Source organism: Pseudomonas sp. GW821-FHT10B02, assembly GCF_059415665.1.
In genome coordinates this window covers 395,313-510,655 of record NZ_JBWKNR010000001.1, presented here as the reverse complement: position 1 = coordinate 510,655, position 115,343 = coordinate 395,313, and the positions used below count along the sequence as shown (strand labels likewise).

The window sequence follows — 115,343 nt, the reverse complement described above, 5'->3', positions numbered from 1 at the left end:
CTCTCGGGCTGGATGTCGAGGATGCGCTGTTTGCCGTCGGTGGAAGCACCGCCAGCCTGTTCGATGATGAACGACATCGGGTTGGCTTCGTACATCAGACGCAGCTTGCCCGGCTTGGACGGCTCGCGCGCGTCACGCGGGTACATGAACAGGCCGCCACGGGTCAGGATGCGATGCACATCAGCAACCATCGAGGCGATCCAGCGCATGTTGTAGTTCTTTTTCAGCGGACCGGTCTCACCGGCCAGCAGTTCGCCCACATAGCGGGTTACCGGCTCTTCCCAGTGACGCTGGTTGGACATGTTGATGGCGAATTCGGCGGTGGTTTCCGGTACCTGGATGTTCTCGTGGGTCAGAACGAAGCTGCCCAGCTCGCGGTCCAGGGTGAAGCCTTTGACGCCGTTGCCCAGGGTCAGGATCAGCATGGTCTGCGGACCATAGATCGCGTAACCGGCGGCAACCTGCTTGGTGCCTGGCTGCAGGAAGGCCTGTTCGTTGAGGCTTTCGTTCTGGCTCAGGTACTCGTTAGGGCAACGCAGTACCGAGAAGATGGTGCCGACCGACACGTTGACGTCGATGTTCGACGAACCGTCCAGTGGGTCGAATACCAGCAGGTAGGCGCCTTTCGGGTATTTGCCCGGGATCTGGTAGGCGTTGTCCATTTCTTCGGACGCCATGCCGGCCAGGTGACCGCCCCACTCGTTGGCTTCGAGCAGGATGTCGTTGGAAATCACGTCCAGTTTCTTCTGGACTTCGCCCTGCACGTTTTCAGTGCCCATGCTGCCCAGAACACCGCCCAGGGCGCCCTTGGAAACGTTATGGCTGATCTCCTTGCACGCACGCGCCACCACTTCGATCAGGAAGCGCAGATCGGCAGGGGTACTGTTGCTGCGGGTCTGCTCAATCAAATAGCGACTCAGGGTAACGCGGGACATGTATGGCTCCGAAGGATGGGGGGTAGTAAAAACCCCCGCAGTTTACAGGGAGAGTGCAGCGCTAGCGAGCTATCCGACACGCTTGCCCGATCAGACGGCAGTTTGGCCCGAGAGTTCACCGCTCCCGGGCCGTCATGCACAGCTTAGTCGAGGGCTTTCCAGATCTGCGTGGCGTACTCGCGAATGGTCCGGTCCGAGGAAAACCAGCCCATGCGCGCGGTGTTGAGCACTGCGATGCGCCACCACTGCTTGGGATCGTGCCAGAGCGCTTCGACGCGCAGCTGAGCGTCCCAGTAGGCATCGAAGTCGGCGCAGACCAGGAAGCGGTCGTGGGCCACCAGCGAGTCCACCAGCCCTACGTAACGGGCCGGATCATCCGGGGAGAACACGCCGCTGCGAATGGCCTGGAGCACGTCGTTGAGCCGGTACGAGGCGCTGATCGCGGTATGGGCACCAAAGTCGCCACTGCGTTTACGCGCCTCCACCTGCTGCGCGGTCAGGCCGAAGATGAACATGTTCTCGGCACCAACCTGCTCGCACATCTCAACGTTGGCACCGTCCAGGGTGCCGATGGTCAGGGCGCCATTGAGCCCGAACTTCATGTTGCTGGTGCCGGAGGCTTCGTAACCGGCGGTGGAGATCTGCTCGGAAAGATCGGCCGCCGGGATGATGCTTTCCGCCAGGCTGACGTTGTAGTTGGGCAGGAACACCACCTTGAGCAGGCCGCGCACGGTCGGGTCGTTGTTCACCACCCGGGCGATGTCGTTGCTCAGTTTGATGATCAACTTGGCCTGGTGGTAGCTGGCCGCCGCCTTGCCGGCGAAAATCTTCACCCGCGGTGCCCAGTTGGTACCGGGCTCGGCGCGTATCGCCTGGTACAAGGCCACGGTGTGCAGCAGGTTGAGCAACTGGCGCTTGTATTCGTGGATGCGTTTGACCTGCACATCGAACATCGCTTGCGGGTTGACGGTAATACCCAGGCGCTCCTGGATCAGGCTGGCCAGGGCTTTCTTGCTGTGCAGCCGTTGCTCGGCGAACTGTTTGCGGAACGCTGCCTTGTCGGCAAACGGGTCGAGATCGCGCAGACGGCCTTGCGGGTTGTCGAGCACGTCTTTACCCAGCGCCTCGACCAGCATGCCGGTCAGCTGCGGATTGGCCTGATACAGCCAGCGGCGGAAGGTGATGCCGTTGGTCTTGTTGTTGATCCGCTCCGGGTAGAGCTTGTGCAGTTCAGCGAATACCGTGCTGCGCATCAGCTTGCTGTGCAACGCCGACACGCCATTGACGCTGTGCGAGCCGAGAAACGCCAGGTTGCCCATGCGCACACGCCTGCCGTTGTCTTCCTCGATCAGCGACACCGCGCGCAGCACGTCAAAATCATGGATGCCCTTGGCCCGCAGGGCATCAATGTGAAACGCGTTGATCAGGTAGATGATCTGCATGTGCCGCGGCAGCATGCGCTCCATCAGGCTGACCGGCCAGGTTTCCAGAGCCTCGGGCAGCAGCGTGTGATTGGTGTATGCCAGGGTATCGACGGTCAGTTGCCAGGCCGTGTCCCACGGCACCTCGTGCTGATCGACCAGCAGACGCATCAACTCGGCCACGGCAATCGAGGGGTGGGTGTCGTTGAGCTGGATCGCCGCAGACTCATGCAGGTTGAGCAGACTGTCGTGCATGTTCAGGTGGCGACGCAGCAGATCCTGCAGCGAGGCGCAGACGAAGAAATACTCCTGGCGCAGACGCAGTTCCTGGCCGGCCTCGGTGCTGTCGGCCGGGTACAGCACCCGCGAGATACTTTCGGCGCGGGCCACCTCGGCCACCGCGCCCAGGTGGTCACCGGCGTTGAAGCGTTCCAGATGCAGTTCTTCCAGCGCCCGTGCCCGCCACAGGCGCAAGGTGTTGACGCTGGCGCCACGCCAGCCGACCACCGGCGTGTCATAGGCGACCGCCCGTACGGTCTCGGCCGGCGACCACACCTGGCGTTGCTGGCCATTGGCGTCATGCACGGTTTCGACGCTGCCACCAAAGCTGATCGGATAGATCACCTCGGCCCGCTCGAACTCCCAGGGGTTGCCGAAATCCAGCCAGTTCTCGGTCTGCTCCTGCTGCCAGCCATCGACCACCGCCTGGCGGAACAGGCCGTGCTCGTAGCGAATGCCGTAACCATGGGCGGCAATCCCCAGCGTCGACATGCTCTCCATGAAACAGGCAGCCAGCCGCCCGAGACCACCGTTGCCCAGGGCCGCATCGGGCTCCAGCAGGCGAATGCGCTCCAGATCGACATCCAGGCCACTGAGCGCCTCGCGGGCGATGTCCAGCAAGCCCAGATTGCTCAAGCTGTCGTACAGCAAGCGGCCGATGAGAAATTCCAGCGACAGGTAGTACACCCGCTTCTGGCTCTTGCGATAAATCTGCCGGGTGTGGTCCATCCAGTGATCGACCATATGATCACGGGCTGCCAGGGCAATGGCTTCGAACCAGTCATGGTCGAAGGCGTGTTCCGGGTCTTTGCCGACCGCGTAGGTCAATTTGTCCAGTACAGCGGTGCGAAAAGCGGCCACCTCTGCGTCACGAGCGAGTGGTTCCTGAGACATGCGACGTCCTCGACCAGGTTGACGAATGCGGATGGAGATTTCTCAGCCTAGACCGTTCGACACAGAGCGAAAGCGCAGGTTCGGGAGTTTCTGCGTAAAAACAGCGGCCATGGCTGGCGGAACCGGCAAATGGTTGTTCACATTTTGACCAACTCCGGTATGATCGCGCGCCCACCCGAACATCTAAAACCTGAACCTGATGAAACCGACCCTGATTGCCGCCGCCGAAGTCGACCGCCTGGAAACCTGGCAGAAGTACCAAAGCCATATGTGCGGAGGCTGCAACTCGACCTGCTGCACCTTGCCGACGGAAGTGAAAATCAAAGACCTGATCCGCATGGGCGTGGTGGATGAGTTCGAAGTGGGCGAGCCGCCGAAGAACATTGCCAAGCGCTTGCAGAAGGACGGGATCATCCAGCGCTTCAACCAGAAGTCGGGGATCTTCACCCTGGCGCAGATGAGCAACGACGATTGCCTCTATCTGGATCGTAAAAGCCGCATGTGCACCATTTATGACAAGCGCCCGGACACCTGCCGTAATCACCCGCGGATCGGACCGCGTCCAGGGTATTGCGCCTACATTCCCAAGCCAGCAGCGCGCCGCTAAAAGCATCGCCGGCAAGGCCGGCTCCCACACATGCCCTTGTGGGAGCTGGCCTTGCCGGCGATTGGCGTGCGCAGCGCGCCCCGAGCGCACAAACAAAAACGCCCCCGGCCTTGCGACCGGGGGCGTTTTCGTTTCAGCCGGGCTTAGTTAGCCTTGGCTTTCTTGGCAGCGCGGGTACGCTCGCCTTCGTCGAGGATCTTCTTACGCAGACGGATCGACTTAGGAGTCACTTCGCACAGCTCGTCGTCCTGGATGAATTCCAGAGCCTGTTCCAGGGTGAAGCGAACAGGTGGAACCAGAGCGATGGTTTCGTCTTTACCCGAAGCACGCATGTTGTCGAGCTTCTTGCCCTTGGTAGGGTTGACGCCCAGGTCGTTGTCACGGCTGTTCAGACCAACGATCTGACCGTTGTAGATCTCCTGACCGTGCTCAACGAACAGCTTGCCGCGAGCCTGCAGGGTTTCCAGCGAGTAGGTCAGTGCCTTGCCGGTCTCTACCGATACCAGTACGCCGTTCTGACGACCGGACATGTGGCCGGACTTCATTGGAGCATAGCGATCGAAGATCGAGGTCAGGATGCCTGCACCGTTGGTCAGGGTCAGGAACTGGTTACGGAAACCGATCAGACCACGGGCTGGAATGTTGTATTCCAGACGTACACGGCCCTTGCCATCCGGAACCATGTTGGTCAGGTCGCCTTTACGCAGACCCATTTCTTCCATGACCTTGCCCTGCGAATCTTCAGGGATGTCGATGGTCACGTTCTCGAACGGTTCGTGCTTGACGCCGTCGATTTCGCGGATGATCACTTCCGGACGACCAACGCCCATTTCGAAGCCTTCGCGACGCATGGTTTCGATCAGAACCGACAGGTGCAGCTCACCACGGCCGGAAACCTTGAACTTGTCAGCCGAGTCGCCTTCTTCAACGCGCAGTGCAACGTTGTACAGCAGCTCTTTGTCCAGACGTTCCTTGATGTTACGGGAAGTCACGAACTTGCCTTCTTTACCGCAGAACGGCGAATCGTTGACCTGGAAGGTCATCGAAACGGTTGGCTCGTCAACGGTCAGCGGCTTCATCGCTTCGACTGCGTCCGGGGAGCACAGGGTGTCGGAGATGAACAGCTCGTCGAAACCGCTGATGCAGACGATGTCGCCAGCCTGGGCTTCTTCGACGTCAACGCGGTGCAGACCGTGGTGACCCATCAGCTTGAGGATACGGCCGTTGCGCTTCTTGCCGTCGACGTCGATAGCGACAACCGGGGTGTTCGGCTTGACGCGACCACGGGCGATACGGCCAACGCCGATAACACCGAGGAAGCTGTTGTAGTCCAGTGCCGAAATCTGCATCTGGAACGGACCGTCACGGTCAACAGCTGGCGCTGGAACGTTGTCGATGATCGACTGGTACAGCGGGGTCATGTCTTCGGCCATTTCGGTGTGGTCCAGACCGGCAATGCCGTTCAGGGCCGAGGCGTAGACGACTTTGAAGTCCAGCTGTTCTTCGGTAGCACCGAGGTTGTCGAACAGGTCGAAGATCTGGTCCAGAACCCAGTCAGGACGCGCGCCCGGACGGTCAACCTTGTTGATAACGACGATTGGACGCAGGCCGGCTTCGAAAGCCTTCTTGGTCACGAAACGGGTTTGCGGCATAGGGCCGTCTTGGGCGTCGACCAGCAGCAGCACGGAGTCAACCATCGACATTACACGCTCAACCTCGCCACCGAAGTCGGCGTGGCCGGGGGTGTCGACGATGTTGATGTGGTAGCCGTTCCAGTTGATGGCGGTGTTTTTCGCCAGAATGGTAATACCGCGCTCTTTTTCCTGGTCGTTGGAGTCCATGACGCGCTCGTCGTTGAGCTCGTTACGCTCCAGAGTGCCGGACTGACGCAGGAGTTTGTCGACCAGGGTGGTTTTACCATGGTCAACGTGGGCGATGATGGCGATGTTACGCAGATTTTCGATCACGTGTGTATCTCGATCAGAGGATTCGGGTTGCCGCCCAGTCTAGGCGGCGAATATGAATGAATGGCGCTCAACGGGCCCGCAGGTCGGGGGGGCGATGGCGGATGCTCCCGCCATATAGCCCCGGCGTTTTATGTCGGACGATAAACGCGCACATTGGCATGTCCCTCACTGAGCAAATGATGGGCATGCAGGCGACTCATCACACCCTTGTCGCAATACAGCAGGTACTGGCGCGTAGCGTCCAGTTCCTTGAAGCGACTGTTCAGGGCGTAGAACGGCAAGGCCTTGACCTCGATGCCGTCCAGTTCCAGGGGCTGGTCTTCCTGGGCATCAGGGTGACGAATGTCGATCACCACTTGCCCGGCCAGCGCCTGGCTGACTTCTTCGATCTGAATATCCTGGCTGAGTTCATCGATCACATGGTCGATGGAGATCAGGCGAGCACGCTCCAGGGCACGCTCAAGCACGGCCATGTCGAACTGCTTCTCTTCATGGTCGACGCGGTGACGCTTGGCGCAGGTGGTCGGGTTCACCGAAATCACGCCGCAGTATTCAGGCATGTGCTTGGCGAACTCGGCAGTGCCGATCTGGTTGGCCTGGTCGATGATGTCCTGCTTGTGGCTGGCCAGCAGCGGGCGCAGCACCAGCTTCTCGGTGGCCGAGTCGATCACCGCCAGGTTCGGCAGGGTCTGGCTCGACACCTGGGAGATCGCTTCGCCGGTGACCAGCGCATCGATCTCGAGACGGTCGGCAATATTGGTCGCCGCGCGCAGCATCATGCGCTTGAGGGTCACGCCCATGTAGCTGTTGTCGACCTTGCCGAGAATCTCGCCGACCACTTCTTCGAACGGCACGCTGACGAACAGCACGCGCTGGCTGCTGCCGTATTTCTTCCACAGGAAGTGGGCGACTTCCATCACCCCCAGCTCGTGGGCGCGGCCGCCGAGGTTGAAGAAGCAGAAGTGGGTCATCAGACCGCGGCGCATCATCTGGTAGGCCGCCACGGTGGAGTCGAAACCGCCGGACATCAGCACCAGGGTCTGCTCCAGCGCGCCCAGCGGGTAGCCGCCGATGCCCTTGTGCTGGTTGTGGATCACGTACAGGCGCTTGTCACGCACCTCGATGCGCACCTCGACCTCGGGGTTGCGCAGGTCGATACCGGCGGCGCCGCACTGCTGACGCAGCTGGCTGCCGACATAACGGTCGACGTCCATCGAGCTGAAGTCGTGGTGACCGCCACGCTTGCAGCGTACGGCGAAGCGCTTGCCGGCCAGCAGGTGGCCGAAGTGGGCCTTGCACTTGGCGACGATATCGTCGAAGTCACCCAGCGGGTACTCGTCGACCTGCAGGAAGTGGGCAATGCCCGGCATGCAGGTCAGACGCTCGGTCATCTCGCGCAGGACTTTCTCGTCCTCGATGCGGGTGACCACCTCGAGGTTGTCCCAGACACCGTCAACCGCGAGCGCAGGATCGAGGTCCTTGAGCACGGTACGGATGTTGCGGCCCAGTTGACGGATGAAGCGTTTGCGAACCGGGCGGCTCTTGATGGTGATCTCTGGGAAGACTTTTACGATTAGTTTCATGAAATACAGCGCGCGAGGTGCCGACTAAAAAAGTGGGGCGCGGATTATAGCGGAAATTGCTCAAGGTTTAACCAATTAATCTACAGAAGGTTTTCCGCGCACCAAAATGAGGCATCACGCTTCATTTACGCCTCTTATGAGTGCAGAAAACCGCCCATATTTCAGGCTGACGCCCCTGAAATGCTTGGCAATCGGGCAAAAATTCCAAACCGGGGCACTGGCATGCAATTTGCTCCCTTGTGATGCAGGTTGCCTTGGCCGACTATTCGCGCCCGGCATCACCCAAATTCCAGGGCTGCACAGGCTAGCTCTACCCCACCCGGAGGACACTATGTCGAAGTCGGTTCAACTCATCAAAGATCATGACGTTAAATGGATTGATCTGCGCTTCACTGACACCAAGGGCGTACAGCACCACGTGACCATGCCGGCCCGTGATGCGCTGGAGGAAGACTTCTTCGAAGTCGGCAAGATGTTCGACGGTTCCTCCATCGCTGGCTGGAAAGGCATCGAAGCCTCGGACATGATCCTGATGCCGGTCGACGAAACCGCCGTGCTGGACCCGTTCACCGAAGAGCCGACCCTGATCCTGACCTGCGACATCGTCGACCCTTCGAGCATGCAGGGTTACGACCGTGACCCGCGCGCGATCGCCAAGCGTGCCGAAGAGTACCTCAAGAGCACCGGCATCGGTGACACCGTGTTCGCCGGTCCAGAGCCTGAGTTCTTCATCTTCGACGAAGTGAAGTTCAAGTCGGACATTTCCGGCTCGATGTTCAAGATCTTCTCCGAGCAAGGCTCGTGGATGTCCGACCAGGACGTTGAAGGCGGCAACAAAGGCCACCGTCCAGGCGTCAAAGGTGGTTACTTCCCGGTTCCGCCGTTCGACCACGACCACGAAATCCGTACTGCCATGTGCAACGCACTGGAAGAAATGGGTCAGACCGTCGAAGTTCACCACCACGAAGTGGCGACTGCCGGCCAGAACGAAATCGGCGTCAAGTTCAACACCCTGGTGAAGAAAGCTGACGAAGTCATGGCCCTGAAATACGTCGTGCACAACGTTGCCGACGCTTACGGCCGCACTGCCACCTTCATGCCGAAGCCACTGTACGGCGACAACGGCTCGGGCATGCACGTGCACATGTCGATCTGGAAAGAAGGCAAGAACACCTTCGCAGGCGAAGGCTATGCCGGCCTGTCCGACACTGCCCTGTACTTCATCGGCGGTATCATCAAGCACGGTAAGGCCCTGAACGGCTTCACCAACCCGTCGACCAACTCCTACAAGCGTCTGGTGCCAGGCTTCGAAGCGCCGGTAATGCTGGCCTACTCGGCTCGCAACCGTTCCGCTTCGATCCGTATCCCTTACGTTTCCAGCCCGAAAGCCCGCCGTATCGAAGCGCGCTTCCCGGACCCGTCGGCCAACCCGTACCTGGCCTTCGCCGCGCTGCTGATGGCCGGCCTCGACGGTATCCAGAACAAGATCCACCCAGGCGATGCCGCCGACAAGAACCTGTACGACCTGCCGCCTGAAGAGGCCAAGGACATCCCGCAGGTTTGCGGCAGCCTGAAGGAAGCCCTGGAAGAGCTGGACAAGGGCCGTGCGTTCCTGACCAAGGGCGGCGTGTTCTCCGACGACTTCATCGATGCCTTCATCGAGCTGAAGAGCGAAGAAGAGATCAAGGTCCGCACCTTCGTACACCCACTGGAATACGAGCTGTACTACAGCTGCTGATTCCGTGACGGTGTAACGCCATCAAAGAGAGGCCTCCTTCGGGAGGCCTTTTCTTTTTCTGACGCATGCATAGGTCACAGCCGACAGGTTTAACGCTCACAACGCGGCACACTGGTCTTTTTCTGTTCAGGACTCCTCATCATGCGCACAGCCCTGTTTACCCTGCTGTTCACGCCCCTGCTCCTCGCCCAAGGCTGCACATCGACACCGCCACCGGTCAGCGCGCTGCAGCCATTGCTCGACAGCGTCGAACAACGCCTGGATATCGCCGAAGCCGTTGCCCTGAACAAATGGGACTCGGGCCAGCCGGTACAAGCCAGCGAGCGCGAACTGCAGGTGATCGCCGACGCCCAGGCTCAAGCCGCGCGCCTGGGCGTCGACAGTCAGCGCGCAGCCGTGTTTTTTACCGATCAGATCGAAGCCAATAAGTTGCTCCAGTACAGCGCGCTGTCACGCTGGCATGCGGCGGGCAGCGCACCACAAACGCCACGCATCGATCTGGCCAAGCAGTTACGCCCACAGCTGGACCGTCTGCAACGCACCCTGCTCAGCCAGCTGGCGACCTTCGACCGCAGCCGCCCGGTGCCTTGCCAACCTGCACTGGCCCAGGCCATCGAGCAGCGCGAGACAAGCCCGCAACGAGCGCTGGCCCTGATCCGTGCCACCGCCCATTTATGCGCCGCGCAGTAAATCCTCCTCTATGCTCTATATTGGTGCACGCAATAGCTTGCACCTAAGCAAATCAGCCCATTTTGGTTCAAGAAAACCGCCAGATCAGGGCTTTGTAGCCATATTTAGCGCAAATACAGGTCTTTATCCGGCAAATACGCTTCTTTTCGGAGCCTTGGTTTGTTTTTTGCATTTTCTTCTCACCAGCAGACAACCAGCGCCCGCGACCCTGGCCCAGCCGGGGTCGTCATGAGCCAAAAGAGGTCACCGACGCCCCATGACCATCAGCGATGCCCTGCACCGACTGCTACTGGACAACCTGACCACTGCCACCATTCTGCTCAATGCCGAATTGCGCCTTGAGTACATGAACCCGGCAGCGGAAATGCTCCTGGCCATCAGTGGCCAGCGCAGCCATGGGCAATTCATCAGCGAGTTGTTCACCGAATCCCCTGAAGCGCTCAACTCCCTGCGCCAGGCGGTGGAACACGCGCACCCGTTCACCAAGCGCGAAGCACAGCTGACTTCGCTGACCGGGCAGACCCAGACCGTCGACTATGCGGTAACGCCGATCCTCAGCAGTGGCCGCACCTTGCTGCTGCTTGAGGTGCACCCCCGCGACCGGCTGCTGCGCATCACCAAGGAAGAGGCCCAACTGTCCAAGCAGGAAACCACCAAGTTGCTGGTGCGCGGCCTGGCCCACGAGATCAAGAACCCGCTGGGCGGGATTCGCGGCGCCGCACAGCTGCTCTCGCGGGAACTGCCCGAAGAAAGCCTCAAGGATTACACCAATGTGATCATTGAAGAGGCGGACCGCCTGCGCAACCTGGTCGATCGCATGCTCGGTTCGAACAAGCTGCCGTCGCTGGCCATGACCAACATCCACGAAGTACTCGAACGGGTCTGCAGCCTGGTCGAAGCCGAAAGCCAGGGCGGCATCACCCTGGTGCGTGACTACGACCCGAGCCTGCCGGACGTGCTGATCGACCGCGAGCAGATGATCCAGGCCGTACTCAATATCGTGCGCAACGCCATGCAGGCCATCAGCGGCCAGAACGAACTGCGCCTGGGCCGCATCAGCCTGCGCACCCGTGCCATGCGTCAGTTCACCATCGGCCATACCCGCCATCGCCTGGTGGCCAAGGTCGAGATCATCGACAACGGTCCGGGTATCCCTGGCGAGCTGCAGGAAACCATCTTCTACCCCATGGTCAGCGGCCGTCCGGACGGTACCGGGCTGGGCCTGGCCATTACCCAGAACATCATCAGCCAGCACCAGGGCCTGATCGAATGTGACAGCCATCCAGGCCACACCACCTTCTCGATCTTTCTGCCGCTGGAACAAGGAGCCACCGCCTCATGAGCCGAAGTGAAACCGTCTGGATCGTCGACGATGATCGCTCCATCCGCTGGGTCCTGGAAAAAGCCCTGCAACAGGAAGGCATGACCACCCAGAGTTTCGACAGTGCCGACGGCGTCATGAGCCGCCTGGCCCGGCAGCAGCCGGACGTGATCATCTCCGATATCCGCATGCCCGGGGCCAGCGGTCTGGACCTGCTGGCGCAGATTCGCGAACAGCACCCGCGCCTGCCGGTGATCATCATGACCGCCCACTCGGATCTGGACAGCGCGGTGGCGTCCTATCAGGGCGGCGCATTCGAATACCTGCCCAAACCGTTCGACGTCGATGAGGCGGTATCGCTGGTCAAGCGCGCCAACCAGCACGCCCAGGAGCAACAGGGCCTGGATATCGCCCCGAGCCTGACCCGCACCCCGGAAATCATCGGCGAGGCGCCGGCGATGCAGGAGGTGTTCCGCGCTATCGGTCGCCTCAGCCACTCCAACATCACCGTGCTGATCAACGGCGAGTCGGGTACCGGTAAAGAACTGGTGGCCCATGCCCTGCACCGCCACAGTCCACGGGCAGCCTCACCGTTCATCGCCCTGAACATGGCGGCGATTCCCAAGGACCTGATGGAGTCGGAGCTGTTCGGCCATGAAAAAGGCGCGTTTACCGGCGCCGCCAATCTGCGTCGCGGGCGCTTCGAACAGGCCGATGGTGGCACCCTGTTCCTCGACGAAATCGGCGACATGCCGGCCGATACCCAGACCCGTCTGCTGCGGGTACTGGCCGACGGCGAGTTCTACCGGGTCGGTGGCCATGTGCCGGTGAAGGTCGACGTACGCATCATCGCCGCGACCCACCAGAATCTGGAAACCCTGGTGCAGGCCGGCAAGTTCCGTGAAGACCTGTTCCATCGCCTCAACGTGATCCGCATCCATATCCCGCGCCTGGCCGACCGTCGCGAGGACATCCCGACCCTGGCCCGGCACTTCCTCGGCCGCGCCGCTCAGGAGCTGGCGGTTGAGCCCAAGCTGCTCAAACCCGAGACCGAAGAGTTCATGCGCAACCTGCCGTGGCCGGGCAACGTGCGCCAGCTGGAGAACACCTGCCGCTGGATCACGGTGATGGCTTCGGGCCGCGAAGTGCATATCGGTGACTTGCCGCCAGAACTGCTCAACCTGCCGCAGGACAGCACGCCAGTGACCAACTGGGAGCAGGCGCTGCGTCAATGGGCCGACCAGGCCCTGGCCCGCGGCCAAACCAGCCTGCTCGACAGCGCCGTGCCAAGCTTCGAACGGATCATGATTGAGATCGCCCTCAAACACACCGCTGGCCGCCGTCGCGATGCCGCGGTATTGCTCGGCTGGGGGCGCAATACCCTGACGCGCAAGATCAAGGAGTTGGGGATGAAGGTCGCCGGTGGCGAAGAAGACGGCGACGACGAGGCCTGACCTCCAGGGCCTCTTCGCCGGCAAAGCCGGCTCCCACAATGGCTATACATGTACCTTGTGGGAGCTGGCCTTGCCAGCGAGGGGCCGCACCGCCATGCACCGAAATCTGCCTCGACGCACCGCAGCAAGGCACAAATCCCCGGTAAAACCCCGTCCCAGCCCGTTAAACCCACTAATCTGCGGGCTGCAATAAAACTGGCACACACCCTGCATTAGTATCAGTACTTCCAGTTTTGGGGGCCTTGGTACAGGCAGGCCGGGGATTCCCCTCTTTTATTCGTGCAGTCTCACCTGCACACGCCAGCGCCCATCATCCTCTGCTCCGGCCCAGTTGCCGTGCAGAGGACGGGCCGCGACCAGGGTCACCAGCAACCCGCCATCACTCTTCTGCACCCGCCAACTGACCGGTTTGCCCTGCTGGCGCAACTGGCCCCGGGCCACCTTGCCTTCGGCCTCGAACAGCAAGGCCAGGGTGCCATCGACTTCTTCGCCGTGCAGCTTGGGCTCTTCGTTGAACCACAGGTCCAGGCCACCCTCGACCACCTGAACCTGCTCCAGCACCCGCGGCTCGGGGGCGGTCAACCGGCCGATCATCAAGCCCACCAACATGCCGAAAATCGCCAGGGAAAACAGCACGCGCGGCCATTGCTGCGAACGCGGGTCCGGTTCAGGAGTAGAATGCTCGCCATCTTTATGCTCGGAGCCGTGCATGTTTCACGTCATCCTCTTTCAACCAGAGATTCCGCCGAATACTGGCAATATTATAAGGCTGTGCGCCAACAGCGGCTGTCACTTGCACCTGATCGAGCCGATCGGCTTCGAACTGGACGACAAGCGCCTGCGCCGCGCCGGGCTGGACTACCACGAGTATGCCACCCTCAAGCGCCACGCCGACCTGCCCAGCTGCCTGGAAAGCCTTGGCCAGCCGCGCCTGTTCGCCTTCACCACCAAGGCCTCGCACCCCTACCACGAGACGGCATTCCAGCCTGGCGACGCCTTCCTGTTCGGTCCGGAAAGCCGTGGCTTGCCTGCCGAGGTGCTGGACAGCCTGCCCGCCGAGCAGCGCCTGCGCCTGCCGATGCGGCCGGGATGCCGAAGCCTGAACCTGTCCAATACCGTGGCAGTGACGGTGTATGAGGCCTGGCGCCAGCAAGGTTTTGCCTGAGCCATGAAAAAAGCGCCCATCAGGGCGCTTTTTCGCTACATCGCAACAGGTTTATTGCAGCGAAGGGGCTTCGCCAGCTTCCTGCATGCGTTGCATTTCCTGGGCGTACAGGGCGTCAAAGTTGACCGGCGACAGCATCAGCGCCGGGAACGAGCCACGGGTCACCAGGCTGTCCAGTGCTTCACGCGCGTACGGGAACAGGATGTTCGGGCAGAACGCGCCCAGGGTGTGGCTCATCGAAGCCGCATCGAGGTTCTTGATCAGGAAGATACCGGCCTGCTGGACTTCGGCAATGAAAGCCACTTCGTCAGCATTCTTGACGGTTACCGACAAGGTCAGTACGACTTCGTGGAAATCGCCTTCCAGACCTTTCTGCTTGGTGTTCAGGTCCAGGGCAACACTCGGCTCCCACTGCTGACGGAAGATCGCCGGGCTTTTCGGCGCTTCGAACGACAGGTCACGCACATAGATGCGCTGCAGGGAGAATTGCGGGGTGCTTTCGTCGGCTGCTGCTGCGTCGTTGTTCTGTTGATCAGTCATGACAGATCCTTCTTTCCAGGGTCTTTAATAGGGGTTCTGGTTCAGGCCTTGAGCAAGCCGTCGAGTTTACCGGCGCGCTCAAGGGCATACAGGTCGTCGCAACCGCCGACGTGGGTGTTGCCGATCCAGATCTGCGGCACCGAGGTACGGCCGGCCTTCTGGCTCATTTCGGCGCGCACCTGCGGCTTGCCATCGACCTTGATCTCTTCGAAGGCCACACCTTTGCTCTGCAGCAGGCGTTTGGCCTGCGAGCAATAAGGGCAGTAATCGCTGGAATAGACGATGACGTCGCTCATTTCACTTCACCAATGGCAGGTTGTCGGCTTTCCAGCTCGACACACCGCCAGACAGCTTGGCAGCGGTGAAGCCGGCTTTGAGCAGTTCGCGGGCGGTGGTGCCAGCGTGCTGGCCCATGGCATCGACGACGATCAGGGTCTTGTTGGCCTTGTGCTTTTCCAGCTCGCCGATACGCGCGGCGAACTTGTCCTGCGGAATGTTCAGGGCACCGACGATATGGCCAGCGGCGTAATCCTTGGTCGAACGAATGTCGATCACCAGGCCTTTATCGCTGTTGACCAGTGCGGTCAGCTCGCCAGTGCTCAGGCTGCGTCCGCCTTTGCGCGCTTCGGTGATGATCAGCAGCACCAGCAGAACGACGAAGATACCAACCAGCAGATAGTGATTTGTTGCGAATTCAATCAGGTGAGCAACCATCGGAGGGTGTTCCAGGCCATTAAAAATGTTGGCCAGTATACACAGCCCCCAAGGTCGGCCAAAGCCCGCCCGACCGGCTTGTCGGCAGTAATTCTCATCTAACCCCTGCAGTCCGTCGGCCAGCCGTCATTGGCGAACAAGGTTAATTCGTCATTCATGACCAATTTGCCCTAAAATGCGTGTCTTTATCATCTGAACAACCGTGAGTGGGATTGATGACGAGCACGCCAAAACCTTTGGTCCTGATCATCCTGGATGGTTTCGGTCACAGCGAAAGCCACGAATACAACGCCATCTACTCGGCCAGCACGCCGGTTTACGATCGCCTGCGCGCCACCCAGCCGCACGGCTTGATCTCCGGGTCCGGCATGGACGTCGGTTTGCCTGACGGACAGATGGGCAACTCCGAGGTCGGTCACATGAACCTCGGTGCCGGTCGCGTGGTGTACCAGGACTTTACCCGGGTCACCAAGGCCATCAAGGACGGCGAGTTCTTCGACAACGCCGTACTCTGCGGCGCGGTCGACAAGGCCGTGGCTACCGGCAAGGCCGTGCACATCCTCGGCCTGCTGTCCGATGGCGGCGTGCACAGTCACCAGGATCACCTGATCGCCATGGCCGAACTGGCTGCTCAGCGCGGTGCCGAGAAAATCTACCTGCACGCCTTTCTCGACGGTCGCGACACGCCGCCGAAAAGCGCGCAATCGTCCATCGAACTGCTCGACGCCACCTTCGCCAAACTCGGCAAGGGCCGCATCGCCAGCCTGATCGGCCGCTACTTCGCCATGGACCGCGACAACCGCTGGGACCGCGTATCGGCTGCCTACAACCTGATCGTCGACAGCGCCGCCGAATACACCGCCGACAGCGCCCTGGCCGGCCTGGAAGCGGCCTATGCCCGTGGCGAAAGCGATGAGTTCGTCAAAGCCACGCGCGTTGGCGAAGCGGTCACGGTCGAAGACGGCGATGCGGTGATCTTCATGAACTTCCGTGCCGACCGCGCCCGCGAACTGTCGCGGGTGTTCGTCGAAGCCGACTTCAACGAGTTCCCACGCGCGCGCCTGCCAAAGCTGGCCGCCTATATCGGCCTGACCCAATACTCGGCCAAGATCCCGGCGCCTGCCGCGTTCGCACCGGGCAGCCTGGACAACGTGCTCGGCGAATACCTGGCGAAAAACGGCAAGACCCAGCTGCGCATCGCCGAAACCGAGAAGTACGCCCACGTCACCTTCTTCTTCTCCGGCGGCCGTGAAGAGCCGTTCGAAGGCGAAGAGCGCATCCTGATCCCGTCGCCGAAGGTTGCTACTTATGACCTGCAGCCGGAGATGAGCGCCCCGGAAGTCACCGACCGCATCGTCGAAGCCATCGAGCAGCAGCGCTACGACGTGATCGTGGTCAACTACGCCAACGGCGACATGGTCGGCCACAGCGGCGTGTTCGAAGCCGCGGTCAAGGCTGTCGAAGCCCTGGACCTGTGTGTCGGCCGTATCGTCGAGGCGCTGGACAAGGTCGGTGGAGAAGCCCTGATCACCGCCGACCACGGCAACGTCGAGCAGATGGAAGACGCCTGCACAGGTCAAGCGCACACCGCGCATACCACTGAGCCGGTGCCGTTCATCTATGTTGGCAAGCGCAACCTGCAGGTCCGCGAAGGTGGCGTGCTGGCTGACGTGGCGCCGACCATGCTCAAGCTGCTGGGCCTGGAAAAGCCTGCAGAAATGACCGGTACGTCGATTCTGATCGACGCCTGAAGCCGCTAAACCGGCCGCAACGGTCGGTTTTCCGGACAAACGCCTCAATGCAGTTGCCTTGAGGCGTTTTTTTTGCAAGCCGCGGCGGGCATACTAGGCCAGTCTCTATCCCTGGTGTCGCCCACTCCATGTTTCGCGCCCTGATTGTTCTAGCCCTGTCTTGCCTGCTCAGCCCGGCGTTTGCCGACGAGCGCGCGCAAACCCAGCAGCAACTCGACGCCACGCGTCAGGACATTGCCGAGCTGAAGAAAATGCTCGGCCAGTTGCAGCAGGAAAAATCCGGTGTGCAGAAAGACCTGCGCAGCACAGAAACCGACATCGGCAAGCTGGAAAAGCAGGTGGAGGCCCTGCAACAGGAACTAAAAAAGACTCAGGGCGAGCTGGAGCGCCTTGACCACGAGAAAAAAAAACTCCAGAGCGCCCGCGTTGAACAACAACGCCTGATTGCCATCCAGGCCCGTTCGGCCTACCAGAACGGTCGCGAGGAATACCTCAAGCTGCTGCTCAACCAGCAGAACCCGGAGAAATTCGCGCGCACCCTGACCTATTACGATTACCTGAGCCAGGCGCGCCTGGAGCAGTTGCGCAGCTTCAATGAAACCTTGCGCCAGCTGGCCAACGTCGAGCAGGACATCAGCCTGCAGCAGGCCCAGTTGCTGGCCCAGCAAGGCAATCTCGATGCCCAGCGCCAGGAGCTGGAAAAAGTCCGCACCGAACGCCAGCAGGTACTGGCCAAGCTGAACAACGACGTCAAGGCCCGTGACCAGAAGCTGCAAGCTCGCGAGCAAGACCAGGCCGATCTGAGCAAGGTCCTCAAGACCATCGAGGAAACCCTCGCCCGTCAGGCCCGAGAAGCCGAAGAAGCGCGGCAAAAGGCCTTGCTGGCGGCTCAGGAGGCAGAAAAACAGCGCCAGCGCGAAGCCCTGGCAGCCAAGGATGATGCGCCGAGCAAGCCCAAGAGCATCCCCGGCCCGCTGGTTTCCAGCAGCGGCGAAACCTTCGGCGGCGCTTTTTCTTCAGCCCGGGGCAAACTTCCATGGCCAGTCAATGGTCGATTGCTGGCACGCTTTGGCGAAACCCGCGGCGGTGATTCGCGGACCAAATGGGACGGCGTGATGATCAGCGCCTCCCCAGGCAGCCAGGTGCGCGCCGTACACGGTGGCCGGGTGGTGTTTGCCGACTGGTTGCGCGGCGCTGGACTTCTGGTCATTCTCGACCATGGTAATGGTTACCTGAGCCTCTACGGCCATAACCAGAGCCTGCTCAAGAGCGCCGGAGACGTCGTCAAGGCCGGCGAGGCGATTTCCACCGTCGGCAACAGCGGCGGCCAGGACAGCTCGGGGCTGTACTTCGCCATCCGCCAGCAAGGTCGCCCAAGCGACCCCGCACAATGGTGCCGTGCCCAGGGATAGGTACCACCACCCGTATTTGACGGCGTAGCGCGATATCGGGCTACGCCGAGGCTCCAGCCGGAGCGCTACCAGGATCAGGAGTTCGTTCGACATGCTGCATTCGCCTCGCCTCACCTCGCTGGCCCTGACCATCGCCCTGGTCCTCGGCGCGCCCCTGGCCCGTGCGGCCGAGCCCGTCAAGCCGACCCCGGTGCCGGCCACGACGGTATCGGCCCCTGCCAAGGCGCCACTGCCGCTGGACGAGCTGCGCACCTTCGCCGAGGTCATGGACCGGATCAAGGCGGCCTATGTCGAGCCGGTGGACGACAAGACCCTGCTGGAGAACGCCATCAAGGGCATGCTCAGCAACCTCGACCCGCATTCCGCCTACCTCGGCCCGGAAGACTTCCAGGAGCTGCAGGAAAGCACCAGCGGCGAGTTCGGTGGCCTGGGCATCGAAGTCGGCATGGAAGATGGCTTCGTCAAAGTGGTATCGCCGATCGATGACACCCCGGCCTCGCGCGCCGGGATCGAGGCCGGTGACCTGATCGTCAAGATCAACGGCCAGCCGACCCGCGGCCAGACCATGACCGAAGCAGTCGACAAGATGCGCGGCAAGATCGGCGAGAAAATCACCCTGACCCTGGTGCGCGACGGCGGCACGCCTTTCGACGTGACCCTTGCCCGTGCGGTGATTCAGGTCAAGAGCGTCAAGAGCCAGCTGCTTGAAGACGGCTACGGCTATATCCGCATCACCCAGTTCCAGGTCAAGACCGGCGAAGAAGTCGGCAAGGCCCTGGCCAAACTGCGCAAGGACAACGGCAAGAAGCTGCGCGGCCTGGTCCTCGACCTGCGCAACAACCCCGGTGGCGTGCTGCAGTCGGCGGTGGAAGTGGCTGACCACTTCCTGACCAAAGGCCTGATCGTCTACACCAAGGGCCGCATTGCCAACTCCGAGCTGCGCTTCTCGGCCGACCCGTCTGACGCCAGCGAAGGCGTGCCATTGGTGGTACTGATCAACGGCGGTAGTGCTTCGGCTTCAGAAATTGTCGCCGGCGCCCTGCAGGACCATAAACGTGGCGTGCTGATGGGCACCGACAGTTTCGGCAAAGGTTCGGTACAAACCGTACTGCCGCTGAACAACGATCGCGCCCTCAAGCTCACCACCGCCTTGTACTACACCCCGAACGGCCGCTCGATCCAGGCCCAGGGCATTGTCCCGGACATCGAAGTGCGTCAGGCCAAGCTGACCGCCGAGGTGGACAACGACAACTTCAAGGAAGCCGACCTGCAGGGCCACCTGGGCAACGGTAACGGCGGCGCCGACCGGCCATCAGGCAGCGCCAAACGCAAGGACCGTCCGCAGGACAATGACTTCCAGCTGAGCCAGGCCCTCAGCCTGCTCAAGGGCTTGAGCATTACGCACAGCAAGTGATCCCCTGCATGCGGTACCTGTTGTGTCTTCTGCTGTACCTGTTGAGCGGGGCCGTGTTCGCGGCGCCTGCCCAACAGGGCAAGGCCTACATGAGCCTGATCATCGACGATCTTGGCCAGAGCAGCGCCCGCGATAGCCGCACCCTGGCGCTACCCGGCCCGGTGACCATGGCGATCATGCCCGACACCCCGCACGCCACTGAATTTGCCCGCCAGGCCCACAAGGCGGGTAAAACCGTGATCCTGCATATGCCCATGGACCCGGCCACCGGCCCCTATGCCTGGCACCCCGGCACGCCGATAGCGGAACTGGCGCAACGTCTGGATGCGGCCTTGGCCAAGGTGCCCTACGCCGCCGGGATCAACAATCACATGGGCAGCCGCATGACCTCGCAAGCCGAGCCGATGGCCTGGCTGATGGGCGAACTGCAGCGCCGCCACCTGTTCTTCGTCGACAGCCGCACCAGTGCCGCCACCGTCGCCGCCGCCAAAGCCCAGTCAGTCGACCTGGCGCATGTTTCGCGCGATGTGTTCCTCGACGATGTACGCACAGCCGAGGCGATTGCCGGGCAATTGCGGCTTGGCGTCGAGCTGGCGCGCAAACAGGGATCCGCCGTACTGATCGGTCACCCTTATCCACAAACCCTTGAAGTACTGGAACGTGAAATGCCCCGGCTCAGGAGTCAGGGCATTGAATTGATCAACCTTCGGCAGATGATTGCCGAGCGCAGCAATCAGGCCATGCCTGCCCATGGCAGCCATGGCGTGTATCGCAATCGCTAAAGCGGCTCACTCGAAAGGTATTACCCCAATGACGTCACTTAACGTCAGATTACCTCGATAGACCGCCAGCAACTCGCGCGAGCTGCCACGCGCGGCCTCCATCTGCGTTTTCCAGCCCAGCGTGCGCTGCGACCAGATCTTCAAGTGCCCTTTGACAAAATTGTCCGCCGGGGCCATGGGATCTCGATAGTGGAAGTGTGCCTCCCAAAGGCCTGTTCCCCTTTCATTGCTCCGTGATGGCAAGCGCTGGATTTCATAGATATCCAGATAATCGTTAGGCGAAAGCACTTTTCGCCTGACGGTACGCCTAATGGAAATCTGTTTCTCATTGAACAGGAATCGAAGACTGGCAGCCGTCGGATGGCTAGTCGTCAGGTAGTAACTGGTCAACAGATCCTGCTGCGTGTCCTCCAGACGCGCGATAGCATCCTTCAGCTGCGTCTCAAGATCGCCAGCGACGCCTGTGCTTTCCAGGGCTTTTGAGGCTTCATTGAGTTTCTCGACATGCCCTTCAATCACCGATTGCATGCCAATCGGCTCATCTTTCCCGATGTATTGCCTGGCCAGTTTGATGATCGATTCAAGCTGTCCAAGCGCTGCGCGCGCATTCGACCTGGCAGCTCCAACATCTATGGAATTGGATACTGGCTGGACTTCGCTCACCGGCTCCTCGACCTGCTCCACCCAATGATCGTCTTGCCTGTTGAACGTCTTCAGCACCTTGGCGCCAGAGGAGTCTCTTTGCTGCACGACGTTAACGCCATTGACCTCAATTTCTTCACCAATAACGCTGCGCCCACTGTGTGTCTGAACTACACGATGCTTGCCGTTGCGGCGCTGGTACAAACGAGGCTTGGGTGGAGCAGGTTCGGAAAGCTCTGACTCGCGGACCGCCTGGGCCAGATTGTTCTCCGCTGAATCAATCAGGACCTCGAGGACATCCCGATACTGCTGGAGTGCATCAATTTTGATCGCAACACCACCGGTTTCGCCAAAATACGCCGCGTTCCACTGGAAGGTGCGATAGCTCTTCAATGTCCCCGTTAATACACTGATTCTGTCCGCCGCTGGCAAGTCAAGCGCCGCCAATCCACCATGGGCGCTTCCTGCGCTTTTCAATTCTTCATTCCACAGCTTCTGGTGATACTGGATGAGTATCTCTTCATCGACCCCCGCCCTGCGATCAAGACATAATTCCGCCAGGTCTTCGAGCAAGCCCATGAGTAAATCGTTGTAGGTAAGCCGACGCTGCTCGATCATTCCCTCTAACTGGACCTGCTTGCTCTGGCGTGCCTCGCTCTCGTCCAGGAAAACGATTTCATCATCCTTCAACGTGTCAGTCAGCAGCCAGTCCAGACGTTCCGATGCCCAGACAAGGTCAAATCGCAGCGTCACAGCTTTATCAACTAAAGATCGCACGAAGTCATAGTGCTCAAGCTCAGTGTCGCTGATAGGTTGCGCTACCATTTCATTGATGAGCGTTTGCACATTGAGATGGTTGATTGTGGCCGCTAAATCGTTGTAGATAACCACGCAGTGATCGATCAGTTCCTGGCGGATCACGCCTCGCTGGCGCTTTACAGATGGCATCAACTCTTGTCGGGCAAACTTTGGCTGGACCATGTTCGACAGGACTTTGTCTAACTTCAGGTCCACTTTGATCAGTTCTTTCAGATCCTCAAACACCTGATACTTGGCTGCCAGGGCATCGGCTTTGGCTAACGCGATCTTCCTGTCGAACGCTAGAGTCAAGGTGAGACCGTCCATATTTGCAGGCACTTTAGCCCTCTGGGCCTGCAGCTTTTCAATATGGCTCTCTCGATCGCCCAATGCTGTATTACTCAGGTTGAAACCTTCAGCGACGCGGTTTCGCTCGACGAGGACGGCCTCCTGCTGAGTGTTAAACCCATCAAACTCCTTCTGGTTCTCCTCCCTGACCAGGTCAACTCGCCGTCTCGGCCCGCCACCCAACAGACGCAACCCGGTATCTACACGCCATTGTCCATGCTCCCAAAACAACCAGGGGCCCAACACGCCCTTAACGCCAACCACTCGCACGCCTTGCTCGGACACATCGACCCGATAAACATCAGCAGCCAATGCTGCATAGTAATGCCCTCCAATGCTGTACAAACCGCGAGCTGCCCCGGATTCGAGCGGCTGCAGGCCGTTCAGAGAAACGTCTGAGCGCATAGTGAGTAGAGTCTTACGCTGCTCGCCCGGGAGAACATTGACCCCATGCCTTCCACGCCAGGTAAAGTCCAGCTGCATGCCCAGGCGTTCTCCGAGCGAACCGGGCAAGCCTTGTTTCTCCAGCACCGGCACCAGCTCTATTTCCCCGAACTCCCGTTTTTGGGCCAGAGGCCCTTCAAGTCCGGAAACATCGGGCAAGCGACCGATCACAGACACTTCCCCCTGAGGCAATCGGCTATGGAACAGGACCATGCCCAGATTCAGGAGCAGATCGACCACCGCGGCCGAGCGCTCGAACGCACTGCCCTGGGTAAGTGCCGACAGATCGCTTTTCAACCCGTGGATGCCCTGCACCAGCCAAGCCACGGTAGCTGCGGGTCCACGCAGCAACAAGGTGACCACGTCGAACAGCAACCAGGCACCTTCGGCAAGGATTGCCCAACGGCTCTCGGCATTTGATACTGACTGACGGTCGGCCAGTTCGACCAATAGATCGCGGTTTGCCTTGTAGAGCTTTGCATCGACGTCGATCCGCCAGAATTGCGTGGCAAGACTTGCCGGCTGTACTGATTCCGGCAGCAACGAAGTATCGAGGATCGGTCGCCCCAGATGCGGCTCGCTGAACCCGCCGTGGTCATAGACACTTCGCACTTGCGGCATCAACCAGTCGAGGATGCTGTCCTGCAGTGCTCCTTGCTGACGAATCGCGACCATCATCGCCTCAAGGCTGGCGAATTCCTTGATGGACGAAGATGCATATAAAGGCCGGTACAACAGCACCAACGCAGGCTGCGCCGAGAACAGCACATACATACCGCTGACCAGATCGGACTCGCTGGCGCCCGGTTCACGCTTGAACGCCAGAGGCATCAGGGTGGTGGCGGGCAGATCCCGGTCGACATCGCCGCGACAGTAGTCAGCGACACACTGCAGGCCCGCCTCACTCAAGGTCCCTCCCAGCTTTGCCTTGAGCGCGCTGAACAGCAGTGAGCAGCGCCACTCCCGGGCGAAACAGGTCACCCGCTGTTCACGGGTCGCTGGGTCGTCGAGTTTTTGTGCTACGTAGTTTGGATAGTGGTCACCAATGTCGACCAGCTCGACCAGGGATTTGACATAGTCGAGCGTCAGCCAGTCCATGATCAGCTGCCCTTCTCGGTGCTCGATGGCGGTCAAGGTCGCCCCCTGCAGGGAGCTGAGATTAGCGATGGCAAATTCCGTCAGGGTCATGGTCCTGGTTTCCACCACACCGCCTCCGACCCCCGCCCCCGCGCCACCCGGTATACCCCTGGCAACCGTGAGCGTCAGGTTCAAGTCATCAGGAAAGTAGTTGGCATCAACCGGATGGTCGTCGAGCAGCTGCATTCGCAAGCGCTGGCTGGCATAGCTGTGCAGGTCCAACACACCGTCTAGCGCCGCAGCGCCCTGCGATCTGGCCTGGGCCAAGGCAAGTTCGAACAATGCGCACTGGTAGGCGAAGCTGTCCCCTGGCGAAGCCCGCAATATGCCAGGTGGCGGCGAGATGCTCGCAGCACTTTGGACGGTGTAGCCTTCAATAAACCATTGCGACGGGTCGCTCAGGGCGGCAAAGACCTGCTCCATCTGTGCAACGTCTGCCAGCCGCGAGTAGCGCAAGCGCTGCACTGAATCGAGCATGACTTCCAGCAGCAATGCAGCCTGCTGAGCGTAAACGTCACCTTCCAGTTCATAGCGGTTCCAGCTCATTGAATCGAAGCGGTACTGCTCAGCCAGCTCGTCTCGCAGTGCCAAGGCAAAATCATCGAGCGAGGCAAACGACCTCACCACACTTGAAGGTGAGCACCACAACACCACCGTGCGCTCATCCCATTCACCGCTCACCAGCAGGTTCGGCAGTGTTTGCGAGAGACGCTCACCGTCTACTTCGAGTTCTACCTCTACGGTGAATACACTCGGACCGTTCGCCCCCCCCTCAAGCAGCCCACGGATGCAGGCTTCCTGCTGAGCATCGAGCTTTTGCCAGGGCAGATTGCGCAGCAATGCCGACTTCAGTGTCTGCTGCAGCCAACGATCGCGACTGACACCCGAACCTGACGCTGCTTGCCAGTGTTCGACCTGGGCTTGCTGGAAATGGTATGGCAATTCGAGCAGCAGATCGTTGATGGCCTCAGTCACGCCTTTCAATGCAATGTACTCATGACCATCACTACCCTCGAAGCGGTAGGGTTCAGGGAAGGTCAGCCCGTGCTGCTGGCCATAGGCCTCCTCCAGATCCAGCGCCTTTCCGTCCAGTACGGCCTGCAGCAGGACCTCCAGCAACGGCTCTGACGACTGGGAGTTTCCTGGCCCGGGCTGGGGAACCAACAGGCGAAACGGCGCAGCATCGATTAGTTGCGGTTGGACATTGGCGAGCCTGGGATAGTGCTCGAGTAAAAGCTGCAGGAGCTTTTGCCCGGCGACCTGGCGCAAGGTAGGACGGCTGGCGAACTGCAGCGCCACGGCGTGCTTGAAATCCAGGGTAGGGTTTTGTGTTGCTTGGCTGCTCATGAACATATGACTCCTGGCAAATTGACAGGAGCCCACGCTACCCAGCCGTCTATGTGCACCGGTGTTATATATTGCTCCGGTCCGCGTCAGTGATAAGCGGTACCGAAACGAAAAAGGGGCCCTGCTCTCACGAGCAGGACCCCTTGCGGTGAATCAGCTGTTATCAGCTGTACACACGGCCCAGCAACTGGCGATGGCTCTCGAACTGGTCGAGTACATCACGGGTGATCTGGTCAGGCGTAAAGCCCATCAGATCGTATTCCTGGCTGCCGTTGTGCAGGTACACCTCGGCACGGTAGAAGCGCTGGCGCACCTCGCTTTCACCTTCGACCGGCGCCTCGCTTGGCGCGGCCAGGTAACCGTCCAGGCTCACTTCGTAGACGAAAGGGTTGCCCTCTTCCATCATCACCCGCAGGCCCATGGTCGAGCGCGACTGACCGACGCGGGTCTCCACCTCAACGCCCAGGTTACGCAACTGCACGGCAGCTTCCTTCAGTGCCGGGCTGACCTGCTTGTCCATGAAGCGCTGAACCATCGCCTGGGTCGGCTGCAGGTCGAGCTGGCTCAGGCGCTCGCTGAAGCCGCGGCGACCGCGGGCTGCCAGCTCGGCTTGTTCCTGTTCGATCTGGCTGTCCTGCTTCATGGCCTTGTACAGGCCGAACATGAACAGCACCAGCACCACCGAGAACGGCAAGCCGGCCAGTACCACCATGGTCTGCATGGCGGCGAAGTTACCGGCGAACAGCAGACCGATGGTCACCAGGGTGATCACCACCGACCAGAACACGACCATCCAGTGCGGCGCGTCCTCGTCGACCTGGCCGCCTTTGCACGACAGGTTGGCCATCATCACCGCGCCAGAGTCGGCCGGGGTGAGGAACAGCACGAAGCCGACGAATACCGCTACACCAATGACAATCTTGGCCGCCGGGAAGAATTCCAGCAGTTGGTAGATCGACATCGACGGCTGCTCAAGCGCGGTCTTGCCCAGCTCCACGGCGCCATGGTTCATCACCAGGTCCAGCGCGGTGTTGCCGAAGATCGACAGCCAGGCCAAGGTGAAGCCCAGCGGGATCAGCAGGACCCCGGCGACCAGTTCACGCACGGTGCGGCCCTTGGAGATACGCGCGATGAACATGCCGACGAACGGGCCCCAGGAAATCCACCAGGCCCAGTAGAACACGGTCCACAGCCCCAGCCAGCGCTCGGACTTGCCCGCCTCGCTTTCGTAGACGTAGAGATCGAAAGTCTTCAGCACGATGCCGTTGAGGTAGTCGCCGATGTTCTGCACGAAACCGTTGAGCAGGTGCAGAGTGTCACCGGCCAGCAGGACGAAGATAAGCAGACCGCTGAACAGGATGATGTTCAGGTTCGACAGGCGACGGATGCCGTTCTCTACACCGGAAACTGCGGCCACAGTAGCCACTGTGGCCATGACCAGGATCACGATCAGCAGGTTGGTCTTGCTGTGGTCCATGCCGAACAGGTATTCCAGGCCCGAAGACACCTGCATCGAGCCGATACCGAGGTTGGTCACCAGACCCAGCAGGGTCACGAACATGCCGAAGATGTCCACCGCGTGACCGGCGCCACCCTTGACCCAGCGCTCGCCCATCAGCGGGTACAACGCCGAGCGCAGCGCCAGCGGCTGGTTGTGACGGTAGGCGAAGTAACCCACGGCCAGACCGACCAGGGCGTAAATCGCCCAGCCGTGCAGGCCCCAGTGCAGGAAGGTCAGCTGCAGGCCCTGGCGCGCAGCCTCGGCGCTGGCAGAAGCGCCTTCTGGCGGGTTGAAGTAGTGGTCCAGCGGCTCGGAAGCGCCGAAGTACAACAGCGAGATGCCGATACCCGAGGAGAACAGCATGCCGGCCCAAGCGCCGTAGCTGAAGTCGGGTTTGTCGTCCTTGCCGCCAAGCTTGAGCTTGCCGAAGCTGGAGAAGGCCAGGACGACCACGAATACCAGGTAGCCGCCGATCACCAGCATGTAATACCAGCCGAAGCTGCGTGTCAGCCAGGTCTGGGCAACGTTGAGCACTTCGCCGGCTTTTTCAGGTACCGCGATAAGCAAGGCAGTCAACACGAGGATCAGCAACGCGGAGGTGATGAACACCACGCGGTTGACCCGGACCCTCTCAGTAGGGGTCTTGGTAAGGGAGGCAGAACTCATTGCACGTAGGCTCCGGGCAGTGCGAGAGAAACGAAACGACCTTTGCCTGAGCAAATGGTGCAATAGCCCCACTGCGTCAGGTGTTATAAAAGCACCTTGGAAAACCGTGATCCCGAATCGATTGCGTTGAAAAAAAACAGAACGAAAACCCCGCTCCGAGGGTTGACCGTGCAGTCCTCGACCGCTCGGCAGATCTGTTCAACGCGCCGCTTACACCCGTCAACACCTTGTATTTCGGGGGTTCCACGCCTTTTTGGGGTGCCAATTTGGGCCAACTGACGACAGGAAAAACCTGTCAATGGCACAGATTGTCGCAGAGCTTATTCTTTGTTGATTGAACGTTCAATCAAAACAAAATAGACTGGCCTTCGCCGAGGCAGCCGCTCGTCGACTGCTCGCAGGCCTGAGGAGATTTGCAAGATGCCCAAGGTCGGTATGCAACCCATCCGCCGCCAGCAGTTGATCGAAGCCACTTTGCTGGCCATCGACCAGGTCGGCATGGGTGACGCCAGCATTGCGCTGATCGCCCGTTTGGCCGGTGTGTCGAATGGCATCATCAGTCACTACTTTCAGGACAAGAACGGCCTGATCGCAGCGACCATGCGGTATTTGATGAGCGTGCTGAACGAGAACGTCGTCGCCAACCGGCAGGCGCTCAAGGACAACAGCCCGCGTGCCCACCTGCAGGTGATCATCGAAGGCAACTTCGACGCCAGCCAGGTCAACGGCCCGGCAATGAAAACCTGGTTGGCCTTCTGGGCCTCCAGCATGCACCAGCCGTCTTTGCACAGGTTGCAGCGGATCAACGATCACCGCTTGTATTCCAACCTGTGCTGCCAGTTCCGTCGCGCCCTGCCGTTGCCTGAAGCACGCAGCGCAGCCCGCGGGCTGGCAGCGTTGATCGACGGTCTGTGGCTGCGCGGTGCGTTGTCCGGAGACGCCTTCGACACCGACCAGGCGAAACAAATCGCTTACGAATACATGGATCTACAACTGGCGAAGCAGACGAGCCTGGACACATACACCCAGGCCTCTGAACCACTACGCGCCGCAATTGCCAAACCGGCAGGAGCGTCGCTCGGATAGCCAAAAACACAATGCACTTGCGAGGACACTATGGCCCGTTTCGAACTGCAAAAACTCTACATTGATGGTGGTTATGTCGACGCTTCCAGCGACGCTACCTTCGACGCCATCAACCCGGCCAACGGCGAAGTCCTCGCTCAGGTGCAACGTGCCACTCAAGCAGACGTCGAGCGCGCAGTAGAAAGCGCCGAGCGTGGCCAGAAAGTCTGGGCGGCGATGACCGCCATGCAGCGTTCGCGCATCCTGCGCCGCGCCGTCGACATCCTGCGCGAGCGCAACGATGAGCTGGCCGCCCTGGAAACCCTGGACACCGGCAAGTCCTACTCGGAAACCCGCTACGTCGACATCGTCACCGGCGCTGACGTACTGGAATACTACGCAGGCCTGGTGCCAGCCATCGAAGGCGAGCAGATCCCGCTGCGCGACAGCTCGTTCGTCTACACCCGCCGCGAGCCGCTGGGCGTGACCGTCGGTATCGGCGCCTGGAACTACCCGATCCAGATCGCCCTGTGGAAATCCGCACCCGCCCTCGCGGCCGGTAACGCGATGATCTTCAAGCCGTCGGAAGTCACCTCGCTGACCACCCTGAAACTGGCCGAAATCTACACCGAAGCCGGCCTGCCAGACGGCGTATTCAACGTTCTGACCGGCAGCGGCCGTGAAGTCGGCACCTGGCTGACCGAGCACCCACGCATCGAGAAAGTTTCCTTCACCGGCGGCACCACCACCGGCAAGAAAGTCATGGCCAGCGCCTCGAGCTCCTCGCTCAAGGAAGTCACCATGGAACTGGGCGGCAAGTCGCCACTGATCATCTGCGAAGACGCCGACCTCGATCGCGCCGCCGACATCGCCATGATGGCCAACTTCTACAGCTCGGGTCAGGTCTGCACCAACGGCACCCGCGTCTTCATCCCTGCCTCGATGAAAGCGGCCTTCGAAGCCAAGATCGCCGAGCGCGTTGCCCGTATCCGCGTTGGCAACCCTGAAGACGAAAACACCAACTTCGGCCCGCTGGTCAGCTTCGCCCACATGGAAAGCGTGCTGGGCTACATCGCCAAAGGCAAGGAAGAAGGCGCACGCGTTCTGTGCGGCGGCGAGCGTCTGACCGACGGCGAATTCGCCAAGGGCGCGTTCGTGGCACCAACCGTGTTCACCGACTGCCGTGACGACATGACCATCGTCAAGGAAGAAATCTTCGGCCCAGTGATGAGCATCCTCTCCTACGAGAGCGAAGAAGAAGTTATCCGTCGCGCCAACGATACCGAATACGGCCTGGCCGCCGGTGTCTGCACCAACGACATCAGCCGCGCGCACCGCATCATCCACCAGCTGGAAGCCGGTATCTGCTGGATCAACGCCTGGGGCGAATCGCCTGCCGAAATGCCGGTTGGCGGCTACAAGCAGTCCGGTGTCGGCCGTGAAAACGGCGTGAGCTCGCTGGCTCAGTACACTCGCATCAAGTCGGTACAGGTCGAGCTGGGCAACTACAACTCGGTGTTCTAAGCACCCCTGTAGCCGCGCCCGGTCCGCAAGGCCCGGGCGCCCCACGCTTTCCTGTCTACCGCCAACATGAGGGAACAGCAATGTCCCATGAATTCGATTACATCATCGTCGGTGCCGGCTCTGCCGGTAACACCCTGGCGACCCGCCTGACCGAAGACGAAGGCGTTACCGTCCTGCTGCTCGAAGCCGGTGGCCCGGACTACCGCGCCGACTTCCGTACCCAGATGCCAGCTGCCCTGGCCTTCCCGCTGCAGGGTCGTCGCTACAACTGGGCCTACGAGACCGATCCCGAGCCGCACATGGACGGCCGCCGGATGGAATGCGGTCGCGGCAAGGGCCTGGGTGGCTCGTCGCTGATCAACGGCATGTGCTACATCCGTGGCAACGCCATGGACTTCGACGGCTGGGCAGAACTGCCAGGCCTGCAGGACTGGACCTACCTGGACTGCCTGCCGTACTTCCGCAAAGCGGAAACCCGCGACATCGGCGCCAACGACTACCACGGTGGCGAAGGCCCGGTCAGCGTGACCACGCCGAAAGCCGGCAACAACCCGCTGTTCCACGCCATGGTCGAAGCCGGCGTGCAGGCCGGTTACCCGCGCACCGAAGACCTCAACGGCTACCAGCAGGAAGGCTTCGGCCCGATGGACCGTACCGTGACGCCTAAAGGCCGTCGCTCCAGCACCGCCCGCGGCTACCTGGACACCGCCAAGAAGCGCTCGACCCTGACCATCGTCACCCACGCCCTGACCGATCGCGTCGTGTTCGACGGCAAGCGTGCCATTGGCGTGACCTACCTGGTCGGTGCCAGCGAAGAGCGCGTGGAAGCACGTGCGCGTAAAGAAGTCATCGTCTGCAGCGGCGCCATCGCCTCGCCGCAACTGCTGCAACGCTCCGGCGTCGGCCCGGCCGAACTGCTGAAAAGCCTCGACATTCCGGTGGTCCACGACCTGCCGGGCGTCGGCGAAAACCTCCAGGACCACCTGGAACTGTACCTGCAGTACGCCTGCACCCAGCCGGTCTCCCTGTACCCGTCGCTGCTCTGGTACAACCAGCCGGCCATCGGTGCCGAGTGGCTGTTCAACGGTACTGGTATCGGTGCCAGCAACCAGTTCGAGGCCGGTGGCTTCATCCGTACTCGCGAAGAGTTCAAATGGCCGAACATCCAGTACCACTTCCTGCCGGTTGCGATTAACTACAACGGCAGCAACGGCGTACAGGAACACGGCTTCCAGGCGCACATGGGCTCGATGCGTTCGCCTAGCCGCGGTCGTATCCAGGCCAAGTCGAAAGACCCGCGCCAGCACCCGAGCATCCTGTTCAACTACATGGCTACCGAGCAGGACTGGCAGGAATTCCGTGACGGCATCCGCCTGACCCGCGAAATCATGGCCCAGCCGGCGCTGGACCCTTACCGTGGTCGCGAGATCAGCCCGGGCGCCGACGTGCAGACCGACGAGGAACTGGACAAGTTCATCCGCGAGCACGCCGAAACCGCGTTCCACCCGTCCTGCTCGTGCAAGATGGGTACCGACGACATGGCGGTGGTCGATGGCCAGGGTCGCGTGCATGGCATGCAGGGTCTGCGTGTGGTCGATGCCTCGATCATGCCGATCATCATCACCGGCAACCTCAACGCCACCACGATCATGATCGCCGAGAAAATCTCCGACAAGATCCGTGGCCGCCAGCCGCTGCCGCGTAGCACTGCCAAGTACTACGTGGCCAACGAGGCGCCGGTCAAAGGCAAGGCGATGCGTGAAGTGAAGCAGGCCTAACACCCTGCTGCCCCTATCGCCGGCAAAGCCGACTCCCACAGAGAACAGGGTGATCTTCACCCCTGTGGGAGCCGGCCTTGCCGGCGATGAGGCCCTTGCCAGCGACACACAAGAAAAGCACCTGCCCGGTGCTTTTTTTGTGCCTGCGATTAACCCTTTACAGCCCGCCAACCCCTCAGGTTAGAATCCTTGGCACGCGACCTGCTTATCCACAGCAAACCGCCCCCTTCCTGCTTTTCCCCGGAGTACTGCCTTTGGATGCGTCCACCATCAATAGCCTGTTCTTGATCGGCGCATTGCTGGTAGGTGCAAGTATTCTGGTCAGCTCACTGTCATCACGGCTGGGCATCCCGATCCTGGTCATCATCCTCGCCGTCGGCATGCTCGCCGGCGTGGATGGCGGCGGCATCATCTTCAACAACTACCCGACCGCCTATCTGGTGGGCAACCTGGCGCTGGCGGTGATCCTTCTCGACGGCGGCTTGCGCACGCGCGTAGCGAGTTTCCGCGTGGCCCTGTGGCCGGCGTTATCGCTGGCCACGGTCGGCGTGCTGATCACCACCGGACTCACCGGCATGGTCGCCGCCTGGCTGTTCAACCTGAGCCTGATCCAGGGCCTGCTGATTGGTGCCATTGTCGGCTCCACCGACGCCGCCGCGGTGTTCTCGCTGCTCGGCGGCAAGGGCCTGAACGAACGGGTAACCGCTACCCTGGAAATCGAATCAGGCAGCAACGACCCGATGGCGGTATTCCTCACCGTCACCCTCATCGACATGATCGCCAGCGGCCAGACCGGCCTGCACTGGAGCCTGCTCACCCACCTGCTGCGCGAGTTCGGTATCGGCGGCCTGATGGGCCTCGGTGGCGGCTGGCTGATGCTGCAGCTGGTCAACCGCATCAACCTGGCGGGCGGCCTCTATCCGATCCTGGTGATTGCCGGTGGCCTGGTGGTGTTCTCCCTGACCAACGCCTTGCACGGTAGTGGCTTCCTCGCCGTGTACCTGTGCGGCCTGGTCCTTGGCAACCGGCCGATCCGCAGCCGCCACGGCATTCTGCACATGCTCGACGGCATGGCCTGGCTGGCGCAGATCGGCATGTTCCTGGTCCTCGGCCTGCTGGTCACCCCGCATGACCTGCTGCCCATCGCCCTGCCCGCCCTGGGCCTGGCGCTGTGGATGATCATCTTTGCCCGGCCGCTGTCGGTGATCGCCAGCCTGCTGCCGTTCAAGGCCTTCCACGGCCGTGAGAAAGCCTTTATCTCCTGGGTCGGCCTGCGCGGCGCGGTACCGATCATTCTCGCGGTATTCCCGTTGATGGCCGGGCTGCCTGATGCCCAGCTGTTCTTCAACCTGGCGTTCTTTATCGTCCTGGTCTCGCTGTTGGTGCAAGGCACCAGCCTGCCGTGGATGGCCAAGCTGCTCAAGGTCACGGTGCCCCCCGACCCGGCGCCGATCTCGCGCTCGGCCCTGGAAGTGCACATCACCAGCGAGTGGGAACTGTTCGTCTATCGCCTCGGTGCCGAAAAATGGTGCATCGGCGCCGCCCTGCGTGAGCTGAAAATGCCCGAAGGCACGCGTATCGCCGCCCTGTTTCGTGGCCAGCAACTGCTCCATCCGTCGGGAAGTACCACCCTGGAAGTCGACGATCTGCTGTGCGTGATCGGCCACGAACACAACCTGCCGGCCCTCGGCAAGCTGTTCAGCCAGGCCCCGCAACGCGGTCTGGATTTGCGCTTCTTTGGTGACTTCGTGCTCGAAGGTGACGCAGAACTGGGGGCTGTAGCGGCGTTGTACGGTTTGCAGCTCGACGGCCAGGACCCGCATATGCCGCTCAGCCGCTTCATCGCCCAGAAGGTTGGCGGTGCGCCGGTGGTCGGTGACCAGATCGAATGGAACAACACCCTGTGGACAGTGGCGGTGATGGAGGGGAACAAGATCAGCAAAGTGGGCGTCAAATTCCCCGAAGGAACTCGACCCGGCCCCGGGTTGTTCCTTTAAACTCAAAACTTCGCCCCTGGTTGTAAGAATTTTCTGCCTATGTCTCTGCGCACCTCCATATGCGCAGCCCTGCTCGGGCTGTGTCTGTCACTCTCCTACGCCTGGGCGGCAGAACCGCCAACCCGTGCGTCCATCCAACACAGCCTGGACAAGATCGCCGAGCGCAAACTGCCGGAAGCCGAGCAAAAGGCTTTGCAGCAGGTCCTCGAACAGACCCTGACCTTCCTCGGTACCAAGGAAGACAGCGAGAAAAAGCTCGTCGCTCTCAAGCAGCAGCTCAGCGATGCGCCGCGCCAGACCAGCGAAAACCAGCGCGAGCTGCTCAAACTCAATGACAGCAAGGTGGTCGCCGTCGCCCAGCGCTATGCCGCGCTGAGCGTACCGCAGCTGGAACAGTTGCTGGCCGAGCGCACCACCGAGCAAGGCGAACTGCAAAAAGCCCTGTCTGAAGCCAACAGCCTGACCATCACCTCGCAGACCCGCCCGGAGCGGGCCCAGGCTGAAATCAGCGCCAACCAGACCCGCGCCCAGCAAATCAACACCAGCCTCAAGCTCGGCAAGGATGGCGGTAAACCGCTGACCGCCGACCTGCGCAACCAGCTCAATGCCGAACTGGCGGCGATCAATGCCGTAACCCTGCTGCGCCGCCAGGAACTGGCCGGCAACAGCCTGCTGCAAGACCTGGGCAACAGTCAGCACGACCTGCTGATCGAACGCGCCACGCGCCTGGAACAAGAAATCCAGGACATGCAGACGCTGATCAACCAGAAACGCCTGGCCCAGTCGCAACAGACCGTTACCGAACAGTCCATCGAAGCGCAGAAGGCCGGTGGCAGCACCTTGCTGGCCACCGAGAGCGCCGCCAACCTGAAGCTCTCCGATTACCTGCTGCGCAGCACCGACCGCCTCAACGAACTGACCCAGCAGAACCTCAAGACCAAACAGCAGCTGGACAGCCTGACCCAGGCCGACCAGGCCCTGGATGAGCAGATCAGCGTCCTCAAAGGCAGCCTGTTGCTGTCGAAGATCCTCTACAAGCAGAAGCAGGCCCTGCCGCACCTGAAGGTCGATCGCAACCTCGCCGACCAGATCGCCGATATCCGCCTGTACCAGTTCGAGATCAACCAGCAGCGCGAGCAGATCACCAGCCCGAGCAGCTATGTCGACAAACTGCTGGCCAATCAGCCACAGGAAAACGTCACCCCGCAGTTGCGTAAGGCCTTGCTGGAAGTGGCGATCACCCGTAGCGACCTGCTGGAACGGCTGAATCGCGAACTGAGTGCCCTGCTCAACGAATCCATCACCCTGCAACTCAACCAGAAGCAGCTGCTGAGCACCTCGCAGAGCTTGCGCACCACGCTCGACGAGCAAATGTTCTGGATCCCGAGCAACAAGCCACTGGACCTGGAATGGCTGGGTACGGTGCCTGAGCGTCTGAAAAAGCAACTGATCAGCCTGCCCTGGGGCTCCGGAATCAAGGAGCTCGGCGACGGCCTGACCCAACGGCCGCTGCTGTTCCTGCCCTTGCTGCTGTTGATCGGCGCCCTGCTGTGGCGACGCAAATACTTGTATGGCCGCTTGAACAAGGTTCACCAGGACGTCGGTCACTTCAAACGTGACAGCCAGTGGCACACGCCTCAGGCCATCCTGATCAATATCCTCCTGGCCATGCCCCTGAGTCTGGGCCTGGCCCTGTGCGGCCTGGCCCTGCAGATCGATGCTCGCGGGCAGAACGCCAACCTCGGCGCCGCGCTGTTTCAGATCGCCCAGGCCTGGCTGGTGTTCTACACCGCCTACCGGATCCTGGCGCCAGGCGGCGTGGCTGAACTGCATTTCCGCTGGGACAAGCCGCAAGTCGAGTTCCTGCGCCGCTGGATTCGCCGCCTGGGTGCGGTGGTGCTGGCGCTGGTCGGCGTTGTCGCGGTGGCAGAGCATCAACCCTCGGCGCTGGCCGACGACGTGCTCGGCATTGGCGTGGTGCTGACCTGCTATGCCCTGATGACCTGGCTGCTCAGCCGCCTGCTGCTCAGCAGCCCGGCGCACCGCAATACCTCGCTGTTCCGCCAGGCTGTGGGCGTGGCCTTCACCGCCCTGCCGGTCGCCTTGTTCATCGCCGTGTGCTTCGGTTACTACTACACCGCGCTGAAGCTCACCGACCGCTTGATCGACACCCTCTACCTGCTGATGTTCTGGCTGGTGATCGAGGCCGCGTTCGTTCGTGGTCTGGCCGTTGCCGCCCGGCGCCTGGCTTACCAGCGGGCGCTGAGCAAACGTCAGGCGACCACCAAGGAAGGCCTCGATGGCGAAGTGATTGTCGAAGAACCGACCCTCGACATCGAACAGGTCAACCAGCAGTCCCTGCGCCTGATCCGCCTGGCCCTGCTCGGCGGCTTCATCGGTGCACTGTACTGGGTCTGGTCCGACCTGATCAGCGTGGTGGCCTACCTCGACAACATCACCCTGTACGAGTACACCAGCGGCACCGGCGCGGCCATGAGCATGGTGCCGATCAGCCTCAGCGACATGCTCGGCGCCCTGGTGATCATCGGCATTACCTTCGCGCTGGCGCGCAACTTGCCGGGCCTGCTCGAAGTTCTGGTGCTGTCGCGCCTGAACCTGGCCCAGGGCAGTGCTTACGCCACCACCACCCTGCTGTCCTATGTGATTGCCGGGGTCGGCTTCGTCTCCACGCTCTCGGCCCTCGGCGTCAGCTGGGACAAACTGCAGTGGCTGGTGGCTGCGCTGTCGGTGGGCCTGGGCTTCGGCATGCAGGAGATCTTCGCCAACTTCATTTCCGGCATCATGATCCTGTTCGAACGTCCGGTACGGATCGGCGACACCATCACCATCGGCAACCTGTCCGGCACGGTGAGCAAGATCCGTATCCGTGCCACCACCATTACCGACTTCGACCGCAAGGACATCATTGTCCCGAACAAGACCTTCATCACCGGACAACTGATCAACTGGTCGCTGACCGACACCATCACCCGCGTCACCCTCAAGCTCGGTGTCGACTATGGCTCGGACCTGGACCTGGTGCGGACCCTGCTGCTCAAGGCCGCCAATGACAACCCGCGGGTGCTCAAGGAGCCGGAACCGATTGTCTACTTCCTGAACTTCGGCGAAAGCACCCTGGACCACGAACTGCGCATGCACGTGCGCGACCTCGGTGACCGCAATCCGGTGCTCGATGAGATCAACCGCTTCATCAACAAGGAATTCAAGAAGCAGCAGATCAACATCTCGTTCCGGCAGATGGAGATCTACCTGAAGAACATGCAGGGCCAGGAGTACAAAATGGTCCCGGTGGAGAGCATGGACAAGACGGTGAGCGTGACCAAGCCGCTGCTTGACGGCGACAAGCCGAACGACGCGGCGTCCGGCAAAACCGCCTGACTGGACGTAGACGGCCATACCCTTGCAGAATGATCGGATATTCTGCTGGAGATGGCCGTTGAAAGCCCTCGACGAACTGATATTCGACAACCGATTTGCCCGCCTCGGCGACGCCTTTTCTACTTCGGTGCTACCTGACCCGATTGCCGAGCCACGCCTGGTGGTGGCCAGCGAGGCCGCCATGGCCTTGCTCGACCTGGAGCCGACCGAGGCGCACTCGCCGATGTTCGCCGAACTGTTTGGCGGCCACAAGCTGTGGAGCGAGGCCGAGCCACGGGCGATGGTCTATTCCGGACACCAGTTCGGTGGTTATAACCCGCGCCTGGGCGATGGCCGCGGCCTGCTGCTGGGCGAGGTCTACAACGATGCTGGCGAGCATTGGGACCTGCACCTCAAGGGCGCTGGAGAAACGCCTTACTCGCGCATGGGCGACGGCCGTGCGGTACTGCGCTCGTCGATCCGCGAATTTCTCGCCAGCGAAGCCCTGCACGCCCTGGGCATCCCCAGCAGCCGCGCCTTGTGCGTGATCGGCTCGAGCACGCCGGTCTGGCGTGAAACCCTGGAACGTGCGGCGATGCTCCTGCGCCTGGCGCCGAGCCATGTGCGCTTCGGGCATTTCGAGTATTTCTATTACACCCGCCAGCCCGAACAGCAACGAATCCTCGCCGAGCATGTGCTGAAACTGCATTTCCCCGAATGCCAGACCGAACCCGAACCGTACCTGGCGATGTTTCGCAGCATCGTCGAGCGCAACGCCGAACTGATCGCCCTGTGGCAGGCCTATGGCTTCTGCCACGGGGTGATGAACACCGACAACATGTCGATCCTCGGCATCACCTTCGACTTCGGCCCGTTCGCCTTCCTCGACGACTTCGACGCCAACTTCATCTGCAATCATTCCGATGACCAAGGCCGCTACAGCTACAGCAACCAAGTGCCCATCGCCCACTGGAACCTCAGTGCCCTGGCGCAGGCGCTGACGCCGTTCATCAGTGTCCCGGCGCTGCAGGAAACCCTGGCGCTGTTCCTGCCGCTGTACGAAGCCCATTACCTGCACCTGATGCGCCGCCGCCTGGGCCTGCTGCGCGCAGAGGAGGACGACAAGGTACTGATCGAGCGCCTGCTGCAACTGATGCAGCCCGGCGCGGTGGATTACACCCTGTTCTTCCGCAAGCTGGGCGACCAGCCCGCCGAACAGGCGCTACAGGTAGTGCGCGATGACTTTGTCGACCTGGCCGGCTTCGACCGCTGGGCCGTGGATTACCTGGCCCGCATCGCCCGTGAACCCGACAACGCCGAAGGCCGTCGCGAGCGCATGCACGCGGTCAACCCGCTGTACATCCTGCGCAACTATCTGGCCCAGCGCGCCATTGAGGCCGCTGAAGGCGGTGACTACGAAGAAGTGCGACGCCTGCATCAGGTCCTGTGCAAGCCGTTCGAGGAGCAGCCGGGAATGCAGGCCTATGCCGAACGACCGCCGGAGTGGGGCAAGCATCTGGAGATCAGCTGCTCGTCGTGACCCGGTAGGAGCGGGCTTGCCCCGCGATGCGATGTGACCGACTGACTGTAATCGCGGGGCAAGCCCGCTCCCACAGCTGGAGTACCGATGACCGATCCACTGCTAATTCCCTGCCCGCACTGCAACGGTCTGAACCGCATCCCCGCTGAGCGCCTCGGCGATACGCCAAAATGCGGCCGCTGCAAAAAACCGGTGCTACTGAGCAAACCCTTCGACCTCAAGCAAGGCGACTACGCCAGCCAGATCAAGGGCGACCTGCCGTTGCTGATCGACGTCTGGGCCGACTGGTGCGGGCCATGCAAGTCCTTCGCGCCAATCTTCGAACAGGCCGCCAGCCAGTTGAGCGGCCGCTGCCGCCTGGCCAAGCTGGACAGCGAGGCCAATCAGCAACTGGCGGGGCAACTGGCAATTCGTTCGATTCCCAGCCTGATCCTGTTCAGGAATGGCCGGGAAGTGGCGCGCCAGAGCGGCGCATTTCCACTCCAGCAATTACTGGAGTGGCTGCGCAGCCAGGGGATCTAGGCGTTTTCTTCGAGCAGTGCGTGCAACTCGACAAACTGCTGGGTCAGCTTGTGCCGGGGCTCCAGGTGGATCAACGGCAGGTTGGCCTGGTGCGATTCACGCATCTTCACCGAACTGTTGAGGTACACCGGCAATACCGGCAGGCCTTCGGCCAGCAATTCGTCGAGCATCTGCTGCGGCAGGCTGGCCCGGGCCTGGAACTGGTTGACGACAATGCCTTCGACTTGCAGGTCTTCATTGTGGTCGTCCTTGAGTTCTTCGATTTCGGCCAGCAGGCCATACAGCGCCTGGCGGGAAAAACTGTCGCAATCGAAGGGAATCAACACGCGATCAGCAGCGATCAGCGCAGAAACCGCGTAAAAATTCAGGGCTGGCGGGGTATCCAGATAGATCCGGTCGTAGTCCTCTTCCAGCTCGTCGAGCAGTTTGCGCAGCTTGTTGATCTTGTGCTTGGCCTCAAGCTTGGGCTGCAGGTCGGCCAGCTCGGCGGTGGCAGTCACCACATGCAGGTTGTCGAAGGGGGTTTCGTAGATATCGACCTTGTTCTTCTTGGCAAACGGCCCGGATGACAGGGTCTGCTTGAAAAAGTCGGCAATGCCCATGGGAATGTCCTCGCCGGTCAGCCCGGTGAGGTACTGGGTCGAGTTGGCCTGGGCATCCAGGTCGATCAGCAAGGTTCGATAGCCTTCATTGGCACTTACTGCCGCCAGGTTGCAGGCAATGCTCGATTTGCCCACACCACCTTTCTGATTGAACACCACGCGCCGCATGGAAAGACCTCCGTGTATCTGGGAATGACCGAGTATGTCGGCGCAGCGCCGGTTTAGCCAGCACCATCCGGCCCCTCAAATCAATGAATCGGCTTGCCGCACAGCAATGCTGCAAAGGTGTCGGCCATCACCGACGACGATTCACGTCGCTGCACCAGCCATACCGCCGTGTCCGCGCCCTCGTCGAGCAGCTCGCGGTACACCACGCCATCGATACGCATGCGCTGGAACGAGGCCGGCAATACCGACACCCCCAACCCGGCTGACACCAAACCGATGATTGTCATCGCCTCGCCAGCCTCCTGGGCAAAGTGCGGGCTGAAGCCCGCCTGCCGGGCCAGGCTCAACAACTGCGCGTACAGGCCACTGCCGTAACTGCGCGGAAAGAACACGAACGGCTGCTCGGCCAGCGCCGCCATGTACAGCCCGCCTTCGCTGCCGTGTGCAAGCGGATGCGCAGCGTTGATCACCGCGACCAGGGGCTCACGGAACAACTCCGTGGCCACCAGGCTTTCCGGCAGAGCCAAGGGCCGTATCAGGCCGACTTCAATACTTTCATCGAGCACCGCATCGGCCACGGCCTGGCTGCTCATCTCTTTAAGGTTCAGGTGCACGGCCGGAAACCGCTGGCGAAAGGCGTAGATCGCTTTAGGGATCGTGGAGTTGAAAGGCGCCGATGAGGTGAAGCCGATCTTCATCTCGCCCAGCTCACCCAGCTGCGCACGGCGGGCGACATCGGCGGCCTTGTCGACCTGGGCCAGCACCAGTCGTGCCTCTTCGAGAAACAGACGCCCCGCCTCACTGAGTTCGACACGACGATTGGTCCGCTCGAACAGACGCGCCCCAAGCTCCTGTTCCAGGGCCTGGATTTGCTGGCTCAAGGGCGGTTGAGAAATCCCCAGGTTCTGCGCCGCCCGGCCAAAATGCAGCTCTTCGGCGACAGCAATGAAGTAACGCAGGTGGCGCAATTCCATGGCAACTCCAATAGGTCGCAAAACCTCTTAAACAGGTCGAACAATATATTGGAAATGATCATTAGCCAGCTATATGCTTTTTTCACTGCCTGACAGGCCGTAGCGCCCCCGAGGTCATCCGTGAAAACTGCTGTTGCTCCACACGTCCACGAACTGCCCCCCGCCCCGCTCGACGAGATCGTCGCAAGCCTGAACGAACACTGGATCGAAAAAGGCACCCCGGCCTTTTTGCGTACCGTACTGGCGCTGTTCTGCGGCGGCTTTGCCACCTTTGCCCTGCTCTACTGCGTGCAACCGATGATGCCGCTGCTGTCCCAGGAGTTTTCCATCAGCGCTGCGCAAAGCAGCCTGATCCTCTCGGTGTCGACCGGCATGCTGGCGGTCGGCCTGCTGATCACCGGGCCCATCTCGGATCGCATCGGGCGCAAGCCGGTGATGGTGTTTGCCCTGTTCTGCGCAGCCCTGTGCACCCTCGTCAGTGCGCTGATGCCCAGTTGGCACGGCGTTCTGCTGACCCGTGCGCTGCTGGGGCTGTCGCTGAGCGGTCTGGCGGCCGTGGCGATGACGTATCTGAGCGAAGAGATCCATCCACAGCACATTGGCCTGGCCATGGGCCTGTATATCGGTGGCAACGCCATTGGCGGCATGAGCGGTCGCCTGATCACCGGGGTACTGATCGATTTCGTCAGCTGGCACACGGCACTGCTGGTGATTGGCAGCCTGGCCCTGATCGCGGCAGTAGTGTTCTGGAAAGTGCTGCCCGAGTCGCGAAACTTTCGTCCGCGCTCACTGCACCCGCGCAGCCTGCTGGAGGGTTTTACCCTGCACTTTCGCGATGCCGGACTGCCCTGGCTGTTCCTCGAAGCCTTCCTGCTGATGGGCGCCTTCGTCACCCTGTTCAACTACATTGGCTATCGCCTGCTGGCCGAGCCTTATCACATGAGCCAGGCGTTGGTCGGCTTGCTGTCGGTGGTGTACCTGTCGGGCATCTACAGCTCGGCGCAGATCGGTGCCCTGGCCGACAAACTGGGGCGGCGCAAAGTGTTCTGGGGCACCATCCTGCTGATGTTCAGCGGCCTGTTGCTGACCTTGTTCAGCCCTTTGTTGCTGGTGATCGTCGGCATGCTGGTGTTCACCTTCGGCTTCTTCGGCGCGCACTCGGTGGCCAGCAGCTGGATTGGACGGCGCGCGACCAAAGCCAAAGGCCAGGCGTCGTCGTTGTACCTGTTCAGTTACTACGCAGGATCGAGTGTGGCCGGGACGGCCGGTGGGGTGTTCTGGCACCAGGGCGGATGGAACGGGATCGGGCTGTTCATTGGCAGCTTGCTGGTGGTGGCGTTGCTGGTGGCGTTGCACCTGAGCAAGTTGCCAGCCAAAAGTTGAAAAAGGGCCGCTATGCGGCCCCTTTCAATCAGTTGATCACTTCAACCAGATCAACATCCACTTCACGACTCATCAAGTGCTTTTCGACTTCACCGGTCAGCTTGACCTTGGTCTTGTCATTGAAGGCCACTGGCGGCATGTCTTCCTTGTCGATTTCGACAGTGATGGTGCCAGTGCTGTCCTTGAATTCGAACTTGTCATCGTTGTTCAGCTTCTTCACCACGAAGCCTTGCAGCACCACCGGGGTGTCGTCGGCAGCATCGTTGGCTGCGGAGACGGTGGTCACCGGCTGAGCACCTGGACCGGTATAACCGGCTGCCAGAGCAGCGGTGCTGAACAAAGGGGCAAGCAGCAGAGCGAGGTAGCGGGTTTTCATGGTGGTATTCCAATGTGCAGAGAAGATGCACCTACGATAAAACGCCGCGCTGAATTCAAACTTAATTTCCATTGTTGCCCTGAACCGGTTCTTTCGGAGCCAGCAGGCTGATGCGAACTTCCAGCGCCTGCTCGATTCGCTGCAGAGACAGCGATACAATTTTCCCTCCTTGCTGTTCTAACCGGTGTAGCCACTGCACTACGGCGCCCCCATCGCCACGGGCACTGAACTGAATGTGTTCAAGGTTGAAGTCCAGGCTTTGGACTGTCAGCCCAGCAGCGATCGCGCTGCTATTGAGCCATGCGACAGAGAACAGTGAAGTTTCAGGAGGAGCAGCCGCCGCTTGAGCACTGACAATGGCTTTAGCCAGCACTACTTGCTGTTCATAAGCATGTTCGGCAAATGCCAGACGTTCACGCCCGACACCCCAGACTCCACGCCACATCAGCAAGGCCAGCATTAGCACCACCCCCACCAACAACAGCCTGCGGCCTTGCACCTTGTACAGCGCCGCGAAACGAATCCTGACCCGGTTCATTTGCGCATCGTCCAGACCACATTGGCTCGAATACCCTCCTGTGACTGAGTAGCCTGCTCAACCACCAGTTCAGCACCTGCGCGAAGGCGTTCCAGATCGCTCAAGCCCCGTGCCAGCACCAACAGTTGCCATTCCTGCCCCTCCTGCCATTGAGCACGCTCAAGGTGCACATTGCCCGTCACCACCATCACCTCGCTCAAGGCTTCAAATCGTTGCATCAGCGACTCGCTGGACACCCGGTTATGCTGCAGCGCTTTCAATTGCGCCTCAAGGTCCGGACCTGGCGTGTGTCCGGGAAACAACTGCTGAAACCGTACGACACTCGATTGGCGCAGCTCTTCAGCCCGGGACTGGAGAAACTGAGCGCGCGAAAAATCGAACAGGCTGGCAAGTGTGCAAAGCAATAGCATTGCGCACATGGGCCATTGCCAGGAAAGCGCGGCACGCCGACGACGGAACGAGCCCTGGAGCAGATCAACAGATGTGCTCCTGATCGAGAACAGCAGCACTTCAGTACTCTGCACCGGGCTGGTTCCGAGCGGTTCCGTTGATTCGGCTGCGTCGCAATACCACTTCATCTCCGGCAGCTCAGGCTTGAGTTGCATTGCATCGTGTGAACTGAGCGCCAGCCGTGCCGGTAGTGCCCCACCGAGCAGCCAGCGCTCGCCCACCCTCAACGCACACGGCTCTGTCTCAGGCAACAAGTCTGCATCGGCATATACCGCGGCCAGAACAATCCCGGTGCCTGTCAGCAACTCGATGATCCGCGCAAAGAGCTGTCTATCGGCAGTCAGTACGGGGTAGCGGTCATCAATGCCTCTGGCGCCCACAGCGAAATGCAGAGACTCCAGTGGAGCGTCCAGTTGCTCTTCCACTGCAAAGACAATCGCCTGGGACGACACGCGGCGCATTTGTGGCGGTGACAGGGTCCAGCCGATCATTTCCTGAGGTAGCACCACATTCACTGCAACACCTTGCAGGCATGAGCATGCGCTATCCAGATCGCAGCACGTGGCAACAGCTTGTCCCGCCTGCCAGAGCATCACCGGCCAGGCCCCTGAGCACTCACCCAGTCCAGCGGGCAAAAGATACAACCAGCGTTCGCTCATGATGCTTGATCACTCCCAAGACGAGATACGCTGCGCCGTATCACCCGAACCTGATTTTTCTCCGGACCGCGCTCCAGGTCACTGAACAGATACAGCGTTTGTCCGTTCTGTTGCACTTCGACGGTGACGTGGAACCAATGGCTGCTGACCGCCAGCCCATGTCCGCCAATGGTAAGTTGTTGGGCATTGGCTGCTTCGTTAAAGGCTTGCACCGTGGCATATCCGTTCTCGGGACGCTGGCGCAACAGCTGATCCACGACGCTTTCATCAATCCCTTCAAGCATCGACAGCAACGTTGAAGAAACCGTATTGATGTTCAGCCCGGCCGACACCGGCAGCAGCGACACCCAAGGTTGCAATCGCTGCATCAGTGCACGGTCAACGCCAGGTAGCGAGCGCAGCTGTTCAAGCTCCAGCAGGCTCATGCCCTGCAGCTCTTCCGGCCCCAGTGATTTGATGCCGAGCGCATCACGCAGGCGTTGCCAGCGCTGCAACGTAACGCGGTCTATCTGCCCCTTCCTCGTCAGCGCCCGCAGGTTGAAGCGGCTGGCCCGGTCCTCGATCTTGACCAGTACCTGCCCCTGATCAAGCTGCAACCGTTGCGAATGTGTCCAGGGCTGGTCCAGATGTGTGGAAGCTACCGCATCTCCATGCTCCGCAGCCAACAATGCGCGAGCATAGTTTTCCCCGGTAACAGCCAGCTGCCATTGCTGTAGAAAACGCACCTGCTGCCCGATACTCGCAACCATCATTTCGTGACTGCGCAGCAACCCCGATACGATCAGCAATGCCAGAGCCATGACCAGCAGCACGGTAATCAACGCCATCCCGCTTTGCCGCTTACTGTTCATAGGACGGCTGCACAAACAGAATGACCCGCCTGAGGTCTTGCCAACGTTCCGTTGAAAGCACCACCTCCAGCGCTTGTGGTGCAGCTTTCAAGCCAGCGCTGACAGGCCACTCGGCCTGCCAGCCGAGGTCGTGGTGGAAGAGTCGCCAACTGACTTTCGTCACGTCGGCCAGCAGGCGCTGGGAATGTGTATGGCCTTGTTCAAGTTCACGGCTGTCGCGCCACAGGCCAGCCTGCTCCAGGCGATAGTTCACCAGCCGCAGGCCACTGCGAGGCAGGTCCGAAGGGTTGCGCTCCCCAGCGCGCAGCCATTGCATGCGCGTGCCCCGCAAACTCACGCCATAGCCGTTTGCCGCATCATTGGCGGCAAATACACCATGGCGTACATCGCGCTCAAGAATGGCAAATGCACGCTGCAGATTGCGCAGCTCTTGCGCATGCTCGCTTGCAGCACCTTCCGTGCGTACCAGCACGTCGAACAAACGCCAGCAAGCCACGGCCAACAATGCAAACAAGGCCAGCGCCAGTAACAATTCCAACAAGGTGAAACCACGTTGCCCACTAGTGTTCATGAGTATCGGCCTGAAACCCCAGATGATTGCTGGCCAGCACCTGCTCCGAGTCACTCAGTACGACACTTACTTCCACCCAGGTCAGCCCTGCATCTCCGGTATCGCGCCAGGTCTCATGTAAAGTCCACTCCCGTTCGCCCATACGCCGAGTTACTGACTGAGAGGCACTTTTCCGTGGATTCAGGGACAACTCGGTGAGGTGGTTGTCCACCAGCCATGCCGCCAGTAATCGCTCATGCAGGCCCGTCTGCTGGAAAACCACATACCCAGAGGCAGACACCACTGTCGTCGACAGCAAGGCGAACACCGCCAATGCAATCAGCACCTCCAGCAGGGTAAAACCTTCTTGCTTAGCCATCGCTGTGCAGGTCATCCAATCCGTCGCTGACAACACTTGCCAAGCGCTGTCCCTTGCGCTCGAACTGCAAGGTAAAGGCAGCCACCTCGTCGCTACTGGAAATAAGCACCTGAGGTTCAACGCAATGTTCTGGCAAACGTAACCGGCGTCCGTCCATCTGCAGCTGCAAATCGAGGTCAGTGAACAGCCCTTGACCGTGGGGCTGCCAGGTGACGCCTTGCCATCGCATCAAACGGATACGCCCCTGCAGGATACAAAGGCCATACTCTCGCCCTTCCAGCACTGCCGATTGACGGCCGAGGAACATGAGATCGACAACACCGCGTGCCTGCTGGCGCGCCTCGCGGGACTCATCCTGCAACGTGTTTAGCCCGACCATGCCCAACACACTGCCGATCACTACCAGCACGAGTAATAGCTCCAGCAATGTAAAGCCCTGCTCAGCACGCCTGATCATTCAAGGCTCCCAGTTACCGATTTCGGCTGCCAACCCGTCTCCACCCGGCTGACCATCCGCGCCAAGAGAGTACAAGTCAAAACCATAGGCCGATCTCAGTCCCGGGTTCAGGTACTGATAAGGTGTGCCCCAAGGATCCTGCGGCAATACCTTCAAATAACCCTGTGCGCTCCAATGACGCGGACTAGGTATCCCCTGCGGACGCTGTACCAGCGTTTGCAGACCTTGGGTGGTACTCGGGTAGTAACCATTGTCGAGACGGTAGACTTCCAGTGCAGTGGCAATGGACTTGATATCCGTACGTGCAGCGGTTGCCTTTGCCTGGTCTGGTCGCCCCATGATGTTGGGGAGTACCAACGCCCCGAGAATGCCGAGGATGACCACAACGATCATGATTTCAATCAGGGTGAAACCGCGTTGCTGGCGGTGTCGCAAGGTAGGACGAAGAGACATGGTCAGCTCACCAATTGGTTGAGATTGAGAATGGGCATGAGGATTGCCAGTACGATGAAGAGGACCATGCCGCCCATCACCACCAGCATCAGCGGCTCGAACAGGCTGAGTGCCAGAGCGATGCGCCCGGCAAGCAACTTGTCCTGAAGGTTGGCCGCGCGCTCAAGCATGTGGTCGAGCTCACCCGCGCGCTCGGCGCTGGCAATCATCTGCACCATCAGTGGGGGCAGGCTCGCACTTTGCTCCAGACTTCGGGCCAGGCTGACGCCTTCGCCCAGGGACTTCGCTGCCTCCTGCAAACGCTGACGCACCAGTAGATTGCCGACCACTGCCGCCGAAATCTCCAGCGCCTCAACGAGGGGGACACCACTACGGGTCAGAATTGCCAGCGTCCTGACGGCACGGGCTGCTTCGCTGCCGCGCAGTAACGGCCCAAGCAATGGAAGGCGTAACAGCATGGCGTGCCAATACCGGCGCCGCCTGGGCTCATGCAACAACTGACCGGCGGCCAGTATTGCGCAGGCAACCACCATGGCAATCCAGATTCCGTACTGGCGCACAGCATCGCTGATCGCCATCAAGGCTACGGTTACACCGGGCAGTTGCTGATGGTTATGCACAAACACCTGAACCACATCCGGAACAACATAGCCAAGCAGGAAGGCGACGATGGCCAGGGAAACGACCATTAGCACCAGCGGATAGACCATCGCCAGACGAATGCGCTGACGCGCCAGCTGCTGGGCCTCGGTATGCTCGGCCAAGTGATCGAAGGCCTGTTCCAGATAGCCGGAGCGCTCGGCAGCCGCTACCGTGGCGCAATACACTGCAGGGAAGGCCTGGGGGTGTGCGGACAGTGCTGTAGCCAGGGGGTTGCCTTCGGTAACACGACCGGCAATGTCCAGCACCAACTGTCGGACCCGGCGCTTCTCGTTCTGCGACGCCACAGCCTGCAGCGCTTCGGTCAGCGGCATTTGTGCCTGCAACAGCGTGGCCATCTGCCGAGTGATCAATACCCGCTCCGCCTGAGTCAATGGAGAACCTCGGAGTCGCGCCAACAAGCTCGACGCCAAGGCCGGACGCATAGCCAACACCTGCAAGCCCTGTACCCTGAGCAACTGCCGGGCATGTCTTGCATCGCGAGCAACCACTGTGCCTCGCCTACGCTTTGCACCGGCATCCAGTGCGCAGTAACTGAAGGATTTCATAACGGGTCCTGTACGGTGACCCGTAGCAATTCTTCAACACTCGTGCGCCCCTGGCGGACCAACTCCAGACCGTTCTCAAAAAGACTGGCTGACTGCTCGCGCACCTGTGCAGATAGCTGTGCTTCAGAAGCACCCGCATGAATGGCGTCGGCCAGCGTTGGCGTAATCAGGACCATTTCGTATATTCCCAAGCGCCCGCTATAGCCGCTCAGGCAATGCTCACAGCCTTGCGCATTGAATACACGTTGCAATCTTGCATCGTTCAAGCGCGTGGCTATCTGCGCCGTGACAGGCATCTCCAGACGACAGTGAGGACACAGTGCCCGAACCAGTCGCTGAGCCAGCACCCCTGTCAGCGATGAAGCCAGCAGGCAGCTATCCACGCCAATATCGAGCAGGCGAGTGATGGCCCCGACCGCACTGCTGGTATGCAGCGTCGACACCACCAGATGCCCCGTAAGCGACGCCTGCACAGCCACCTGGGCCGTTTCCCGGTCACGTATTTCTCCGACCATGACCACATCGGGGTCCTGACGCAACATGGCGCGCAGGCCTCGCGCAAAGGTCATTTCGACCTTGGGGTTGACCTGAGTCTGGCCAATGCCCGGCAAGTGAAACTCGATTGGGTCCTCAACGGTCAGGATGTTGCGGGAACTGTCGTTGAGAACTGAGAGGGCAGTGTACAAAGTGGTCGTCTTGCCCGACCCGGTGGGCCCCGTCACCAGGAAAATTCCGTGCGGTCTTTGCAACACCTGCTGGAAATGCGCCTTCACCTGTCCCTGCATGCCCAAAGTATCAAGGTCCAGGCGCACGGCCTGGCGATCCAGCAAGCGCATGACCACACGCTCACCGTGAGCCGAAGGCAAGGTTGATACCCGGACATCAACCTCATGGCCGGCCAGACGCAAACTCAGTCGTCCATCCTGTGGTACGCGTTTCTCAGCGATGTCCAGCCGTGCCATGACCTTGATTCGAGAAACCAGCAACGCGGAAAGTTCGCGCCGGGGGCGTAACACTTCGCGCAACATGCCATCGATCCGCAAGCGCACGCGCACGTCATGTTCAAAGGTTTCCAGATGGATATCAGACGCTTTTGCGCGCACGGCCTCACTGAGTAATGCATTGAGCAAGCGGATGATTGGCGCATCGTCCTGTTGCTCCAGCAGATCGCAGGATTGCGGTAAATCCTGAGCCAGCCGGGAGAGATCCAGCTGTTCGTCCAGGCCTTGCACTACCGATTGTGCTTCATCCTGGTCCGAGCTGTAGCAGGTGGCCAACCGATCGGCAAATACACCAGCATCGACCCGGCGCAGTGGCCAGTCGGCCCCCACTATTCGTCGAGCCTCTCCCAGCGCGCTCAATGGAACATCTTTGCGAATCAGCAGACAAGGCTCTGGAGCATGTAGATCGAGCAGGATCCCGTTGCGCCGGGCAAAGCCGAATGACAATCGCCCGTTCACCGGCCACCCTCCGGCTTAGCCTCGAACAAACTCCGCGGATCCTGATCCAGCCAGTCAGTATTGTCCTGGCGAAGCCGATCGTACTGGCGCTGATTGCTCTGCGTCCGATCGGCAGTAGTACGGATAATGGTCGGTCGCAGGAATACCATCAGATTGGTCTTGATTTGCGTATCGCGACTCCAGCGAAACAGCCCGCCAATCCAGGGCAGACGCCCCAGACCAGGCACTTCGCTGCGCTCACGACGAATGCCGTCCTTGATCAGGCCGCCAACCACAATGATCTGTCCATCCTCGGCGAGGATCGTGCTCTTGAGCACGCGCTTGTTGGTGACGATATCGGCCCCCGACAAACCAGGGACAACCTCTGAACTCTCCTGCTCGACCTCCAGGCGCAGGTTACGTCCCTCATTGATATGCGGACGGATTTTCAGGCTGATGCCGACATCCTTGCGCTCGACAGTGGTAAATGGATTGTCAGCACCACTGCCGGATGTGGTGTAGGAGCCTGTCTGGAAAGGGACGTTCTGCCCCACCAGTATTTCTGCGTCCTGATTATCCAGGGTCAGCAGGCTCGGGGTAGAAAGCAAGTTGTTCCGCGTATCGCTGGCCAAGGCTGAAATTAACGCGGCAAAACGGTCTGTACCTACTGCCAGCCCTGCGCCAACCACCACCCCGGATTCGGCCCCGGACAGCAGATCGGGAAGTGAGACCCCTGCACCAGGAAAGTTGACCGCTCCGGTGAGCGAGCCGGTATTGACACCCCACTGCAATCCCAGCGATTGACTAATGTCGCCAGAAACCTCAACGATTGCCGCCTGAATCAACACCTGGGCGCGAGGCTGGTCCAACTCCCGGACTATCTGTTCCAAGGTACGCAGGCGCTCGCTATCTGCCACCAGCACCAAAGCATTCTGGCTTTCATCCGCCTCGATCCTTGCCGCCGGGGCCAACTCGGACTTGCCTGTGCTGTCCGCCTTGGCAGGCTCCGTGAGGCCCTTGCCAATCTCGCCCATCACCTTGGCCAATTGTCCCGCATCGCCATAGTCGAGGCGAATGACCCGCCAATTTTGAGCACCTGCTGGTGAGGGTGTATCGAAGGCTTGTACCAGACGTACAAGCTTCTGACGCACCTTGGATGACCCAAGCACCAACACGCGATTTCCACTTGGGTCGGCAAGCACCTTGTGAGTAGCACGGTTCGAATCTGTAGCAGCGCTTACCAGTGTGACCACGTTGTTGGCGGTCGCATGCTTGAGCTGTACCAGGCTGAACTCATGCTGCTGGCCCGCATCCAGCTGTTCAACCAGATCCCCGAGGCGCTCCAGATTCGCTGCCGAGTCGGTGATCACCAGCGCATTGGCCGAAGCCGAAGGTCCCACATAGCCTGCACTGGATACCAGGGGGCGCAAAAGCCCGGCGATATCTGCCGCAACGCTGCTGCTTAATTCGAACACCCGAGTGGTCATTGCATCGGGAAGACCCGAGGCCTGTTGATTGGCCCAGGTTTTCGCTTCGCCGCCCGGTACAATCAGCAAGCGCTCACCGTCGTTAATGGCCGAGAAGCCCTGCGCATTGAGCACCGAGTAGAAAAGCCGACGTACTTCTTCGCCCTCCAGGGGTTCGTTGGAATGTACAGTTACTCGGCCTTGCACCCGCGGATCAAGGACAATGGTCTGGCGCAAGATGGAGCCCACCTCACGAACAACATCGCGAATGTCGGCGTCGTTCATTGCCAGTTGCCAGGTAGGCTCTTCAGCTTTTGACTGCAGAGCAAACAAGCCAGACATCAGCAACAGGCATGCAATCGACAGCCAGGACCGGTTCATGGCTGCACCTGCGGATCCGGAAGAAAATACCGCGACGCGGGTACACCAGATGCTTGCGTCAAGGCCGCCACAGTCGCGAGAAAATGGCGATCCGCAGGCACTAATGGCAGCCTCTCCTCCCGTCCAGCACGCCAGAGTACGATCTGTTGCGCCCCGATTTGCCGCAGTACGCTTCCCCCTGGCACGCTGTCACCAATGCGGTATACCTCATCGCGTCCCAGGGCGCCGATAAGCACGCGCGAATCACCCTGAGGCGCAATAAATATCGCTTTGAGCAACAATTGCTCCGTGCTTTGTGGCACCTGCCCTGAAGACAACAAGCCAAAGGCCAGCTCAGTGGTGCGAACCTTTAGTGGTGCTGACAGCTGATGACTCGGCGGCTGCGGAGCTGTCACTTCAGGTGCCTGCCACTCTCTGCGAAACATAGCGTCCTTCCAGACCATCCACCCACCGGCAACCAGCACCAACAGCAATGACAGGCCGTTTAGCGGGGTCATGATGAAAACCACATGCGTTTAAGTACGGGACGTCCGGCACACACGTGGCGAATGACAGCTGCCACATGAATTGCGATCAGCAGCGCCAAGATGGCACAGGCGATGCCGTGAACCACATTGAATATCCGCTGCAGGGACTGATCGTGAAGCGGCTGCGTGAAGCTGAACCAGGAAAAAACCTCAACCGGCCTGTCCATCATCAAAACACCTGTCACCAGAACAAGTGCAGTTACGCCGTACAAAGAATTATGTACAACCTTTACAGCTCGCTCATGATTAGGAGTTGCAACACAACTCACACTCACCGGCCAGCGCACGCGAAAATAGCAACGCAATATAAACAGCGGAATAAAAAGCGTTGTAACTGCAACATTAAAAGCAGCAACATTTGCAGCAACATCGCTACCCACTTCAAGCAGCGCCAAGTAAAACCCACTCAGTGTTGCCCAGATAATAACCACCGCAGACAGCCAGTGAAGCAGAATCTGCCACACGCTGTAATATGACTTATTCAAAACAGTCACCATTGATACAGCAAGCAATAGCCCGTCATCTATAATAACGGGCATACACTTGTGCTCAGAAGTTATAGGGCATCCCAGGCATCTTGCCAGTGTGAACCGACACCAGGCTCGTAGTTATTACTACTCGCTGAGTAGATCTTGCACCAACCTTCGGCCGGGAACGGTTTGCACTTGTAGACAACGCCATTCTTAGGTTGCAGAACTCGAACACCCTCTCGATACAGTTCGATACCTTGAGGGAAAACATAGTCATGACCGCCCTGTCCCTCTACAAGCCGCACCGAGCGTTCCTCCTGAAGCACTACACGGCCATTTTCGGAGATACCAACCAATTTGAGCAGGTGTTCACCTCCAGTGCTTTGCACTGCCAAGGTGAATGGCACAGTGCCTTGGTCGACTAGGTGACTGACAGAACCAACTTGCTTATGACTGCTGTCGAACAAACTGGCGGTGACCGTCAGCTTCTTGTTGCTCATCACCGAGAAGTCCAAGGTCGCCATGTTCTCATTCAACGGATATTCGGCGGCGAGACCATGGATATGCAGGTAGGCTTCATCGCCCGGATTAAATTCGTAAGCCAGCTCGAAACTGCTGATGCCCGCTGACGGCTTGGCATACAAGGTGTTGCTACCATGTGCCGGGAGAATATTACCCTCACCGTCACGCTGGCCCGCCTTGACCTGACTCTGGATCTGATTGATATGCTGCGCCAGTTTGTACGACCAGTTCTCTGGCTGGCCTTCTTGCGCCGTGCTGACCTGGATAGTGGTGCTAAAGCCTTCGTGCTCCACGCCTCTGACAAACGCACGTGCCTTGACCCGATCACCGACTTCGAGCGTACGCTGTGGCTGGATCTGCCCGACCTCCGCCCACTCTGGCCCCGGCTCGCCCGGACCGCTGGCACCGATGTCCACGTCCATCACTTTATAGAAAGCGTTAACCGTGTTATCGATGGTCCAGATGCCATAGATTACGTGGTAACCCTGCCGGTCCGGTGGTAATTGACACCGATGTTTCTCTTTACCTGGCCCGGTGCCACCTTCCGGCAAGTCGAATGGTGGCGTTCCATTCCATTGCACCGAGCAAAAAGGAGCGGCGTCAAAGGATGCTCGCGACAACGGCAGATTGGGGTTCCAGTCGTTGCGGGTAATGTAGTACTCCCAACCCGTTGTGTTATGGCCTGCGGCGTAATGCCAGCTGAATTCGACCGAACCGGACACAGGTGTCTTGTGCCAACGCGTTGACGTTTGAACATCAAGTTGAGCAAACGCCTGGTTTTCACCACTCGCAAGTTTACCGTCTGCCGGGCCTCGTGCCGGAAATCCTTTTATGGTTTCACCGACACTTTGCGGCTCATACTGGGCGGCGCCACAATTTATGTTCAGCCCCCGATTACATGCATAGGCCCGCGAAGGCGGATCAACAACATAACCATGCGCCGACACCCCCGAAGAAAATATCGCTGCACATATCGAACCACTCATAACTGACAACAAGGATAACGAAATCCGTTTCATAATCTGTTCCTCAGCCGACTACTTAATCAAGACTTAATAGTCGCTGAGGAGAATAATATTTGATGTCAGAAAAATAACTTAGCTGCGTTTGAAAAAGCGCTCTACACGACTGGAAAGCTTCGAGCATAAAAAACCCGGCGTTAGCCGGGTTTCTATTAGCATGGTTGTCTATTTGTGGTACTGCGCCGACAACTCGTGCACGGCGTTGATGAACGCCCCCGCATGCTCCGGATCGACTTCCGGGGTAATGCCGTGGCCGAGGTTGAACACATGGCCGCTGCCATGGCCATAGCTGGCGAGGATGCGCCCGACTTCGGCGCGGATGGCTTCTGGCTTGGCATAAAGCACGGTCGGGTCCATGTTGCCCTGCAGGGCGACCTTGCTGCCGACACGCTGGCGGGCTTCGCCGATGTCGCAGGTCCAGTCCAGGCCCAGAGCGTCGGCGCCAGCGTCAGCGATGCTTTCCAGCCACAGGCCACCATTCTTGGTGAACAGGATGACCGGTACCTTGCGCCCTTCATGCTCGCGAATCAGGCCGCTGACGATCTTGCGCATGTAGGCCAGGGAGAACTCCTGATAGGCCGCCGCCGACAGGTTGCCGCCCCAGGTATCGAAGATCTGCACGGCTTGCGCACCGGCGAGGATCTGACCGTTGAGGTAGCTGATCACCGACTGCGCCAGCTTGTCGAGCAGCAGGTGCATGGCTTGCGGGTTGTCGTAGAGCATGGCCTTGGTCTTGCGGAAGTCTTTCGACGAGCCGCCTTCGACCATGTAAGTGGCCAGGGTCCACGGGCTGCCGGAGAAGCCGATCAGCGGCACACGGCCGTTGAGCTCGCGGCGGATGGTGCTGACCGCGTCCATCACGTAGCCGAGGTCTTTCTGCGGATCAGGGATCGGCAGCGCTTCGATGTCGGCCAGGGTGCTGATGACCTTCTTGAAACGCGGGCCTTCGCCGGTTTCGAAGTACAGGCCCTGGCCCATGGCGTCGGGGATGGTGAGGATATCGGAGAACAGGATCGCGGCGTCCAGCGGGTAGCGGTCCAGCGGCTGCAGGGTGACCTCGCAGGCGAACTGCGGGTTCATGCACAGGCTCATGAAGTCACCGGCCTTGGCGCGGCTGGCGCGGTACTCCGGCAGGTAGCGGCCGGCCTGGCGCATCATCCACACTGGGGTGACGTCTACGGGTTGCTTGAGCAGGGCGCGCAGAAAACGATCGTTCTTCAAGGCAGTCATGTCGGCATCCGGAAAAAAAGTGCGGGCATTTTCTCAGACACCAACGGAAAAGGCACGGTAAGTACCGTGCCTTTTGTCTATCGACTTGTGACAGATCAATAGATTTAGCTAAAAGCATCGCCGGCAAGGCCGGCTCCCACAAGGTCACAGGTGTGTACAAGACCTGTGGGAGCTGGCCTTGCCAGCGATGAGGCCCGATCAGACCTCCAGGTAATCGAGAATCCCCTCGGCGGCATTACGCCCCTCAAAGATCGCCGTCACCACCAGGTCAGAACCGCGAACCATGTCGCCACCGGCAAATATCTTCGGGTTGCTGGTCTGGTGCTTGAAGGTGTTCTTCTCCGGTGCCACAACGCGACCCTGGCTGTCGGTCTGGATGCTGAACTGCTCGAACCATGGCGCCGGGCTCGGACGGAAACCGAAGGCGATGACCACGGCGTCAGCCGGGATGATCTCTTCGGAGCCCGGAATCGGCTCGGGGCTGCGACGGCCACGGGCATCCGGCTCGCCGAGACGGGTCTCGACCACCTTCACGCCTTCCACCTTGTCTTCACCGACAATCGCGATCGGCTGGCGGTTGTAGAGGAACTTCACGCCTTCTTCCTTGGCGTTCTTCACCTCTTTGCGCGAGCCCGGCATGTTCGCTTCGTCACGACGGTAGGCACAGGTTACCGCCTTCGCGCCCTGGCGGATCGAGGTGCGGTTGCAGTCCATCGCCGTGTCGCCACCACCGAGTACCACGACCTTCTTGCCCTTCATGTCGACGAAATCTTCCGGCGACTTCTCAAAGCCCAGGTTGCGGTTGACGTTGGCCACGAGGAAATCCAGGGCATCGTGCACGCCAGGCAGGTCTTCACCCGGGAAGCCGCCTTTCATGTAGGTGTAGGTGCCCATGCCCATGAACACTGCATCGAACTCTTCGAGCAGTTGTTCCATGCTGATGTCCTTGCCCACCTCGGTGTTGAGGCGGAACTCGATACCCATGCCGGTGAAGACTTCGCGACGATTGCTCAGCACAGTCTTTTCCAGCTTGAACTCGGGAATACCGAAGGTCAGCAAGCCACCGATTTCCGGGTTGCGATCGAACACCACCGGGGTCACCCCGCCGCGCACCAGCACGTCGGCGCAGCCCAGGCCGGCCGGACCGGCGCCGATGATGGCGACACGCTTGCCGGTCGGCTTGACCTTGGACATGTCCGGGCGCCAGCCCATGGCGAAGGCGGTGTCGGTGATGTACTTCTCCACCGAACCGATGGTCACCGCGCCGAAGCCGTCGTTAAGGGTGCAGGCACCCTCGCACAGACGATCCTGCGGGCACACCCGGCCGCAGACTTCCGGCAGGGTGTTGGTCTGGTGCGACAGCTCGGCGGCAGCGAGGATGTTGCCTTCGGAGACCAGCTTCAACCAGTTGGGGATGAAGTTGTGTACCGGGCACTTCCACTCGCAGTACGGGTTGCCACAGCCCAGGCAGCGGTGGGCCTGCTCGGCCGACTGCTGGGGTTTGAAGGGCTCGTAGATTTCCACGAACTCTTTCTTGCGTTGACGCAACAGTTTCTTCTTCGGATCCTTGCGCCCGACCTCGATGAACTGGAAGTCATTACTCAGACGTTCAGCCATGTTCTAAACCTCATCAAACTCTTCAGGCGCATATCACTGCGGGTTGGCACGGGTGCTGGACAGCAGGTTCTTCAGGTTCGCCGCCTTCGGCTTGACCAGCCAGAAGCGCCGCACGTAGTCGTCCAGGTTTTCCCAGAGCTCACGCCCCCATTCGCTGCCGGTTTCTTCGACGTATTCAGCCAGGACACGCTGCAGGTGGCTGCGATAAGCCTCCATCGCTTCGCCGCTGATGCGCTGGATTTCCACCAGTTCATGGTTGAGCTTGTCGACGAAGCTGTTGTCCATGTCCAGCACGTAGGCGAAACCGCCGGTCATGCCAGAACCGAAGTTGTAGCCGGTCTTGCCCAGTACGCAGACAAAACCACCGGTCATGTATTCACAGCAGTGATCGCCTGTGCCCTCGACAATCGCGTGGGCACCGGAGTTACGCACGGCAAAACGCTCGCCCGCAGTGCCGGCGGCGAACAGCTTGCCGCCGGTGGCGCCGTACAGGCAGGTGTTGCCGACAATGGCACTGTGCTGGGTGGCGAACGGGCTGCCCGCAGGCGGCACGATCACCAGTTTGCCACCGGTCATGCCTTTACCGACGTAGTCGTTGGCATCACCTTCGAGGTACATGTTCAGGCCACCGGCGTTCCACACCCCGAAGCTCTGCCCGGCAGTGCCCTTGAAGCGGAAGGTGATCGGAGCCTTGGCCATGCCCTGGTTGCCGTGCAGACGCGCGATCTCGCCGGAAATCCGTGCACCGATGGAACGGTCGCAGTTGCAGATATCCAGCTCGAACTCGGCACCGGACAGGTCGCGAATGGCCGGCAGGGCCATGTCGACCATCTTCTCGGCCAGCACGCCCTTGTCGAACGGCGGGTTGCGGTCGACTTCGCAGAACTGCGGCTTGTCGGCCGGCACGTGCGGACTGCCCAGCAGCGGGCTGAGGTCGAGGTGCTTCTGCTTCTCGGTTTCGCCGGGGAGCATTTCCAGCAGGTCGGTACGCCCGATCAGCTCGCCGAGGCTGCGCACGCCGAGCTTGGCCAGCCACTCACGGGTTTCTTCGGCGACGTAGGTGAAGAAGTTCACCACCATGTCGACGGTGCCGATGTAGTGGTCCTTGCGCAGCTTGTCGTTCTGCGTTGCTACGCCGGTGGCGCAGTTGTTCAGGTGACAGATTCGCAGGTATTTGCAGCCCAGGGCGATCATTGGCGCGGTACCGAAGCCAAAGCTTTCGGCGCCGAGGATGGCGGCCTTGATCACGTCGAGGCCGGTTTTCAGGCCGCCGTCGGTCTGTACCCGGACCTTGCCGCGCAGATCGTTGCCGCGCAGGGTCTGGTGGGTTTCAGCCAGGCCCAGTTCCCACGGGGCACCGGCGTACTTGATAGAAGTCAGCGGCGAAGCACCGGTACCGCCGTCGTAACCGGAGATGGTGATCAGGTCGGCATAGGCCTTGGCCACACCGGCGGCGATGGTGCCGACGCCCGCTTCCGCCACCAGCTTGACCGAGACCAGCGCCTGCGGGTTGACCTGCTTGAGGTCGAAAATCAGCTGCGACAAGTCTTCGATCGAGTAGATGTCGTGGTGCGGCGGTGGCGAGATCAGGGTTACGCCAGGCACGGCATAACGCAGCTTGGCGATCAGGCCGTTGACCTTGCCGCCAGGCAGTTGCCCGCCTTCACCGGGCTTGGCGCCCTGGGCCACCTTGATCTGCAGCACTTCGGCGTTGACCAGGTACTCGGGGGTCACACCGAAACGACCGGTGGCCACCTGCTTGATCTTCGAGCTCTTGATGGTGCCGTAGCGCGCCGGGTCTTCGCCGCCCTCACCGGAGTTGGAACGCGCGCCCAGACGGTTCATCGCCTCGGCCAGGGCTTCATGCGCCTCCGGCGACAGCGCGCCGAGGGAGATACCGGCAGAGTCGAAGCGCTTGAGGATGGCGTCCAGTGGCTCGACTTCCTCCAGCGCCAGCGGCTGCTCGGCGACCTTGACCTTGAGCAGGTCGCGGATCATCGATACCGGACGCTGGTCGACCAGCGTGGTGTATTCCTTGAACTTGGCGTAGTCGCCCTGCTGCACAGCGGCCTGCAGGGTGTTGACCACATCCGGGTTGTACGCGTGGTACTCGCCACCGTGGACGAACTTCAGCAAGCCGCCCTGCTGGATCGGCTTGCGCGCGCTCCAGGCTTCCGCAGCGAGCAGTTTCTGCTCGTTCTCGATGTCGACGAAACGTGCGCCTTTGAGGCGGCTGGCAACGCCACGGAAGCTCAGCTCGACGACTTCCTCGGACAGGCCGACCGCCTCGAACAGCTGCGCACCACGGTAGGAACCGATGGTCGAGATGCCCATCTTCGAGAGGATCTTCAGCAGGCCCTTGGAGATGCCCTTGCGGTAGTACTTGAAGACTTCGTCCAGGTCACCGAGCACTTCACCGGTGCGAATCAGGTCAGCCAGCACTTCGTAAGCCAGGTACGGATATACCGCCGAGGCACCGAAACCGATCAGCACCGCAAAGTGATGCGGGTCGCGGGCAGTAGCGGTTTCGACCAGGATGTTGCTGTCGCAACGCAGGCCCAGTTCGGTCAGGCGGTGATGCACGGCGCCCACCGCCAGCGAGGCATGCACCGGCAGTTTGCCCGGGGCGATATGGCGGTCGCTCAGCACCAGCTGGGTCTTGCCGCTGCGCACGGCTTCTTCGGCCTGGTCGGCGATGTTGCGCACCGCAGCTTCCAGACCAACGCCTTCCTCGTAGTTGAGATCGATCAGCTGACGCTCGAAACCCGGACGGTCGAGGTTCATCAGCGAACGCCACTTGGCGGGCGAAATCACCGGCGAGCTGAGGATCACCCGCGAGGCGTGCTCGGGGGATTCCTGGAAGATGTTGCGTTCGGCACCCAGGCAGATCTCCAGCGACATGACGATCGCTTCGCGCAGCGGGTCGATCGGCGGGTTGGTGACCTGGGCGAACTGCTGGCGGAAATAGTCATAGGTCGAGCGCACGCGCTGGGAGAGGATCGCCATCGGCGTATCGTCGCCCATCGAACCGACTGCTTCCTGGCCTTGCTCGCCGAGCGGACGCAGGACCTGGTCACGCTCTTCGAAGGTGACCTGGAACATCTTCATGTACTGCTTGAGCTGGTCAGCGTCGTAGCTGGCCACGCCCTGGTCATCGCTGAGGTCGGCCTGGATGCGCAGGGCATTCTGGCGTAGCCAGCGCTTGTACGGGTGGCGCGACTTCAGACGGTTGTCGATGGCGTCGGTGTCGAGGATCTGGCCGGTCTCGGTGTCCACGGCAAAGATCTGGCCTGGACCCACACGGCCTTTGGCGATCACGTCTTCAGGCTTGTAGTCCCACACGCCGATTTCCGACGCCAGGGTGATGTAGCCGTTCTTGGTGGTAACCCAGCGCGCCGGGCGCAGGCCATTGCGGTCGAGCAGGCAGACCGCGTGGCGACCTTCGGTCAGTACCACGCCGGCCGGGCCATCCCACGCCTCCATGTGCATGGAGTTGTATTCGTAGAAGGCACGCAGGTCGGCATCCATGGTCTCGACGTTCTGCCACGCTGGCGGAATGATCATCCGCACGCCACGGAACAGGTCGATGCCACCGGTGACCATCAGCTCGAGCATGTTGTCCATGCTCGAGGAGTCGGAGCCGACACGGTTGACCAGCGGGCCGAGCTCTTCCAGATCCGGGATCAGGTCATTGGCAAACTTGGTGCGACGGGCCTGGGCCCAGTTGCGGTTACCGGTAATGGTGTTGATCTCGCCGTTGTGGGCGAGGAAGCGGAACGGCTGCGCCAGCGGCCATTTCGGCAGGGTGTTGGTGGAGAAGCGCTGGTGGAACACGCAAATGGCGGTCTGCAGGCGCTCGTCATCCAGGTCCGGATAGAAGGCGGCGAGGTCCGCCGGCATCATCAGGCCTTTATAGATAATGGTCTTGTGCGAAAAACTGCAGATGTAGTGATCGGTATCGGCGGCGTTGGCCACGGACGAGCGACGACGGGCACTGAACAGCTTGATGGCGAATTCCTGATCGCTCAGGCCTTCACCGCCGACGAACACTTGCTCGATCTGCGGCAGGCGCTCCAGGGCCAGGCGGCCGAGGACGCTGGTGTCGATCGGCACCTTGCGCCAGCCGACCAGCTGCAGGCCAGCGGCGAGGATCTCGCGGTTCATGTTGTCGCGGGCGGCTTCTGCCTTGGTGGTGTCCTGATTGAAGAACACCATGCCCACCGCGTACTGCTTGGGCAGCTCGGCGCCGAACTGTTCCAGGGCCACTGCGCGCAGGAACTGATCGGGCTTTTGCATCAACAGACCGCAACCGTCACCGGTCTTGCCGTCAGCGTTGATGCCACCGCGGTGGGTCATGCAGGTCAATGCCTGCATGGCTGTTTGCAGAAGGTGGTGGCTGGGTTCGCCCGTCATATGGGCGATCAGGCCGAAACCACAGTTATCCTTGAATTCTTCGGGATGGTACAGACCTGTTTTCATAGACACTTTCTCACCAGGTTCGCCTCTCACCAAGGCAAATCTCTTTTTAGTACAACCACTTACCATCCACGCCGAACGAATGCCAGCTTTGCGGGGGCAATAGGGGAGCCATTGTTGCACAGCGACAGGGAAGCCCACAAATTTACGACGAATAGTCGTAAATCCATGTCGCATTTTTGAATGTTTTTAAGCGTGCGCCGTGGTAACGGCATGGCTTGAGTCTGAAGCGTTTCAGCCTGGACTGCAAGATGGGCTTGTGGCCGGCAGTCTGGGACAGAAAAGCCTGCCGCGTTTTACGCAGCAGGCTTGACCGTAATTCAGGAGTCGCTCAGCAGGTGGCGGGGGTAGTGCCACCAGGCTATATCAGCGGGTCGCGGCCAGTTCTTGTTGGACGCTGGCGACGGTACGTGGCCAAGGTTTACCAGCCTGGACCTTGGCTGGCAAGGCTTTGATTGCAGCCAGGGCGGCATCACGGCTGGCGAAGTTGCCGTAAGTGATCACGTACAGCGGCTTGCCCTGCAGGTTTTTCTTGAAGTAGCGATAGTCGCCACCCTGGGCTTTGACGTAGGCCTGAGCGGATGCCTCGGAGCTGGTGCCGAGGATTTGCACGACATAGTTGCCCGGTTTCTGCCCAGCGTACCAGCTGCCACCTGCGGCCGGCTTGGCTGCAGGCTTCTCGACAGGTTTTGCTGCAGGCTTGGCCGTCGCAACCTGGGTAGGCGCAGGCTTGGCCACAGGTGCAACCGGCTTACTGGCGACCGGTGCAACCGGTTGCGGCGCCGGGGCGACAGCCTGGGCCTGGGCCACTGGCTGCGCCGGAGCAGGTGCAGGGCCAGCAGCAACGCCAGCTGGCGGGGCAATGGTGGTGACGGTCGGCGGCTGCAGCGCGGTATCACCAGCCGGGCCTCCCTCTTCGCCATCACCCATGCCGGTGGACTCGGCCAGCGGGCCGCGCATCACCGGTTGCGACTGACCTACCAGCGGCAGTGGCATGGGTTGCGAATTTCCAGCGAACTCAATCGCCGGGCCGCCATTGTTCGACTGTGCATTACCTGGCTGGCCCTGGCCCAGTGGCAATTGCGCTTGCTCTGCAGGCGCGGTTGGCGCCTGATCGCCCTTCTTCGGCATCAGCACCGCCGCGGCAACGGCGACCACAACGACAGCAGACAGTGCCAGCACGTGTTTCTTAGGCATATTGAACCCCATTGATGGTCGCTTGGCCGTGGTCCGGCTGGCGATCATGGCTTCGATCAAGGTATCGCGGGCGACCTGGTTGATTGCCCCAGGCCAGCCATCCGAGTTTTGGTGAATATCGACAATCTGTTCACTGGTGAACACCTCGATCCCTCGCCCGGCACCTTCCAGGCGCTGCTCGAGGTATTCCCGGGTCTCTTCTTCGCTGTACGGCGCAAGCTCGATGACATGGAAACGCTCCAGATCAGCACTGAGCTCTTCCAGCCCGGCGATCAGTGACGGCTCGCCGAACAGAAATACATGCGGACGCCCTTCCGGAGTGCCCGCCGCCAGCTCCAGCAAGGCTTGGAGTGCCGACTCGTCGAGTTGTTCCGCATCGTCCACCAACAAGTAGACTTCCTGGCCGGTCAACGCCAGTTGCACCACCTGGGCAAGCAGCTCGGGGACCTCAGGCTGGGCAACACCCAGCGCCTGGGCGACCTGGCCGAGAACGCTGGCGGCATCGCTGGCGCCACGCGCGGAAACCACCACGCTTTGCACCGATTGTTTGTTGGTGCTGGCAACCAGCGCCTGGCGCAGCAGGGTCTTGCCGCTGCCCTGAGGGCCGGTTACCACCAGCAGCAGCTGACTGTAGCGGGCCAGATGGTGCAGTTGGCCAAGCACCGGCTTGCGCTGGGCCGGGAAGAATTTGAAACCCGGCACCCGTGCAGCGAAGGGGTCGTGGTTCAACTGGTAATGGCCGAGAAAGGCCTCGTCGGCATGCAAACTAGTCATCGGACGCTCATCAACCTCAAAGCTGGGCCACGATCGCGCGGTAATCCGCGGCCAGCGTGGCCTGAAGAATCTCTTTCGGATAGTCGTCGGTGACCACCGCTTCGCCCATGCGGCTCAGCAGGACCAGACGCAGACGACCGTCGAGTACCTTTTTATCTACTGCCATGTGTTCCATGAACTGCGCCGGGGTCATTTCCTCCGGCGGCACCACCGGCAAACCTGCCTGCTGGAACAGACGGATGCCACGATCACGTTCCTGCTGGCTGATCCAGCCCAGACGCATGGACATTTCCAGGGCCATCACGGTACCCGCTGCCACGGCCTCGCCATGCAACCAGACACCATAGCCCATGTGGGTTTCGATGGCGTGGCCGAAGGTATGGCCGAGGTTGAGGGTGGCGCGCACGCCTGACTCGCGCTCATCAGCACCGACAACGGCGGCCTTGGCTGCGCAGGAGCGCGCAATCGCCTCGGTCAGGGCAACCTGATCCAGGCCGCGCAAGGCTTCCATGTTCGCTTCGAGCCAGCCCAGGAACGGTTCGTCACAAATCAGGCCGTACTTGATCACTTCGGCAAGACCGGCCGACAACTCGCGCGGCGGCAGGGTGTTGAGGCTACGGGTATCGATCAGCACCGCATTGGGCTGATAGAAGGCGCCGACCATATTCTTGCCCAGCGGGTGGTTGATGCCGGTCTTGCCGCCTACCGAAGAGTCGACCTGGGACAGCAAGGTCGTCGGCACCTGGATGAAATCCACGCCACGCTGGTAGCAAGCAGCGGCAAACCCGGCCATGTCGCCGATCACCCCGCCGCCCAGCGCGACAACTGTGGTGCGACGGTCGTGGCGGGCAGTGAGCAAGGCATCGAAAATCAGCTGCAGGGTTTCCCAGTTCTTGAACGCCTCGCCATCAGGCAACACCACCGGCAGTACCGAATAGGCACCCAGGGTCTTGCTCAGACGCTCGAGATAAAGGGGCGCGACAGTCTCATTGGAGATAATGGCGACCTGCCGGCCGGCAATATGCGGCGCCAGCAGTTCAGGTTGATCCAGCAGGCCTTCGCCAATGTAGATCGGGTAGCTACGTTCGCCCAATTCGACCTTTAGTGTCTGCATGTGTCCCCACAATGAACGAGGCGCGGCATCGATGGCTCGACCCGCGCGATAACGGTGTGCCCTGTCATGGCATGACTGGCCGCCGAGGATAGTCCTGGCTTAACGGGGCGGCAACTTCTGCAAGCGCTCGAGAATATCCTGCACAACCATTCGCGGCGGCCGTTCGTCGGTTTCCACCACCAGGTCTGCGATCTCGCGGTAGAGCGGATCACGGATCTCCAGCAAAGCTCGCAAGGTCGCCTCTGGGTTGGCAGTGCGCAGCAATGGCCGATTGCGGTCACGCGAGGTGCGCCCGACCTGCTGCTCGACCGAGGCGTGCAGGTACACCACCCGCCCTCCGGCATGCAGGGCCTGACGATTGGCATCGCGCATCACCGCGCCTCCACCGGTGGCCAGGACCACGCCATCGAACGCGCAGAGCTCGGCGATCATCGCCTGCTCACGGTCACGAAAGCCCGGTTCGCCTTCCTTGTCGAAGATCCACGGGATATTGGCGCCGGTACGCAGTTCAATTTCCTTGTCGGAATCCTTGAACGGCAGGCGCAGCTCTTTGGCTAACAGGCGACCGATGGTGCTTTTACCAGCACCCATGGGCCCCACAAGTATCAAATTTCGCACAGAATCAACGACTCACAGCAATCGCCTGGTCACTCATGATACGCGGAGTCAGGAAGACCAGCAGCTCGGATTTTTTCTCTTGTAGAACATCGCGACGAAACAGCCGCCCAACATACGGCACATCGCCGAAAAATGGCACCTTGTCGACAACTTTACTTTGCACCGTTGAGTACACGCCACCGATCACGATGGTCTCGCCGTTCTTCACACGGACCTTGGCATTGACCTCGTTCTTGCGGATTGGCGGCACCTGGGCCAGGGCATTGAGGTAGTCCGGCTCATCCTTGGTCACCTTCACGGCCATGATCACCCGGTTGTCCGGGGTGATCTGCGGCGTCACCTCCAACGACAGCGACGCCTCGCGGAAGGTCACAGAGGTAGCGCCACTGCCACTGGTTTCCTGATACGGCACTTCGGTGCCCTTGAGGATCCGCGCGGTTTCCTTGTCGGCGGTGACCACTTTGGGCTGGGAGATGATTTCACCATTACCGGATTTCTCCATGGCACTGAGTTCCAGGTCGAGCAGGACATTGTCGCGCACCAGTCCCAGGCCGATGGCCGAGCCAGCCCGCTCCGCCCCCAGGTCGACAAAGGTGTCGGCGCCACCCAGGACCAGACCACTGCCCAGATCCAGCTCCCCGCCCCAGCGCACGCCCAGGCTCCTTTCGTAGTCGACATTCGCTTCAACGATCCGCGCTTCGATCATCACCTGGCGCACCGGTACATCCAGGCGAGCGATCAACTGGCGTAATTCCTCCAGCCGCTCCGGGGTCTGGCGCGCGATCAGGGTATTGGTTCGCTCATCGACACCCAGCGCCCCCGCAGCGGCGTCGAATGGATCATTCTCCGTCAGCGACCGGAACACTGCCGCGATGTCTGCCGCCTTGGCATAGTGAATCGGCAGCAGCTCCCGGCGCGTCGGCACCAGGCCGGCCACCTGCTGACGACCTTCCAGCAACTGCCGCTCCTGACCGCCAAGCTCGCCAATGGGCGCCACCAGCAGGACATTGCCTTCGGTACGCCGTTCCAGCCCCTTGCTGCGCAGCACCAGGTCCAGCGCCTGCTCCCAGGGCACATCCTGCAGGCGCAGGGTGACCCGGCCCTGCACCGCATCGCTGGCAACCAGGTTGACCCCGGAAAAATCAGCCAGCACCTGCAACACCGAACGTACCTCGACGTCCTGGAAGTTCAACGATAAAAGCTCACCCGGCGGCGCGCTACTGGCCGACACCGCGCAAGCAGCCTGCAGGGTAAACAACCCGGCGAACAGCGCCATACTCCATCCTGCCTTCATCTGCGACCTCCCTGGTCCACTGCTTTATCCCGCGCCTGCAGGCTGCTTCAGGCGCAGCGTTCGACGCCGCTCGACCCAGCCCTTGCCCACCACAAACACCTGCTCGGCCACTTCGATCTGCTGCTCCTCAATGCCCACAACCTGCCCCTGATCACGCCCAAGGCGATCACCCAGCTGAAGGCGATGAACGACGCCAGCGACTTGCAGCAAGGCAAAGCGCGCCGAACCACGGGCAAGGCTGCCAATCATCTCGAACTGGTCGAGCGGCAAAGTTTCCAGGTACTGGCGGTGCTGCATCAGGGAGGAAGGCTCGAACGGATTTCGCGCAATATCCGGCGCCGGAGGTACAGGCTCTGATGCCTCCCCGGAAAGGCCAGAGACCGCTCCCGCCTGCTGGCTACGGTAGGCACTGAGCTGCACCTTTAAACGCAGGCCAGTCTGCGTCGGCAGCAAAGAGAAATCCTGCAAAGTAATGAGTCGAGGCAAGTACGCAAGGCCATGGACAAAGGCCAGCAAGGCCGGGTAAGTGCCCTGCAACTGAAGCTGCATGGGCTGTTCGATGTGTTGGTCTTGGTGGATTTCCGGCAACAGCTCCACCTGTTCGACGAACACTCCACTCGATTGCCCCTGATAGGCAATGCTTTCCAGCAAGTCGGCCAGTTCACCACCTGCGGCCAACCTCCAGCGCGCCTCATCAAGGCTCCGGTATGCCACAGCCAGTTGTACCTCATGGGCGGCAAGCGCCTGCGCACCTGCGACCTTCTCTGCCTGCTCGATCCGCAAGAACTGCGACTGTTCGGCGCCCTGCTCTATTTCGATGAAAAGCGCCCGCAGTTGAACGATATAAGCAAGCCCCAGCAGCAGCGCCAGACACCCCGCCAGCAATAGCACCTGCCTGATCGGCGAGCCCGCCGCCCACTGCTGCCATCGAGCGATGGCCAGGAAGCTCAAGACTCGCCCCTCAAGGTCACGCTCAGCTCGAACGTCTCCCCCTCATCCACTGCTTTCATTTGCTGCAACTCGGCCTTTCCGAGCGCACAAGAAAGGTTGCGCAGCAGTTGCGCGACCAATGAACCGGAGTGCGCCAACCCATGGACATGCAGGCGCGCGCCTTGCCGCGTCAGCGCCGTGAGCTGCACCCCAGGGGGCACAGCGCGCTCAAGCTGCTCAAGAAGATCCACCAGGAGTACGCGCTTGCCCTGCAGAGCCCCCAGCGCCTGCAGCCTGTCCTGGATCTGCTCCTGCTCAATTTTGTGCTGCGCTGCCTGTGCCAGCTGGCTATCGAGGCCGTCGATAATCAGCCGGATCGCGGCGTGTTCGACGACCTGGCGCTGCTGCACCTGGCGCCCCAGATAATCCGTCAGCAGGGTAACAAGTAGCGCTGTCAGCCCTACGCCGAACAGCGCCAATTGCATGCGCCGGATACCGGCCTGAAGCTGTTGCTCCCGCCAGGGCAGCAGATTCAAGCCAGGCATCGATTGTCCTCGCGCATTGCCAACCCGCAAGCGACTGCAAGACACGAGGCTTGCGCGGTCAAAACGCAGGACTGCAGCCCCGGCGCCAGCAGCAGATGCTTGAATGGGTCGGCATGCCGCACCTTAACGCCGAGGTGCTGCTGCAATTGCCGGGGCAAGTCCGGATCCACCGCAGCGGCCCCCGCCAGCAGCAACTGATCTGGCAATGCCCTCCCCGGACTGGACAACAGGTAGTTATCCACCGCCGTTGCCAAGCACTGCACAACGTCCCCCGGGGCAGGCATACGAACTTCGCGACGCATCGACACAGGCCCTTCACCCCACTCGTGAATGACCAGAACATCGGCTTCGGCCTGCAGTAACAAGCCATCTACCTGTAACGCACGCTGCAAGGCGTGACTGTCGGGCTCAACCACACAGGCCCGCACACCCGCGGTTTCAAGACTGGCCTGGAGAACATCCAGCAACGCCAGATGACAAGCGGCAACGACAACCCGCTGGTGCTGCGACGCGTCAGGATCAGGACCCATGACCTGAAAGTCGACTGCCGCATCCTCAAGCGCAAAAGGAACGAACTGACCGGCATCGGCTGGCAGACGCTCGATAATCGCTTCGTCGTCCAGATCAGCCGGCATCGACAGCAGCTTTTCGATCACCAGCCCGGCTGGCAGCGCAATGGCCGCTCTGCGCACCGATCCAGCGCTACGCCGAACAACCTGAAGCAGGGCTGCCCCGACCTGCTCGGGATCTGCAATCCAGCCATTGTGCATGGCCGTCACCGGCAAGGGCTCGAGCGCCCAGGCCTGCACGCTGTAGCGGCCACGGTGGCGGCGCAGGCGCACCAGCCTGATGAACGGAGGGGTAATTTCTATCCCCAGAAGTGAACCGGCATCCTTGCCAAGGCGTCCAAGCATCGGTTTTCCTTTGATCGCTGCAGGTCAACAGGGGCTATGCCCCGTCAAACCTGGCTGATTCCCCGACGGGCGCGGCAATAACGCGCCCGTGCGAAAAATGCTTATAATGCCCAGCGTTTTTCCTTGTCCGCTGGCCCTGCGCGCAACCCACTCTTTTACCTGGACGCCCAAAAGCCTTGATACGCCTGCTGAAGTTCTTCTGGTGGTCTTTCGTCGCAGTCATTTGCGCAATCGTGCTCGGTCTGAGCGGCGCGTTTCTGTATCTTAGCCCCAGCTTGCCCTCGGTAGAGGCCCTCAGAAGCATCCAGTTGCAGATCCCTTTGCGGGTCTACAGCAGCGACGGAAAACTGATCGCCGAGTTTGGCGAAATGCGCCGTTCTCCCATCCGTTTCGCCGACATTCCGCCCCATTTCATCCAGGCTTTGCTCTCGGCCGAAGACGACAATTTCGCCAATCACTATGGGGTCGACCCCAGTAGTTTGATGCGTGCTGCAACACAATTGCTCAAGTCCGGGCACATCCAGACCGGCGGCAGCACCATCACCATGCAGGTGGCGAAGAACTTCTTCCTCAGCAGTGAGCGCAGCTTCTCGCGCAAAACCAACGAAATCCTCCTGGCCTTGCAGATCGAACGCGAGCTGACCAAGGACGAGATCCTCGAGCTGTACGTCAACAAGATCTACCTGGGCAACCGCGCCTACGGCATCGAAGCTGCGGCCCAGGTGTATTACGGCAAGTCGATCCGCGACATCAGCCTGGCGCAGATGGCCATGATCGCCGGCCTGCCCAAGGCGCCGTCGCGCTTCAACCCGCTGGCCAACCCGGTGCGCGCCAAAGAGCGCCGCGACTGGATCCTCGGGCGCATGTACAAGCTGGGCAAAATTGATGAGGCGAGCTACCAGGCCGCCCTGGCCGAGCCGATCAACGCCAGCTACCACGTGCCGACGCCAGAAGTCCGCGCCCCTTACATCGCCGAGATGGCCCGCGCCGAAATGGTTGGCCGGTACGGCAGCGACGCCTACACCGAAGGTTTCCGGGTCACCACCACGGTACCGAGCGACCTGCAGGAAATCGCCAACAAAGCTGTCCTCGATGGCCTCAGCGCCTACGATGAGCGCCATGGCTATCGCGGCCCTGAAGCCCGCTTCCCGGGCAAGACCCGCGCCGCCTGGCTGCAGGAACTCGGCAAACAGCGCCCGCTGGGCGGCCTGGAGCCAGTGATTGTCACTCAGGTCGACAAGACCGGCCTGCAGGTGCTGACCCGTGCCGACAACCTGGAGCATGTGGCCTGGGACACCATGAAATGGGCCCGCCCGTTCCTCAACACCAACAGCCAGGGGCGTGCGCCGCAACAGCCCTCTGACGTTGCCCAGGTCGGCGACCTGATCCGCGTCCAGCGCCTGGACAACGGCAACCTGAAGTTCAGCCAGGTGCCGGGCGCGCAAAGTGCGCTGGTCTCGCTCGATCCCAACAGCGGCGCCATCCGCGCCCTGGTTGGCGGTTTCTCCTTCGAACAGAGCAACTACAACCGCGCCATGCAGGCCAAGCGTCAGCCGGGCTCGAGCTTCAAGCCTTTCGTCTACAGCGCAGCGCTGGACAACGGCTACACCGCCGCCAGCCTGGTCAACGACGCGCCGATCGTGTTCGTCGACGAATACCTGGACAAGGTCTGGCGTCCGAAGAACGACACCAACACCTTCCTCGGCCCGATCCGTATGCGGGAAGCGCTGTACAAGTCGCGCAACCTGGTGTCGATCCGCTTGCTGCAGGCCATGGGTGTCGGTCCGACCATCGACTACATCAGCAAGTTCGGCTTCAACAAGCAGGACCTGCCGCCTAACCTGTCCCTGGCCCTGGGCACCGCCACCCTGACCCCGATGGAAATCGCCACCGGCTGGAGCACCTTTGCCAACGGCGGTTACAAGATCACGCCATACCTGATCGAACGCATCGAAAGCCGTAACGGTGAAACCCTGTTTACCGCCAACCCGCCACGGGTGCCGCAAGCGGAACAGGTCGAATCCGGTATCGCCGCGCCAGAAGCGCCGATCAGCACCCAGTTCCCCGGCGAAGCGGCTGCCACGCCTGCCAGCAACCAGCCTGCCTTCCCGCAGGCGCCAGCAGTGGCCGAACGCATCATCGACGGTCGCACCACCTACATCCTCACCAGCATGCTCCAGGACGTGATCAAGCGCGGTACCGGGCGACGCGCCCTGGCTCTGGGCCGCACTGACCTTGCGGGCAAGACCGGCACCACCAACGAATCCAAGGACGCCTGGTTCTCCGGCTACAACGCCGATCTGGTGACCACCGTCTGGAGCGGTTTCGACCAGCCTGAAACCCTGGGCCGCCGTGAGTACGGTGGCACCGTGGCGTTGCCGATCTGGATGAACTTCATGGGCCCGGCGCTCAAAGACAAACCTAACCACGCTCCGGCCGAGCCGGAAGGCATCCTCAGCCTGCGGGTTGATCCGGTCAGTGGCCGGGCAGCAACGCCGAGCACGCCGAACGCCTACTTCGAGCTGTTCAAAGCCGAGGACACACCGCCATCGGTCAACGAGCTGAATGGCTCGGCGCCGGGCAGCCCGCTGCCAGCGGATGAAGCGGCGCCGATCGATCTGTTCTGACTCTTCGGGGCCGCTTTGCGGCCCATCGCCAGCAACGCTGGCTCCCACATTAGAGCAGTGTGACCCGGCCCATGTGGGAGCTGGCATTGCCAGCGATGAAGGCACAACAGATCCACAAGTAAACATCCACAAAAAAGCCCCGACTCTCACGAGCCGGGGCTTTTTTATTACAACGCTACAACGGCTTAGCCGTTGAACACGTCATCCACGCTTTTCAGCGGGTAGTTCTTCGGATACGGCAGGGTCGCCACGCCGGTTTCGATCGCAGCCTTGGCCACGGCATCGGAAACAACGGTGATCAGACGGGCATCCATTGGCTTCGGAATGATGTACTCACGACCGAATTCCAGCGCGTCGACGCCGTAGGCTGCGCAGACTTCCTTCGGCACTGGCAGCTTGGCCAGATCCTTCAGGGCGTTGGCGGCAGCGATCTTCATCTCTTCGTTGATGCGCTTGGCGCGAACGTCCAGAGCACCACGGAAGATGAACGGGAAGCCCAGCACGTTGTTGACCTGGTTCGGGTAGTCGGAACGACCGGTGGCCATGATCACATCGCTACGGGTGGCGTGCGCCAGCTCTGGAGCGATTTCCGGATCCGGGTTGGAGCAGGCGAAGACGATCGGGTTTGGCGCCATCGACTTCAGGCCTTCAGCGCTCAGCAGGTTCGGGCCGGACAGACCAACGAACACGTCAGCGCCGTCCAGGGCATCAGCCAGGGTGCGCTTGTCGGTCGCATGGGCGAACACCGCCTTGTACTGGTTCAGGTCGTCACGGCCAGCGTGGATCACGCCAGTACGGTCAACCATGAAGATGTTCTCGATCTGCGCACCCATGCTCACCAGCAACTTCATGCAGGAGATGGCGGCAGCGCCAGCGCCCAGGCAGACGATCTTGGCATCAGCCAGGGTTTTGCCAGCGATTTCCAGGGCGTTGATCATGCCGGCGGCGGTAACGATCGCGGTGCCGTGCTGGTCATCGTGGAATACCGGGATGTCGCACTGTTCGATCAGGGTGCGCTCGATCTCGAAGCACTCGGGCGCCTTGATGTCTTCCAGGTTGATGCCACCGAAGGTGATGGAGATGCGGCGGACGGTGTCGATGAAAGCTTGCGGGCTCTCCGACTCGACTTCGATGTCGAAAACGTCGATACCGGCGAAACGCTTGAACAGAACACCCTTGCCTTCCATGACCGGCTTGGAAGCCAGTGGGCCGAGGTTACCCAGGCCAAGGATGGCGGTGCCGTCGGAAATGACTGCTACCAGATTGCCCTTGCCGGTGTACTTGTAGGCCAGCTCCGGATCGCGACCAATTTCACGTACCGGCTCGGCCACGCCAGGGCTGTAGGCCAGCGCCAGGTCGCGAGCAGTCGCGGTAGGTTTGGTGAGCTCGACGCTCAGTTTCCCCGGACGAGGCTGAGCATGATATTCGAGAGCGGCGGTTTTCAAATCTGACATGGTGGGCATTCCGCTATTTACTGTTCTGACGGACCGCCGAGGATACGCAAAGAGCAAAGGGCCGACAAGACTGGTCGGTCACTTGTGTCAAGGCCTTTAACCTACGACTTTCCGCCAAGAGCCGCAGCCCGCAAGGGTTTCAATGTGTACAATCGAAGAAAAAAATGTCCACAATTTTTTATCTTTCGACCCGTTCCAGCATCGAAGGATCAGTCAAAGGCAGCAACCAACGCTTCTGCCCGGCTTTCAGGCCGCCTTTGCGGGAACGATCCAGCACCCAACCGCGCGCTTCGACGCTCCGGCCTTTGAGCCCATCAACGAAGGCTGGAGGAAAACTGCGCTGCAGGCGCGCCGGGACCTGAAGCACAAGCGCATCGTCGATTTCGATCCAGATGCCGCCGCGATTCCGCTCGATACCCGTAACTTGACCGCCGATCAAGGCAAAACCGGATTGCCGTATCTGGGCCGCTGGGATCACCGGGGATTGCCGCCAAACACCGGCCTTCAGCTGACGGGCGGCACGCTCTGCCTGCTGCTGACAGTCGCTCAGCGACACGTTCGGCGCCACGGCAACCCGATAGCCAAAGCCTTCGCTGAGCAGTTGCGCTTCAAAATTGTCGCCAGAGCGGCCATAGATGTGCGCCAGGGTGCGCCCGTACTTGTCTTTGGACTCGACGCCTGGCACCAGCCCGACCTCACCCCCGCTGGCCTTGACCATGGCCTGCAAACGCTGGCGAGCAGCCTCGGCGAAGGGTTCGCTGGTTCGGCCCTTGCGGCCGATTTCCGGGGCATTGATGCCAATCAAGCGAACGCTGCGGCCATCATTCAGACGCAAGGTATCGCCATCGACCACCTGGCGCACGGTGACCTGCTGGGGATCGACCGGCAGCGGGCAAAAGGCCAGTGCCGGCAACTGCCAGATTGCGCCCACAAAAAAGGCGCCCACAAGGGACGCCTTTTTCAGCAGCATTGCCAAACCCATCGGGCCGGCTACGCGCAATCTTACTTCTTGCCGAACGCTGCGAAGCGATCTTCGAAGCGCTTGACGCGGCCGCCGGTATCCAGAGTCTTCTGCTTACCGGTGTAGAACGGGTGGCACTCGTTGCATACGTCGGTACCCAGTGGAGCGCACAGGGTCGAACGAGTTTCGAACTTGTTACCGCAGCTGCAGGTGACTGCGACTACTTCATAATTCGGGTGAATTTCTGGCTTCATGGTCACTTCCTCGACTGCGTGCCGCCACCCAACACCATTGTTGAATACCGCACGTAATTAGGCGGCGAATAATACCAGAGCATGCTGTCAACGCAAGTTGTCGCTTGCACCGACCGTCGTCTGCTAGGCTCGCCGGGTCTTGGTAACCCCCTTCAGAGAATTCATCGCGTGTCCGACGTCATTCTGCGCCTCGCCCTGCCCTCGCCCCTGCGGCGACTGTTCGACTACAGGGCGCCAGCGAGCATGGCACGCCAGGCGCTGACCCCGGGGATGCGTATCCGCGTGCCCTTCGGGCGGCGGGAAATGATCGGCATCCTGATCGAAATCAGCGACAAGAGTGAGGTTCCGGCTGACAAACTCAAGCCGGCAATTGCCTTGCTCGACCCGGTTTCGCCGCTGCCCCCGGCGCTGTTCAAGCTGTGCCTGTGGACTGCTCAGTACTACCAGCACAGCCTTGGCGACACCCTGAGCTGGGCCCTGCCGGTGCTGTTGCGCCAGGGCGAACCGGCCGAGGCCCGCCAGGAGCGCTTCTGGCAGATTGCCCCGGGGGCGCGCCTGGATGATCCGCGTATCGCCCGCGCACCACGCCAGCGTGAAGCTCTGACGACCCTGGCACAGCACCCCCACGGCGTTGCCCACGCCCTGCTGAGCAAGCTGATGCTGAGCAAGGACAGCCTCGACCTGTTGCTGGCCAAAGACCTGGTGCAGGTCGAAGTGCGCCGCCATCTACCTCAGGAACGCCATGAGCACTGGCTGGCGCAACCCGAGCTGCCACTCAACGACGAACAACGCGCAGCCTTCAATGCCGTGCGTTCTGGCTTTGACAGCTTTCATGCGTTCCTGCTTGCCGGCGTCACCGGCAGCGGCAAGACCGAGGTGTACCTGCAGCTGATCCGCGAAACCCTTGAGGCCGGCAAACAGGCGCTGATCCTGATTCCGGAAATCAACCTCGGGCCGCAGACCCTGGCGCGCTTCGAACAGCGCTTCAATGCCCGCATCGCCCTGTTGCACTCGGCGGTCAACGACCGCGAACGCCTGGACGCCTGGCTGGCGGCCCGCGACGGCGAGGCCGATATCATCATCGGCACCCGCTCGGCACTGTTCACGCCGATGAAACACCCCGGCCTGATCATCATCGACGAGGAGCACGACGGCTCTTATAAACAGCAAGAAGGCTTGCGCTACCACGCCCGCGATCTGGCCCTGGTGCGGGCACGCCAGGAAAACATCCCGATTCTGCTCGGCTCGGCGACGCCGTCACTGGAAAGCCTGCACAACGCCCACAGCGGCCGCTACGGCCTGCTGCGCCTCAATCAGCGCGCCGGTGGCGCCCAGCAGCCACGTTTTCTGCGCCTGGACGTCAAGAGCCGGCCGCTGGACAGCGGTATCAGCGGGCCGATGCAGCAGGCCATCGGCCAGACCCTGGCCGCCGGCCAGCAGGTGCTGGTGTTCCTCAATCGCCGCGGCTTTGCCCCGACCCTGCTGTGCCACGATTGCGGCTGGATGTCCGAGTGCCCGCGCTGCGACGCGCGCATGACCGTCCACCAACGCTCCAACGAGCTGCGCTGCCACCACTGCGGCTACGACGAACGCGTGCCGCGCCAGTGCCCGCAATGCAACAAAGTCGACCTGCGCCCGGTGGGCGCCGGCACCGAGCGGGCCGAAGAACGCCTGAGCATTCTGTTCCCCGACTTTCCGGTACTGCGCGTGGACCGTGACAGCACCTCGCGCAAAGACGCCATGAACCAATTGTTCAACACCATCCAGCGCGGCCAGCCGTGCATCCTGGTCGGCACCCAGATGCTCGCCAAGGGGCACCACTTCCCGCGGGTGACCCTGGTGGCGATCCTCGATGCCGATGGCGGTTTGTTCTCCGGCGACTTCCGCGCCAGCGAGCGCATGGCCCAACTGATCGTCCAGGTCGCCGGTCGCGCGGGACGCGCCGAGGAGCCCGGCAAGGTGATTATCCAGACCCACCTGGCCGACCACCCGCTGCTGGTGCAATTGACCGAACAGGGTTACTTCGCCTTTGCCGAGCAGGCCCTGAGCGAGCGCCGCGCGGCGGGCCTGCCACCGTTTGCCCACCTCGCCCTGCTGCGCGCCGAAGCGCACAAACCGGGGCAGGCCGAGAGCTTCCTCGACGAAGCCTGCAGCGCCGCCGAACAGCTGCTGGCGGAACTCAACCTGCAGGGCATCGAGCTGTTGGGCCCGGTACCGGCACCGATGGAACGACGTGCGGGGCGTTTTCGTGCACAACTATTGCTCCAGGCCAATGCGCGGGCGCCTTTGCATCGACTGATCAGTGCCTGGTTGCTACTGTTGGAACAAATGCCGTCCGGGCGCCAGGTACGCTGGTCTTTGGATGTAGATCCGGTGGATCTGTACTGACGAACGTGTGGGAGCTGGCCTTGCCAGCGATACGGCACCTTGCCCCCGCTGACAAGGCGCCGATGCAATCGCCGGCAATGCCGGCTCCCACAGACTTGCGACACCAAAGGTTGGCAACCTCGCCCCGGCAACGGATAATGTCCAGTTTTTCCACCTGCGCATCGAAGCGCCGCCGCGCTTGCGGTCGAAAGAGAAGCCCATGAAAGACACCATTCGCCAGCTTATCCAGCAAGCCCTCACCCAACTCGTCACCGACGGTGTGTTGCCTGAAGGGCTGACGCCGGCGATCCAGGTGGAAAACGCCCGGGACAAAACCCACGGCGACTTCGCCAGCAACATCGCGATGATGCTGGCCAAGCCGGCCGGCATGAAGCCGCGTGACCTGGCGGAAAAAATCATCGCCGCGCTGCCTGCCGACGAGCAGGTCAGCAAGGTCGAGATCGCCGGTCCCGGCTTCCTCAACTTCTTCCAGAACACCCAGGCCCTGGCCGCACGCCTGGATGCCGCGCTGGCCGACGCCAAGCTCGGGGTCAGCAAGGCCGGCCCGCAGCAGAAGGTGGTGGTCGACCTGTCGGCCCCTAACCTGGCCAAAGAGATGCATGTCGGCCACCTGCGCTCGACCATCATCGGCGACGCCGTGTCGCGCGTCCTGGAGTTCCTCGGCGACACCGTGATTCGTCAGAACCACGTCGGCGACTGGGGCACCCAGTTCGGCATGCTGATGGCCTACCTGCAGGAAAACCCGATCACCAGCGACGAGCTGTCGGACCTGGAAAACTTCTACCGCGCGGCGAAAAAACGCTTCGACGAGTCGGAAGAGTTCGCCGACCGCGCCCGCGGCCTGGTGGTCAAGCTGCAAGCTGGTGACGAGGAATGCCTGAAGCTGTGGACCCGCTTCAAGGACATCTCGCTGTCGCACTGCCAGAAGACCTACGAACTGCTCAACGTCAAACTGACCATGGCCGACGTCATGGGCGAAAGCGCCTATAACGATGACCTGGCCAATGTCGTCAGCGACCTCAAGGCCAAGGGCCTGCTGGTTGAGAGCAAGGGCGCCCAGTGCGTGTTCCTCGAAGAGTTCAAGACCGCTGAAGGCGAGCCTTTGCCAGTGATCGTGCAGAAAGCCGACGGCGGCTACCTGTACGCCACCACCGACCTGGCTGCCATCCGCTACCGCAGCAACGTCCTCAACGCTGATCGCGCCCTGTACTTCGTCGACCAGCGCCAGGCCCTGCACTTCAACCAGGTGTTCGAAGTGGCCCGCCTGGCCGGCTTCGTCGGTCATCCGATGCAAATGGAACACATGGGCTTCGGCACCATGAACGGCGCCGATGGCCGCCCGTTCAAGACCCGCGACGGCGGCACGGTGAAGCTGATCGACCTGCTCACCGAAGCCAAAGAGCGTGCTTACACCCTGGTCAAAGAGAAGAACCCGGAGCTGCCGGAAGACGAACTGCGCGCGATCGGCCAGGTGGTCGGCATCGACGCGGTTAAATACGCCGACCTGTCCAAGCACCGTACCAGCGACTACAGCTTCAACTTCGAACTGATGCTCAACTTCGAAGGCAACACCGCGCCGTACCTGCTGTACGCCTACACCCGCGTTGCTGGCGTGTTCCGCAAGCTGGGCAAGAGCTTCGATGAAGTGGACGGCCAGATCGTCCTGCAGGCGGCCCAGGAACAAGACCTGGCCGCGCGCCTGGCACAGTTCGGCGAAATCCTGAACAACGTCGCCGAAAAAGGCACTCCGCACGTGCTCTGCGCCTACCTGTACGACGTCGCCGGCCTGTTCTCCAGCTTCTACGAGAACTGCCCGATCCTGGGTGCTGAAACCCCTGAACAACAGCAGAGCCGCCTGCGCCTGGCAGCCCTGACTGGCCGTACCCTCAAGCAAGGTCTGGAACTGCTCGGCCTGGAAACCCTGGAGCGTATGTAAGTTGGCTGCCAAGAAAAAACCCGCCCCCAAGCGCGGCGCCAGTCGCAACCAGGCCCCGGCAAAGCAACCGATTCCGGGCTGGTTGTGGCTGGCGATCGGCCTGACCGTCGGCGCCTTCGTCGTTTTTCTGATGAAGCTCGAGCCGGGCAACGAAGAGGTCAAGCGCAGCAAGCCTGAACAGCAGAAAGCCGAGAAGGCCGCCGAAGCCAACAAGACCGCGCCAAGCCCGCAACAGCCGGTCAAGCCAAAGTATGACTTCTATACCCTGCTGCCCGAGTCGGAAGTGATCGTGCCGCCTGAGGCGGTACCGGAGAAGACCCCGCCGGTGCCGGCGCAACCGCCGGTTACCCCAGCGGAAGCGGCGAAGATCGATACCGCACGGGCTCAGGCGGCGCTGATGGGGCAGACGCCACCACCGGCACCACCGGTGATCAAGCCGGCGGCAACCACCCAGTTCTTCCTGCAGGCCGGCTCGTTCCGCAAGCAGGCCGATGCCGACAAGGTCCGTGCGCAGATCATCCTCCTCGGCCAGGCGGTCAAGGTGGAGTCCGGCACCGTCAAAGAAGAAACCTGGTACCGGGTCCTGGTCGGCCCGTTCAGCAATCGTGAACAACTGACCGTAGCCCAGAAACAACTGGCCGGCAGCGGCTTCAGCAACCTGTTGCTGCAGCAGCGCCAGACCCGCCAGTAATCCCGCCGGCGGCCTTGTCGCTCACGACAAGGCCGCCAGTTTCAACGCCGCTGGGCGTTGGCCAGCGATACCTGGGTGTTCAACGTCCAGAAGTCATACAAGACCCCCACCAGGAACAAACCACCCGTGCACAGGTAGATGATCCCGGTGATCCATTTGCCCTGGTACATGCGGTGTACGCCGAAAATGCCGAGGAAGGTCAGCAGGATCCAGCTCAGGCTGTAGTCCAGAGGGCCGGCGTGAAAGCGCAGATCAGCCTCGCGATCCATGGCCGGAATCAGGAACAGGTCGATCAGCCAGCCGATACCCAGCAGGCCCAGGGTAAAAAACCAGATCGTGCCGGTAACCGGCTTGCCGTAATAGAAGCGGTGCGCCCCGGTGAAGCCGAAAATCCACAACAGGTAACCGATCACCTTGCTGTGCGTGTCGTGTAGCTGTCCATCCTGTTGATAACTGTTCATTCATAGCCTCTGAGGGTTATCGGTAAATTTTCTAAGAAAAAATGTGACTTTTTTGTGTTAGGGCGACGTACGGAGGGAACCAATCGACCAGTGGATCAAAAAGTGATCAAAAAGCTGTTATAAAGTTGCGCGCTAACCAACAAGAGCCCTGCCCATGCGTCATCTTTTCAAGACATGGCTGACCCTTTGCCTATTATTGCCACTGGCCGCCCACGCCACCAACCGTGAGCAACGTTTACCCAACGGCTTCTCCACCCAGTCCACTTATTCTGCGGCTGCGCGTTCGAACAAGAACGTCAGCAACAAGGCCCAGTTGCGCACCCGCTCCAGCAAGCCAAGCCTGCCGGTCGCGTCGATGTCGCCGCAGCAAAGCAGCGACGTGCTCAGCCGTGCCGTCAATGTGCTGGGCACCCCGTACCGCTGGGGCGGCAGCAGCCCGAGCAAGGGCTTCGACTGCAGCGGCCTGGTCAAGTACGCCTTCAACGACATCGAAGAAATCGACCTGCCTCGCACCTCCAATGCCATGGCCCAGGGTCACGGCGTGAAAGTCGATCGCAATGACCTCAAGCCCGGCGACCTGATCTTCTTCAACATCAAGAGCCGGCGGGTCAACCATGTTGCCATTTACCTGGGCAACGACCGCTTCATCCACGCCCCGCGTACCGGCAAGCGCGTCAGCATCGACACGCTGAACAAGCCCTACTGGCGCAGCCGCTATGTGGTTGCCAAGCGCGTCCTGCCGAAAAGCCAGCAATTGGCCCTGGCCAAGCGTTAACGCCATTCATGCGTCCGCACGCGGACGCTTTCAAGGTTGATCACGCCACGCGTCACCAGGCCCTGCAGGCAACTGTCCAGGGTCTGCATACCTGACGCCCCGCCCGTTTGAATCGTCGAATACAGCTGCGCCACCTTGCCCTCGCGCACCAGGTTGCGCACCGCTGGCGTGGCCAGCAGGATCTCGTGCGCCGCCACGCGCCCACCGTCGACTTTCTCCACCAGCACCTGTGACACCACCGCCTGCAGGACTTCGGCAAGCATGGCACGAACCAGCTGTTTTTCCTCGGCGGTAAAGACATCCACCAGCCGGTCGATGGTTTTTGCCGCTGACCCGGCGTGTACCGTTGCCAGCACCAGATGCCCGGTTTCCGCTGCGGTCAGCGCCAGCCGGATCGTCTGCGCGTCGCGCAGCTCGCCGAGCATGATCACATCCGGATCCTGACGCAGCCCGGCGCGCAAGGCCTGGGCAAAGCCATGGCTATGCCGGCCGATTTCACGCTGGCTGATCAGGCTGCGTTGTGGCGTATGGATAAACTCGATGGGGTCTTCAAGGGTGAGGATATGCAGTTGCCGCTCCCGGTTCAGGTGATCAAGCAAAGCGGCCAAGGTGGTGGACTTGCCGGAACCGGTAGGGCCGGTGACCAGCACCAGCCCCGCAGGCAGCTCGGCAATCTGCCGGAACACGCTGCCCAGGCCCAGCTCGGCAAGGCTGCACACCCGGCTCGGAATCACCCGCAGTACTGCCGCCGGTCCTCGACACTGGGTAAACGCATTGACCCGAAACCGCGCCAGCTCAGGCAAGGCGACGGAGAAATCGGTTTCCAGAAGCGTTTCGAAATCCTTTTTCTGCGCCTCCGTCATCAGTTGCCCCAGCAACTCAAGCACCTGTTCAGCGCTCAGGATCGGCTGATCCAGACGGCAAAGCCGTCCATCCAGGCGTATGGCTGGCGCCTCTGCCGCCGCCAGGTGCAGATCCGAGGCCCCGGCCCTTGTTGCCAGGGCCAGCAGTTCAGTCACATCCATGAGACTCCCCAAAGGCTGCCAAGCAGGTAGAATGCCGCAGACCCAAAGAGCCGCCGGCATCGATCAATGTCCACCATAGCAGACAACCTTTCCACGCTCGCCGCCCGCATCAGCGCTGCCGCCGAGGCCGCTGGACGCGCGCCGTCCGACATCCGCCTGCTGGCGGTGAGCAAGACCAAACCCGCCGCCGCCGTGCGTGAAGCCTTTGCCGCCGGGGTTCGCGATGTCGGTGAAAACTACCTGCAGGAAGCCTTGAACAAACAGGGCGAATTGACCGACCTGCCCTTGACCTGGCACTTCATCGGCCCCATTCAGTCGAACAAGACTCGCGCGATTGCCGAGCATTTTGACTGGGTACATTCCGTGGACCGCCTGAAAATCGCCCAACGCCTGTCTGAGCAACGCCCCGAGGGCCTTGAGCCGCTGAACATCTGCCTGCAGGTGAATGTCAGTGGCGAGGCCAGCAAATCCGGCTGCACGCCTGAAGAATTACCGGCGCTGGCCAGCGCCATCGCTGCACTGCCGCGACTGCGGCTGCGCGGACTGATGGCGATTCCCGAGCCGACCGACGATCGCGCCGCTCAGGAAGCCGCTTTTGCCCGGGTTCGCCAACTGCAAGACAGTCTGGGCCTGAGCCTGGACACCCTTTCCATGGGCATGAGCCACGACCTGGAAGCGGCCATTGCCCAGGGCGCGACCTGGGTGCGTATCGGCACCGCGCTGTTCGGCGCCCGCGACTATGGCCAGCCCTAGACCTATGCCTTCTTCAACTTTTTCCTAAAGGACCTGACATGAGCAAGACTCGTATTGCCTTTATCGGCGCCGGCAACATGGCCGCCAGCCTGATCGGCGGCCTGCGCGCCCAGGGCCTGGATGCCTCGCAGATCCGCGCCAGTGATCCGGGTGCCGAGCAGCGGGCCAAAGTCCACGCCGAGCACGGCATTGAACTGTTCGCCGACAACGCCGACGCCGTCGAGGGCGCCGACGTTGTCGTCCTGGCGGTCAAGCCCCAGGCCATGAAAGCCGTTTGCCAAGCGCTCAAACCCAGCCTCAAGCCCGAGCAGCTGGTGGTTTCGATTGCCGCCGGGATCACGTGCGCCAGCATGAACAACTGGCTCGGTGCACAACCGATCGTACGCTGCATGCCCAACACCCCGGCGCTGCTGCGCCAGGGCGTGAGCGGCCTATACGCTACTGCCGAAGTCTCCGCAGCGCAGCGCCAGCAGGCTGAGCAACTGCTGTCGGCGGTGGGCATTGCCCTGTGGCTGGACAGCGAACAACAGCTCGACGCAGTCACCGCCGTCTCCGGCAGCGGCCCGGCGTACTTCTTCCTGCTGATCGAAGCCATGACCGCCGCTGGCGAAAAACTTGGCCTGCCACGCGAAACCGCCGCCAAACTGACCCTGCAAACCGCCCTGGGCGCTGCGCACATGGCCGTCAGCAGCGATGTCGACGCCGCCGAACTGCGCCGCCGCGTTACCTCCCCTGCCGGCACCACTGAAGCGGCGATCAAGTCGTTCCAGGCCGATGGATTCGAAGCGCTGGTGGAAAAAGCGCTGAGCGCCGCCGCGCATCGCTCGGCCGAAATGGCCGAACAACTGGGCAACTAAGGAGCCGAACATGATCGGATTGAACACCGCTGCCATCTATATCCTGCAAACCCTGGGCAGCCTTTACCTGCTGATCATCATGCTGCGCTTCATCCTGCAGCTGGTTCGCGCCGACTTCTACAACCCACTCAGCCAGTTCGCCGTGCGCGCCACCCAGCCGCTGCTCAAGCCAATGCGCCGGGTCATCCCGAGCCTGTTCGGCCTGGATATGTCGTCGCTGCTGCTGGCGATCATCGTCCAGCTGCTGATCATGGGCCTGACCCTGCTGCTGGCCTACGGCACCACCGGTAATCCGCTGCAGTTGCTGGTCTGGTCGATGATTGGCGTGACCGCGCTGTTCCTGAAGATATTCTTCTTCGCCCTGATCATCAGCGTGATCCTCTCCTGGGTCGCTCCGGGCAGCCACAACCCTGGCGCCGAGCTGATCAACCAGATCTGCGACCCGTTCCTGGCGCCGTTCCGTCGCCTGCTGCCGAACCTGGGCGGCCTGGATATCTCGCCGATCCTGGCATTCATGGCCTTGAAGCTGATCGACATGCTGGTGATCAACAACCTGGCGGCCATGACCGGGATGCCGGAGATGCTGCGCCTGCTGGTCTGATCCGAAACCTCGCTGAACCCATCGCCGGCAAGGCCGGCTCCCACAGGCTAAGCACTGTAGGAGCCGGCCTTGCCGGCGATGCTGTTAAAGGGCTTGGTACATTGCTTGCTGCATATCCCGGTGGTCTTTAGACTTACGCCTCATTTAAGCGTGAGCAGGGTCGATGTCCACTGTCTTTCCCGAAGATTCGGTCGGTCTGGTAACACCGCAACTGGCACAGTTCAGCGAGCCTCTGGCGCTGGCCTGCGGTCGCTCGCTGGCCACCTATGAACTGATCTACGAAACCTACGGCACCCTCAACAGTGCGGCCAGCAACGCTGTGCTGATCTGCCATGCGTTGTCCGGCCATCACCATGCTGCGGGCTATCACAGCCCCGACGACCGCAAGCCGGGCTGGTGGGACAGCTGCATCGGCCCAGGCAAGCCGATCGACACCAATCGCTTCTTCGTGGTCAGCCTGAACAACCTCGGCGGCTGCAACGGCAGCACCGGCCCCAGCAGTATCAATCCGCTGACCGGCAAGCCTTATGGCGCCGACTTCCCGGTGCTCACCGTGCAAGACTGGGTACACAGCCAGGCCCGCCTGGCCGACCGCCTCGGCATCCAGCAGTGGGCCGCCGTCGTCGGTGGCAGCCTCGGCGGCATGCAGGCGCTGCAGTGGACCATCACTTACCCTGATCGCGTGCGTCACTGCCTGGACATTGCCTCGGCCCCCAAGCTCTCGGCACAGAACATCGCTTTCAACGAAGTAGCCCGCCAAGCGATCCTCACCGACCCCGAGTTCCACGGCGGCTCGTTCCAGGACCAGGGCGTGATCCCCAAGCGTGGCCTGATGCTGGCGCGCATGGTCGGGCACATCACCTACCTGTCCGATGACTCCATGGGCGAGAAATTCGGCCGCGAGCTGAAAAGCGACAAGCTCAACTACGACTTCCACAGCGTCGAGTTCCAGGTCGAAAGCTACCTGCGCTATCAGGGCGAGGAGTTCTCCGGGCGCTTCGATGCCAACACCTACCTGCTGATGACCAAGGCCCTGGACTACTTCGACCCGGCCGCGGCCCACGGCGGCGACCTGGCGGCGACCCTGGCCAATGTCACCGCGGACTACTGCGTGATGTCCTTCACCACCGACTGGCGCTTCTCGCCAGCGCGCTCGCGGGAGATCGTCGACGCCCTGATCGCCGCGCGCAAGAACGTCTGCTACCTGGATATCGACTCGCCCTATGGCCACGATGCCTTCCTGATCCCGACCCCGCGTTACATCACGGGATTCACGAACTACATGAACCGCATCGTCTGCTGAGGAAGCTATGAGAGCCGACCTGGAAATCATCCAAGACTGGATCCCCGCCGGCAGCCGGGTACTCGACCTCGGTTGCGGTACCGGTGAACTGCTGGCGTCGCTGCGCGACCACAAGCAGGTCGCCGGCTACGGCCTGGAAATCGACCCCGACAACATCGCCCAGTGCGTGGCCAAGGGCGTCAACGTCATTGAGCAGGACCTCGACAAAGGCCTGGGCAATTTCGCCAGCAACAGCTTCGACGTGGTGGTCATGACCCAGGCCCTGCAGGCCGTGGAGTACCCGGACCGGATCCTTGACGAAATGCTGCGTGTAGGCCGCCAGTGCATCATCACCTTCCCCAACTTCGGCCACTGGCGTTGCCGCTGGTACCTGGCGACCAAAGGTCGCATGCCGGTCTCGGACTTCATGCCGTATACCTGGTACAACACGCCGAACATCCACTTCTGCACCTTTGAAGACTTCGAGGCGCTGTGCAGCGAACGTCGCGCCCAGGTCCTCGACCGTCTGGCGGTCGACCATTTGCACCGCCACGGGTGGGCGAGCAAGCTATGGCCTAATCTTCTAGGGGAGATCGGCATTTACCGTGTCAGCAGCCCCGGCCTTGCCGAACACAAGGTCGCGGTATAACCCGCACACTGGAGGAGAACGATCATGGGTCGCTTGTTGAGCTTTTTACTGACTGCCTGCCTGAGCGTAACCGCAGTCGCCGCCGATGCCATCAAAGGCGAGCGCCAGGAAGTGTTCGGTGATACCACCGTACACTACAGCACCTTCATCTCGACCTTCCTGCAACCGGATATTGCCAAGGCCGCAGAGCTGGTTCGCAGCAAGAACCAGGGCGTGATCAACGTGTCGGTGATCAAGGCCGGGCAGCCGGTGGTCACCCAGGTCAGCGGCACCGTCAAAGACCTTACCAGCGCCTCGGTCCCGTTGAAGTTCAAGCAGATCACCGAGCAAGGCGCGATCTATTACATTGCCCAGTTCCCTGTGGAACAACAGGAAACCCGGACCTTCACCATCGACGTTGGCATTGGTGGCAAGACCGAAACCATCAGTTTCAACCAAGAGCTTTTCCCAGGCGAATGATGACTTTTCAGCAAATCGTATTGGCCAGCCACAACGCCGGCAAACTCAAAGAACTGCAAGCCATGCTCGGTGATACCGTGCAGTTGCGCTCGATTGGCGAATTCAGCAGCGTCGAGCCGGAAGAAACCGGCCTGTCGTTCGTCGAGAACGCCATCCTCAAGGCGCGCAACGCCGCACGCATTTCCGGCATGCCGGCGCTGGCCGACGACTCGGGGCTGGCCGTGGACTTCCTCGGTGGTGCACCCGGCATCTACTCGGCGCGCTATGCCGACGGCAAGGGCGACGCGGCCAACAACGCCAAGTTGCTCGATGTACTCAAGGACGTCCCGCAGGAACAACGTGGAGCCCAGTTCGTCTGCGTCCTGGCGCTGGTCCGGCACGCCGACGATCCGCTGCCGATCCTCTGCGAAGGCCTCTGGCATGGCCGCATTCTGAGCGAAGCCAGCGGCGAGCATGGCTTTGGCTACGACCCGCTGTTCTGGGTGCCGGAGCGTAACTGCTCGAGCGCCGAGCTGAGCCCCGCCGACAAGAACCAGATCAGCCACCGTGCCCGTGCCATGAGCCTGTTGCGTCAACGTCTGGGCCTGGCATGACCGATCATTCGCCGGCACAGCCACTGCACCTGGGCGAGGCTGGCTTTACTTCCCAAGCACCGCGGGCGGCCCTGCCACAGCTGCCGCCCCTGGCGCTGTACATCCATATTCCCTGGTGCGTGCGTAAATGCCCGTACTGCGACTTCAACTCCCACGCGGCTACGCCTGAGCTGCCGGAAGAGGCGTACGTCGATGCCCTGCTGGCCGACCTCGACCAGGAACTGGGCGCTGTCTATGGCCGGCCGATCAGCTCGATCTTCTTTGGCGGCGGCACCCCCAGCCTGTTCAGCGCCCGCGCTTTGGGCCGGCTGCTGCAGGGTGTGGAGCAACGCATTCCGTTTGCCAGCGATATCGAAATCACCCTGGAAGCCAATCCCGGGACGTTCGAGCAGGAGAAGTTCAAGGCTTACCGGCAACTGGGCATCAATCGCCTGTCGATCGGCATCCAGAGCTTCCAGCAGGCCAAGCTTGAGGCCCTGGGGCGCATTCACAACGGCGACGAAGCGATTCGCGCCGCCGACATGGCGCGCAATGCCGGGTTCGACAACTTCAACCTCGACCTGATGCACGGCCTGCCCGACCAGTCGCTGGACGACGCCCTGGCTGACCTGCGCCAGGCCATCGCGCTGAACCCTACGCACCTGTCCTGGTACCAGCTGACCCTGGAACCGAACACAGTGTTCTGGAACCAGCCACCGCTGCTGCCCGAAGACGACATCCTCTGGGACATCCAGGAGGCCGGCCAGGCGCTGCTGGCCAGCCACGGCTACACCCAGTATGAAGTCTCGGCCTACGCCCAGCCGGGTCGCGCGGCGCGTCACAACCTCAATTACTGGAGCTTTGGCGACTTCATCGGCATCGGTGCCGGGGCCCACGGCAAGCTCAGCCACCCTGACGGGCGCATCCTGCGCACCTGGAAGACCCGTCTGCCCAAGGACTACCTGAACCCGGCGAAAGCCTTCAAGGCCGGCGAAAAGCTGTTGCCGGTGGACGAACTGCCGTTCGAGTTCCTGATGAACGCCCTGCGCCTGACCCAGGGCGTCGACGCCGAGCTGTTCAGCCAGTGCACCGGACTGCCGCTGGAACAACTGACTGCAGCCCGCCGCGAGGCCGAACAAAAGGGCCTTTTGCAGGTCGAATCGACGCGACTGGTCGCTACCCCGCGAGGCCAGTTGTTCCTCAACGACCTGCTGCAGTATTTCTTGACCTAAGGATTACGAATGGACTTGGTACTCGACCTGCTCTCGACTGTTTCCCGCTGGAGTCGCAGTAATTTGTCGGAGATCTCACTGGCGCTTGTGGGCTGTTTGCTGGTGCTGTTCGGCACCGACATCAAAGGCTGGGTGGAACAACGCCTCGGCGGCCTGGCAGGCGCCTTGCGCGTACCGTTCATGGCCTTGCTGGTGATGATCGGCAGCGGTGCGGCGCTGATCTATGCCACGCCGTGGGTGGTGAAGGGCCTGGCGCAGTTCAACAACTATGCGTTGGCGCCGGTGTTGCTGATTGTGCTGGTGTTGATTGGCGTAGTCGCGGACCGCCGCTAAAAGCATCGCCGGCAACGCCGGCTCCCACCGGTTAATCACAAACCCTGTGGGAGCCGGCCTTGCCGGCGATCGAGCGCAACGCGCTCGCAGCTTTACGCCAGTTTTTCGAACTTCAGATCCCACACCCCATGCCCAAGTCGCTCGCCACGGCGTTCGAACTTGGTGATCGGGCGTTCGGCCGGACGCTCTACGCACTTGCCGTCGGCTGCCAGGTTGCGGTAACCCGGGGCGACATTCATCACTTCCAGCATGTATTCGGCATAGGGCTCCCAGTCGGTAGCCATATGGAATACACCGCCGACCTTGAGCTTGCTGCGCACCAGCTCAGCGAACTCGGGCTGAACGATACGACGCTTGTGGTGACGGCTCTTGTGCCACGGATCGGGGAAGAACAGCATCAGGCGATCGAGGCTGTTGTCAGCCACGCACTTGTTCAGCACTTCGATCGCGTCGCAGTCGTACACCCGCAGGTTCTTCAGGCCCTGGGTCAGCACGCCGTTGAGCAGCGCACCAACACCCGGACGGTGCACTTCGACACCGATGAAGTCCTGATCCGGCGCGGCAGCGGCCATTTCCAGCAGGGAATGGCCCATGCCGAAACCGATCTCCAGGGTGCGCGGCGCCGAACGGCCGAACACCTGGTCATAATCCACCGGGCTATCGGCCAGTGGCAGGATGAACAGCGGCCCACCCTGCTCCAGACCACGTTGCTGGCCTTCGGTCATGCGCCCGGCACGCATCACGAAACTCTTGATGCGGCGGTGTTGGCGCTCTTCGCCTTCGGCGGAGATCGGCGTTTCTTGCGATTCAGTCATCAGGGGCTCTTACTTGATCAGACCATCCAGCGGCGACGAGGCGCTGGCATAGAGTTTTTTCGGCATACGCCCGGCGAGGTACGCCAGACGACCGGCGACAATGGCGTGTTTCATGGCTTCGGCCATCATGATCGGCTGCTGGGCATTGGCGATTGCCGAGTTCATCAGCACCGCCTCACAGCCCATTTCCATGGCGATGGTGGCGTCGGACGCGGTACCGACACCGGCGTCGACCAGCACAGGCACTTTCGATTCTTCGAGGATGATCTGCAGGTTGTACGGGTTGCAGATGCCCAGGCCGGTGCCGATCAGGCCTGCCAGCGGCATCACCGCGATGCAGCCGGCTTCGGCCAGCTGGCGGGCGATGATCGGGTCGTCGCTGGTGTAGACCATCACGTCGAAACCGTCCTTGACCAGCACTTCGGCGGCCTTGAGGGTTTCGATCACGTTGGGGAACAGGGTTTTCTGGTCGGCCAGGACTTCCAGCTTGACCAGGTTGTGGCCATCGAGGAGTTCACGGGCCAAGCGGCAGGTACGCACGGCTTCGACCGCGTCGTAGCAGCCTGCGGTGTTCGGCAGGATGGTGTAGCGATCCGGCGGCAGCACATCGAGCAGGTTCGGTTCGCCCGGGTTCTGGCCGATGTTGGTACGGCGCACGGCTACGGTGACGATCTCGGCACCCGAGGCTTCGATGGCCAGGCGGGTTTCTTCAAGGTCACGGTATTTACCGGTGCCGACCAGCAGGCGCGACTGGAAGGTACGGCCGGCCAGGGTAAAGGGCTTGTCGCTGCGAAGGTTGCTCATCGGAAATCCTCTGAATGGTTGAGGGACTTGCAAGGTGTTCCTGGGGCCCTAGCCGCCGCCGATGGCATGCACGACTTCGACCTGATCGCCTTCACACAGCGCTGTGGCTGCGTGCTGGCTACGTGGCACGATATCCAGGTTGAGCTCTACCGCGACACGGCGCCCGACAAGGTCCAGGCGGGTCAGCAGGGCCTCGACGCTTTCGCCATCGGGCAACTCGAAGGGTTCACCGTTCAATTGAATGCGCATGCGCACGGCCACCATTATTTTTAGGGGCCCGCATTCTAGCCCTGATCAGGTGCTGCGACCAAGGCCAAGCATCGCCATTCGTCTCGATTCGGACCGCCGAGTCAACCCAGGCGCCAGGCGGCGAGCCCCAGACACAGCCAGCCGCCAAGGAAGGCCAGGCCACCGATTGGGGTGATCATGCCCAGTTTGCCGATGCCGCTGAGGGTCAACAGGTACAGGCTGCCGGAGAACAGCACGATGCCCAGGGCGAACAAGCCACCGGCCCAACCGACCAGGCGACCGGGCAATTGCGTTGCCAGCACGGCAACGCCGAGCAAGGCCAGGGCATGCACCAGCTGGTAGGTGACCCCGGTGTGGAAGATCGCCAGGTACTCGCTGCTGAGACGTCCCTTCAAGCCATGCGCGGCGAAGGCGCCAAGGGCAACGCCGGTGAACCCGAAAAAGGCAGCGAGCAAGAGAAAACTACGCAACATGAGGCGACTCCTAGTCATCACAGGGTCTGTATAATGGCCCGCTCATTCGGTTCGGCCAAGCCATCTCTATGTTGTCGTCCATTATCCGCCGTCTTGTCCGCGCCCTGCTCTGGTTCGCCGCTGGCAGCGCTTTGCTGGTGCTGGTGTTGCGCTGGGTACCGCCGCCGGGTACGGCGCTGATGGTCGAGCGCAAGGTCGAGTCCTGGTTCAACGGCCAGCCGATTGACCTGCAGCGTGACTGGGAGCCCTGGGAGCGCATTTCCGATGAGCTCAAGGTGGCGGTGATCGCCGGTGAAGACCAGAAATTCGCCAATCACTGGGGCTTCGACTTCATCGCCATCCAGGCCGCCCTGGCCCATAACGAACGCGGTGGCAGCATTCGCGGTGCCAGCACCCTGAGCCAGCAGGTGGCCAAGAACCAGTTTCTCTGGTCGGGGCGCAGCTGGCTGCGCAAAGGCCTGGAGGCCTGGTTCACCGCCCTGATCGAGCTGCTGTGGTCCAAAGAGCGGATACTTGAGGTCTACCTCAACAGTGCCGAATGGGGCGAAGGCGTGTTCGGTGCGCAAGCCGCCGCGCAACATCATTTCGGTGTCGATGCCAGTCGCCTGAGCCGTCAGCAGGCCAGCCTGTTGGCCGCCGTGCTGCCCAGCCCGCTGAACTGGAGCGCCAGCCGCCCCAGCAGTTACGTCGCACGGCGTGCCGGCTGGATCCGCCAGCAGATGCGCCAGTTGGGTGGCAGTGGCTACCTGGCGCAGCTGGACAGCCCGCGCAAGGCGCCCTGGAACCAATAAAAAACCCGGCAAAGCGCATACTTTGCCGGGTTTTTATTGTTTGCCGATTACGCGGTAAACGCCTTAGAACGCGCCCATGTAGTCACGTTTGCCCACTTCCACACCGTTGTGACGCAGGATTGCGTAAGTGGTGGTGACGTGAAAGAAGAACTGCGGCAGGCCGTAAGTCAGCAGATAGGCCTGGCCACTGAAGCGCTTCTCTTTCGGCGTGCCCGGACGGGTCACGATCTCGATGCCTTCCTTGCCATCGATCTGCGCCGGCGCAACGCCGTCGAGGAAAGCCAGAACCTTGCTGATCAGCGCTTGCAGTTCAGCGAAGGTGGTTTCGTTGTCATCGTATTTCGGCAGTTCGACCTCAGCCAGGCGTGCCGATACACCCTTGGCGAAATCAACAGCGATCTGTACCTGGCGAACCAGTGGGAACATATCCGGGTACAGGCGAGCCTGCAGGAGGACGCTCGGATCAATGTTTTTCGCCGTGGCGTGAGCTTCGGCCTTGTTCAGAACATCACTCAAGGCGTTGAGCATTTGCTTGAAAACAGGAACAGAAGCGGCATACAAGGAAATGGTCATAGCAATCTCGACATGGGTGGCGGAAAAAGTGACGGGGCCAGCGTGGCGCGATTATAGACTTGCGCTGCTGCCTGAAAGACCTGGCACCATAAAAAAGCCCCGACATGTCGGGGCTTTTTGTTTATTGCCTTAGCGCGGCTCAGATTGCGATCAAGGCTTTCACCTTGTTCATCGCATTCTTCTCCAACTGACGAATCCGCTCGGCGGATACGCTGTATTTCTCGGCCAGGTCGTGAAGCGTGGCCTTTTCCTCGGCCAGCCAGCGCTGATAGAGGATGTCGCGGCTACGGTCGTCCAGACCCTGCAAGGCTTCGTGCAGGTTGCTGGTGGAGTTGTCGCTCCAGTCGGCATCTTCAAGCTGAAGCGCCGGGTCGTAGCGATGGTCTTCCAGGTAGTTGGCCGGCGACTGGAAGGCACTGTCGTCGTCAGCTTCGGAGGCTGGATCGAAGGCCATGTCCTGACCGGTCAGGCGGCTCTCCATCTCGCGCACTTCACGTGGCTCGACACCCAGGCTTTCGGCTACACGATGCACTTCATCGTTGTTCAGCCAGGCCAGACGCTTCTTCTGGCTGCGCAAGTTGAAGAACAGCTTGCGCTGGGCCTTGGTGGTCGCGACTTTGACGATGCGCCAGTTACGCAGGATGAACTCGTGAATCTCGGCCTTGATCCAGTGCACGGCAAAGGACACCAGGCGCACACCCATTTCCGGGTTGAAACGCTTGACCGCTTTCATCAGGCCAACATTGCCTTCCTGAATCAGGTCAGCCTGGGCCAGCCCGTAGCCGGAATAGCTGCGAGCGATATGTACGACAAACCGCAGGTGGGCGAGCACCATTTGCCGAGCCGCCTCAAGATTCTGCTCATAGTAGAGACTCTCGGCCAGTTCACGCTCCTGCTCCGGCGTCAGCAATGGAATGCTGTTGACCGTGTGCACATAGGCTTCCAGATTTGCGCCGGGAACCAGGGCATAGGCAGGTTGCAACGAAGTGGTCATACGAAAAAACCTCCGACTCACTAAACTCGTGCCCGCAGGCACTGCCAACATTGACCGGGAACCGCGAAACAAGTTCCCTAAAAATAAAAAGAGTCAATAGCAGCAAAAAGACACTATCGCGGTGCAAGCTCGCTCAGGTGGCGGGCGACCGCAATCCAAGCACCGATATACCCTAACAGTACCGCACCAAGCAAGAGCGACAGACCATCGGCAGACGGAACCCCGGCCAGGGCGAAATCACTGCCATATAGCCCGGAAAGCCCGATTACCGCGTCATTCAGCCAGTTCAGGCCGAATGCCAGCACGCCCCAGGCCAACACCCCGGCACCCAGGCCGTACAAGGCGCCCATGTACAGGAAAGGCCGGCGTACATAGCTGTCGGTGCCGCCTACCAGCTTGATCACTTCGATTTCGGTACGGCGGTTCTCGATGTGCAGGCGAATTGTGTTACCAATTACCAAAAGCAGCGCCGAAACCAGCAAAACCGTCAGACCGAAGACAAAACGGTCACCCAGCTTGAGGATCGCGGCCAGGCGCTCGACCCAGACCAGGTCCAGCTGCGCCGCATCCACCTTGGGCAGTTCAGCAAGGCGCTGGCGCAAGGCTTCGAGGGCTGGTTTGTCGACTTCCGCCGGGGTCACCACGACCACGCCGGGTAGCGGGTTTTCCGGCAGTTCGCGCAGCGCATCACCGAGCCCGGACTGCTGCTGGAACTCTTCCAGCGCCTTCTCGCGGCTGACGTACTCCGCCTCGGCCACACCCGGCAAGCCCTTGATCTGCTCACGCAGGGCTTCGCCGTCACGGCTGCTGGCGTCGAGCTTGAGGTACAGGGAAATCTGCGCCGCGCGCTGCCACGAACCACCCAGACGCTCGACGTTGCTGAGCAGCAACGACAGGCCCATGGGCAGGCTCAGGGCCACGGCCATCACCAGACAGGTGAAAAAGCTGCCGATCGGCTGCTTGGCCAGGCGCCGCAAGCTGTCGAGCAGGCTGGAGCGGTGGCTTTCCAGCCAGGCATGCAACAGGGTGCGGAAATCCGGACCATCGTCGTCATGGCTGTTGCGTTTGTTCTTTTCCGGTGCCGGATCGGCGGCTTTCGGCGCGACCCGTTCGGAAACCTTTGGACTGCGTGTCGCACTCATTGCCCGGCCTCCCCGTCGCCGATCAAGCGGCCGCGCTGCAGGGTCAGCATGCGATGGCGCATACGCGCGATCAGTGCCAGGTCGTGACTGGCGATCAGCACACTGGTGCCCAGGCGGTTGATATCTTCGAATACACCCATGATCTCCGCAGCCAGGCGCGGGTCGAGGTTACCGGTGGGCTCATCCGCCAGCAGCAAGGCCGGACGGTGCACGATGGCGCGGGCAATACCGACCCGTTGTTGCTGGCCGGTGGACAGGTCGCCGGGAAACAGCTCGGCCTTGTCCGACAGGGCTACACGCTCGAGTGCCGAGTCGACGCGCTTGGCCACCTCGGCCTTGGACAGGCCAAGGATCTGCAGCGGCAAGGCAACGTTGTTGAAGACGGTACGGTCGAACAGCAGTTGATGATTCTGGAACACCACGCCGATCTGTCGGCGCAGGAACGGAATCTGCGCATTGCTGATCTGCCCCAGGTCCTGCCCGGCCAGCAGCAGCTTGCCGCTGGTCGGTCGTTCCATGGCCAGCAGCAGGCGCAGCAAGGTGCTTTTGCCGGCGCCGGAATGGCCGGTGACGAACAGGAATTCGCCCCGACGCACCCGAAAACTCAACTCATGCAGGCCTACGTGGCCATTGGGGTAGCGCTTGGCGACCTGTTCGAATCGAATCATGGATGCTCCCGCTCGGCAAACAGTGCTGTCACGAAGGGTTCGGCTTCGAAAGTGCGCAGATCGTCGATGCCTTCGCCTACGCCAATATAGCGGATCGGCAGGCCGAACTGCTTGGCCAGGGCGAAGATCACCCCACCCTTGGCGGTGCCGTCGAGCTTGGTCAGGGCCAGGCCAGTGAGTTCAACGCTCTGGTTGAAGTGCTTGGCCTGGTTGATCGCGTTCTGTCCGGTGCCGGCATCCAGCACCAGCAGGACCTCATGCGGCGCGTCGGCATCGAGCTTGCCGATCACCCGACGGACCTTTTTCAACTCTTCCATCAGGTTGTCTTTGGTGTGCAGGCGACCGGCGGTATCGGCGATCAGCACATCGACGCCGCGCGCCTTGGCGGCCTGGACGGCGTCGAAAATCACCGAAGCGGAGTCGGCGCCGGTGTGCTGGGCAATGACCGGAATCTGGTTGCGCTCGCCCCAGACCTGCAACTGCTCGACGGCTGCGGCACGGAAAGTGTCGCCGGCAGCCAGCATGACTTTCTTGCCTTCCAGCTGCAGTTTTTTCGCCAGTTTGCCGATGGTCGTGGTTTTACCGGCGCCGTTGACGCCAACCACCAGGATCACGAAAGGCTTGGTTTGAGACTGGATGCGCAGTGGCTGTTCGACCGGTTTGAGCAGGTCGGCCAGCTCGCCTTGCAGGGATTTGTACAGGGCATCGCTGTCAGCCAGCTGCTTGCGCGCGACCTTCTGGGTCAGGCTCTGGATGATCACCGAGGTGGCTTCAACGCCAACGTCGGCGGTCAGCAGGCGGGTCTCGATCTCGTCGAGCAAGTCGTCGTCGATGGCTTTCTTGCCCAGGAACAGGCTGGCCATGCCCTCGCCGATGCTGGCGCTGGTCTTCGACAAGCCCTGCTTGAGGCGGGCAAAGAAGCCAGCCTTGTTCTCTTCGCTACGGGCCGGAGCAGGCGCCTCGACAGGCGTGGGTTCGACAACAGGGGCTACAGGCGCAACGGTGGCCACCGGAGCCTCCGGAGCCTCCGGAGCCACTGGAGCCACTGGAGCCACTGGAGCCACTGGAGCCACTGGAGCCACTGGAGCAGGCTCGGGCTCAACGACTGGCGCTGCAACCGGTTCAGGTTGGACAACGACCGGCGCGGGCTCTACCACAGGTGCCGCGACAGGTGCCGGACGCTCCGGGATCGGTGGCGGGGCGTGCGGTTCAAGGTCTGCCACCAGGGCAACCGGCTCTTCAGGCACCGGCAGGACCAAACCGACGGACGGCGCGGGTGGCGCCTCGACTGCAACCACCGCTGGTGCGACGACAGCAGGCTCCGGCGCAACGGCAGGTGCGGGTACAGACGTGTGGGCACCGTCGATTGGCGCCGGGGCGACCGGCGCTTCGCTGGTCAGCGCTGCAGGCTGCTCAGGCTCAACCGGTGCAGGGGCTTGTGGCTGTTCGGCAACTGGTGGCTGGGGCTTTTTGCGCAGCCAGCCGAACAGGCCTTTCTTTTCACCAGCCGCGGCCGGCGTCTTTTTGTCGTCGTTGGAACCAAACATGGAAGACGGCTATCTCAGGGTAGCGATGCGCCACTGCGGCGCCTCGAAAATTCTTTTAACGCAGAACAGACTACTTTTATTCCGGCTCGTTCATGCGCAGCATTTTGTCATCAAGCCTGCGGGTCAGATCCGCAACAGGCATGGTCGTCAGGCAACCGGATCAGTATCCTAGCACCTCCTAGCCCGCTGACGCTAAGACCACGCGGGCAGTCCTACAGGTTAAACAACGTATGAATGCTCTAGCCCGCCGCGCCGCTGGCCTGTTGCTCAGCACAGTTTGTCTGCCGTTCGCCGCCTTTGCCGCCGATCCGCAGCCCACCCACGAGTTCATTCTCGACAACGGCCTGAAAGTGGTCGTGCGCGAAGACCACCGCGCGCCAGTGGTGGTCTCGCAGATCTGGTACAAGGTCGGCTCCACGTATGAGTCCCCGGGCCAGACCGGTCTGTCCCACGCGCTGGAACACATGATGTTCAAGGGCAGCGAGAAACTCGGCCCCGGCGAAGCTTCGCGCATCCTGCGCGACCTGGGGGCCGAAGAGAACGCCTTCACCAGCGACGACTACACCGCTTACTACCAGGTTCTGGCCCGCGACCGCCTGCCGGTGGCCCTGGAGCTGGAGGCCGACCGCATGAACAGCCTGCGCCTGCCAGCCGACGAGTTCAGCCGCGAAATCGAGGTAATCAAGGAAGAGCGCCGCCTGCGCACCGACGATCAACCCAATGCCAAGGCCTTCGAGCTGTTCAGCGCCATGGCCTTTCCGGCCAGCAGCTACCGTACCCCGACCATCGGCTGGATGGCTGACCTCGATCGCATGAAGGTCGAGGAACTACGCCACTGGTACGAATCCTGGTACACGCCGAACAACGCCACCCTGGTGGTGGTCGGTGACGTGACGGTCGACGAGGTCAAAGGCCTGGCCCAGCGTTTCTTCGGCGCCATCCCCAAACGCGCGATTCCACCGGCCAAGCTGCCACTGGAGCTGGCCGAGCCCGGCCTGCGCGAAACCACCCTGCATGTACGCACCCAGCTGCCAAGCCTGATCTACGGCTTCAACGTACCGGGCCTGGCCACCGCCAAGGACCCGCGTACCGTACACGCCCTGCGCCTGATCTCGGCACTGCTCGATGGCGGCTACAGCGCCCGCCTGCCGAGCCGGCTTGAGCGCGGCCAGGAGCTGGTCTCCGGCGCCTCGTCCAACTACAACCCGTTCACCCGCGGCGACAGCATGTTCCTGATCTCGGCCACGCCGAACCAGCAGAAGAACAAAACCCTGGCCGATGTTGAAAGCGGTATCTGGAAGCTGCTCGACGAACTCAAGACCACTCCGCCTTCGGCTGAAGAGCTTGAGCGCGTGCGCGCCCAGGTCATCGCCGGGCTGGTCTACGATCGCGACTCGATCAGCAGCCAGGCCACTGCCATCGGCATGCTCGAGACCGTCGGTCTGTCGTGGAAGCTGATCGACAGCGAGCTCGACGAACTGAAAAGCGTGACCCCGGCCGACATCCAGAACGCTGCGCGCACCTATTTCACCCGCGAACGCCTGAGCGTTGCCCATGTACTGCCCGAGGAGAACGCTCATGAGTGAACGCAGCGCACCCCGCTACACCCTGATCGGTCTCGGCATCCTGTCGCTGGTTGGCGTGCTGGCGTTTGTCCTGGCCAAGCCGGCCCAATCGGACAACACCGCACAACCGGCCACTAGCACCGCAGCCAAACCGGCCAACACCCTGCAGACGCTGGCGGAGCTGGACGGCAAGGCGCCGAGCCGCCGGCAACTGAACATCCAGACCTGGAACACCACTGAAGGCGCCAAGGTGCTGTTCGTCGAAGCGCGCGAACTGCCGATGTTCGACCTGCGCCTGACCTTCGCCGCCGGTAGCAGCCAGGACGGTGACGCCCCGGGCCTGGCGACCCTGACCAACGCCATGCTCAACGAAGGCGTGGCCGGCAAGGACGTTACCGCAATTGCCGAAGGCTTCGAAGGCCTCGGTGCCGACTTTGGCAACGGTGCCTACCGCGACATGGCCGTGGCCACCCTGCGCAGCCTGAGTGCAGCGGACAAGCGTGAGCCGGCGCTGAAGCTGTTCGCCGAGGTAGTCGGCAAGCCGACCTTCCCGCAGGATGCCCTGACACGCATCAAGAACCAGATGCAGGCCGGTTTCGAGTACCAGAAGCAGAACCCGGGCAAGCTGGCCAGCATCGCGCTGTTCGAGAAGCTGTATGGCAACCACCCGTATGCCCATCCAAGTGATGGCGATGCCAAGAGCATTCCACCGATCACCCTCGAGCAATTGCGGGCCTTCCACGCCAAGGCCTATGCCGCGGGCAATACCGTCATCGCCCTGGTCGGCGACCTGAGCCGCGGCGACGCCGAAGCCATTGCTGCCCAGGTCTCGGCCGCCCTGCCCAAAGGCCCGGCGCTGGCCAAGCTGCCTCAGCCTGCCGAGCCCAAGCCTGGCACCACGCACATCGACTTCCCGTCCAAGCAGACTCACCTGATGCTGGCCCAGCTGGGCATCGACCGCAACGACCCGGACTACGCAGCACTGTCGCTGGGCAACCAGATCCTCGGTGGCGGCACCTTCGGTACCCGCCTGATGAGCGAAGTCCGCGAAAAGCGCGGCCTGACCTACGGCGTCTACTCGGTGTTCAGCCCGATGCAGGTGCGCGGGCCGTTCATGATCAACCTGCAGACCCGTGCCGAACTCAGCGAGGGCACCCTGAAACTGGTTCAGGACATCCTCGCCGACTACCTCAAGACCGGCCCGAGCCAGCAGGAACTGGATGATGCCAAGCGCGAGCTGGCCGGTAGCTTCCCACTGTCCAATGCCAGCAACGCCAGCATCGTCGGCCAGTTGGGCGCCATCGGCTTCTACGGCCTGCCGCTGACCTGGCTGGAAGATTACATGCAACAATCCCAGGCGCTGACCACCGAACAGGTCAAGACCGCCCTGAACAAGCACCTCGCCGCCGACAAGATGGTCATCGTCACTGCAGGCCCGAGCGTGCCGCAGAAACCTCTGCCGCCACCCACTGACAAACCCGCCGAGCAGCCGCTTGGTGTACCGGAGCATTAATGGCCAGTCCATCCGCCAAATCGGCCAAGCCACACAACGGCCAGGGCCAGCTGCGCATCATTGCCGGCGAATGGCGCAGCCGTCGCCTGAGCTTCCCTGACGCCCCCGGCCTGCGCCCGACGCCAGACCGGGTGCGCGAAACCCTGTTCAACTGGCTGGCGCCGCATATCGAAGGGGCCAAGGTACTCGATGCCTATACCGGAAGTGGCGCCTTGTACCTGGAAGCACTCTCGCGCGGTGCTGCTGAGGCCGTGGCGCTGGACAGCAACCCGGCGGCCATCGCCAGCCTGCGGCAGAACCTGGAAACCCTGCGCTGCCCTCGCGGCCAGGTCATCCAGAGCGATGCCCAGCGCTACCTGCAGGGTGAACCGAAGCAGACCTTCGACCTGGTGTTCCTTGATCCGCCGTTCCACCAGAACTTGCTGGCAACCACCTGCACCCTGCTTGAAGAGCGCCAGTGGCTGGCCGAAAACGCCTGGATCTACACCGAGAGCGAAACCCCGCCTTCGACCTTGCAGTTGCCCGGCAACTGGCGCCTGCACCGCGAGAAGAAGGCTGGCCAGGTGTACTACGCCCTCTGGCAGCGCAGCTGAGTTGCAACGACGACCCTGCTACGGCGGGGTCGTCACACTGTGCAATAGATATCTATCCCCTTTCGCTCGCCTTTTTGCCTGATCGTGCTTCTGGTCACCAACCACAAGGAGCACTGTCATGGATCGACGTATTTCCTTCACCAGCGGCCTGCTCGGCCTGTTGCTGGTATCTGGCCAGGCCCTGGCCGATCCCCCTGAACGCCATGAATTCACCCTGGAAAACGGCCTGCATGTGGTCGTCAGCGAGGACCGCCGGGCACCGGTAGTCACCACCCACCTGTTGATCAAGGTGGGCTCAAGCCATGAGTACCCTGGGCAATCCGGGTCGTCCCATGCCCTCGAACACCTGCTTTACCGGGGTAGCGCCAAGACCGCACCCGGGGAGTTTTCGAAAGTCATCGAACGTCTGGGCGGCACTGACAATGCCTATACCAATCGCGATTTCACCGTTCATCACCAGACCCTGCCCAGTGAACGGCTGGCGGTAGCCCTGGAGCTAAGTGCCGACCTGCTGAAGGGCGCCGACCTCAGTGATAGCGAATTCGTTCGTGAAATCGAGGCCGTCAGGTCCGAGCGCCGCGAAAGGGTCGATGAAAATCCGACGGCCAGGCTCGACGAGCAACTGCAAGCCATCGCCTATCCACAAAGCAGCTATCGCACCCCGGTGATTGGCTGGATGAGCGACCTTGAGCGCATGCACAACAATGAGCTGCAAGCCTGGTATCGCACTTGGTACGCGCCCAACAATGCCACATTGATCATTGTCGGCGACGTTCAGCTCGATGCGGTGAGACGTGAGGTTGAGCAGTACTTCGCCGGTTTCACCCGGCAAATCCTCCCGCACACCAAACTCCCCCTGCAATCGGCTGCGACAGGACCACGACAGGTGACGGTTTACGATGCGTTCAGCAGGCCAAGGCTGGTCATGGCATTCAATGTACCGACCTACGCCACAGCGGAGTCGGCGACCGACGTACATGCCTTGCGTCTGCTCGACGCACTGCTGGGCAAAGGCTTGAGTGCCCGGCTCAATAGCCGGCTGGAGCGCCAGCAAGCGCTGCTGTTCAGCCCCAAGGTCAGCTATGGGGCACTGGCCAGGGGCGATACGTTGTTCGAAATTTCGGCATCGATCAATACTGCCCAACCCAAACCGCTGGCCGACCTGCAAGCGGCTATCTGGGCACAACTGCAAGCGATCAAAAGCACGCCGCCAAGCGCTGCCGAGCTAGCGCGTGCGCGTGCCCTGCTGCTGGCCGAAAACACCTTTTTCCAGGACTCCCTAAGCGGCCAGGCCAGTGATATCGCCGCCATGCTGGGCAGTGGCTTGCCAGCGTCTCAACTGGACAACGACCAGAGCAACCTTGAGGGCGTAACGCCCGTACAAGTACAGCAGGCCGCCAGCGACTACTTCACCGCTGAACGCCTGGCGGTTGCCTACCTGCAGGCCAAGGAGGCCGACGATGAATAAGCTCAGCCGAACCTTTGCCCCGCTCTTGCTGCTACTGGCATGCGCTGCGCCCCAGGCCCAGGCCCAGGCCCAGGCGCAACCACAGCCGCTTGAGCTTCAGTCACTGAAAGTCGCCGCGCCCGCTCCCGCCCGGCTGCAGTTAGCGATCAAGTCATGGCAGACACCACAAGGCAGCAAGGTCCTGTTTGTACAACGCAGGCAATTGCCGATGTTTGATCTTCAGGTTGATTTTGCCGCTGGCAGTGCCAGGGATGATGGCGCCGCCGGTCTGGCACAGCTCACTGTGGGCATGCTCGATGAAGGCACCCAGCAGCACGATGCCATGCAGATCGCCGAAGGCTTCGACGAAATCGGGGCGCAGTTCAGCAAAGCGGTAGTGCATGACAGCGCTACGGTGAAACTACGCAGCCTGAGTGATGAACAGCAACGGACCAAAGCGGTGGGGTTGCTGAGTGAAGTACTGGGTCAACCACAGTTTGCCGAAGACAAACTGCAGCAGATCAAGGACCAGCTCAACGGCCTGGTGGCGCAGCGGCAAAACTACGCAACCTACAAGGCCAGCGACCGGCTCTACGAGCATGTGTTCGCCAATCATCCCTACGCCACCAACAGTTATGGCGCAGAGCAGACCATCAATGCCCTCACCGTCACTGATCTTCGCGCCTTTCACCAACGAGCCTTCAGCGCAGGCAATGCGGTGATTACCCTGGTCGGGGATCTGTCGCTGGAGCAGGCCCGGGCCATTGCCGCGCAGGTGTCAGCGGCGTTGCCCGCAGGCCCGGCACTCCCGCCGCTACCGGTAGCCGCCAGCTTCGAACCCGAGATCTACCATCTGGAACACCCCGGCAGCCAGGCGCTGCTGTTGTTCGCCATCCCCGGCATCAGTGTTCAACATCCCGATGCGCCTGCCTTGACCCTGGCCAACCTGATACTGGGCGGCCCCGGCGGCACCTCGCGGCTGTTCGATGAACTGCGCACTCGCCGCGGTTTGACCTATGGCGCCGGATCAAAGCTCAGGCAGCATCCTGTCAACGGCCTCTGGACGTTCACCACCCAGGTCCAGGGCAAATACCGCGACGCCGCAATGACATTGCTGGAGCAACTGCTTGAGGACTATGCCGAACAAGGACCAAGCCAGAAGGAATTCGATGACGCGAAACAGAAGTTGCGCGGCAGCTACCTGCTGGAATCGGTGAGCAACCGGCAGATCAGTGGCATTCTGAGCACCATCGGCTTCAACCAGTTACCGCTGGACAACCGCCAGACCTTTCTCGATCAAGTGCAGGCATTGACCCTGGATCAGCTGAAGGTCGTGTTGAAAAATCACCTGAAGCTCGACAAGCTGGTGCAGATCAGTGTCGGCCCGTCGGTCGAACAGCACGACTTGCCCGCATTCGCTCCCGCTAACGGATGATCGACCCGGGCAAGTGTCGGTAACCGGATTTACACTTGCCTGAAAGCAATCTGCGAGCACACCACGATGTATCCCATCACCCCCAGCCCCTTTAAACCCGCCCTGGGGCTGGGCAATCCGCATCTGCAGACGCTTTGGGGGCCGCTCTGGCGCAAGTCGGCAGCCCTGCACCGCCAACGCGAGCGCCTGTGGCTGGCCGATGGCGATTTCCTCGACCTCGACTGGCACGGTCCGCACCAGGCCAATACCCCACTGGTGCTGGTGCTGCACGGGCTGACAGGTTCGTCCAGCTCGCCCTACGTCATTGGTATGCAACAGGCCTTGGCTGACCGCGGCTGGGCCAGCGTCGCACTGAACTGGCGCGGTTGCTCGGGCGAACCGAACCTGCTGCCGCGCAGCTACCACTCCGGCGCCAGCGAGGACCTCGCCGAAGCCATCGACCACCTGCGTGCGCAACGCCCACAAGCGCCGCTGTATGCCGTCGGCTACTCGCTGGGCGGCAATGTGCTGCTCAAGCACCTTGGCGAAGCGGGCTCGGCAAGTCAGTTGCAGGCTGCGGTGGCGGTATCGGTGCCGTTTCGTCTGGACCAGTGCGCCGATCGTATCGGCCTGGGGTTTTCCCGGGTCTATCAGGCGCATTTCATGCGCGCCATGCTTGCCTATGTGAAAGACAAACAGCGCCACTTCCAGCATCACGGCCACCATGAAGGCCTCGCCGCACTGGAGCGTCTTGGGCCCCTGGAGAACCTGCGCACGTTCTGGGACTTTGATGGTCGAGTGACCGCACCGCTCAATGGTTTTGCCGATGCCAAGGACTATTACCGCCGGGCATCGAGCCGGTATTTTCTCGGGGAAAACCGCACACCGACGCTGATCATCCATTCCAGCGATGACCCGTTCGTGTTCAGCCATAGCCTGCCTGAAGCCAATGAACTACCGAGCCAGACCACCTTCGAGCTGCATTCTCGCGGTGGCCATGTCGGTTTTGTCGACGGCAGCGTGCGGGAGCCGGGGTATTACCTGGAACGGCGGATCCCGCAGTGGCTGGGAGCAATCTGAGACTTTCTCAGTCGCCCTTGGCAACCTGGCGCTGTGGATCGGTAATCCACTCGCTCCACGACCCCGCATACAGCTTGCCCAGCGGATATCCCGCCAGCGACAAGGCAAACAGGTTATGGCACGCCGTCACTCCAGAGCCGCAATACGCCACGAGTTGCTCTGGCGACCGCTTGCCCAGCTTCTCGGCAAAGCGCTTCTTCAGTTGAGCCGCCGGCAGAAACCGTCCGTCAGCCCCCAGATTGTCGGTGAACGCTGCACATTGCGCCCCCGGAATATGCCCGGCCACCGGGTCGATGGGCTCTACCTCACCACGAAAACGTGGCAGGCCGCGGGCATCGATCAGGGTCAGGTCGGGCTGCCCCAGACGCTTACCCAGCTGTGTGGCGTCAAGCACCAATGCTTCGTCGGGCTCGCCCTTGAAGGTACCTATACGTTTTTCCGGGGCGTCGAGACTCAACGGTAATTTTGCCGCGTGCCAGGCCTTCAGGCCGCCATCGAGGATCGACACACCGCTGCGCTTGCCCAGCCAGGCCAGCAGCCACCAGGCGCGGGCAGCGAATGCGCCAGGGCCATCGTCATAGAGCACGATCTCGCTGTCGTTGTTGATCCCCCAGGCACGCAGACGCTCGATCAGGTGCTGCGGATCCGGCAAGGGGTGACGCCCGGTCACGCCCTTGATGACCGGGCCGCTCAGGTCGCGTTCAAGGTCGGCGAAATGCGCACCGGCAATATGCCCCTCGGCATAGCTGCGCTGGCCATAATCGATATCTTCCAGGGCAAAGCGACAATCCAGTATCACCAGCGCCGGCGCCTCCAGGCGTTCGGCCAATTGCTGGGCAGTGATCAGTTGCGCGAGAGGCATGACAGTCTCCTGAACGATTGAACGGGTAGGGCCTGGGCGCTTATTGCTCCAGTGCCTGGTTGAGCGAAACGTAGAATTCCTGGCACAGGGCATCCACCGCCGGGCGCGCCTGGGCAGTAACAAAGCCGAGCTCAAGGACCAGCACCTGATAGATGCCGCGTTTGAAGGCATCTTCACTCAAGTGCGCCGAATTCTCCCGGGTGGTGCACAGAAAGCGTACCCAGGAGGTCAGCACGATCCAGGCGTTGAGGGTCAGCGACTCGATCTGCACGGTATCCATCTGCACGATCCCGGCTTCGACGAATCCGCGGTAAATGGACTGGCCCTGGATCAGGCAGCGCTGGGAAAAACGCCGGTAGCGCGCCGCCAGCTCCTTGTCACTGTCGAGCAGGTGTTCAAGGTCGCGATGCAAAAAGCGGTAGTCCCACATCGCTGCCAGCAGCTCCTTGAGATAGAAGCGTTTGTCTTCGACAGTCGAGGGGCGCCCTTGCGGCGGGCGCAGAAAGCTTTCGACCTGCTCTTCATACTGGGTGAAGAGCACAGCGATGATTTCCTGCTTGTTGGCGAAGTGGTAGTACAGGTTGCCCGGGGAAATCTCCATGTGGGCGGCGATGTGGTTGGTGCTGACACTGCGCTCACCCTGCTGGTTGAACAGCTCCAGGCTGTTCTGCACGATGCGTTCGCGGGTCTTGATACGCGGGGCCATGATCAGCTCCAGAGGCCGAGCTTTGAGTGAATAGGTCCATCTTACGGTTTATCCGAATGTGGATGTACCTGCCTGTCGTTAAAAAAGGATCGCAAAACGCTCCGGTTAGAGTATAAGCTCTAGAAAAACAATGCCGTGGAGTTTCGCATGACTGCCGATGCTGCTCGTGTTTTGCCTGCGACTGCCGTTGAAGACCTTGCCACCCAGTTCAACGCCCAGCGCCAGGCGTTTGCTGGCAACCCGATGCCGCCACTGGCGCAACGCCGGCAATGGCTGAAAAGCCTGCGCCAGCTGCTGCTCGCCCATCAGGACGCACTGATCGCAGCCATCAGCGAAGACTTCAGCGGCCGCAGTGCCGACGAAACCCGCCTGGCCGAGCTGATGCCCAGCGTCCAGGGCCTGCATCATGCCGAGGCCCATCTAAAGCAGTGGATGAAGGCCTCACCGCGCAAGGTCGGCCTGGCCTTTCAGCCGGCCAGCGCCAAGGTGCTGTACCAGCCGCTGGGCGTGGTCGGGATCATCGTGCCGTGGAACTACCCGCTGTTTCTGGCCATCGGCCCTTTGACCTGCGCCCTGGCCGCTGGCAACCGGGTCATGCTCAAGCTCAGCGAAGCCACGCCGGCCACCGGCCTGCTGCTCAAGCAATTGCTGCAAACGGTATTCCCCGAAGACCTGGTCAGTGTGGCGCTGGGCGAAGCGGATGTCGGCGAAGCCTTCTCGCGCCTGCCCTTCGATCACCTGCTATTCACCGGTGCCACCAGTGTCGGCCGTCATGTGATGCTGGCGGCAGCGCAGAACCTGACCCCGGTAACCCTGGAGCTGGGCGGTAAATCGCCAGCCATTGTCTCGACCAGTGTGCCCCTGGCCGACGCCGCCGAGCGCATTGCCTTCGGCAAAACCCTGAATGCCGGACAGACCTGCGTAGCACCAGACTACGTGCTGGTGCCGCGCGAACGCCTGGACGACTTCGCCACGGCCTACCGTAACGTGGTTCATCGCTTTTACCCGCGCGTGGCTGACAACCCGGACTACAGCGCGATCATCAACCCGCGTCACCTGGCACGCCTGGAAAGTTACCTGAGCGATGCCCGCGACAAGGGCGCGAAGATCGTTGACCTGTACCCGCAAGAAGCACGACAAGGCCGGCGTTTGCCGCCTCACTTGCTGCTGCAGGTCAATGACCAGATGCGCGTGATGCAGGACGAGATCTTCGGCCCGCTGCTGCCGCTGGTGCCCTACGACAGCCTCGACCAGGCACTTTCATACATCAATCAGCGCCCCCGCCCCCTGGCGCTCTACTACTTTGGCTACGACCGGGCCGAGCAGCAGAGGGTTCTGGAACAAACCCACTCCGGTGGCGTCTGCCTCAACGACACCTTGTTGCACGTGGCCCAGGACGATCTGCCGTTTGGTGGTGTCGGCCCCTCGGGCATGGGCCACTACCACGGCCACGAGGGCTTCCTGACCTTCAGCAAGGCCAAGGCAGTATTCGCCAAGCAGCGCTTCAACGCCGCCCGCTTGATCTATCCGCCCTATGGCAAGTCCTTGATCAAGCTGGTGTACAAACTCTTCATCCGCTAACACCACGACCAGGCACAACAACAATGACCTCAAGCCTGCCCGCAACACCCGCCTTGAGCCGCCGCGGGTTACTCAAGTTCAGCCTCGGCGCCAGCGCCTTCCTGGCCACCGCCGGGTTGGGCGCCAGCCTTACAGGGTGCTCGGCACAGACCCCGGCCAGCGGCTTCATCAGCCTGCGCCAGAGCGATCTGCCGATTCTGCGGACACTGATTCCGGTAATCCTTGCCGGTACGCCAGCCGCCGAACACCTGGAAGCCGTACTGCAGCGCCTGGACAACAAGCTCGCCAGCCTGTCCCCGGCGATGCTCAAGCTGACCCTGCAACTGTTCGACGTACTCGCCCTGCCGGTGACCCGCGGGCCGCTGACCGGCATCTGGGGCAGCTGGGAGAACGCAAGCATCGAACAAATCCAGGCCTTTTTGCAGCGCTGGGAGAACAGCTCGCTGAATCTGTTGCGCATGGGCCATGCGTCGCTGCTGCAACTGCTGCAGATGGCCTGGTACGAGATGCCTGAGTCCTGGGCCCGTTGCGGCTACCCAGGCCCGCCCAAGATCTGAATCACCCGATAACGACAAGAGGCTGAAGATGCCCGTACCCGACCTGTTTCGCGAAGGCCTTGGCCGCGGCTGGAAAGCCCGTGACGCCTCGCGCCTGGACCACGACCTGAGCCTGGAAACCGATATCGTCATCATCGGCAGCGGCGCCGGCGGTGCCACCAGTGCCGAACTGCTCAGCGCTGCCGGTTTCAAGGTGCTGCTGATCGAAGAAGGCCCGCTCAAGACCAGCAGCGACTTCCATCTGCTTGAAGACCAGGCCTACGCCAACCTCTATCAAGAAGGCATCGGCCGCATGAGCAAGGATGGCGCCATCACCATCCTTCAAGGCCGCGCGGTGGGCGGCACCACCTTGATCAACTGGACTTCAAGCTTTCGCACCCCCGAGCCGACCCTGCAGCACTGGGCCCGCGAACACGGGGTCAAAGGTCTGAGCAGCGCCGAACTGGCCCCCTGGTTCGAACGCATGGAACAGCGCCTGGGCATCGCCCCCTGGCTCATGCCGCCGAATGCCAACAACGAGGTGCTCAAGCGCGGCTGCGCAGCCCTCGATTACAGCTGGAAGGTCATTCCACGCAACGTGCGCGGCTGCTGGAACCTGGGTTACTGCGGCATGGGCTGCCCGGTCAATGCCAAGCAATCGATGCTGGTCACCAGCATTCCCGCTACCCTGGAAAAAGGCGGCGAATTGCTCTACCTGGCCCGCGCCGAGCGCTTGCTCCACGATGGCGAGCGCATCAGCGGCCTGCAGTGCCTGGCTATGGATGACCGCTGTGTGAACCCGACCGGGCGCAAGATTCAGGTCAAGGCGCGCCACTACATCCTCGCCGGTGGCGGGATCAACAGCCCGGCCCTGCTGCTGCGCTCGGACGCTCCGGACCCGCATGAGCGCCTGGGCAAGCGCACGTTTCTGCATCTGGTGAACTTCAGTGCCGGGCTGTTCAAGGACAAGGTCAATCCGTTCTACGGCGCACCGCAATCGATCTACTCCGACCACTTTCAGTGGCGCGACGGCGTCAGCGGGCCGATCGGTTACAAACTCGAAGTGCCGCCGCTGCACCCGGCGCTGGCCAGCACCCTGCTGGGCAGCTTCGGCAGTGAAAATGCCATGCGCATGGAACAGCTGCCCAATACCCACGTGATGCTTGCACTGCTGCGTGACGGCTTCCACCCGGACAGTATTGGCGGTGAAGTCCAGCTGCGCGGCGACGGCTCGCCGGTGCTCGATTATCAGGTTTCGCCCTACGCCTGGGATGGCGTGCGCCGCGCCTTTCACAGCATGGCCGAGATCCAGTTCGCCGCAGGTGCCGAGGCGGTGTTGCCGCTGCACAGCGATGGTCGCTACGTGAAAACCCTGGGCGAGGCCCGGCAGATGATCGACGGCCTGAGTCTTGAGCTGTTTCGCACGCGCCTTGGCAGCGCCCACGTCATGGGCGGTTGCGCCATGGGCGAAGACCCGCGCCAGGCTGTCTGCGACAGTCTCGGACGGCATCATCAGCTGGCCAACCTGTCGATCCACGACGGCTCATTGTTCCCCACCAGCATCGGCGCCAACCCGCAGCTATCGGTGTACGGCCTCAGCGCGCGACTCACCGATGGCCTGATCGAACGTCTGGGTACCGGGAGATGACAACAAACGGGCAGCCTGTCTATAGTGCCTTCAGCGTGCGCAGGCGACTTGGCCGACTGCCACTGCTGCGATACCATCCGACTCCCCAACGCACTCCTGCCAGGACGACGCGATGAACCGAGTGTTGTACCCAGGTACTTTCGACCCTATTACCAAGGGCCATGGCGATCTGGTCGAGCGAGCCTCGCGGCTGTTCGATCAGGTGATCATTGCGGTCGCCGCCAGCCCCAAGAAAAACCCGCTGTTCCCGCTGGAACAACGGGTGGAACTGGCTCGTGAGGTCACCAAGCACCTGCCCAATGTCGAAGTCATCGGCTTCTCCTCCTTGCTCGCGCACTTTGCCAAGGAACAGCAGGCCAATGTGTTCCTGCGCGGCCTGCGTGCCGTCTCGGACTTCGAGTACGAGTTCCAGCTGGCGAACATGAACCGCCAACTGGCACCGGACGTCGAAAGCCTGTTCCTTACCCCTTCCGAGCGTTATTCGTTCATTTCCTCGACCCTGGTCCGGGAAATTGCGGCACTGGGTGGCGACATCAGCAAATTCGTCCATCCGATCGTGGCCGACGCCCTGACCGAACGCTTCAAGAAGTGACATCGGCGATTTGACCACGGCGCCCGCGTGCACTACGGGCGCTAATGCGGCACAATTGTGTCCATTGGTTTTCAAATGCCCGGGTTCTGAGCCCGGGCCGGAGTCCCCATGTCCCTGATCATCACCGACGATTGCATCAACTGCGACGTCTGCGAACCCGAGTGCCCGAACGCCGCTATTTCCCAGGGCGAAGAGATCTACGTGATCGACCCGAACCTGTGCACCCAGTGCGTCGGCCACTATGACGAGCCACAGTGCCAACAGGTCTGCCCGGTTGACTGCATCCCGCTGGATGAAGCCCATCCGGAGACCGAAGAGCAGTTGATGGAAAAATACCGCCGAATCACCGGCAAGGCCTGATGCCGTTCGTCGCCCGCTTCGCTCCTCTGCTGCTTGGCGCCGCCCTGACGCTGGGGACGGTCAGTGCCCTGGCACAAGGCCCGGGGCGCGCGGCGATTGCCAGCCCGCACGCCGAAGCCACTGCCGCTGCACGGGAAGTCCTCGACCAAGGCGGTAACGCCTTCGATGCGGCGATTGCGGTCAGCGCAGCGCTGGCGGTTGTCGAGCCTTATGGCTCCGGCCTCGGTGGCGGAGGGTTCTTCCTTCTGCGCGAAAGCGACACGCCGGCACGCTACGCGTTTATCGACGCCCGCGAGCGCGCGCCAGGCAAAGCCAGCGAAGCCATGTACCTGAAGGACGGCAAGGTTCAGCCTGGCCTGTCTATCAACGGCCCTCTGGCAGCCGCGATTCCCGGTTTGCCGGCGGCGCTGGCGGACCTCGCTGCGCATTACGGCAAGCTACCGCTGAAAAACACCCTGGCCCCGGCCATTCGCCTGGCCAACCAAGGTTTTGCCGTCGACCGCATTTACCGCGATCGGGCCAGGATGCGCTTGAGCGCCCTGCGCGACGATCCGGAAAGCGCCCGGCTGTTCCTCAAGAACGGTGAAGTACCGGCCCTTGGCGCACAGATCCGCCAACCGGAACTGGCCGTAACCCTTGAGCGTATTGCCAACCAGGGCCGCGAGGGTTTCTACAGCGGCCCGACCGCCCAAGCCATGGTCCTGGGCGTTCAGGCCGCAGGCGGGATCTGGAGCCTGGATGACCTGGCCAACTACCGCACGGCCAAACGCGAACCGTTGCGCTACCAGCTCGCCGACCAGCGCGAACTGATCAGCGCCCCGCCGCCGTCAGCCGGCGGTGTAGCCCTGGCCCAGAGCCTGGCGATGCTGCAGCGCCTGCCCTGGCAGAGTGCCGAGCCGGTGCAACGTAGCCATTACGTGCTGGAAGTACTACGCCGTGCCTACCGCGACCGCGGCCTGCTCGGCGACCCGGATTACGTCGCCAACCCGCTGCCGCAACTGCTGGCGCGCAATTACCTGACCAGCCTTGCCGACAGCATCGACGTGCACCAGGCCACTCCCAGCAGCAGCCTGCCGCCCGCCCCGGCCTGGCGCGAAGGCGACCACACCACCCACTTCGCGGTGATCGACGCCGAAGGCAACGCCGTGGCCGCGACGCTGTCGGTCAACCTGCCCTTCGGCGCAGCCTTCAGCGCGCCCGGTACCGGCGTGGTGTTGAACAACGAGATGGACGACTTCGCCGCCGACCCGCGCGGCAGCAATAGCTACGGCCTGGCCGGCAGCCAGGCCAATGCCGTGGCAGCCGGCAAGCGGCCGCTGTCGAGCATGAGCCCGAGTTTTATCGAGAGCCCGACGCAGTTCGCCGCCTTCGGCACACCGGGCGGCAGCCGCATCCCGAGCATGGTGCTGTTGTCGATGCTGGGGTTTCTCGAAGGCAAGCCGGTCACCAACTGGCCCGCAGTGCCGCGCTATCACCACCAGTACCTGCCGGATGTGGTCGAGCACGAACCGGGCGCGTTCAGCGCCGAACAGCAGCGTGAGCTAAATGCACGCGGCTACCAGCTCAAGGAGCTGGGCCGCACTTACGGTAACCAGCAAGTGTTGTACTGGGATAAATCCAGGCAGACCCTGGAAGCCGCCAGCGACCCGCGCGGCGTGGGTGCCGCTGAAGTGCTCAGCCCACGCTGAGCACCCTCACTTCTGACAGCGCGGGCAGAACACGCTGGCGCGCTGGCCGAGCTTGACCTCGCGCAGGATGCTGCCGCAGACCTTGCAGGGCTCTTCCCGGCGTCCGTAGACAAAAAGCTCTTGCTGGAAATAGCCCGGCTGGCCATCACCGCCGACAAAGTCACGCAAGGTGGTGCCGCCGCGCTCGATCGCGCAGGCGAGGATGCGTTTGATCTCGATCGCCAGCTTCAGGTAACGCGCCCGCGAGATGCTCCCGGCTTCGCGGCGCGGATCGATACCCGCAGCGAACAGGGCCTCGGTCGCATAAATGTTGCCGACCCCGACCACCACCGCGTTATCCATGATGAACGGTTTGACCGCCATGGCCTTGCCACGCGACAGCTGGAACAGACGCTCGCCGTCGAACAGGTCGGTCAACGGCTCAGGGCCAAGCTTGATCAACAGCTCATGGTTAAGCGGGTCGAGGCTCCAGAGCATCGCGCCAAAGCGGCGCGGATCGGTATAGCGCAAGGCCAGGCCCGACTCCAGTTCGATATCCACATGCTCATGCTTGGCAGCCGGCAAGCCGATCTCGACCAGACGCAGGTTGCCGGACATGCCCAGGTGACTGATCAGCGTCCCGACCTCGGCATTGAGCAGCAGGTATTTGGCGCGACGCTCGATCTTGACGAAACGCTGCCCGGACAGGCGGATATCGAGGTCCTCGGGGATCGGCCAGCGCAGACGCCGGTCGCGCACGATCACCCGATTGACGCGCTGGCCTTCCAGGTAAGGCGCGATACCGCGCCGGGTGGTCTCGACTTCTGGTAGTTCCGGCATGGATCAGTGACTGCCCAATTCGCGAATGGTCTGCTTGAGGTTCTCAAAGTCGTACTCGGAAAGCCCCACATAGTCGAGCACCAGGTGCCCAACGGCATTCCACTCATGGTCGACACTCTGGTTGCCCAGCACCCGGTACGACGAGCAGATGTGCTCGGCCATCTTGAGGATCGCCAGCAGGTTCTTCAGTTGGCTGTTACGTGCCGAATCATCGCTGAACACCGCCAGGGCGTTGTGGTGGTTGGCGATGGCATTGCTCAGGTGCTCGGGCAGGCGCCAGGACTTGGCGGTGTAGTAACCGACCACCGCGTGGTTGGTATTGAACGCCTGGTTCTCGGTGTCGACCACCCGCTTGTCGGCACCCGCATTGGCGTAGGCGTCTTCGAGCACGCCCATGTACTCGGGGAAGCGCTTGAGCATCAGCGGCACGCCGCAGTCGTGGAACAGGCCCAGGGCATAGGCCTCGTCAACCGCCTGCGAGCCGATGCGCTTGGCCAGGGTCAGGCAGGTCATGGCCACGTCCTGGGCGGTGTCCCAGAAACGGTTGAGGGTGACGATGGTGTCGTCGCTCATCTCGCCCTTGATCGACTGGGCGTTGATCAGGTTGATGATCGAACGACTGCCGAGCAGGTTCACCGCGCGCTGGATCGAGGCAATCTTGTTGGTCAGGCCGTAATACGGCGAGTTGACCAGCTTGAGCAAGGCGCCGGACAGGCCCGGGTCCTGGGCGATCAGTTTGGCGATCACCTCAAGGTCGGGATCAGGCATGTATTGCTCGAACTGAAGATCGACCATGATCTGCGGCTGTGGCGGCACGCTGATGCCTTGCAAGGCGTGCTGGATCTGTTCGGCGGAGAGTTCCTGGGACATAAGTACACACTCGGGGCTGAGCGGCGATTCTAACCCGATCGTACCGGCCAGGGGTGAAGCGAAAGGCCACTGCTCTGTTGCAATTTGTCGCTATTCACATCAGCGCCGCAGGCATCAGGTTATACTCCCGCTCTTTTTTCCCGGAGCGACGTCATGTCCCTGCCCAGCCTTCGTCTCAAAGCCAATGCCGACCGCCGCCTGCGCGCCGGCCACCTGTGGGTTTACAGCAACGAAATCGACGTCGCCGCGACCCCGCTGCATGGCTTCAAGGCCGGTGACCAGGCGATTCTGGAAACCGCCGGTGGCAAGGCCCTGGGCGTCGTTGCCATGAGCCCGAACAACCTGATCTGCGCCCGCCTGCTGTCGCGTGATGCCAAGCTTGCGCTGGACAAGTCGCTGCTGGTGCACCGCATCAATGTTGCCCTGTCGCTGCGTGAGCGCCTGTTCGACAAGCCGTTCTACCGTCTGGTGTACGGCGATTCCGACCTGCTGCCGGGCCTGGTAGTCGATCGCTTCGGCGACATTCTGGTCGTTCAGCTGGCTTCGGCCACCATGGAACAGCACAAGGACGACGTCATCGCCGCCCTGGTCCAGGTCCTCAAGCCAAGCGGCATCCTGTTCAAGAACGACTCGGCCGCCCGCGACGCCGAAGGCCTGAACCGTTACGTCGAAACCGTATTCGGCCTGGTACCGGAGTGGGTTGCCCTGGAAGAAAACGGGGTGAAATTCGAGGCTCCGGTGATGGAAGGCCAGAAGACCGGCTGGTTCTACGACCACCGCATGAACCGCGCGCGCCTGGCGCCGTACGTCCAGGGCAAGCGTGTGCTCGACCTGTTCAGCTACATCGGTGGCTGGGGTGTGCAGGCCGGTGCTTTCGGCGCCAGCGAAGTATTCTGCGTCGACGCCTCGGGCTTTGCCCTTGATGGCGTTGAGCGCAACGCCGCGCTCAACGGCATTGCCGAGAAGCTCACCTGCATTGAAGGCGATGTGTTCGAAGCACTGAAGGAACTCAAGGCCTCCGAAGAGCGTTTCGACGTGATCGTTGCCGACCCGCCCGCCTTCATCAAGCGCAAGAAAGATCTGAAAAACGGTGAAGGCGCCTACCGTCGCTTGAACGAACAGGCCATGCGCCTGCTGACCAAGGACGGCATTCTGGTCAGCGCTTCGTGCTCGATGCACCTGCCCGAGGACGACCTGCAGAACATCCTGCTGACCAGCGCCCGCCATCTGGACCGCAACATCCAGCTGCTCGAACGCGGCGGCCAGGGCCCGGATCATCCGGTCCACCCGGCGATCCCGGAAACCCGTTACATCAAGAGCATTACCTGCCGGTTGCTGCCTAACAGCTAAGGTACATCGCGGGGCAAGCCCGCTCCCACAGAGATCATCCATACCTGTGGGAGCGGGCTTGCCCCGCGATAGGCCCTCAAATATCCAGCACCTGCGAAGCAATGCCGAAGTACACCAGCACCCCGGCAGCATCGGCAATCGACGTCACCAAGGGCCCGCTGGCGGTGGCCGGGTCGAGCTTCATGCGGCTGAGCAGGAACGGCAGGCTCATGCCGATCAAGCTGCCCAAGAGGACAATCACCAGCATGCTGCTGGCGACGATCAGGGCAATATCCGGGCCGCCACGCAACACCCCCAGCGACGCCACCGCAACAGCCATGGTGCCCCCCAGAGCCAGGGCCACTCCGCACTCACGCCCAAGCAAGCTCAACCAGTCACGCATGACCACTTCACCCGTGGCCAGGGCGCGGACCAT

At 61.4% G+C, this 115,343-nt stretch carries 100 protein-coding genes and 1 pseudogene (2 of these 101 cut by a window edge); 46 read left to right on the top strand and 55 right to left on the bottom strand.

Going from position 1 to position 115,343, the window contains the following annotated elements; translation table 11 throughout:
* Both AC07OF_RS02365 and AC07OF_RS02360 read right to left on the bottom strand, forming a co-directional pair.
* On the bottom strand, positions 1 to 935 hold the 5' portion of the coding sequence (locus tag AC07OF_RS02365) for a class 1 fructose-bisphosphatase (protein WP_136478544.1). It extends 76 nt beyond the left edge of the window; the window shows 935 of its 1,011 coding nt (coding positions 1-935); its start codon is at positions 933 to 935; its stop codon lies off the left edge, out of view.
* A 143-nt stretch (positions 936 to 1,078) separates the two neighbouring features.
* A complete protein-coding gene (locus tag AC07OF_RS02360; protein WP_157194520.1) occupies positions 1,079 to 3,529 on the bottom strand; it encodes a glycogen/starch/alpha-glucan phosphorylase in 2,451 nt (816 codons plus the stop codon).
* 199 nt (positions 3,530 to 3,728) lie between these two features.
* Here AC07OF_RS02360 and AC07OF_RS02355 point away from each other — a divergent pair, with 199 nt between their 5' ends.
* Positions 3,729 to 4,136, top strand: coding sequence for a YkgJ family cysteine cluster protein (locus AC07OF_RS02355; protein WP_038615479.1), 408 nt, complete (start codon positions 3,729 to 3,731; stop codon positions 4,134 to 4,136).
* Positions 4,137 to 4,279: 143 nt separating this feature from the next.
* Here AC07OF_RS02355 and typA read toward each other — a convergent pair whose 3' ends face one another.
* Both typA and thiI read right to left on the bottom strand, forming a co-directional pair.
* Positions 4,280 to 6,103 carry a translational GTPase TypA gene (gene typA / locus AC07OF_RS02350; protein ID WP_038615481.1) on the bottom strand — a complete coding sequence of 608 codons (1,824 nt, stop codon included), beginning with the start codon at positions 6,101 to 6,103 and terminating at the stop codon, positions 4,280 to 4,282.
* A gap of 128 nt (positions 6,104 to 6,231) precedes the next feature.
* Complete coding sequence (thiI, locus tag AC07OF_RS02345; RefSeq protein WP_157194521.1) at positions 6,232 to 7,686, bottom strand: tRNA uracil 4-sulfurtransferase ThiI; 1,455 nt, start codon at positions 7,684 to 7,686, stop codon at positions 6,232 to 6,234.
* A gap of 331 nt (positions 7,687 to 8,017) precedes the next feature.
* Between thiI and glnA the strand changes: the two genes are divergently transcribed.
* The 4 genes from glnA (at position 8,018) to ntrC (ending at position 12,889) form a co-directional block, all read left to right on the top strand.
* Complete coding sequence (gene glnA, locus AC07OF_RS02340) at positions 8,018 to 9,424, top strand: type I glutamate--ammonia ligase (protein WP_038615485.1); 1,407 nt, start codon at positions 8,018 to 8,020, stop codon at positions 9,422 to 9,424.
* A gap of 141 nt (positions 9,425 to 9,565) precedes the next feature.
* Entirely contained in the window at positions 9,566 to 10,114 is a 549-nt protein-coding gene (locus tag AC07OF_RS02335) for a chorismate mutase (protein ID WP_157194522.1), read from the top strand.
* A gap of 256 nt (positions 10,115 to 10,370) precedes the next feature.
* Positions 10,371 to 11,456 carry a nitrogen regulation protein NR(II) gene (gene glnL / locus AC07OF_RS02330; RefSeq protein WP_038615487.1) on the top strand — a complete coding sequence of 362 codons (1,086 nt, stop codon included), beginning with the start codon at positions 10,371 to 10,373 and terminating at the stop codon, positions 11,454 to 11,456.
* On the top strand, positions 11,453 to 12,889 hold the full coding sequence (gene ntrC, locus AC07OF_RS02325) for a nitrogen regulation protein NR(I) (RefSeq protein WP_038615489.1): 1,437 nt from the start codon (positions 11,453 to 11,455) through the stop codon (positions 12,887 to 12,889). Before glnL ends, ntrC begins: the two co-directional genes overlap by 4 nt.
* 273 nt (positions 12,890 to 13,162) lie before the next feature.
* Here the strand turns inward: ntrC and AC07OF_RS02320 are convergent, their stop codons facing one another.
* Complete coding sequence (locus AC07OF_RS02320; protein WP_157194523.1) at positions 13,163 to 13,600, bottom strand: hypothetical protein; 438 nt, start codon at positions 13,598 to 13,600, stop codon at positions 13,163 to 13,165.
* On the opposite strand from AC07OF_RS02320, the gene AC07OF_RS02315 reads away from it, so the two are divergent.
* Complete coding sequence (locus AC07OF_RS02315) at positions 13,599 to 14,054, top strand: tRNA (cytidine(34)-2'-O)-methyltransferase (protein ID WP_010222290.1); 456 nt, start codon at positions 13,599 to 13,601, stop codon at positions 14,052 to 14,054. The two genes, AC07OF_RS02320 and AC07OF_RS02315, sit on opposite strands and share 2 nt — an antisense overlap.
* 51 nt (positions 14,055 to 14,105) lie before the next feature.
* Here the strand turns inward: AC07OF_RS02315 and secB are convergent, their stop codons facing one another.
* From secB to AC07OF_RS02300, 3 genes are read right to left on the bottom strand one after another with little or no spacing between them, the layout of a single operon-like run.
* Entirely contained in the window at positions 14,106 to 14,594 is a 489-nt protein-coding gene (secB, locus tag AC07OF_RS02310) for a protein-export chaperone SecB (protein WP_038615493.1), read from the bottom strand.
* A gap of 41 nt (positions 14,595 to 14,635) precedes the next feature.
* Positions 14,636 to 14,890, bottom strand: a complete 255-nt coding sequence (grxC, locus tag AC07OF_RS02305) for a glutaredoxin 3 (RefSeq protein ID WP_342623547.1) — start codon at positions 14,888 to 14,890, stop codon at positions 14,636 to 14,638.
* Between the two features lies 1 nt (position 14,891).
* Positions 14,892 to 15,308 (bottom strand): rhodanese-like domain-containing protein, encoded by a 417-nt coding sequence (locus AC07OF_RS02300; protein WP_038615496.1) that lies wholly within the window; start codon positions 15,306 to 15,308, stop codon positions 14,892 to 14,894.
* 215 nt (positions 15,309 to 15,523) lie between these two features.
* Here AC07OF_RS02300 and gpmI point away from each other — a divergent pair, with 215 nt between their 5' ends.
* The 4 genes from gpmI to AC07OF_RS02280 all read left to right on the top strand — a co-directional run bounded on the left by gpmI (position 15,524) and on the right by AC07OF_RS02280 (position 20,667).
* On the top strand, positions 15,524 to 17,059 hold the full coding sequence (gpmI, locus tag AC07OF_RS02295) for a 2,3-bisphosphoglycerate-independent phosphoglycerate mutase (RefSeq protein WP_476446140.1): 1,536 nt from the start codon (positions 15,524 to 15,526) through the stop codon (positions 17,057 to 17,059).
* A gap of 128 nt (positions 17,060 to 17,187) precedes the next feature.
* A complete protein-coding gene (locus AC07OF_RS02290; protein ID WP_191830628.1) occupies positions 17,188 to 18,471 on the top strand; it encodes a murein hydrolase activator EnvC family protein in 1,284 nt (427 codons plus the stop codon).
* Between the two features lie 91 nt (positions 18,472 to 18,562).
* Positions 18,563 to 19,885, top strand: a complete 1,323-nt coding sequence (locus tag AC07OF_RS02285; protein ID WP_157194526.1) for a S41 family peptidase — start codon at positions 18,563 to 18,565, stop codon at positions 19,883 to 19,885.
* An 8-nt stretch (positions 19,886 to 19,893) separates the two neighbouring features.
* The gene (locus AC07OF_RS02280; RefSeq protein ID WP_157194527.1) at positions 19,894 to 20,667 is read left to right on the top strand and encodes a divergent polysaccharide deacetylase family protein; all 774 of its coding nucleotides are present in this window, start codon (positions 19,894 to 19,896) and stop codon (positions 20,665 to 20,667) included.
* A 6-nt stretch (positions 20,668 to 20,673) separates the two neighbouring features.
* Here the strand turns inward: AC07OF_RS02280 and AC07OF_RS02275 are convergent, their stop codons facing one another.
* A complete protein-coding gene (locus tag AC07OF_RS02275) occupies positions 20,674 to 25,383 on the bottom strand; it encodes a dermonecrotic toxin domain-containing protein (RefSeq protein WP_495072538.1) in 4,710 nt (1,569 codons plus the stop codon).
* A gap of 163 nt (positions 25,384 to 25,546) precedes the next feature.
* Positions 25,547 to 27,550, bottom strand: coding sequence for a BCCT family transporter (locus AC07OF_RS02270; protein WP_157194529.1), 2,004 nt, complete (start codon positions 27,548 to 27,550; stop codon positions 25,547 to 25,549).
* Positions 27,551 to 27,970: 420 nt separating this feature from the next.
* Here AC07OF_RS02270 and betI point away from each other — a divergent pair, with 420 nt between their 5' ends.
* From betI to trxC, 7 genes are all read left to right on the top strand, one after another.
* Positions 27,971 to 28,636, top strand: coding sequence for a transcriptional regulator BetI (gene betI / locus AC07OF_RS02265; protein ID WP_157194530.1), 666 nt, complete (start codon positions 27,971 to 27,973; stop codon positions 28,634 to 28,636).
* A 30-nt stretch (positions 28,637 to 28,666) separates the two neighbouring features.
* Positions 28,667 to 30,139: a betaine-aldehyde dehydrogenase gene (gene betB, locus AC07OF_RS02260; RefSeq protein ID WP_495072537.1), complete on the top strand. Its 1,473-nt coding sequence runs from the start codon at positions 28,667 to 28,669 to the stop codon at positions 30,137 to 30,139.
* 80 nt (positions 30,140 to 30,219) lie between these two features.
* Positions 30,220 to 31,917 (top strand): choline dehydrogenase, encoded by a 1,698-nt coding sequence (gene betA / locus AC07OF_RS02255; protein WP_157194532.1) that lies wholly within the window; start codon positions 30,220 to 30,222, stop codon positions 31,915 to 31,917.
* Positions 31,918 to 32,171: 254 nt separating this feature from the next.
* Positions 32,172 to 33,914 carry a potassium/proton antiporter gene (locus AC07OF_RS02250; protein WP_157194533.1) on the top strand — a complete coding sequence of 581 codons (1,743 nt, stop codon included), beginning with the start codon at positions 32,172 to 32,174 and terminating at the stop codon, positions 33,912 to 33,914.
* Positions 33,915 to 33,953: 39 nt separating this feature from the next.
* Positions 33,954 to 37,313: a mechanosensitive channel MscK gene (gene mscK, locus AC07OF_RS02245; RefSeq protein ID WP_476446144.1), complete on the top strand. Its 3,360-nt coding sequence runs from the start codon at positions 33,954 to 33,956 to the stop codon at positions 37,311 to 37,313.
* A gap of 58 nt (positions 37,314 to 37,371) precedes the next feature.
* Positions 37,372 to 38,832: a protein adenylyltransferase SelO gene (selO, locus tag AC07OF_RS02240; protein WP_495072536.1), complete on the top strand. Its 1,461-nt coding sequence runs from the start codon at positions 37,372 to 37,374 to the stop codon at positions 38,830 to 38,832.
* 87 nt (positions 38,833 to 38,919) lie between these two features.
* Complete coding sequence (gene trxC / locus AC07OF_RS02235; protein WP_495072535.1) at positions 38,920 to 39,354, top strand: thioredoxin TrxC; 435 nt, start codon at positions 38,920 to 38,922, stop codon at positions 39,352 to 39,354.
* On the opposite strand, the gene AC07OF_RS02230 is transcribed toward trxC, so the two are convergent.
* Entirely contained in the window at positions 39,351 to 40,124 is a 774-nt protein-coding gene (locus AC07OF_RS02230; RefSeq protein ID WP_157194537.1) for a ParA family protein, read from the bottom strand. The two genes, trxC and AC07OF_RS02230, sit on opposite strands and share 4 nt — an antisense overlap.
* An 80-nt stretch (positions 40,125 to 40,204) precedes the next feature.
* On the bottom strand, positions 40,205 to 41,098 hold the full coding sequence (locus AC07OF_RS02225; RefSeq protein WP_476446147.1) for a LysR family transcriptional regulator: 894 nt from the start codon (positions 41,096 to 41,098) through the stop codon (positions 40,205 to 40,207).
* Between the two features lie 153 nt (positions 41,099 to 41,251).
* On the opposite strand from AC07OF_RS02225, the gene AC07OF_RS02220 reads away from it, so the two are divergent.
* A complete protein-coding gene (locus tag AC07OF_RS02220) occupies positions 41,252 to 42,481 on the top strand; it encodes an MFS transporter (RefSeq protein ID WP_408635441.1) in 1,230 nt (409 codons plus the stop codon).
* A 28-nt stretch (positions 42,482 to 42,509) separates the two neighbouring features.
* Here the strand turns inward: AC07OF_RS02220 and AC07OF_RS02215 are convergent, their stop codons facing one another.
* The 24 genes from AC07OF_RS02215 to pilM all read right to left on the bottom strand — a co-directional run bounded on the left by AC07OF_RS02215 (position 42,510) and on the right by pilM (position 68,938).
* The gene (locus AC07OF_RS02215) at positions 42,510 to 42,857 is read right to left on the bottom strand and encodes a YgiW/YdeI family stress tolerance OB fold protein (RefSeq protein ID WP_157194540.1); all 348 of its coding nucleotides are present in this window, start codon (positions 42,855 to 42,857) and stop codon (positions 42,510 to 42,512) included.
* Positions 42,858 to 42,918: 61 nt separating this feature from the next.
* Positions 42,919 to 43,395: a hypothetical protein gene (locus AC07OF_RS02210; RefSeq protein ID WP_495072534.1), complete on the bottom strand. Its 477-nt coding sequence runs from the start codon at positions 43,393 to 43,395 to the stop codon at positions 42,919 to 42,921.
* Positions 43,392 to 44,504: a type II secretion system protein GspL gene (gene gspL / locus AC07OF_RS02205; protein ID WP_495072533.1), complete on the bottom strand. Its 1,113-nt coding sequence runs from the start codon at positions 44,502 to 44,504 to the stop codon at positions 43,392 to 43,394. Before gspL ends, AC07OF_RS02210 begins: the two co-directional genes overlap by 4 nt.
* Positions 44,501 to 45,355 carry a type II secretion system minor pseudopilin gene (locus tag AC07OF_RS02200; protein WP_495072532.1) on the bottom strand — a complete coding sequence of 285 codons (855 nt, stop codon included), beginning with the start codon at positions 45,353 to 45,355 and terminating at the stop codon, positions 44,501 to 44,503. The genes gspL and AC07OF_RS02200 overlap by 4 nt, the downstream gene beginning before the upstream one ends.
* On the bottom strand, positions 45,345 to 45,926 hold the full coding sequence (gene gspJ / locus AC07OF_RS02195; RefSeq protein ID WP_157194544.1) for a type II secretion system minor pseudopilin GspJ: 582 nt from the start codon (positions 45,924 to 45,926) through the stop codon (positions 45,345 to 45,347). The genes AC07OF_RS02200 and gspJ overlap by 11 nt, the downstream gene beginning before the upstream one ends.
* Positions 45,916 to 46,284 (bottom strand): type II secretion system minor pseudopilin GspI, encoded by a 369-nt coding sequence (gspI, locus tag AC07OF_RS02190; RefSeq protein WP_157194545.1) that lies wholly within the window; start codon positions 46,282 to 46,284, stop codon positions 45,916 to 45,918. Before gspI ends, gspJ begins: the two co-directional genes overlap by 11 nt.
* A complete protein-coding gene (locus AC07OF_RS02185) occupies positions 46,277 to 46,741 on the bottom strand; it encodes a prepilin-type N-terminal cleavage/methylation domain-containing protein (protein ID WP_157194546.1) in 465 nt (154 codons plus the stop codon). Before AC07OF_RS02185 ends, gspI begins: the two co-directional genes overlap by 8 nt.
* On the bottom strand, positions 46,742 to 47,194 hold the full coding sequence (gene gspG / locus AC07OF_RS02180) for a type II secretion system major pseudopilin GspG (RefSeq protein ID WP_495072531.1): 453 nt from the start codon (positions 47,192 to 47,194) through the stop codon (positions 46,742 to 46,744).
* Between the two features lie 2 nt (positions 47,195 to 47,196).
* Complete coding sequence (gene gspF / locus AC07OF_RS02175; protein ID WP_495072530.1) at positions 47,197 to 48,402, bottom strand: type II secretion system inner membrane protein GspF; 1,206 nt, start codon at positions 48,400 to 48,402, stop codon at positions 47,197 to 47,199.
* Entirely contained in the window at positions 48,399 to 49,862 is a 1,464-nt protein-coding gene (gspE, locus tag AC07OF_RS02170) for a type II secretion system ATPase GspE (protein ID WP_157194549.1), read from the bottom strand. Before gspE ends, gspF begins: the two co-directional genes overlap by 4 nt.
* A complete protein-coding gene (gspD, locus tag AC07OF_RS02165; RefSeq protein WP_476446150.1) occupies positions 49,859 to 51,688 on the bottom strand; it encodes a type II secretion system secretin GspD in 1,830 nt (609 codons plus the stop codon). Before gspD ends, gspE begins: the two co-directional genes overlap by 4 nt.
* Entirely contained in the window at positions 51,685 to 52,185 is a 501-nt protein-coding gene (locus AC07OF_RS02160; RefSeq protein WP_495072529.1) for a type II secretion system protein N, read from the bottom strand. Before AC07OF_RS02160 ends, gspD begins: the two co-directional genes overlap by 4 nt.
* A complete protein-coding gene (locus AC07OF_RS02155) occupies positions 52,182 to 52,700 on the bottom strand; it encodes a cytochrome b (protein ID WP_157194552.1) in 519 nt (172 codons plus the stop codon). Before AC07OF_RS02155 ends, AC07OF_RS02160 begins: the two co-directional genes overlap by 4 nt.
* A 71-nt stretch (positions 52,701 to 52,771) precedes the next feature.
* Entirely contained in the window at positions 52,772 to 54,226 is a 1,455-nt protein-coding gene (gene gbpA, locus AC07OF_RS02150) for an N-acetylglucosamine-binding protein GbpA (RefSeq protein ID WP_495072528.1), read from the bottom strand.
* A 168-nt stretch (positions 54,227 to 54,394) separates the two neighbouring features.
* Positions 54,395 to 55,459, bottom strand: a complete 1,065-nt coding sequence (gene hemE / locus AC07OF_RS02145) for a uroporphyrinogen decarboxylase (RefSeq protein WP_157194553.1) — start codon at positions 55,457 to 55,459, stop codon at positions 54,395 to 54,397.
* A gap of 198 nt (positions 55,460 to 55,657) precedes the next feature.
* The gene (locus tag AC07OF_RS02140; RefSeq protein WP_157194554.1) at positions 55,658 to 57,076 is read right to left on the bottom strand and encodes an FAD-dependent oxidoreductase; all 1,419 of its coding nucleotides are present in this window, start codon (positions 57,074 to 57,076) and stop codon (positions 55,658 to 55,660) included.
* A 33-nt stretch (positions 57,077 to 57,109) separates the two neighbouring features.
* Entirely contained in the window at positions 57,110 to 61,555 is a 4,446-nt protein-coding gene (gltB, locus tag AC07OF_RS02135; protein ID WP_495072527.1) for a glutamate synthase large subunit, read from the bottom strand.
* A gap of 363 nt (positions 61,556 to 61,918) precedes the next feature.
* Positions 61,919 to 63,523: an SPOR domain-containing protein gene (locus tag AC07OF_RS02130; protein WP_157194556.1), complete on the bottom strand. Its 1,605-nt coding sequence runs from the start codon at positions 63,521 to 63,523 to the stop codon at positions 61,919 to 61,921.
* A 16-nt stretch (positions 63,524 to 63,539) separates the two neighbouring features.
* Entirely contained in the window at positions 63,540 to 64,637 is a 1,098-nt protein-coding gene (gene aroB, locus AC07OF_RS02125) for a 3-dehydroquinate synthase (RefSeq protein WP_157194557.1), read from the bottom strand.
* Between the two features lie 99 nt (positions 64,638 to 64,736).
* A complete protein-coding gene (aroK, locus tag AC07OF_RS02120) occupies positions 64,737 to 65,255 on the bottom strand; it encodes a shikimate kinase AroK (protein WP_038615538.1) in 519 nt (172 codons plus the stop codon).
* Between the two features lie 4 nt (positions 65,256 to 65,259).
* Complete coding sequence (locus AC07OF_RS02115) at positions 65,260 to 66,531, bottom strand: type IV pilus secretin PilQ (protein ID WP_495072561.1); 1,272 nt, start codon at positions 66,529 to 66,531, stop codon at positions 65,260 to 65,262.
* A gap of 42 nt (positions 66,532 to 66,573) precedes the next feature.
* Positions 66,574 to 67,500 (bottom strand): pilus assembly protein PilP, encoded by a 927-nt coding sequence (locus AC07OF_RS02110; RefSeq protein WP_495072526.1) that lies wholly within the window; start codon positions 67,498 to 67,500, stop codon positions 66,574 to 66,576.
* Positions 67,497 to 68,024 carry a PilN domain-containing protein gene (locus AC07OF_RS02105; RefSeq protein ID WP_495072525.1) on the bottom strand — a complete coding sequence of 176 codons (528 nt, stop codon included), beginning with the start codon at positions 68,022 to 68,024 and terminating at the stop codon, positions 67,497 to 67,499. The genes AC07OF_RS02110 and AC07OF_RS02105 overlap by 4 nt, the downstream gene beginning before the upstream one ends.
* On the bottom strand, positions 68,012 to 68,938 hold the full coding sequence (pilM, locus tag AC07OF_RS02100) for a type IV pilus biogenesis protein PilM (RefSeq protein WP_157194560.1): 927 nt from the start codon (positions 68,936 to 68,938) through the stop codon (positions 68,012 to 68,014). Before pilM ends, AC07OF_RS02105 begins: the two co-directional genes overlap by 13 nt.
* A 179-nt stretch (positions 68,939 to 69,117) precedes the next feature.
* Here pilM and AC07OF_RS02095 point away from each other — a divergent pair, with 179 nt between their 5' ends.
* Positions 69,118 to 71,565 carry a penicillin-binding protein 1A gene (locus AC07OF_RS02095; protein ID WP_191830822.1) on the top strand — a complete coding sequence of 816 codons (2,448 nt, stop codon included), beginning with the start codon at positions 69,118 to 69,120 and terminating at the stop codon, positions 71,563 to 71,565.
* Positions 71,566 to 71,750: 185 nt separating this feature from the next.
* Here the strand turns inward: AC07OF_RS02095 and AC07OF_RS02090 are convergent, their stop codons facing one another.
* From AC07OF_RS02090 to rpmE, 3 genes are all read right to left on the bottom strand, one after another.
* Complete coding sequence (locus tag AC07OF_RS02090) at positions 71,751 to 73,019, bottom strand: malic enzyme-like NAD(P)-binding protein (RefSeq protein ID WP_157194562.1); 1,269 nt, start codon at positions 73,017 to 73,019, stop codon at positions 71,751 to 71,753.
* 178 nt (positions 73,020 to 73,197) lie between these two features.
* Entirely contained in the window at positions 73,198 to 74,019 is an 822-nt protein-coding gene (locus AC07OF_RS02085) for a thermonuclease family protein (protein WP_495072524.1), read from the bottom strand.
* Positions 74,020 to 74,021: 2 nt separating this feature from the next.
* Positions 74,022 to 74,234, bottom strand: coding sequence for a 50S ribosomal protein L31 (gene rpmE, locus AC07OF_RS02080; protein WP_107024884.1), 213 nt, complete (start codon positions 74,232 to 74,234; stop codon positions 74,022 to 74,024).
* A 168-nt stretch (positions 74,235 to 74,402) separates the two neighbouring features.
* On the opposite strand from rpmE, the gene AC07OF_RS02075 reads away from it, so the two are divergent.
* The 3 genes from AC07OF_RS02075 to AC07OF_RS02065 all read left to right on the top strand — a co-directional run bounded on the left by AC07OF_RS02075 (position 74,403) and on the right by AC07OF_RS02065 (position 79,249).
* Complete coding sequence (locus tag AC07OF_RS02075) at positions 74,403 to 76,622, top strand: primosomal protein N' (protein ID WP_157194564.1); 2,220 nt, start codon at positions 74,403 to 74,405, stop codon at positions 76,620 to 76,622.
* Positions 76,623 to 76,821: 199 nt separating this feature from the next.
* Entirely contained in the window at positions 76,822 to 78,558 is a 1,737-nt protein-coding gene (gene argS, locus AC07OF_RS02070; protein ID WP_157194565.1) for an arginine--tRNA ligase, read from the top strand.
* A gap of 1 nt (position 78,559) precedes the next feature.
* On the top strand, positions 78,560 to 79,249 hold the full coding sequence (locus AC07OF_RS02065; RefSeq protein ID WP_038615555.1) for an SPOR domain-containing protein: 690 nt from the start codon (positions 78,560 to 78,562) through the stop codon (positions 79,247 to 79,249).
* Positions 79,250 to 79,290: 41 nt separating this feature from the next.
* On the opposite strand, the gene AC07OF_RS02060 is transcribed toward AC07OF_RS02065, so the two are convergent.
* Positions 79,291 to 79,710 carry an NINE protein gene (locus AC07OF_RS02060; RefSeq protein ID WP_038615556.1) on the bottom strand — a complete coding sequence of 140 codons (420 nt, stop codon included), beginning with the start codon at positions 79,708 to 79,710 and terminating at the stop codon, positions 79,291 to 79,293.
* A gap of 154 nt (positions 79,711 to 79,864) precedes the next feature.
* Here AC07OF_RS02060 and AC07OF_RS02055 point away from each other — a divergent pair, with 154 nt between their 5' ends.
* On the top strand, positions 79,865 to 80,485 hold the full coding sequence (locus AC07OF_RS02055) for a C40 family peptidase (RefSeq protein WP_476446156.1): 621 nt from the start codon (positions 79,865 to 79,867) through the stop codon (positions 80,483 to 80,485).
* On the opposite strand, the gene AC07OF_RS02050 is transcribed toward AC07OF_RS02055, so the two are convergent.
* Positions 80,482 to 81,510, bottom strand: a complete 1,029-nt coding sequence (locus AC07OF_RS02050) for a type IV pilus twitching motility protein PilT (RefSeq protein WP_495072523.1) — start codon at positions 81,508 to 81,510, stop codon at positions 80,482 to 80,484. The two genes, AC07OF_RS02055 and AC07OF_RS02050, sit on opposite strands and share 4 nt — an antisense overlap.
* Before the next feature lie 66 nt (positions 81,511 to 81,576).
* On the opposite strand from AC07OF_RS02050, the gene AC07OF_RS02045 reads away from it, so the two are divergent.
* From AC07OF_RS02045 to AC07OF_RS02005, 9 genes are all read left to right on the top strand, one after another.
* The gene (locus AC07OF_RS02045; protein ID WP_461529987.1) at positions 81,577 to 82,263 is read left to right on the top strand and encodes a YggS family pyridoxal phosphate-dependent enzyme; all 687 of its coding nucleotides are present in this window, start codon (positions 81,577 to 81,579) and stop codon (positions 82,261 to 82,263) included.
* Between the two features lie 38 nt (positions 82,264 to 82,301).
* Positions 82,302 to 83,120, top strand: coding sequence for a pyrroline-5-carboxylate reductase (gene proC, locus AC07OF_RS02040; RefSeq protein WP_157194569.1), 819 nt, complete (start codon positions 82,302 to 82,304; stop codon positions 83,118 to 83,120).
* A gap of 10 nt (positions 83,121 to 83,130) precedes the next feature.
* On the top strand, positions 83,131 to 83,721 hold the full coding sequence (locus tag AC07OF_RS02035) for a YggT family protein (RefSeq protein ID WP_038615565.1): 591 nt from the start codon (positions 83,131 to 83,133) through the stop codon (positions 83,719 to 83,721).
* Between the two features lie 163 nt (positions 83,722 to 83,884).
* Positions 83,885 to 85,024, top strand: coding sequence for a homoserine O-succinyltransferase MetX (gene metX, locus AC07OF_RS02030; RefSeq protein ID WP_038615567.1), 1,140 nt, complete (start codon positions 83,885 to 83,887; stop codon positions 85,022 to 85,024).
* A gap of 7 nt (positions 85,025 to 85,031) precedes the next feature.
* The gene (gene metW, locus AC07OF_RS02025) at positions 85,032 to 85,652 is read left to right on the top strand and encodes a methionine biosynthesis protein MetW (protein WP_038615569.1); all 621 of its coding nucleotides are present in this window, start codon (positions 85,032 to 85,034) and stop codon (positions 85,650 to 85,652) included.
* A gap of 24 nt (positions 85,653 to 85,676) precedes the next feature.
* Positions 85,677 to 86,111: a DUF4426 domain-containing protein gene (locus tag AC07OF_RS02020; protein WP_157194571.1), complete on the top strand. Its 435-nt coding sequence runs from the start codon at positions 85,677 to 85,679 to the stop codon at positions 86,109 to 86,111.
* Positions 86,108 to 86,704 (top strand): RdgB/HAM1 family non-canonical purine NTP pyrophosphatase, encoded by a 597-nt coding sequence (gene rdgB, locus AC07OF_RS02015; protein WP_038615573.1) that lies wholly within the window; start codon positions 86,108 to 86,110, stop codon positions 86,702 to 86,704. The genes AC07OF_RS02020 and rdgB overlap by 4 nt, the downstream gene beginning before the upstream one ends.
* The gene (gene hemW / locus AC07OF_RS02010; protein WP_495072522.1) at positions 86,701 to 87,915 is read left to right on the top strand and encodes a radical SAM family heme chaperone HemW; all 1,215 of its coding nucleotides are present in this window, start codon (positions 86,701 to 86,703) and stop codon (positions 87,913 to 87,915) included. Before rdgB ends, hemW begins: the two co-directional genes overlap by 4 nt.
* A 9-nt stretch (positions 87,916 to 87,924) precedes the next feature.
* Complete coding sequence (locus AC07OF_RS02005) at positions 87,925 to 88,248, top strand: DUF3392 domain-containing protein (protein WP_010222202.1); 324 nt, start codon at positions 87,925 to 87,927, stop codon at positions 88,246 to 88,248.
* Between the two features lie 92 nt (positions 88,249 to 88,340).
* On the opposite strand, the gene trmB is transcribed toward AC07OF_RS02005, so the two are convergent.
* The 4 genes from trmB to AC07OF_RS01985 form a co-directional block, all read right to left on the bottom strand.
* On the bottom strand, positions 88,341 to 89,063 hold the full coding sequence (gene trmB / locus AC07OF_RS02000; protein WP_038615577.1) for a tRNA (guanosine(46)-N7)-methyltransferase TrmB: 723 nt from the start codon (positions 89,061 to 89,063) through the stop codon (positions 88,341 to 88,343).
* Between the two features lie 9 nt (positions 89,064 to 89,072).
* Positions 89,073 to 89,867, bottom strand: coding sequence for a thiazole synthase (locus tag AC07OF_RS01995; protein WP_038615579.1), 795 nt, complete (start codon positions 89,865 to 89,867; stop codon positions 89,073 to 89,075).
* Positions 89,868 to 89,915: 48 nt separating this feature from the next.
* Complete coding sequence (gene thiS / locus AC07OF_RS01990; protein WP_038617011.1) at positions 89,916 to 90,116, bottom strand: sulfur carrier protein ThiS; 201 nt, start codon at positions 90,114 to 90,116, stop codon at positions 89,916 to 89,918.
* A 101-nt stretch (positions 90,117 to 90,217) separates the two neighbouring features.
* Complete coding sequence (locus AC07OF_RS01985; protein WP_157194573.1) at positions 90,218 to 90,589, bottom strand: DUF423 domain-containing protein; 372 nt, start codon at positions 90,587 to 90,589, stop codon at positions 90,218 to 90,220.
* 33 nt (positions 90,590 to 90,622) lie between these two features.
* On the opposite strand from AC07OF_RS01985, the pseudogene mtgA reads away from it, so the two are divergent.
* Positions 90,623 to 91,380: pseudogene (mtgA, locus tag AC07OF_RS01980) on the top strand (monofunctional biosynthetic peptidoglycan transglycosylase).
* Positions 91,381 to 91,443: 63 nt separating this feature from the next.
* Here mtgA and AC07OF_RS01975 read toward each other — a convergent pair.
* From AC07OF_RS01975 to ftsY, 5 genes are all read right to left on the bottom strand, one after another.
* Entirely contained in the window at positions 91,444 to 91,953 is a 510-nt protein-coding gene (locus AC07OF_RS01975) for a DUF1993 domain-containing protein (RefSeq protein ID WP_157194574.1), read from the bottom strand.
* A 139-nt stretch (positions 91,954 to 92,092) separates the two neighbouring features.
* Complete coding sequence (gene rpoH / locus AC07OF_RS01970) at positions 92,093 to 92,947, bottom strand: RNA polymerase sigma factor RpoH (RefSeq protein ID WP_038615587.1); 855 nt, start codon at positions 92,945 to 92,947, stop codon at positions 92,093 to 92,095.
* 113 nt (positions 92,948 to 93,060) lie between these two features.
* Entirely contained in the window at positions 93,061 to 94,089 is a 1,029-nt protein-coding gene (gene ftsX, locus AC07OF_RS01965; RefSeq protein WP_157194575.1) for a permease-like cell division protein FtsX, read from the bottom strand.
* Positions 94,086 to 94,757, bottom strand: coding sequence for a cell division ATP-binding protein FtsE (ftsE, locus tag AC07OF_RS01960; protein ID WP_038615591.1), 672 nt, complete (start codon positions 94,755 to 94,757; stop codon positions 94,086 to 94,088). Before ftsE ends, ftsX begins: the two co-directional genes overlap by 4 nt.
* Entirely contained in the window at positions 94,754 to 96,304 is a 1,551-nt protein-coding gene (gene ftsY, locus AC07OF_RS01955) for a signal recognition particle-docking protein FtsY (protein ID WP_495072521.1), read from the bottom strand. Before ftsY ends, ftsE begins: the two co-directional genes overlap by 4 nt.
* Positions 96,305 to 96,534: 230 nt before the next feature.
* Here ftsY and AC07OF_RS01950 point away from each other — a divergent pair, with 230 nt between their 5' ends.
* From AC07OF_RS01950 to AC07OF_RS01925, 6 genes are all read left to right on the top strand, one after another.
* Positions 96,535 to 97,890: a M16 family metallopeptidase gene (locus AC07OF_RS01950; protein WP_157194577.1), complete on the top strand. Its 1,356-nt coding sequence runs from the start codon at positions 96,535 to 96,537 to the stop codon at positions 97,888 to 97,890.
* Complete coding sequence (locus tag AC07OF_RS01945) at positions 97,883 to 99,382, top strand: M16 family metallopeptidase (RefSeq protein ID WP_157194578.1); 1,500 nt, start codon at positions 97,883 to 97,885, stop codon at positions 99,380 to 99,382. Before AC07OF_RS01950 ends, AC07OF_RS01945 begins: the two co-directional genes overlap by 8 nt.
* Positions 99,382 to 99,975: a 16S rRNA (guanine(966)-N(2))-methyltransferase RsmD gene (gene rsmD / locus AC07OF_RS01940; protein WP_157194579.1), complete on the top strand. Its 594-nt coding sequence runs from the start codon at positions 99,382 to 99,384 to the stop codon at positions 99,973 to 99,975. The genes AC07OF_RS01945 and rsmD overlap by 1 nt, the downstream gene beginning before the upstream one ends.
* A 118-nt stretch (positions 99,976 to 100,093) precedes the next feature.
* On the top strand, positions 100,094 to 101,443 hold the full coding sequence (locus AC07OF_RS01935) for a M16 family metallopeptidase (RefSeq protein ID WP_157194580.1): 1,350 nt from the start codon (positions 100,094 to 100,096) through the stop codon (positions 101,441 to 101,443).
* Positions 101,436 to 102,857 carry a M16 family metallopeptidase gene (locus AC07OF_RS01930; RefSeq protein ID WP_495072520.1) on the top strand — a complete coding sequence of 474 codons (1,422 nt, stop codon included), beginning with the start codon at positions 101,436 to 101,438 and terminating at the stop codon, positions 102,855 to 102,857. Before AC07OF_RS01935 ends, AC07OF_RS01930 begins: the two co-directional genes overlap by 8 nt.
* 75 nt (positions 102,858 to 102,932) lie before the next feature.
* The gene (locus AC07OF_RS01925) at positions 102,933 to 103,916 is read left to right on the top strand and encodes a hydrolase (protein ID WP_198325448.1); all 984 of its coding nucleotides are present in this window, start codon (positions 102,933 to 102,935) and stop codon (positions 103,914 to 103,916) included.
* Positions 103,917 to 103,923: 7 nt separating this feature from the next.
* Here the strand turns inward: AC07OF_RS01925 and AC07OF_RS01920 are convergent, their stop codons facing one another.
* Both AC07OF_RS01920 and AC07OF_RS01915 read right to left on the bottom strand, forming a co-directional pair.
* On the bottom strand, positions 103,924 to 104,778 hold the full coding sequence (locus AC07OF_RS01920) for a sulfurtransferase (RefSeq protein WP_495072519.1): 855 nt from the start codon (positions 104,776 to 104,778) through the stop codon (positions 103,924 to 103,926).
* Between the two features lie 40 nt (positions 104,779 to 104,818).
* Complete coding sequence (locus AC07OF_RS01915) at positions 104,819 to 105,484, bottom strand: TetR/AcrR family transcriptional regulator (protein ID WP_157194584.1); 666 nt, start codon at positions 105,482 to 105,484, stop codon at positions 104,819 to 104,821.
* A gap of 147 nt (positions 105,485 to 105,631) precedes the next feature.
* Here AC07OF_RS01915 and AC07OF_RS01910 point away from each other — a divergent pair, with 147 nt between their 5' ends.
* The 6 genes from AC07OF_RS01910 (at position 105,632) to ggt (ending at position 111,889) form a co-directional block, all read left to right on the top strand.
* Entirely contained in the window at positions 105,632 to 107,065 is a 1,434-nt protein-coding gene (locus AC07OF_RS01910; RefSeq protein ID WP_157194585.1) for a coniferyl aldehyde dehydrogenase, read from the top strand.
* 23 nt (positions 107,066 to 107,088) lie between these two features.
* A complete protein-coding gene (locus AC07OF_RS01905; protein ID WP_157194586.1) occupies positions 107,089 to 107,622 on the top strand; it encodes a twin-arginine translocation pathway signal protein in 534 nt (177 codons plus the stop codon).
* A gap of 28 nt (positions 107,623 to 107,650) precedes the next feature.
* A complete protein-coding gene (locus tag AC07OF_RS01900) occupies positions 107,651 to 109,249 on the top strand; it encodes a GMC family oxidoreductase (protein ID WP_157194587.1) in 1,599 nt (532 codons plus the stop codon).
* Between the two features lie 112 nt (positions 109,250 to 109,361).
* A complete protein-coding gene (gene coaD / locus AC07OF_RS01895; RefSeq protein WP_038615616.1) occupies positions 109,362 to 109,841 on the top strand; it encodes a pantetheine-phosphate adenylyltransferase in 480 nt (159 codons plus the stop codon).
* A 108-nt stretch (positions 109,842 to 109,949) separates the two neighbouring features.
* On the top strand, positions 109,950 to 110,201 hold the full coding sequence (locus tag AC07OF_RS01890; protein WP_010222176.1) for a YfhL family 4Fe-4S dicluster ferredoxin: 252 nt from the start codon (positions 109,950 to 109,952) through the stop codon (positions 110,199 to 110,201).
* The gene (gene ggt, locus AC07OF_RS01885; RefSeq protein ID WP_157194588.1) at positions 110,201 to 111,889 is read left to right on the top strand and encodes a gamma-glutamyltransferase; all 1,689 of its coding nucleotides are present in this window, start codon (positions 110,201 to 110,203) and stop codon (positions 111,887 to 111,889) included. The genes AC07OF_RS01890 and ggt overlap by 1 nt, the downstream gene beginning before the upstream one ends.
* Before the next feature lie 6 nt (positions 111,890 to 111,895).
* Here the strand turns inward: ggt and mutM are convergent, their stop codons facing one another.
* Both mutM and AC07OF_RS01875 read right to left on the bottom strand, forming a co-directional pair.
* Entirely contained in the window at positions 111,896 to 112,708 is an 813-nt protein-coding gene (gene mutM / locus AC07OF_RS01880; protein ID WP_038615620.1) for a bifunctional DNA-formamidopyrimidine glycosylase/DNA-(apurinic or apyrimidinic site) lyase, read from the bottom strand.
* Between the two features lie 3 nt (positions 112,709 to 112,711).
* Positions 112,712 to 113,524, bottom strand: a complete 813-nt coding sequence (locus tag AC07OF_RS01875) for an HDOD domain-containing protein (protein WP_198325449.1) — start codon at positions 113,522 to 113,524, stop codon at positions 112,712 to 112,714.
* A gap of 207 nt (positions 113,525 to 113,731) precedes the next feature.
* Here AC07OF_RS01875 and AC07OF_RS01870 point away from each other — a divergent pair, with 207 nt between their 5' ends.
* Positions 113,732 to 114,928: a class I SAM-dependent rRNA methyltransferase gene (locus AC07OF_RS01870; RefSeq protein ID WP_038615623.1), complete on the top strand. Its 1,197-nt coding sequence runs from the start codon at positions 113,732 to 113,734 to the stop codon at positions 114,926 to 114,928.
* Positions 114,929 to 115,004: 76 nt separating this feature from the next.
* On the opposite strand, the gene mgtE is transcribed toward AC07OF_RS01870, so the two are convergent.
* Positions 115,005 to 115,343, bottom strand: partial view of a magnesium transporter gene (gene mgtE, locus AC07OF_RS01865; RefSeq protein WP_157194590.1) — the end only. Its footprint extends 720 nt past the window's final position; the window shows 339 of its 1,059 coding nt (coding positions 721-1,059); its start codon lies beyond the right edge, outside the window; its stop codon occupies positions 115,005 to 115,007.

Coding starts and splice junctions, on each gene's coding strand:
- AC07OF_RS02200 (WP_495072532.1), bottom strand. CDS start 45,355: ATGAACAGTAAGCGGCAAAGCGGGATGGCGTTGATTACCGTGCTGCTG.
- AC07OF_RS02090 (WP_157194562.1), bottom strand. CDS start 73,019: ATGTCAGATTTGAAAACCGCCGCTCTCGAATATCATGCTCAGCCTCGT.
- AC07OF_RS02300 (WP_038615496.1), bottom strand. CDS start 15,308: ATGGTTGCTCACCTGATTGAATTCGCAACAAATCACTATCTGCTGGTT.
- AC07OF_RS02185 (WP_157194546.1), bottom strand. CDS start 46,741: ATGATCAGGCGTGCTGAGCAGGGCTTTACATTGCTGGAGCTATTACTC.
- mutM (WP_038615620.1), bottom strand. CDS start 112,708: ATGCCGGAACTACCAGAAGTCGAGACCACCCGGCGCGGTATCGCGCCT.
- AC07OF_RS02105 (WP_495072525.1), bottom strand. CDS start 68,024: ATGCCTGGCTTGAATCTGCTGCCCTGGCGGGAGCAACAGCTTCAGGCC.
- AC07OF_RS02355 (WP_038615479.1), top strand. CDS start 3,729: ATGAAACCGACCCTGATTGCCGCCGCCGAAGTCGACCGCCTGGAAACC.
- gspJ (WP_157194544.1), bottom strand. CDS start 45,926: ATGAACACTAGTGGGCAACGTGGTTTCACCTTGTTGGAATTGTTACTG.
- proC (WP_157194569.1), top strand. CDS start 82,302: ATGAGCAAGACTCGTATTGCCTTTATCGGCGCCGGCAACATGGCCGCC.
- grxC (WP_342623547.1), bottom strand. CDS start 14,890: ATGAGCGACGTCATCGTCTATTCCAGCGATTACTGCCCTTATTGCTCG.
- AC07OF_RS02315 (WP_010222290.1), top strand. CDS start 13,599: ATGTTTCACGTCATCCTCTTTCAACCAGAGATTCCGCCGAATACTGGC.
- AC07OF_RS02160 (WP_495072529.1), bottom strand. CDS start 52,185: ATGACCCCGCTAAACGGCCTGTCATTGCTGTTGGTGCTGGTTGCCGGT.
- AC07OF_RS02320 (WP_157194523.1), bottom strand. CDS start 13,600: ATGCACGGCTCCGAGCATAAAGATGGCGAGCATTCTACTCCTGAACCG.
- rsmD (WP_157194579.1), top strand. CDS start 99,382: ATGGCCAGTCCATCCGCCAAATCGGCCAAGCCACACAACGGCCAGGGC.
- mscK (WP_476446144.1), top strand. CDS start 33,954: ATGTCTCTGCGCACCTCCATATGCGCAGCCCTGCTCGGGCTGTGTCTG.
- AC07OF_RS02130 (WP_157194556.1), bottom strand. CDS start 63,523: ATGACTAGTTTGCATGCCGACGAGGCCTTTCTCGGCCATTACCAGTTG.
- trxC (WP_495072535.1), top strand. CDS start 38,920: ATGACCGATCCACTGCTAATTCCCTGCCCGCACTGCAACGGTCTGAAC.
- AC07OF_RS02225 (WP_476446147.1), bottom strand. CDS start 41,098: ATGGAATTGCGCCACCTGCGTTACTTCATTGCTGTCGCCGAAGAGCTG.
- AC07OF_RS01930 (WP_495072520.1), top strand. CDS start 101,436: ATGAATAAGCTCAGCCGAACCTTTGCCCCGCTCTTGCTGCTACTGGCA.
- AC07OF_RS02285 (WP_157194526.1), top strand. CDS start 18,563: ATGCTGCATTCGCCTCGCCTCACCTCGCTGGCCCTGACCATCGCCCTG.
- rpmE (WP_107024884.1), bottom strand. CDS start 74,234: ATGAAGCCAGAAATTCACCCGAATTATGAAGTAGTCGCAGTCACCTGC.
- gspI (WP_157194545.1), bottom strand. CDS start 46,284: ATGGCTAAGCAAGAAGGTTTTACCCTGCTGGAGGTGCTGATTGCATTG.
- hemW (WP_495072522.1), top strand. CDS start 86,701: ATGACCGATCATTCGCCGGCACAGCCACTGCACCTGGGCGAGGCTGGC.
- AC07OF_RS02230 (WP_157194537.1), bottom strand. CDS start 40,124: ATGCGGCGCGTGGTGTTCAATCAGAAAGGTGGTGTGGGCAAATCGAGC.
- gltB (WP_495072527.1), bottom strand. CDS start 61,555: ATGAAAACAGGTCTGTACCATCCCGAAGAATTCAAGGATAACTGTGGT.
- AC07OF_RS01920 (WP_495072519.1), bottom strand. CDS start 104,778: ATGCCTCTCGCGCAACTGATCACTGCCCAGCAATTGGCCGAACGCCTG.
- AC07OF_RS02360 (WP_157194520.1), bottom strand. CDS start 3,529: ATGTCTCAGGAACCACTCGCTCGTGACGCAGAGGTGGCCGCTTTTCGC.
- glnL (WP_038615487.1), top strand. CDS start 10,371: ATGACCATCAGCGATGCCCTGCACCGACTGCTACTGGACAACCTGACC.
- metW (WP_038615569.1), top strand. CDS start 85,032: ATGAGAGCCGACCTGGAAATCATCCAAGACTGGATCCCCGCCGGCAGC.
- ntrC (WP_038615489.1), top strand. CDS start 11,453: ATGAGCCGAAGTGAAACCGTCTGGATCGTCGACGATGATCGCTCCATC.
- gbpA (WP_495072528.1), bottom strand. CDS start 54,226: ATGAAACGGATTTCGTTATCCTTGTTGTCAGTTATGAGTGGTTCGATA.
- gspL (WP_495072533.1), bottom strand. CDS start 44,504: ATGAGCGAACGCTGGTTGTATCTTTTGCCCGCTGGACTGGGTGAGTGC.
- trmB (WP_038615577.1), bottom strand. CDS start 89,063: ATGACTGAATCGCAAGAAACGCCGATCTCCGCCGAAGGCGAAGAGCGC.
- AC07OF_RS02215 (WP_157194540.1), bottom strand. CDS start 42,857: ATGAAAACCCGCTACCTCGCTCTGCTGCTTGCCCCTTTGTTCAGCACC.
- ggt (WP_157194588.1), top strand. CDS start 110,201: ATGCCGTTCGTCGCCCGCTTCGCTCCTCTGCTGCTTGGCGCCGCCCTG.
- AC07OF_RS01870 (WP_038615623.1), top strand. CDS start 113,732: ATGTCCCTGCCCAGCCTTCGTCTCAAAGCCAATGCCGACCGCCGCCTG.
- AC07OF_RS02140 (WP_157194554.1), bottom strand. CDS start 57,076: ATGGCTGAACGTCTGAGTAATGACTTCCAGTTCATCGAGGTCGGGCGC.
- AC07OF_RS02055 (WP_476446156.1), top strand. CDS start 79,865: ATGCGTCATCTTTTCAAGACATGGCTGACCCTTTGCCTATTATTGCCA.
- gpmI (WP_476446140.1), top strand. CDS start 15,524: ATGACGAGCACGCCAAAACCTTTGGTCCTGATCATCCTGGATGGTTTC.
- AC07OF_RS01890 (WP_010222176.1), top strand. CDS start 109,950: ATGTCCCTGATCATCACCGACGATTGCATCAACTGCGACGTCTGCGAA.
- secB (WP_038615493.1), bottom strand. CDS start 14,594: ATGACTGATCAACAGAACAACGACGCAGCAGCAGCCGACGAAAGCACC.
- hemE (WP_157194553.1), bottom strand. CDS start 55,459: ATGACTGCCTTGAAGAACGATCGTTTTCTGCGCGCCCTGCTCAAGCAA.
- ftsX (WP_157194575.1), bottom strand. CDS start 94,089: ATGAGTGCGACACGCAGTCCAAAGGTTTCCGAACGGGTCGCGCCGAAA.
- AC07OF_RS02060 (WP_038615556.1), bottom strand. CDS start 79,710: ATGAACAGTTATCAACAGGATGGACAGCTACACGACACGCACAGCAAG.
- AC07OF_RS01910 (WP_157194585.1), top strand. CDS start 105,632: ATGACTGCCGATGCTGCTCGTGTTTTGCCTGCGACTGCCGTTGAAGAC.
- thiS (WP_038617011.1), bottom strand. CDS start 90,116: ATGCGCATTCAATTGAACGGTGAACCCTTCGAGTTGCCCGATGGCGAA.
- thiI (WP_157194521.1), bottom strand. CDS start 7,686: ATGAAACTAATCGTAAAAGTCTTCCCAGAGATCACCATCAAGAGCCGC.
- gspD (WP_476446150.1), bottom strand. CDS start 51,688: ATGAACCGGTCCTGGCTGTCGATTGCATGCCTGTTGCTGATGTCTGGC.
- ftsE (WP_038615591.1), bottom strand. CDS start 94,757: ATGATTCGATTCGAACAGGTCGCCAAGCGCTACCCCAATGGCCACGTA.
- ftsY (WP_495072521.1), bottom strand. CDS start 96,304: ATGTTTGGTTCCAACGACGACAAAAAGACGCCGGCCGCGGCTGGTGAA.
- AC07OF_RS02050 (WP_495072523.1), bottom strand. CDS start 81,510: ATGGATGTGACTGAACTGCTGGCCCTGGCAACAAGGGCCGGGGCCTCG.
- AC07OF_RS02035 (WP_038615565.1), top strand. CDS start 83,131: ATGATCGGATTGAACACCGCTGCCATCTATATCCTGCAAACCCTGGGC.
- AC07OF_RS01985 (WP_157194573.1), bottom strand. CDS start 90,589: ATGTTGCGTAGTTTTCTCTTGCTCGCTGCCTTTTTCGGGTTCACCGGC.
- AC07OF_RS02335 (WP_157194522.1), top strand. CDS start 9,566: ATGCGCACAGCCCTGTTTACCCTGCTGTTCACGCCCCTGCTCCTCGCC.
- AC07OF_RS02280 (WP_157194527.1), top strand. CDS start 19,894: ATGCGGTACCTGTTGTGTCTTCTGCTGTACCTGTTGAGCGGGGCCGTG.
- coaD (WP_038615616.1), top strand. CDS start 109,362: ATGAACCGAGTGTTGTACCCAGGTACTTTCGACCCTATTACCAAGGGC.
- betI (WP_157194530.1), top strand. CDS start 27,971: ATGCCCAAGGTCGGTATGCAACCCATCCGCCGCCAGCAGTTGATCGAA.
- gspG (WP_495072531.1), bottom strand. CDS start 47,194: ATGTCTCTTCGTCCTACCTTGCGACACCGCCAGCAACGCGGTTTCACC.
- glnA (WP_038615485.1), top strand. CDS start 8,018: ATGTCGAAGTCGGTTCAACTCATCAAAGATCATGACGTTAAATGGATT.
- AC07OF_RS01935 (WP_157194580.1), top strand. CDS start 100,094: ATGGATCGACGTATTTCCTTCACCAGCGGCCTGCTCGGCCTGTTGCTG.
- rpoH (WP_038615587.1), bottom strand. CDS start 92,947: ATGACCACTTCGTTGCAACCTGCCTATGCCCTGGTTCCCGGCGCAAAT.
- rdgB (WP_038615573.1), top strand. CDS start 86,108: ATGATGACTTTTCAGCAAATCGTATTGGCCAGCCACAACGCCGGCAAA.
- AC07OF_RS02005 (WP_010222202.1), top strand. CDS start 87,925: ATGGACTTGGTACTCGACCTGCTCTCGACTGTTTCCCGCTGGAGTCGC.
- betB (WP_495072537.1), top strand. CDS start 28,667: ATGGCCCGTTTCGAACTGCAAAAACTCTACATTGATGGTGGTTATGTC.
- AC07OF_RS01900 (WP_157194587.1), top strand. CDS start 107,651: ATGCCCGTACCCGACCTGTTTCGCGAAGGCCTTGGCCGCGGCTGGAAA.
- metX (WP_038615567.1), top strand. CDS start 83,885: ATGTCCACTGTCTTTCCCGAAGATTCGGTCGGTCTGGTAACACCGCAA.
- AC07OF_RS02270 (WP_157194529.1), bottom strand. CDS start 27,550: ATGAGTTCTGCCTCCCTTACCAAGACCCCTACTGAGAGGGTCCGGGTC.
- AC07OF_RS01905 (WP_157194586.1), top strand. CDS start 107,089: ATGACCTCAAGCCTGCCCGCAACACCCGCCTTGAGCCGCCGCGGGTTA.
- AC07OF_RS01995 (WP_038615579.1), bottom strand. CDS start 89,867: ATGAGCAACCTTCGCAGCGACAAGCCCTTTACCCTGGCCGGCCGTACC.
- AC07OF_RS02290 (WP_191830628.1), top strand. CDS start 17,188: ATGTTTCGCGCCCTGATTGTTCTAGCCCTGTCTTGCCTGCTCAGCCCG.
- AC07OF_RS02210 (WP_495072534.1), bottom strand. CDS start 43,395: ATGAACCGGGTCAGGATTCGTTTCGCGGCGCTGTACAAGGTGCAAGGC.
- aroB (WP_157194557.1), bottom strand. CDS start 64,637: ATGCAGACACTAAAGGTCGAATTGGGCGAACGTAGCTACCCGATCTAC.
- AC07OF_RS01975 (WP_157194574.1), bottom strand. CDS start 91,953: ATGACCATTTCCTTGTATGCCGCTTCTGTTCCTGTTTTCAAGCAAATG.
- AC07OF_RS01945 (WP_157194578.1), top strand. CDS start 97,883: ATGAGTGAACGCAGCGCACCCCGCTACACCCTGATCGGTCTCGGCATC.
- AC07OF_RS02020 (WP_157194571.1), top strand. CDS start 85,677: ATGGGTCGCTTGTTGAGCTTTTTACTGACTGCCTGCCTGAGCGTAACC.
- AC07OF_RS01950 (WP_157194577.1), top strand. CDS start 96,535: ATGAATGCTCTAGCCCGCCGCGCCGCTGGCCTGTTGCTCAGCACAGTT.
- pilM (WP_157194560.1), bottom strand. CDS start 68,938: ATGCTTGGACGCCTTGGCAAGGATGCCGGTTCACTTCTGGGGATAGAA.
- gspF (WP_495072530.1), bottom strand. CDS start 48,402: ATGAAATCCTTCAGTTACTGCGCACTGGATGCCGGTGCAAAGCGTAGG.
- argS (WP_157194565.1), top strand. CDS start 76,822: ATGAAAGACACCATTCGCCAGCTTATCCAGCAAGCCCTCACCCAACTC.
- AC07OF_RS01915 (WP_157194584.1), bottom strand. CDS start 105,484: ATGGCCCCGCGTATCAAGACCCGCGAACGCATCGTGCAGAACAGCCTG.
- AC07OF_RS02275 (WP_495072538.1), bottom strand. CDS start 25,383: ATGAGCAGCCAAGCAACACAAAACCCTACCCTGGATTTCAAGCACGCC.
- AC07OF_RS02115 (WP_495072561.1), bottom strand. CDS start 66,531: ATGGCGCTGTTCGCCGGGTTGTTTACCCTGCAGGCTGCTTGCGCGGTG.
- betA (WP_157194532.1), top strand. CDS start 30,220: ATGTCCCATGAATTCGATTACATCATCGTCGGTGCCGGCTCTGCCGGT.
- AC07OF_RS02045 (WP_461529987.1), top strand. CDS start 81,577: ATGTCCACCATAGCAGACAACCTTTCCACGCTCGCCGCCCGCATCAGC.